The sequence below is a fragment of the Variovorax sp. 38R genome, from assembly GCF_014843395.1.
In the GTDB taxonomy this organism is placed as follows: domain Bacteria; phylum Pseudomonadota; class Gammaproteobacteria; order Burkholderiales; family Burkholderiaceae_C; genus Variovorax; species Variovorax paradoxus_H.
In genome coordinates this window covers 2,500,502-2,611,242 of record NZ_CP062121.1, presented here as the reverse complement: position 1 = coordinate 2,611,242, position 110,741 = coordinate 2,500,502, and the positions used below count along the sequence as shown (strand labels likewise).

Annotated in this window: 107 protein-coding genes and 2 riboswitches (2 of these 109 running past the window's edge); of the genes, 46 read left to right on the top strand and 61 right to left on the bottom strand. The window is 68.4% G+C overall.

Annotation, left to right across the window (positions count from 1 at the left end; genetic code table 11):
- The 4 genes in view from IG196_RS11835 to IG196_RS11820 are tightly spaced (at most 52 nt apart) and all read left to right on the top strand, a layout consistent with a single transcriptional unit that may run on beyond the window.
- Positions 1-782 carry the end of a penicillin acylase family protein gene (locus IG196_RS11835; RefSeq protein ID WP_192196306.1) on the top strand. The gene continues 1,615 nt to the left of window position 1, outside the view, so the window shows 782 of its 2,397 coding nt (coding positions 1,616-2,397); the start codon falls outside the window, past its left edge; its stop codon occupies positions 780-782.
- A gap of 19 nt (positions 783-801) precedes the next feature.
- Complete coding sequence (locus tag IG196_RS11830; protein ID WP_192196305.1) at positions 802-1,455, top strand: histidine phosphatase family protein; 654 nt, start codon at positions 802-804, stop codon at positions 1,453-1,455.
- A gap of 52 nt (positions 1,456-1,507) precedes the next feature.
- Positions 1,508-2,470, top strand: a complete 963-nt coding sequence (locus tag IG196_RS11825; protein WP_192196304.1) for a DnaJ C-terminal domain-containing protein — start codon at positions 1,508-1,510, stop codon at positions 2,468-2,470.
- A 2-nt stretch (positions 2,471-2,472) separates the two neighbouring features.
- Positions 2,473-2,796, top strand: coding sequence for a chaperone modulator CbpM (locus IG196_RS11820; RefSeq protein WP_192196303.1), 324 nt, complete (start codon positions 2,473-2,475; stop codon positions 2,794-2,796).
- Positions 2,797-2,837: 41 nt separating this feature from the next.
- Here IG196_RS11820 and IG196_RS11815 read toward each other — a convergent pair whose 3' ends face one another.
- On the bottom strand, positions 2,838-4,577 hold the full coding sequence (locus IG196_RS11815) for a dipeptidase (RefSeq protein WP_192196302.1): 1,740 nt from the start codon (positions 4,575-4,577) through the stop codon (positions 2,838-2,840).
- 48 nt (positions 4,578-4,625) lie between these two features.
- Here IG196_RS11815 and IG196_RS11810 point away from each other — a divergent pair, with 48 nt between their 5' ends.
- Positions 4,626-5,210 (top strand): DNA-3-methyladenine glycosylase I, encoded by a 585-nt coding sequence (locus tag IG196_RS11810; RefSeq protein WP_192196301.1) that lies wholly within the window; start codon positions 4,626-4,628, stop codon positions 5,208-5,210.
- Between the two features lie 106 nt (positions 5,211-5,316).
- Here IG196_RS11810 and IG196_RS11805 read toward each other — a convergent pair whose 3' ends face one another.
- The 3 genes from IG196_RS11805 to metE all read right to left on the bottom strand — a co-directional run bounded on the left by IG196_RS11805 (position 5,317) and on the right by metE (position 9,096).
- On the bottom strand, positions 5,317-5,661 hold the full coding sequence (locus IG196_RS11805; protein WP_056573774.1) for a hypothetical protein: 345 nt from the start codon (positions 5,659-5,661) through the stop codon (positions 5,317-5,319).
- A 199-nt stretch (positions 5,662-5,860) separates the two neighbouring features.
- Positions 5,861-6,616, bottom strand: a complete 756-nt coding sequence (locus tag IG196_RS11800; RefSeq protein WP_225617011.1) for a hypothetical protein — start codon at positions 6,614-6,616, stop codon at positions 5,861-5,863.
- 143 nt (positions 6,617-6,759) lie between these two features.
- Positions 6,760-9,096: a 5-methyltetrahydropteroyltriglutamate--homocysteine S-methyltransferase gene (gene metE, locus IG196_RS11795; RefSeq protein ID WP_192196299.1), complete on the bottom strand. Its 2,337-nt coding sequence runs from the start codon at positions 9,094-9,096 to the stop codon at positions 6,760-6,762.
- Positions 9,097-9,195: 99 nt separating this feature from the next.
- Here metE and IG196_RS11790 point away from each other — a divergent pair, with 99 nt between their 5' ends.
- Positions 9,196-10,122, top strand: a complete 927-nt coding sequence (locus IG196_RS11790) for a LysR family transcriptional regulator (RefSeq protein WP_192196298.1) — start codon at positions 9,196-9,198, stop codon at positions 10,120-10,122.
- Between the two features lie 86 nt (positions 10,123-10,208).
- Positions 10,209-11,474: an MFS transporter gene (locus IG196_RS11785; RefSeq protein WP_192196297.1), complete on the top strand. Its 1,266-nt coding sequence runs from the start codon at positions 10,209-10,211 to the stop codon at positions 11,472-11,474.
- Here IG196_RS11785 and mmsB read toward each other — a convergent pair.
- The 5 genes from mmsB to IG196_RS11760 are packed head-to-tail and all read right to left on the bottom strand — an operon-like array spanning position 11,459 to position 16,625.
- Positions 11,459-12,355 (bottom strand): 3-hydroxyisobutyrate dehydrogenase, encoded by an 897-nt coding sequence (mmsB, locus tag IG196_RS11780; protein ID WP_192196296.1) that lies wholly within the window; start codon positions 12,353-12,355, stop codon positions 11,459-11,461. The genes IG196_RS11785 and mmsB overlap by 16 nt on opposite strands.
- 45 nt (positions 12,356-12,400) lie before the next feature.
- A complete protein-coding gene (locus IG196_RS11775; protein WP_192196295.1) occupies positions 12,401-13,519 on the bottom strand; it encodes an enoyl-CoA hydratase/isomerase family protein in 1,119 nt (372 codons plus the stop codon).
- Between the two features lie 36 nt (positions 13,520-13,555).
- Positions 13,556-14,710: an acyl-CoA dehydrogenase family protein gene (locus IG196_RS11770; protein ID WP_099796512.1), complete on the bottom strand. Its 1,155-nt coding sequence runs from the start codon at positions 14,708-14,710 to the stop codon at positions 13,556-13,558.
- Positions 14,707-15,096, bottom strand: a complete 390-nt coding sequence (locus tag IG196_RS11765) for a lysozyme inhibitor LprI family protein (RefSeq protein ID WP_192196294.1) — start codon at positions 15,094-15,096, stop codon at positions 14,707-14,709. The genes IG196_RS11770 and IG196_RS11765 overlap by 4 nt, the downstream gene beginning before the upstream one ends.
- A 5-nt stretch (positions 15,097-15,101) precedes the next feature.
- Positions 15,102-16,625, bottom strand: coding sequence for a CoA-acylating methylmalonate-semialdehyde dehydrogenase (locus IG196_RS11760; RefSeq protein WP_101493652.1), 1,524 nt, complete (start codon positions 16,623-16,625; stop codon positions 15,102-15,104).
- Between the two features lie 161 nt (positions 16,626-16,786).
- On the opposite strand from IG196_RS11760, the gene IG196_RS11755 reads away from it, so the two are divergent.
- Positions 16,787-17,695, top strand: coding sequence for a LysR family transcriptional regulator (locus IG196_RS11755; RefSeq protein ID WP_192196293.1), 909 nt, complete (start codon positions 16,787-16,789; stop codon positions 17,693-17,695).
- Positions 17,696-17,754: 59 nt separating this feature from the next.
- On the opposite strand, the gene IG196_RS11750 is transcribed toward IG196_RS11755, so the two are convergent.
- The 4 genes from IG196_RS11750 to IG196_RS11735 form a co-directional block, all read right to left on the bottom strand.
- Positions 17,755-18,816, bottom strand: coding sequence for a DUF4241 domain-containing protein (locus IG196_RS11750; protein ID WP_192196292.1), 1,062 nt, complete (start codon positions 18,814-18,816; stop codon positions 17,755-17,757).
- Positions 18,817-18,828: 12 nt separating this feature from the next.
- Positions 18,829-20,226, bottom strand: coding sequence for a CoA transferase (locus IG196_RS11745; protein ID WP_192196291.1), 1,398 nt, complete (start codon positions 20,224-20,226; stop codon positions 18,829-18,831).
- A 99-nt stretch (positions 20,227-20,325) separates the two neighbouring features.
- Positions 20,326-20,964 carry a 3-oxoacid CoA-transferase subunit B gene (locus tag IG196_RS11740; RefSeq protein WP_056573812.1) on the bottom strand — a complete coding sequence of 213 codons (639 nt, stop codon included), beginning with the start codon at positions 20,962-20,964 and terminating at the stop codon, positions 20,326-20,328.
- Between the two features lies 1 nt (position 20,965).
- Entirely contained in the window at positions 20,966-21,769 is an 804-nt protein-coding gene (locus IG196_RS11735) for a CoA transferase subunit A (protein WP_101493657.1), read from the bottom strand.
- A gap of 93 nt (positions 21,770-21,862) precedes the next feature.
- Here IG196_RS11735 and IG196_RS11730 point away from each other — a divergent pair, with 93 nt between their 5' ends.
- The gene (locus IG196_RS11730) at positions 21,863-22,429 is read left to right on the top strand and encodes a LuxR C-terminal-related transcriptional regulator (protein WP_062476432.1); all 567 of its coding nucleotides are present in this window, start codon (positions 21,863-21,865) and stop codon (positions 22,427-22,429) included.
- A gap of 138 nt (positions 22,430-22,567) precedes the next feature.
- Here IG196_RS11730 and IG196_RS11725 read toward each other — a convergent pair whose 3' ends face one another.
- On the bottom strand, positions 22,568-23,044 hold the full coding sequence (locus IG196_RS11725) for a GNAT family N-acetyltransferase (protein WP_192196290.1): 477 nt from the start codon (positions 23,042-23,044) through the stop codon (positions 22,568-22,570).
- A 189-nt stretch (positions 23,045-23,233) separates the two neighbouring features.
- On the opposite strand from IG196_RS11725, the gene IG196_RS11720 reads away from it, so the two are divergent.
- Positions 23,234-23,380, top strand: coding sequence for a hypothetical protein (locus IG196_RS11720; RefSeq protein ID WP_172438277.1), 147 nt, complete (start codon positions 23,234-23,236; stop codon positions 23,378-23,380).
- 25 nt (positions 23,381-23,405) lie between these two features.
- On the opposite strand, the gene IG196_RS11715 is transcribed toward IG196_RS11720, so the two are convergent.
- The 13 genes from IG196_RS11715 to IG196_RS11655 all read right to left on the bottom strand — a co-directional run bounded on the left by IG196_RS11715 (position 23,406) and on the right by IG196_RS11655 (position 38,806).
- Positions 23,406-24,371, bottom strand: coding sequence for a Bug family tripartite tricarboxylate transporter substrate binding protein (locus IG196_RS11715; RefSeq protein WP_192196289.1), 966 nt, complete (start codon positions 24,369-24,371; stop codon positions 23,406-23,408).
- A gap of 47 nt (positions 24,372-24,418) precedes the next feature.
- Positions 24,419-24,799, bottom strand: a complete 381-nt coding sequence (locus tag IG196_RS11710; protein WP_192196288.1) for a VOC family protein — start codon at positions 24,797-24,799, stop codon at positions 24,419-24,421.
- On the bottom strand, positions 24,796-25,779 hold the full coding sequence (locus tag IG196_RS11705) for a hydroxymethylglutaryl-CoA lyase (protein ID WP_192196287.1): 984 nt from the start codon (positions 25,777-25,779) through the stop codon (positions 24,796-24,798). The genes IG196_RS11710 and IG196_RS11705 overlap by 4 nt, the downstream gene beginning before the upstream one ends.
- On the bottom strand, positions 25,776-26,948 hold the full coding sequence (locus tag IG196_RS11700) for a CaiB/BaiF CoA transferase family protein (RefSeq protein ID WP_192196286.1): 1,173 nt from the start codon (positions 26,946-26,948) through the stop codon (positions 25,776-25,778). Before IG196_RS11700 ends, IG196_RS11705 begins: the two co-directional genes overlap by 4 nt.
- A 115-nt stretch (positions 26,949-27,063) precedes the next feature.
- Positions 27,064-27,837 (bottom strand): hypothetical protein, encoded by a 774-nt coding sequence (locus IG196_RS11695; RefSeq protein ID WP_192196285.1) that lies wholly within the window; start codon positions 27,835-27,837, stop codon positions 27,064-27,066.
- On the bottom strand, positions 27,837-28,535 hold the full coding sequence (locus IG196_RS11690) for a phospholipase D-like domain-containing protein (protein ID WP_192196284.1): 699 nt from the start codon (positions 28,533-28,535) through the stop codon (positions 27,837-27,839). The genes IG196_RS11695 and IG196_RS11690 overlap by 1 nt, the downstream gene beginning before the upstream one ends.
- Complete coding sequence (locus IG196_RS11685; protein ID WP_192196283.1) at positions 28,535-33,811, bottom strand: DNA repair ATPase; 5,277 nt, start codon at positions 33,809-33,811, stop codon at positions 28,535-28,537. The genes IG196_RS11690 and IG196_RS11685 overlap by 1 nt, the downstream gene beginning before the upstream one ends.
- 12 nt (positions 33,812-33,823) lie before the next feature.
- Entirely contained in the window at positions 33,824-34,369 is a 546-nt protein-coding gene (locus IG196_RS11680; RefSeq protein WP_192196282.1) for a zf-TFIIB domain-containing protein, read from the bottom strand.
- A 14-nt stretch (positions 34,370-34,383) separates the two neighbouring features.
- Positions 34,384-36,552, bottom strand: a complete 2,169-nt coding sequence (locus tag IG196_RS11675) for a hypothetical protein (protein ID WP_192196281.1) — start codon at positions 36,550-36,552, stop codon at positions 34,384-34,386.
- Positions 36,553-36,605: 53 nt separating this feature from the next.
- Complete coding sequence (locus IG196_RS11670; RefSeq protein ID WP_192196280.1) at positions 36,606-37,250, bottom strand: OB-fold-containig protein; 645 nt, start codon at positions 37,248-37,250, stop codon at positions 36,606-36,608.
- A gap of 42 nt (positions 37,251-37,292) precedes the next feature.
- On the bottom strand, positions 37,293-37,652 hold the full coding sequence (locus IG196_RS11665; RefSeq protein ID WP_180288682.1) for a hypothetical protein: 360 nt from the start codon (positions 37,650-37,652) through the stop codon (positions 37,293-37,295).
- A gap of 2 nt (positions 37,653-37,654) precedes the next feature.
- On the bottom strand, positions 37,655-38,377 hold the full coding sequence (locus tag IG196_RS11660; protein WP_192196279.1) for a PspA/IM30 family protein: 723 nt from the start codon (positions 38,375-38,377) through the stop codon (positions 37,655-37,657).
- Between the two features lie 12 nt (positions 38,378-38,389).
- A complete protein-coding gene (locus tag IG196_RS11655) occupies positions 38,390-38,806 on the bottom strand; it encodes a YjfI family protein (protein WP_192196278.1) in 417 nt (138 codons plus the stop codon).
- Positions 38,807-38,947: 141 nt separating this feature from the next.
- Here IG196_RS11655 and IG196_RS11650 point away from each other — a divergent pair, with 141 nt between their 5' ends.
- Positions 38,948-39,865, top strand: a complete 918-nt coding sequence (locus IG196_RS11650) for a LysR family transcriptional regulator (protein WP_192196277.1) — start codon at positions 38,948-38,950, stop codon at positions 39,863-39,865.
- 7 nt (positions 39,866-39,872) lie between these two features.
- Here the strand turns inward: IG196_RS11650 and IG196_RS11645 are convergent, their stop codons facing one another.
- Together IG196_RS11645 and adh are read right to left on the bottom strand one after the other, a co-directional pair.
- Positions 39,873-40,256: a DUF779 domain-containing protein gene (locus IG196_RS11645; protein ID WP_192196276.1), complete on the bottom strand. Its 384-nt coding sequence runs from the start codon at positions 40,254-40,256 to the stop codon at positions 39,873-39,875.
- Positions 40,256-41,776: an aldehyde dehydrogenase gene (gene adh / locus IG196_RS11640; RefSeq protein ID WP_101493672.1), complete on the bottom strand. Its 1,521-nt coding sequence runs from the start codon at positions 41,774-41,776 to the stop codon at positions 40,256-40,258. The genes IG196_RS11645 and adh overlap by 1 nt, the downstream gene beginning before the upstream one ends.
- 238 nt (positions 41,777-42,014) lie before the next feature.
- On the opposite strand from adh, the gene IG196_RS11635 reads away from it, so the two are divergent.
- The gene (locus tag IG196_RS11635) at positions 42,015-43,901 is read left to right on the top strand and encodes a sigma-54-dependent Fis family transcriptional regulator (protein WP_192196275.1); all 1,887 of its coding nucleotides are present in this window, start codon (positions 42,015-42,017) and stop codon (positions 43,899-43,901) included.
- 56 nt (positions 43,902-43,957) lie between these two features.
- Positions 43,958-44,788 carry a class I SAM-dependent methyltransferase gene (locus tag IG196_RS11630; protein WP_180839086.1) on the top strand — a complete coding sequence of 277 codons (831 nt, stop codon included), beginning with the start codon at positions 43,958-43,960 and terminating at the stop codon, positions 44,786-44,788.
- Between the two features lie 15 nt (positions 44,789-44,803).
- Here the strand turns inward: IG196_RS11630 and IG196_RS11625 are convergent, their stop codons facing one another.
- Positions 44,804-45,604, bottom strand: coding sequence for a DUF1266 domain-containing protein (locus IG196_RS11625; RefSeq protein WP_192196274.1), 801 nt, complete (start codon positions 45,602-45,604; stop codon positions 44,804-44,806).
- Positions 45,605-45,644: 40 nt separating this feature from the next.
- The gene (locus tag IG196_RS11620; protein ID WP_192196273.1) at positions 45,645-46,646 is read right to left on the bottom strand and encodes a hypothetical protein; all 1,002 of its coding nucleotides are present in this window, start codon (positions 46,644-46,646) and stop codon (positions 45,645-45,647) included.
- A 318-nt stretch (positions 46,647-46,964) separates the two neighbouring features.
- Between IG196_RS11620 and IG196_RS11615 the strand changes: the two genes are divergently transcribed.
- From IG196_RS11615 to IG196_RS11605, 3 genes are all read left to right on the top strand, one after another.
- Positions 46,965-47,351 (top strand): DUF4259 domain-containing protein, encoded by a 387-nt coding sequence (locus IG196_RS11615; RefSeq protein WP_192196272.1) that lies wholly within the window; start codon positions 46,965-46,967, stop codon positions 47,349-47,351.
- 220 nt (positions 47,352-47,571) lie between these two features.
- The gene (locus IG196_RS11610; RefSeq protein ID WP_192196271.1) at positions 47,572-50,403 is read left to right on the top strand and encodes a hypothetical protein; all 2,832 of its coding nucleotides are present in this window, start codon (positions 47,572-47,574) and stop codon (positions 50,401-50,403) included.
- A 148-nt stretch (positions 50,404-50,551) separates the two neighbouring features.
- Positions 50,552-51,595, top strand: coding sequence for an RNA methyltransferase (locus IG196_RS11605; RefSeq protein ID WP_192196270.1), 1,044 nt, complete (start codon positions 50,552-50,554; stop codon positions 51,593-51,595).
- On the opposite strand, the gene IG196_RS11600 is transcribed toward IG196_RS11605, so the two are convergent.
- The gene (locus IG196_RS11600; protein WP_192196269.1) at positions 51,588-52,340 is read right to left on the bottom strand and encodes an alpha/beta fold hydrolase; all 753 of its coding nucleotides are present in this window, start codon (positions 52,338-52,340) and stop codon (positions 51,588-51,590) included. The genes IG196_RS11605 and IG196_RS11600 overlap by 8 nt on opposite strands.
- A 237-nt stretch (positions 52,341-52,577) precedes the next feature.
- Here IG196_RS11600 and IG196_RS11595 point away from each other — a divergent pair, with 237 nt between their 5' ends.
- Positions 52,578-54,176: a glucan biosynthesis protein gene (locus tag IG196_RS11595; protein ID WP_192196268.1), complete on the top strand. Its 1,599-nt coding sequence runs from the start codon at positions 52,578-52,580 to the stop codon at positions 54,174-54,176.
- A gap of 28 nt (positions 54,177-54,204) precedes the next feature.
- Here IG196_RS11595 and IG196_RS11590 read toward each other — a convergent pair whose 3' ends face one another.
- A complete protein-coding gene (locus IG196_RS11590) occupies positions 54,205-54,699 on the bottom strand; it encodes a pentapeptide repeat-containing protein (RefSeq protein WP_192196267.1) in 495 nt (164 codons plus the stop codon).
- A 285-nt stretch (positions 54,700-54,984) separates the two neighbouring features.
- Entirely contained in the window at positions 54,985-55,395 is a 411-nt protein-coding gene (locus IG196_RS11585) for an FKBP-type peptidyl-prolyl cis-trans isomerase (RefSeq protein WP_101493682.1), read from the bottom strand.
- Positions 55,396-55,530: 135 nt separating this feature from the next.
- Here IG196_RS11585 and eat point away from each other — a divergent pair, with 135 nt between their 5' ends.
- The 4 genes from eat (at position 55,531) to IG196_RS11565 (ending at position 59,895) form a co-directional block, all read left to right on the top strand.
- Complete coding sequence (gene eat / locus IG196_RS11580) at positions 55,531-56,937, top strand: ethanolamine permease (protein ID WP_192196266.1); 1,407 nt, start codon at positions 55,531-55,533, stop codon at positions 56,935-56,937.
- Between the two features lie 18 nt (positions 56,938-56,955).
- Positions 56,956-58,350 (top strand): ethanolamine ammonia-lyase subunit EutB, encoded by a 1,395-nt coding sequence (locus IG196_RS11575; RefSeq protein WP_192196265.1) that lies wholly within the window; start codon positions 56,956-56,958, stop codon positions 58,348-58,350.
- Positions 58,347-59,138, top strand: coding sequence for an ethanolamine ammonia-lyase subunit EutC (eutC, locus tag IG196_RS11570; protein ID WP_192196264.1), 792 nt, complete (start codon positions 58,347-58,349; stop codon positions 59,136-59,138). The genes IG196_RS11575 and eutC overlap by 4 nt, the downstream gene beginning before the upstream one ends.
- Before the next feature lie 175 nt (positions 59,139-59,313).
- The gene (locus IG196_RS11565) at positions 59,314-59,895 is read left to right on the top strand and encodes a peroxidase-related enzyme (protein WP_101493686.1); all 582 of its coding nucleotides are present in this window, start codon (positions 59,314-59,316) and stop codon (positions 59,893-59,895) included.
- 186 nt (positions 59,896-60,081) lie between these two features.
- Here IG196_RS11565 and IG196_RS11560 read toward each other — a convergent pair whose 3' ends face one another.
- From IG196_RS11560 to IG196_RS11550, 3 genes are read right to left on the bottom strand one after another with little or no spacing between them, the layout of a single operon-like run.
- Complete coding sequence (locus IG196_RS11560; RefSeq protein WP_192196263.1) at positions 60,082-61,845, bottom strand: phosphoethanolamine transferase; 1,764 nt, start codon at positions 61,843-61,845, stop codon at positions 60,082-60,084.
- 57 nt (positions 61,846-61,902) lie between these two features.
- The gene (locus IG196_RS11555) at positions 61,903-62,478 is read right to left on the bottom strand and encodes a phosphatase PAP2 family protein (RefSeq protein WP_192196262.1); all 576 of its coding nucleotides are present in this window, start codon (positions 62,476-62,478) and stop codon (positions 61,903-61,905) included.
- Positions 62,465-63,175 carry a phosphatase PAP2 family protein gene (locus tag IG196_RS11550; protein WP_192196261.1) on the bottom strand — a complete coding sequence of 237 codons (711 nt, stop codon included), beginning with the start codon at positions 63,173-63,175 and terminating at the stop codon, positions 62,465-62,467. Before IG196_RS11550 ends, IG196_RS11555 begins: the two co-directional genes overlap by 14 nt.
- Before the next feature lie 136 nt (positions 63,176-63,311).
- Between IG196_RS11550 and IG196_RS11545 the strand changes: the two genes are divergently transcribed.
- Both IG196_RS11545 and IG196_RS11540 read left to right on the top strand, forming a co-directional pair.
- A complete protein-coding gene (locus tag IG196_RS11545; protein ID WP_192196260.1) occupies positions 63,312-63,986 on the top strand; it encodes a response regulator transcription factor in 675 nt (224 codons plus the stop codon).
- Positions 63,983-65,341: a sensor histidine kinase gene (locus IG196_RS11540; protein WP_192196259.1), complete on the top strand. Its 1,359-nt coding sequence runs from the start codon at positions 63,983-63,985 to the stop codon at positions 65,339-65,341. Before IG196_RS11545 ends, IG196_RS11540 begins: the two co-directional genes overlap by 4 nt.
- Before the next feature lie 24 nt (positions 65,342-65,365).
- Here the strand turns inward: IG196_RS11540 and IG196_RS11535 are convergent, their stop codons facing one another.
- Genes IG196_RS11535 through IG196_RS11525 form a run of 3 tightly spaced genes read right to left on the bottom strand, consistent with a single transcriptional unit; the run spans position 65,366 to position 67,481 of the window.
- Positions 65,366-65,788: an acyl-CoA thioesterase gene (locus IG196_RS11535; RefSeq protein WP_070059373.1), complete on the bottom strand. Its 423-nt coding sequence runs from the start codon at positions 65,786-65,788 to the stop codon at positions 65,366-65,368.
- Positions 65,785-66,678, bottom strand: coding sequence for a DMT family transporter (locus tag IG196_RS11530; RefSeq protein WP_412556389.1), 894 nt, complete (start codon positions 66,676-66,678; stop codon positions 65,785-65,787). Before IG196_RS11530 ends, IG196_RS11535 begins: the two co-directional genes overlap by 4 nt.
- 20 nt (positions 66,679-66,698) lie before the next feature.
- The gene (locus tag IG196_RS11525; RefSeq protein ID WP_192196257.1) at positions 66,699-67,481 is read right to left on the bottom strand and encodes an SDR family oxidoreductase; all 783 of its coding nucleotides are present in this window, start codon (positions 67,479-67,481) and stop codon (positions 66,699-66,701) included.
- 140 nt (positions 67,482-67,621) lie between these two features.
- On the opposite strand from IG196_RS11525, the gene IG196_RS11520 reads away from it, so the two are divergent.
- On the top strand, positions 67,622-69,325 hold the full coding sequence (locus tag IG196_RS11520; RefSeq protein ID WP_192196256.1) for an electron transfer flavoprotein-ubiquinone oxidoreductase: 1,704 nt from the start codon (positions 67,622-67,624) through the stop codon (positions 69,323-69,325).
- Between the two features lie 55 nt (positions 69,326-69,380).
- On the opposite strand, the gene IG196_RS11515 is transcribed toward IG196_RS11520, so the two are convergent.
- Positions 69,381-70,442: a hypothetical protein gene (locus IG196_RS11515; RefSeq protein ID WP_192196255.1), complete on the bottom strand. Its 1,062-nt coding sequence runs from the start codon at positions 70,440-70,442 to the stop codon at positions 69,381-69,383.
- 74 nt (positions 70,443-70,516) lie between these two features.
- Between IG196_RS11515 and denD the strand changes: the two genes are divergently transcribed.
- The 4 genes from denD to IG196_RS11495 all read left to right on the top strand — a co-directional run bounded on the left by denD (position 70,517) and on the right by IG196_RS11495 (position 74,460).
- Positions 70,517-71,533 carry a D-erythronate dehydrogenase gene (denD, locus tag IG196_RS11510; protein ID WP_192196254.1) on the top strand — a complete coding sequence of 339 codons (1,017 nt, stop codon included), beginning with the start codon at positions 70,517-70,519 and terminating at the stop codon, positions 71,531-71,533.
- A gap of 71 nt (positions 71,534-71,604) precedes the next feature.
- Positions 71,605-72,576, top strand: coding sequence for a TRAP transporter substrate-binding protein (locus IG196_RS11505; RefSeq protein ID WP_192196253.1), 972 nt, complete (start codon positions 71,605-71,607; stop codon positions 72,574-72,576).
- A 115-nt stretch (positions 72,577-72,691) separates the two neighbouring features.
- Positions 72,692-73,186 (top strand): TRAP transporter small permease, encoded by a 495-nt coding sequence (locus tag IG196_RS11500; RefSeq protein WP_101493698.1) that lies wholly within the window; start codon positions 72,692-72,694, stop codon positions 73,184-73,186.
- Positions 73,183-74,460 (top strand): TRAP transporter large permease, encoded by a 1,278-nt coding sequence (locus IG196_RS11495; protein ID WP_101493699.1) that lies wholly within the window; start codon positions 73,183-73,185, stop codon positions 74,458-74,460. The genes IG196_RS11500 and IG196_RS11495 overlap by 4 nt, the downstream gene beginning before the upstream one ends.
- Positions 74,461-74,524: 64 nt before the next feature.
- Here the strand turns inward: IG196_RS11495 and IG196_RS11490 are convergent, their stop codons facing one another.
- Positions 74,525-75,310 carry an AraC family transcriptional regulator gene (locus IG196_RS11490; protein ID WP_192196252.1) on the bottom strand — a complete coding sequence of 262 codons (786 nt, stop codon included), beginning with the start codon at positions 75,308-75,310 and terminating at the stop codon, positions 74,525-74,527.
- Between the two features lie 108 nt (positions 75,311-75,418).
- Here IG196_RS11490 and IG196_RS11485 point away from each other — a divergent pair, with 108 nt between their 5' ends.
- The 7 genes from IG196_RS11485 to gcvP all read left to right on the top strand — a co-directional run bounded on the left by IG196_RS11485 (position 75,419) and on the right by gcvP (position 83,521).
- Positions 75,419-76,612, top strand: a complete 1,194-nt coding sequence (locus IG196_RS11485) for an MFS transporter (protein ID WP_192196251.1) — start codon at positions 75,419-75,421, stop codon at positions 76,610-76,612.
- A gap of 138 nt (positions 76,613-76,750) precedes the next feature.
- Positions 76,751-77,230 (top strand): hypothetical protein, encoded by a 480-nt coding sequence (locus tag IG196_RS11480; protein ID WP_192196250.1) that lies wholly within the window; start codon positions 76,751-76,753, stop codon positions 77,228-77,230.
- Positions 77,231-77,326: 96 nt separating this feature from the next.
- Positions 77,327-77,863 (top strand): hypothetical protein, encoded by a 537-nt coding sequence (locus IG196_RS11475; RefSeq protein WP_192196249.1) that lies wholly within the window; start codon positions 77,327-77,329, stop codon positions 77,861-77,863.
- 298 nt (positions 77,864-78,161) lie between these two features.
- Positions 78,162-78,635 (top strand): N-acetylmuramoyl-L-alanine amidase, encoded by a 474-nt coding sequence (locus tag IG196_RS11470; RefSeq protein WP_263864234.1) that lies wholly within the window; start codon positions 78,162-78,164, stop codon positions 78,633-78,635.
- Between the two features lie 49 nt (positions 78,636-78,684).
- A riboswitch (glycine riboswitch) is annotated at positions 78,685-78,771 on the top strand.
- 16 nt (positions 78,772-78,787) lie between these two features.
- Positions 78,788-78,892, top strand: a riboswitch (glycine riboswitch).
- A 47-nt stretch (positions 78,893-78,939) separates the two neighbouring features.
- The gene (gcvT, locus tag IG196_RS11465; protein ID WP_192196247.1) at positions 78,940-80,115 is read left to right on the top strand and encodes a glycine cleavage system aminomethyltransferase GcvT; all 1,176 of its coding nucleotides are present in this window, start codon (positions 78,940-78,942) and stop codon (positions 80,113-80,115) included.
- Positions 80,116-80,186: 71 nt separating this feature from the next.
- Positions 80,187-80,558: a glycine cleavage system protein GcvH gene (gene gcvH / locus IG196_RS11460; protein ID WP_099796453.1), complete on the top strand. Its 372-nt coding sequence runs from the start codon at positions 80,187-80,189 to the stop codon at positions 80,556-80,558.
- A gap of 53 nt (positions 80,559-80,611) precedes the next feature.
- Complete coding sequence (gcvP, locus tag IG196_RS11455) at positions 80,612-83,521, top strand: aminomethyl-transferring glycine dehydrogenase (RefSeq protein ID WP_192196246.1); 2,910 nt, start codon at positions 80,612-80,614, stop codon at positions 83,519-83,521.
- A 39-nt stretch (positions 83,522-83,560) separates the two neighbouring features.
- Here the strand turns inward: gcvP and IG196_RS11450 are convergent, their stop codons facing one another.
- The 3 genes from IG196_RS11450 to IG196_RS11440 all read right to left on the bottom strand — a co-directional run bounded on the left by IG196_RS11450 (position 83,561) and on the right by IG196_RS11440 (position 86,110).
- Positions 83,561-83,809, bottom strand: coding sequence for a hypothetical protein (locus IG196_RS11450; protein ID WP_192196245.1), 249 nt, complete (start codon positions 83,807-83,809; stop codon positions 83,561-83,563).
- A gap of 125 nt (positions 83,810-83,934) precedes the next feature.
- Entirely contained in the window at positions 83,935-84,849 is a 915-nt protein-coding gene (locus tag IG196_RS11445; protein ID WP_192196244.1) for a DUF3014 domain-containing protein, read from the bottom strand.
- A gap of 142 nt (positions 84,850-84,991) precedes the next feature.
- The gene (locus IG196_RS11440; protein WP_192196243.1) at positions 84,992-86,110 is read right to left on the bottom strand and encodes a DUF2855 family protein; all 1,119 of its coding nucleotides are present in this window, start codon (positions 86,108-86,110) and stop codon (positions 84,992-84,994) included.
- A gap of 50 nt (positions 86,111-86,160) precedes the next feature.
- Here IG196_RS11440 and IG196_RS11435 point away from each other — a divergent pair, with 50 nt between their 5' ends.
- Positions 86,161-86,778 (top strand): TetR/AcrR family transcriptional regulator, encoded by a 618-nt coding sequence (locus IG196_RS11435; protein WP_192196242.1) that lies wholly within the window; start codon positions 86,161-86,163, stop codon positions 86,776-86,778.
- Here the strand turns inward: IG196_RS11435 and IG196_RS11430 are convergent.
- Positions 86,753-87,430 (bottom strand): alpha/beta hydrolase, encoded by a 678-nt coding sequence (locus IG196_RS11430; RefSeq protein WP_192196241.1) that lies wholly within the window; start codon positions 87,428-87,430, stop codon positions 86,753-86,755. The genes IG196_RS11435 and IG196_RS11430 overlap by 26 nt on opposite strands.
- Positions 87,431-87,502: 72 nt before the next feature.
- Here IG196_RS11430 and IG196_RS11425 point away from each other — a divergent pair, with 72 nt between their 5' ends.
- Positions 87,503-87,994, top strand: coding sequence for a hypothetical protein (locus IG196_RS11425; RefSeq protein WP_192196240.1), 492 nt, complete (start codon positions 87,503-87,505; stop codon positions 87,992-87,994).
- 9 nt (positions 87,995-88,003) lie between these two features.
- Here the strand turns inward: IG196_RS11425 and IG196_RS11420 are convergent, their stop codons facing one another.
- From IG196_RS11420 to IG196_RS11405, 4 genes are all read right to left on the bottom strand, one after another.
- Positions 88,004-89,044, bottom strand: coding sequence for an NAD(P)H-dependent flavin oxidoreductase (locus tag IG196_RS11420; protein WP_192196239.1), 1,041 nt, complete (start codon positions 89,042-89,044; stop codon positions 88,004-88,006).
- A gap of 103 nt (positions 89,045-89,147) precedes the next feature.
- Positions 89,148-89,645, bottom strand: a complete 498-nt coding sequence (locus IG196_RS11415) for a hypothetical protein (protein ID WP_225617009.1) — start codon at positions 89,643-89,645, stop codon at positions 89,148-89,150.
- A gap of 6 nt (positions 89,646-89,651) precedes the next feature.
- Positions 89,652-90,953, bottom strand: coding sequence for a UDP-N-acetylglucosamine 1-carboxyvinyltransferase (locus IG196_RS11410; protein ID WP_192196238.1), 1,302 nt, complete (start codon positions 90,951-90,953; stop codon positions 89,652-89,654).
- Positions 90,954-91,107: 154 nt separating this feature from the next.
- Positions 91,108-92,019 carry a protein NO VEIN domain-containing protein gene (locus IG196_RS11405; protein ID WP_192196237.1) on the bottom strand — a complete coding sequence of 304 codons (912 nt, stop codon included), beginning with the start codon at positions 92,017-92,019 and terminating at the stop codon, positions 91,108-91,110.
- Between the two features lie 111 nt (positions 92,020-92,130).
- Between IG196_RS11405 and IG196_RS11400 the strand changes: the two genes are divergently transcribed.
- Complete coding sequence (locus IG196_RS11400; protein WP_192196236.1) at positions 92,131-92,850, top strand: hypothetical protein; 720 nt, start codon at positions 92,131-92,133, stop codon at positions 92,848-92,850.
- 3 nt (positions 92,851-92,853) lie between these two features.
- Here the strand turns inward: IG196_RS11400 and IG196_RS11395 are convergent, their stop codons facing one another.
- Positions 92,854-93,171, bottom strand: a complete 318-nt coding sequence (locus tag IG196_RS11395) for a hemagglutinin (RefSeq protein ID WP_192196235.1) — start codon at positions 93,169-93,171, stop codon at positions 92,854-92,856.
- A gap of 89 nt (positions 93,172-93,260) precedes the next feature.
- Between IG196_RS11395 and IG196_RS11390 the strand changes: the two genes are divergently transcribed.
- Positions 93,261-93,500, top strand: a complete 240-nt coding sequence (locus IG196_RS11390; protein ID WP_225617008.1) for a hypothetical protein — start codon at positions 93,261-93,263, stop codon at positions 93,498-93,500.
- 11 nt (positions 93,501-93,511) lie between these two features.
- Here the strand turns inward: IG196_RS11390 and IG196_RS11385 are convergent, their stop codons facing one another.
- Positions 93,512-93,784, bottom strand: coding sequence for a hypothetical protein (locus IG196_RS11385; RefSeq protein ID WP_192196234.1), 273 nt, complete (start codon positions 93,782-93,784; stop codon positions 93,512-93,514).
- Positions 93,785-93,892: 108 nt separating this feature from the next.
- Between IG196_RS11385 and IG196_RS11380 the strand changes: the two genes are divergently transcribed.
- The 3 genes from IG196_RS11380 (at position 93,893) to IG196_RS11370 (ending at position 98,026) form a co-directional block, all read left to right on the top strand.
- On the top strand, positions 93,893-95,989 hold the full coding sequence (locus tag IG196_RS11380) for a S8 family serine peptidase (RefSeq protein WP_192196233.1): 2,097 nt from the start codon (positions 93,893-93,895) through the stop codon (positions 95,987-95,989).
- Positions 95,990-96,078: 89 nt separating this feature from the next.
- Positions 96,079-96,330 (top strand): hypothetical protein, encoded by a 252-nt coding sequence (locus tag IG196_RS11375; RefSeq protein ID WP_099796436.1) that lies wholly within the window; start codon positions 96,079-96,081, stop codon positions 96,328-96,330.
- Positions 96,331-96,421: 91 nt separating this feature from the next.
- Positions 96,422-98,026, top strand: coding sequence for a phospholipase D-like domain-containing protein (locus tag IG196_RS11370; RefSeq protein WP_192196232.1), 1,605 nt, complete (start codon positions 96,422-96,424; stop codon positions 98,024-98,026).
- Here the strand turns inward: IG196_RS11370 and IG196_RS11365 are convergent.
- Complete coding sequence (locus IG196_RS11365; protein ID WP_192196231.1) at positions 98,017-99,003, bottom strand: LysR family transcriptional regulator; 987 nt, start codon at positions 99,001-99,003, stop codon at positions 98,017-98,019. The two genes, IG196_RS11370 and IG196_RS11365, sit on opposite strands and share 10 nt — an antisense overlap.
- Before the next feature lie 117 nt (positions 99,004-99,120).
- Here IG196_RS11365 and IG196_RS11360 point away from each other — a divergent pair, with 117 nt between their 5' ends.
- Positions 99,121-100,371, top strand: coding sequence for a M20 aminoacylase family protein (locus tag IG196_RS11360; protein WP_192196230.1), 1,251 nt, complete (start codon positions 99,121-99,123; stop codon positions 100,369-100,371).
- Positions 100,368-101,360, top strand: coding sequence for a Bug family tripartite tricarboxylate transporter substrate binding protein (locus tag IG196_RS11355; protein WP_192196229.1), 993 nt, complete (start codon positions 100,368-100,370; stop codon positions 101,358-101,360). The genes IG196_RS11360 and IG196_RS11355 overlap by 4 nt, the downstream gene beginning before the upstream one ends.
- A gap of 12 nt (positions 101,361-101,372) precedes the next feature.
- Here IG196_RS11355 and IG196_RS11350 read toward each other — a convergent pair whose 3' ends face one another.
- On the bottom strand, positions 101,373-101,573 hold the full coding sequence (locus tag IG196_RS11350) for a hypothetical protein (protein ID WP_192196228.1): 201 nt from the start codon (positions 101,571-101,573) through the stop codon (positions 101,373-101,375).
- 157 nt (positions 101,574-101,730) lie between these two features.
- Here IG196_RS11350 and IG196_RS11345 point away from each other — a divergent pair, with 157 nt between their 5' ends.
- Together IG196_RS11345 and IG196_RS11340 are read left to right on the top strand one after the other, a co-directional pair.
- On the top strand, positions 101,731-102,021 hold the full coding sequence (locus IG196_RS11345) for a hypothetical protein (RefSeq protein WP_225617007.1): 291 nt from the start codon (positions 101,731-101,733) through the stop codon (positions 102,019-102,021).
- A 104-nt stretch (positions 102,022-102,125) separates the two neighbouring features.
- On the top strand, positions 102,126-103,019 hold the full coding sequence (locus IG196_RS11340) for an amidohydrolase family protein (RefSeq protein WP_192196227.1): 894 nt from the start codon (positions 102,126-102,128) through the stop codon (positions 103,017-103,019).
- 24 nt (positions 103,020-103,043) lie between these two features.
- Here the strand turns inward: IG196_RS11340 and IG196_RS11335 are convergent, their stop codons facing one another.
- From IG196_RS11335 to IG196_RS11305, 7 genes are all read right to left on the bottom strand, one after another.
- Complete coding sequence (locus IG196_RS11335) at positions 103,044-103,802, bottom strand: tRNA-uridine aminocarboxypropyltransferase (RefSeq protein ID WP_192196226.1); 759 nt, start codon at positions 103,800-103,802, stop codon at positions 103,044-103,046.
- A gap of 73 nt (positions 103,803-103,875) precedes the next feature.
- Entirely contained in the window at positions 103,876-105,231 is a 1,356-nt protein-coding gene (locus tag IG196_RS11330; protein ID WP_192196225.1) for an NHL repeat-containing protein, read from the bottom strand.
- Between the two features lie 248 nt (positions 105,232-105,479).
- Positions 105,480-106,700: a DUF1501 domain-containing protein gene (locus IG196_RS11325; protein WP_192196224.1), complete on the bottom strand. Its 1,221-nt coding sequence runs from the start codon at positions 106,698-106,700 to the stop codon at positions 105,480-105,482.
- Between the two features lie 11 nt (positions 106,701-106,711).
- Positions 106,712-108,298 (bottom strand): DUF1800 domain-containing protein, encoded by a 1,587-nt coding sequence (locus IG196_RS11320; protein ID WP_192196223.1) that lies wholly within the window; start codon positions 108,296-108,298, stop codon positions 106,712-106,714.
- A 122-nt stretch (positions 108,299-108,420) separates the two neighbouring features.
- Positions 108,421-109,095, bottom strand: a complete 675-nt coding sequence (locus IG196_RS11315; RefSeq protein WP_099797494.1) for a DsbA family oxidoreductase — start codon at positions 109,093-109,095, stop codon at positions 108,421-108,423.
- Between the two features lie 52 nt (positions 109,096-109,147).
- Complete coding sequence (locus tag IG196_RS11310) at positions 109,148-110,569, bottom strand: MFS transporter (RefSeq protein ID WP_192196222.1); 1,422 nt, start codon at positions 110,567-110,569, stop codon at positions 109,148-109,150.
- A 50-nt stretch (positions 110,570-110,619) separates the two neighbouring features.
- Positions 110,620-110,741 carry the 3' end of a bifunctional sugar phosphate isomerase/epimerase/4-hydroxyphenylpyruvate dioxygenase family protein gene (locus IG196_RS11305; protein WP_192196221.1) on the bottom strand. 1,801 nt of this gene lie beyond the right edge of the window, so 122 of the gene's 1,923 nt are visible here — the last part of the coding sequence; its start codon lies off the right edge, out of view; the stop codon is at positions 110,620-110,622.

Below are 110,741 nucleotides of genomic sequence, written 5' to 3'. Positions count from 1 at the left end.
CGATCATGGAAATCCGCGGCCGTCTCGCGGGCAGCGACGGCCTGCCGGGCAACCGCATGGGCGCGGCCGAACTGCGCAGCGTGATCTTCCGCGACAGGAACCTCGCCGGCATGCTGGTGATGGACGACCTGCAAGCCGCCTGCACAGCCGCCGGTGCCGCGCTGAATGCCGACCAGGCCCTCGGCTGCCGCGTGCTCTCCGCCTGGGACCGCACCAGCAACGCCGACGCGAAGGGCGCGGTGCTGTTCCGCGAGTTCTGGCGCAAGGCCAAGGACCTGCCGAAGGTGTGGCGCGTGCCGTTCGACCCGGTACAGCCGGTGACCACGCCGACCGGCCTGGACATGGCCACGGCCGCCACGCGCGACGCGGTGTTCAAGGCGCTGGGCGACGCGGTCGGCATCGTCCGCACCGCGGGCTTCGCGGCCGACGTCGCGCTGGGCCTGCCGCAATCGCGCACCGTGCGCGGCCAGAAGATCGCGCTGCACGGCGGCGACGAATTCGAGGGCGTGCTCAACAAGCTCGAATCGCAGGGCCAGCCGCTGATCGATCCGAAGGGCTACGCCGTCAACTACGGCAGCAGCTACATGCAGGTCGTGACCTTCGACGCGCGCGGTCCGGTGGCGCAGGGCCTGCTCACCTACGGCCAGAGCAGCGACCTCGCCTCGCCGCGCGCCTACGACCAACTGCCGCTGTTCGCGGCCAAACAATGGCACCCGCTGCCGTTCCACCCGGCCGACGTGCAGGCGCAGCGCGAAGGCAAGCCGCTGCAGCTGGCGTACTGATGAACGAACCCGAGGCCCCATGCCCCCGACCACCGTCCCCTTCCCCGCCCATGCCGCCACAGGCATCGACCTGCTGAACCGCCTGGCCGCCGAGCAGCTGCTTGCGCCGGCCTGCGACCACTTCTACTTTTTGCGCCACGGCCAGACCGGCCGCAATGCGCTGCGCGTCTTCCAGGCGCCCGACGAGCCGCTGAGCGCGCTTGGCGAACAGCAGGCCGTGCAGGCGGCCGAGCTGCTGGCCGGCGAGCCGATCGGTGCGATCGTGTGCAGCGACGCGCGCCGCGCCTTCGACACCGCCCACACCGTGGCACGCGCCCTGCGCCTGGTGCCCTCCGCGCACGAGAACCTGCGCGAGCGCAACTTCGGCGCGCTCATCGGCACCTCGTCGGCGAACATCGACTGGGCCTGCGAGCCCGAAGGCGGCGAGACGCTGGCGCAGTTCGTCGACCGCAAGCGCGAAGCGCTGGCCACCGCGCTCGCTGCACAGCCCGCGCCGGTGCTGGTGGTGGCGCACGGCGGCACACTCTATGCGCTGGCCGCGCTGCTCGGTGTGGCGGTCGATGCGAGCATCTTCGGCAACGCCCAGCCGTTGCGTTTTTCACGTGCCGGCCCCACATGGGCCGTGACGCCGCTGCAACAGCGGCAAGCCGACGGCGGAGCCGCCTTGGCCTGAGTCAGGCCCCAGTTGCTCTGTACGCCGTCCCCGAAAGGAATCACCACCCACCATGGAATTCAAGGACTACTACAGCGCACTGGGCGTCGAACGCACCGCGTCCGACGACGAGGTGCGCAAGGCCTATCGCAAGCTCGCCCGCAAGTACCACCCCGACGTCAGCAAGGAGCCCGACGCCGAGCAGCGCATGCGCGACATCAACGAGGCCAAGGACGTGCTCGGCGACAAGGAGAAGCGCGCCGCCTACGATGCGCTGGCCGACCGTGTCGCGCGCGGTGGCCGGCCCGACGGCAGCTTCCAGCCGCCGCCCGACTGGGACACCGGCTACGAGTTTCACCGCGGCCCGCGCCAGGGCCCGGCCGACCACGCCGACTTCAGCGAGTTCTTCTCGTCGATGTTCGGCGACGCCGAGCGGCGCGGGGCCGCGCGGCATAACTACCGCGCACGCGGCGAAGACCACCATGCGGCCATCGAGATCACGCTCGAAGACGCGCTCAACGGCATCGAGCGCGAACTCACGCTGCGCGCCCAGACGCTCGACGCGCAGGGCCGCCCGCAGTGGGAGAACCGCACGCTCGCCGTGAAGATCCCGCCCGGTGTGCACCCCGGCCAGTTCATCCGCCTCGCGGGGCAAGGCATGCCCGGCCACGGCGGCGAGCCCGCCGGCGACCTGTACCTCGAAGTGCGCATCGCGCCGCACAAGCTGTACCGCGTGGAAGAGCGCGACCTGTACATGACGCTGCCCATCACCCCCGCCGAAGCCGCACTGGGCGCGCAGGTGGAGGTGCCGACGCCCACCGGCGGCGTGGTCGAGGTCACCGTGCCGCCCAACGCACGCGGCGGCATGAAGCTGCGGCTCAAGGGCCGCGGCTTCGCGGGCAAGACGCCCGGCGACCTGTACCTGCTGCTCGAGATCGCACTGCCGCCCGCCGACAGCGAGGCCGCACGCAACGCCTACGCGCAACTCGCGCAGGCGACCTCCTCGTTCAACCCCCGCCAGCACCTGGGAGTCTGAGCATGGCGAACTATTCTTCCGTCACCACCACCACGACGGCCATCGGCGTCTCGCACCCGCTGGCCGCGAACGAACTGGCGCACGCCTGCGGCGCCGACACCGCCTGGGTCGTGCAACTGGTCGAGGTGGGCATCGTGCAGGTCGGCACGACCGATGCACCGCCCGAGCGCTGGGAGTTTTCCAGCGCCGACCTGCAATGCGCACTCGAAGCGCGCCGGCTCGAACGCGACTTCGGCGTGGGCCTGGATGCCGCCGCGCTGATCCTCGATCTGCAGCATGAGGTGCGGCGGCTCAAGGCGGTGTTGAGCGCGCACGGCGTGGGCTGACGCGCTGCACCGCCATGCCGGCATCGCGCCGGCGCCGGCCACTACTGCATCTGCTGCAGGTTGCCGATGCGTACCAGCATCTCGGTGAACATCTGCATGTCGGCGTCGAGGTCGGGCACTTCCTTGTATTCCTTGGCGTTGTGCGCGGTGTACTTCTTGCCGGGCATCGCGGGGCCGAAGTTGATGGCGTTGGGCATCAGCTTGGCCGTGGTGCTGCCGGCGGTGGGCACGGGCTTGGCCTCGAGGCCGGTGGTGTCGCCGAAGATGTTGAGCAGGGTCGAGAGCCACGCCCCCTTCGGGTCGCGCGCCATCCAGTTGCCCTGGTCGTAGGCCAACTCGAGCTTCACCTGGCTGGCCGTGGCCCAGCCGTTCACCTTGGCCGCCACCTGCGCCTTCAGCGCGTCGGGCGTGCGGCCGCGCGGCATGCGCACATTGGCCGTCACCTCGAGCCGGCCGTCGGCGCCCATGCGCACCAGCGTGGGCGACATCGTGAGCGGGCCCATGAAGTCGTCCTGGTAGCCCAGCCCCATCTTCTCGCCGAGGTAGCCGGTGCCGTAGAGCGCGTCGATGTACTGCACGGCCCGCAGGTAGGGGTTGGCGGCCAGCGGCACGCCGGACTCTTTCAGGAACAGTGCCAGGCGCGGCACGGGGTTCACGCCCTCTTCGGGCCGCGAGCCGTGGGCCGAGGTGCCGGTGACCTTCAGCTCGACGGCTTCGGCGCCGCGCGCGATGTCGATCGCGAACTTGCCGCCCTGGCCTTCGTACTTTTGCACGAAGGCGGCCTTGGCGGCCTCGAGCTTTGCGGCCACGGCCGCGAGGTCGCCGCCCTTGAGCGTGGCGGTCGCGGTCTGCGGAATGGCGTTGGCCGACGCGGCACCGCTCATCGCGGTGATAGCCGTGGCGGCTGGGTCGGCCGCTTCCGCAGGAAAGAGCACCTTGAGCGCGCCCGAGCCCTTCTCGGCCACGACCGCGGGGTACTTGCTGTCGAGCACGATGTTGTAGGCCGGCAGCGGCGTCTTGTTGCGGTAGTACTGCATCGCGTCGCCGCCGGTTTCCTCGGTGGTCTCGATCATCAGGCGCACGCCGCGCTCCACCGGCAGGCCGCTGTCCTTCACGGCCTTCATGGCGTAGAGCACGGCGGCGATGGAGCCCTTGTCGTCGATGGTGCCGCGCCCGTAGAGGAAGTCGCCCACGCGCGTCATCGCGAAGGGATCGAGGCGCGTGCCGTCGTCGAGCACCCATTCGGACAGCACGGCCGGCACCACGTCGGCGTGCGTGAGGATGCCGAACTCTTCGCTGCCCCGGCCCTTGAGGCTCACTTCGAAGATGCGGCCGTCGACGTTGCGATAGCCGAGCCCGAAATCCTTCGCCATCTTCTCGACCAGCTGGCCGAACGCGACCATCGGCGGGCTCTCGTGCGGCGGCACCTGCACGTTGCGCACCGTGGGCAAGGCCACCATGGTGCCGATGCTGGCGATCACGGCCTGCTGGTTCTGCAGCCGGTTGTACAGGCCGAGCAGGCGCGCGATGTTGACGAGGTCATCGCCCGCCAGCGCCTTGCCGCCGGTGTAGGCCGCCACGCTGGGCTGCAGCGCGGGCTGGGCCTGCGCGGCCTGCGTCAGGAAGGCCTTGAAATCGGGCGCCGTGCGGCCGCCCTTCCAGGCCGCGGCGAGCTGGTCGAGCGCAGGCTTCTTGAGGGTCTCGGCACCGGCCGGAACAGCGATGGCGAGCGCCGCGAGGGCCAGCGAAAGCGCCGACAATGAAAAACGAAACTGCTGCATCAGGGTCACCCCCTCATTCCGAAAACATTCCCCGACGATAGCCGAGCCATGCCCCACGACGACAGCCATTCTTCGCCCCAGCGATGCGCCTGGGCCCGCACCGATCCGCTGCTGACCAGCTACCACGACGCCGAATGGGGCGTGCCCGAACGCGACAGCCGCGCGCTGTGGGAAAAGCTGATGCTCGACGGCTTCCAGGCCGGCCTGTCGTGGCTCACCATCCTGCGCAAGCGCGACGCCTTCCGCGCGGCCTTCGAGGGTTTCGTGCCCGAGACGGTGGCGCGCTTCACGCCGGCCGACGTCGAGCGCTTGATGCAAGACGCGGGCATCGTGCGCTCGCGCGCCAAGATCGAAGCGGCCATCGGCAATGCCAAGGCCTACCTTGCGATGCAGGCGGCGGGCGAAGATTTTTCCGATTTCGTCTGGGGCCTGGCGGGCGGCCAGCCGGTCGTCAACACCACGGGCACGGTGCCCACGCAAACGCCGCTGTCCGAAGCGATGTCGAAGGCGCTGAAGCAGCGCGGCTTCAAGTTCGTCGGCCCGGTGATCGTCTATGCCTGGATGCAGGCCACGGGCATCGTCGACGACCACGCGCCCGACTGCCACTGCCACCGCAGCAACCATCGCGCCTGAGCACCTGACGACCGTACAGACGTGAAAAAACCGGACGGTGCTGTCGCACGGTCCGGTTCTTTCGGGTGGTGGTCTTTCTAACCGAGGCGGCTTGCGCCACCGTCGATCACAGGCCGGCTTGACGCGTGAAGCTGCGTGCCTGCGAGGGGATCACGCTGCCAGCGAAGGATTCGCGGCGCAGGTTCTGGCCCGGGGCGTGGGCAGCTGCCACGGCTTCGTTGCGGACGGTGGCGCGGTCCACCGACGAGGCCAGCACGGGGGCCACGCTGGCCGACACGGCGTCGCTGTATTCGTTGCCGGCACGGGCGGCGGCCACGGCTTGCGGTGCCACGTCGGCACGGCTGTAGCCGGAGGTCACGGCGTGAACGCCTTCGTAGGTCTCTGCGTGGGCGGCGCCAGCGGCGGCGAGCAGGGAGAGAGCGGCGGCGGCGAGGATGTTCGAGGTCTTCATTTCAATTCCTTCTTGTGTTCAGGCTTGGGATGACCTGGAGTGTGCGCCAAATTCCTAGGGTAAACCCCAGTCATTCTGAATCGCAGTGTTCACGGAATTGAAACAATCACGGGGAACTTTCCGACATGCCGGGTCCGCGTGAAACTTTTTCGTACAAAACCCGGAGATTCTGCAAACTTTGGCGTTCTTTCGTCAAGCCTCAGGGCCGGCCCCAGGTGCGCACCAGCGTACGGATCGCGACCGCGCCGCTGCCCTTGACCTCGGCGCGGTAGCTGCCGAGCAGCGCCTCGCGCTCGGCGCCGGCCTGCGGTTCGTTGCGCCACGCGAGCAAGGCGGCCACGTCGGCGTCGGGCAGCGCCAGGAGCAGCGCCTGCGTGACCAGCTTTTCGAACTCGCGCGCCACGGTCATCAGGTTGCGCGGACGCGGCGAGGTCACGCCGCGCGACCACAGCGAATCGAGCGCCGTGTCGAGCGTGCGATCGGGCAGCGAGCTGAACTGCGCGGCATTGCCGCGTGCCAGCTGCTTGACCACCGCGCTCATGAGCAGCTGGCTCGAAAAATCGACCTCGCGCGCCTCGGCCACCGTCATGCGCGACAGCAGTTCGACGCGCGCCGGGTCGGCCGCCCGCGCGTGCTGCTGATGGAAGAAGGTCACCTTGCCGGGCTCGTCCATCGCGGCGTAGTCGGCGCGCAGCTTGGCGAAACGCGCCACGGCCTCCAGCACCGGAGGCGTCGGCGCAGCGGCGCCCTGCCCGGCCGCCGCCACGTCCTGACGGATCGCGGCCACCGAGGCGTTCACGTCGAAAGCGCGACCTGCTGCCACGTCGAGCGACTGCAACGCCTTGTCGGCGATGGCCAGGTCGGGCGGCTCCAGCAGTTCGCGCGCACCGCGCGACACGGCACCGGGGCCGTAGGCGGCCTGGTAGCGCGCCTGCACGCCCTCGAACTGGAGCAAGGTTTGCGCACGGTCCTGGGCCCACCCCGTCAAGGGGGCGAGAAGCAACGACAGCAACAAGAGGCAACGGGGCGACGACAGGCGGGGGAACAACAGCATGGCGCCATTATTGGCCCGCCGCATTCCCCGCCCTTCCCGCGTTCTCAGGCCCGCGCCAGCTCCTCGCGCAGCAGCTTCGCGGCCGCCACCATGTTCGACAGCGCCGCCTCGGTCTCGGGCCAGCCGCGGGTCTTGAGTCCGCAGTCGGGGTTGATCCAGAGGTTCTCGCCCGGCACCACCTGCGCGGCCTTGCGCATGAGGCGCACGATCTCGTCGATCGAGGGCACGCGCGGCGAATGGATGTCGTACACACCCGGGCCGATCTCGTTCGGGTAGCGAAAGCCACCCTCCCCGCCGAAGCCGCGCAGCAGCTCCATGTCCGAGCGGCTGGTCTCGATGGTGATCACGTCGGCGTCCATCGCGGCGATCTCCGGCAGGATGTCGTTGAACTCCGAGTAGCACATGTGGGTGTGGATCTGCGTCTGGTCGCGCACGCCCGAGGCGCTGATGCGAAAGGCGCGCGTGGCCGCCTTCAGGTACGCCGGCCAGCCCGCGCGGCGCAGCGGCAGGCCTTCACGGATCGCGGGCTCGTCGATCTGGATGATGCCGATGCCCGCGCCCTCGAGGTCGTTCACCTCGTCGCGGATCGCCCACGCGATCTGCTCGCAGGTGGTGGCGCGCGGCTGGTCGTCGCGCACGAAGGACCACTGCAGGATCGTGACCGGGCCGGTCAGCATGCCCTTCATCGGCAGCGTCGTGAGGCTCTGCGCGTAAGCAGTCCATTCGACCGTCATCGGCGCCGGGCGTGCCACGTCGCCGAAGATCACCGGCGGCTTCACGCAGCGCGAGCCGTACGACTGCACCCAGCCGTTGGCGGTGAAGGCGAAGCCGTCGAGCTGTTCGCCGAAGTACTCGACCATGTCGTTGCGCTCGGCCTCGCCATGCACCAGCACGTCGATGCCGAGTTCTTCCTGCTTGCGCACAGCGAGTGCGATCTCGGCGCGCATCTTCTCGCGGTAGCCGGCGGCATCGAGTTCGCCGCGCTTGAAGGCAGCGCGGGCCGCGCGGATGTCGGCGGTCTGCGGGAACGAGCCGATGGTGGTGGTCGGCAGTGCAGGCAATGCGAAGCGGGTGCGCTGCACCTGCTGGCGCTGCGGGAAAGCGGACACGCGGCGGTCGTCGCCGACCACGCTGCGCGCCAGGCGCAGCGCCACGTCGGCACGGTGCACGCGCGGGCTGGCGCGGCGCGCGGCCACAGCCGTACGCGCGGCCGTGAGTTCGGCGGCCACCGAGGCTTCGTCGCCATCGACGGCGGCGCGCAGCACGCGCAACTCATCGAGCTTCTCGATCGCAAAGGCGAGCCACGACGTCAGCTCGGCGTCGAGCTTCGTCTCGGCCGCGAGGCTGAACGGCACATGCAGCAGCGAGCACGACGGCGCGATCCACAGTTCGCCCTGGTGCTTCTCGGCCACGGGCTTCAGCTTCGCCAACGCCACATCGACGTCGGTGCGCCAGATGTTGCGGCCATCGACCACGCCGACCGACAGCACCTTGTGCGCCGGCAGCCAGTCGGCCACGCCGGTCAGCTCCTGCGGCGCGCGCACGGCATCGACGTGCAGGCCCGCCACCGGCAGCTGGCAGGCCAGGCGCAGGTTCTCGGACAGCGGCGAGAAGTACGTGGCCAGCATCAGCTTGGGCGCGCTGCGGGCCAGTTGCCAGTAGGCGCGCTCGAAGGCGTTGCGCCAGGCCTCGGGCAGGTCCAGGCCGAGGATGGGCTCGTCGATCTGCACCCATTCCACGCCCTGCTGCTTCAGGCGGTTCAGCACCTGCTCGTACACGGGCAGCAGCGCGTCGAGCAGCGAGAAGCGATCGAAGCCGGCTTCCTTTTCCTTGCCCAGGTACAGGAAGCTCAGCGGCCCGAGCAGCACGGCCTTGACCGCGTGGCCGGCCTGCTGCGCCTGCGCCACCTCGTCGAACAGGCGCGTCGATGCGAGCTTGAACTGCGTGTCGGCCTTGAACTCGGGCACGAGGTAGTGGTAGTTGGTGTCGAACCACTTGGTCATCTCGAGCGCGAAGGTGCCTTCGGCGCCGTGGCTGCAGCTGTCGTCGTGCACGTGGCCCGCTTCGTCTTCCACACCGCGCGCCATCTTGAAGTAGCGCGACAGCTCGGGCTCGTCGCCGCTGAAGCCGAAACGCGCCGGCTCGCAGCCCAGCAGCTGGATGTGGTTGGCCACGTGGTCGTAGAAAGCGAAGTCGCCCACGGTCACGAAGTCGAGCCCCGCGTCGCGCTGCGCCTGCCAGTGGCGCGCGCGCAAGGTTTCGCCGACGGCTTCGAGCGCGGCGTGGTCGGTCTCGCCGCGCCAGTGCTTCTCGAGGGCGAACTTGAGTTCCCGGTGGGCGCCCATGCGCGGAAAGCCGAGGATGTGGGTACGGGTGGTCATGCAGGTGGTCCGGTCGCTGATCTTGGAAACCGGTGATGGTCCGCGTTTGCCGCATATGATTCAAACGAAACCTTTTGCCCATTCGCTTGAATCATTTTCATGATGCAGTCCATCCTCGAAATCCGCCACCTGCGCACGCTGGCCGCGCTGCGCGACACCGGCAGCCTGGTGCGCGCGGCGCAGCTGCTCAACCTCACGCAGTCGGCGCTGTCGCACCAGATCAAGCTGCTCGAAGACCGCTACGGCGCCCAGCTGTTCGAGCGCAAGTCGGTGCCGCCGCAGTTCAGCACCACGGGGCTGCGGTTATTGCAGCTGGCCGACACCGCGCTACCACTCATCGAAGAGGCCGAGCGCGACGTGGCGCGGCTCGCGTTGGGCCGCAGCGGGCAACTGCGCATCGTGGTGGAGTGCCACACCTGCTTCGACTGGCTGATGCCCGCGATGGACGCCTTTCGCCAACGCTGGCCCGAGATCGAGCTGGACATCGTCTCGGGCTTCCACCCCGACCCGATCGCGCTCGTGATGCAGAACCGCGCCGAAGTGGCGATCGTGTCCGAGGAAGACCCCGATGAAACGGTCGACTACCACGCGCTGTTCCGCTTCGAGATCGTCGCGCTGCTGGCCAACGACCACACGCTGACGGCCAGGCCGCACCTCACAGCACGCCACTTCGCCGACCAGACGCTCATCACCTACCCCGTGCCCGACGAGATGCTCGACATCGTGCGGCAGGTGCTGGCGCCCGCCGGCGTCGAGCCCGCGCACCGGCGCACGACCGAGCTCACGGTGGCGATGCTGCAGCTGGTGGCGAGCGGGCGCGGCGTGGCAACGCTGCCGCTGTGGGCGGTGCAGAATTACCTCGACCGCGGCTACGTCACGGCGCGCCGCGTGGGCGCCAAGGGCCTGACGGGGCGGCTCTACATGGCCTGCACGCAGGCAACGTCCGCGCGGCCCTGGCTGGACGACTTCGTGCGCGTCACGCGCGAGACATGCTTCAAAAGCCTGCCGGGGATCGAATTGCTGTGAACCCGAGGGCGGGAGGATCACGTCCGAATCCGGCCAGTGCGTGGTGGTGTACGGCCTGAAGATCGACCACCACCACGGATCGCCCCATGACCTCTCCGAAGACGCTCGACGCCCCCGCCATTCCGCGCCCCCGCTTCTTCCACGGCTGGCTCGTGGTCGCCGGCGCCTTCGCCGTGATGTTCGTGGGCTTCGGCTGCGCCTACACCTTCAGCGCGTTCCTCGATGCGCTGCAGCGCGACTTCGGCGCCTCGCGCGGCGAGGTCTCTCTGGTGTTCTCCCTCGCGGGCTTTCTCTACTTCGGGCTCGGCGTGTTCAGCGGCCCGCTTGCCGACCGCTGGGGCGCGCGGCGGCTGGCGGTCGCGGGCATGGTGCTGGTCGGCCTCGGGCTGGCGCTCGCGAGCCAGGCGCGCAGCCTGACGCAGATCTTCTGGGCGTACGGGCTCGGTGTCGGCCTCGGCGTGGGCGCCTCGTACGTGCCGGTGCTGGGCGCGGTGCAGCGCTGGTTCGTGCGCCAGCGCGGCTTTGCTTCGGGGCTCGCCGTGAGCGGCATCGGCGTGGGCACGCTGGCGATGCCGCCGCTGGCCTCGTGGCTCATCGACACGCTGGGCTGGCGCGACGCCTACCTGGCACTCGGCGTGCTCGCGGCCGTGGTGGGCGTGGGCCTGGCGCTGCTGGTCGAGAACGATCCGCGCGCACGCGGCCTCGGCCCTGACGGCGATCCGCCGAAGGCGCAGGCCTCCACCGCGTTGCCGCCCGGCGCCTCGGTGCGCGAGGCCATCGGCTCGGGCCGTTTCGCCGGGCTGTACGCAGCCTGCCTCATCAGCTCCTTCGGCTTGTTCGTGCCCTTCGTGCACCTGGTGCCCTATGCGGTCGACCACGGTGTGGCCGCGTCGTCGGCGGTGCTGCTGCTCGGCGCGATCGGCGTCGGCAGCACGGCGGGCCGCTTCTTCCTCGGCGGGCTGGCCGACCGCATGGGCCGGCACTATGCGCTGCCGCTGATGTCGGCGGGCATGGCGCTGTCGCTGGTGGTGTGGGCCGTGTCGGGCGGGTTCTGGGGGTTGGCCCTGTTCGCCTTTGCCTACGGCGTGTTCTACGGCGGCTTCGTGGCGCTGCTGCCCGCGCTGGTGATGGACTGGTTCGGCGGTCGCCACATCGGCGCGATCATCGGCATCCTGTACACCAGCGTGGCGATCGGCACGCTGATCGGGCCGAGCGCCGCGGGCTTCGCCTTCGACCTCACGCGCAGCTACCTGCTGCCGATCCTCGTGGCGATTGGCGCCAACCTCGTTGCGGCCGGCCTGCTGCTCGCGATGGCGCGGCGCGGCCGGCGCGCCGCTCAGCCGGCCTTCTGAACCAGCTTCAGCACGCTCGAGAAATCGAGCGCGCCGTGGCCCGCGAGGCTGTGCGCCGCATACAGGCTGCGCGCCAGGCCGCCCAGCGGCGTGGAAGCACGCACTGCGCTCGCGTTTTCCTGGGCCAGCCCCAGGTCCTTGAGCATCAGGTCGGTGCCGAAACCGCCCGCGTAGTTCTTCGAGGCGGGCGACGTCTCCATCACGCCCGGCATCGGGTTGTACTTCTCGAGCGCCCAGTTGCCGCCCGAACTGCGGCGCATGATTTCCGACAGCACCTTCGGGTCGAGCCCGTTGGCCACGCCCAGCGCGAGCGCTTCCGAGGTGCCGATCATCAAAATGCCGAGCAGCATGTTGTTGCAGATCTTGGCGGTCTGGCCCGCACCGGCTGCGCCGGCGTGGAAGATGTTGGCGCCCATCTTCTCGAGCACCGGGCGCGCGCGCTCCAGGTCTGCCGTTTCGCCACCGACCATGAAGGTCAGCGTGCCGGCAATGGCGCCACCGGTGCCGCCCGACACGGGCGCATCGATCATCGCGACGCCCTTGGCTGCGGCGGCCTCGGCCACCTTGCGCGACGTGGCCGCTGCGATGGTGCTGCTGTCGATCACCAGCGTGCCGGCCTGGATGCTGTCAAGCAGACCGGGCTTGCCGGCGCCGCCAAGGAACAGGCCCTCGACGTGTGCGCTGGCGGGCAGCATGCTGATGACGACTTCGGCACCAGCCACTGTCTCGGCGGCCGACTTGGCGATTGGCAGGCCTTCGGCGCCGAACTTCTTGCAGGCGTCGGCCGAGAGGTCGAAGGCGCTGAGCGTGTGGCCGGCCTTGTGCAGGTTCAGGGCCATCGGGCCGCCCATGTTGCCCAGGCCGATGAATGCGATCTTCATGTGTCTTGTCTCCGTTGTTCTGTGCAGGGAATAGGTCGGGTCAGGTCAGACCAGCGACGCCAGCTCGGCCGGCATCTCGCCACGCGGGCGCAGGTGGTCGTCGACGAAAGCGGGCGTGATCTCTTCGAGCGTGGCGGGGTTCCAGCGCGGGTTGCGGTCCTTGTCGACCAACACGGCGCGGATGCCTTCGGCGAAATCCTTGTTCGCGCAGAAGCCCAGCGAAGCCCAGTACTCGAGGCGGAACACCTCGGCCAGCGACATGCGCGGCACGCGCTGCCAGAGCTCAAAGCTCAGCGCGATGGAACTCGGTGCGCCCTTGGCGAAAGTCTTCGATGCGGTCTGCAGCCACGCGTCGTCGCTCTGCACGTCGCGCAGGCGCTTCGCGATGTCGAGCAGGTCGTCACCGGCCATCAGCGCGTTGATGGTGTCGTAGTGCTCGCGCACCTTCGACGCGGGCATCTCGGTGCCCTCGCCCGCCTTGGCGAGGATGCGCGACAGCGTGGCGCGGTCGGCCCGCGCGTCACCGCCGGCCCACTGCGTGGACGCGATGGCCGCGAGCACGTCGGCCTTGCGCTCCTGCGGCACCAGCACGTCGGCCAGGCCGCAGAAGATGGTGTCGTGCGCGTTGATGTTGGCGGCCGTGAGCGCCAGGAACAGGCCCGTGCGACCCGGCGTGCGGCGCAGGAACCAGCTGCCGCCCACGTCGGGGTACAGGCCGATGTTGATCTCGGGCATGGCGATACGGCTTTGCAGCGTCATCACGCGGTGCGAGGCGCCCGCCAGCAGGCCCACGCCGCCACCCATCACGATGCCGTGGCCCCAGCACAGGAAGGGCTTGGGGAAGGTGTGGATCAGGTGGTCGAGCTCGTACTCTTCGCGGAAGAAGTCTTCGGCGTAGGTGTTGCGTTCGGGGCCGCAGTCGAGCAGCGTCTGGTAGAGCTGGCGCAGGTCGCCGCCGGCGCAGAAGGCTTTTTCGCCCGCCGCGTCGAGCAGCACGCCGACGATGCCGGCATCGGCCGCCCACTCGCGCAGCTTGGGCGTGAGCAGGCGCACCATGTCCACGGACAGCGCGTTGAGCGAAGCCGGCGCATTGAGCGTGGCCACGGCAAAACGCTGGCCGCCGGCGGTCTTGATTTCGTTGAAGAGAACTACGTTGTCGGTCATTGTTTTCAGGTCCTGGAAAGCGGGTTCACGGCGCGTTCAGCGGATATCGCTGTCGCCTTCCAGCAATTTTCGCGCAACGATGACGCGCATGATTTCGTTGGTGCCTTCAAGAATCTGGTGCACGCGCGTGTCGCGCACCAGACGCTCGAGCGGGAACTCGCTCAGGTAGCCGTAGCCGCCGTGCAGTTGCAGCGCGTCGTTGCAGACGTTGAAGCCCGCATCGGTCGCGAAGCGCTTGGCCATGGCGCAATAGGTGCTCGCGTCCACATGGCCCGCATCGAGCTTGCTGGCGGCCAGCCGCACCATCTGCCGCGCAGCGACCAACTCGGTCGCCATGTCGGCCAGCTTGAACTGCAGCGCCTGGAAGCTCGCGATCGGTTTGCCGAACTGCTGGCGCTCGTGCAGGTAGCGGCGCGCCGCGTCGAGCGCGCCCTGCGCCGCGCCCACCGAGCAGGTCGCGATGTTGATGCGTCCGCCGTCCAGGCCCTTCATGGCGATGCGAAAGCCCTCGCCTTCCTTGCCCAGCAGGTTCTGCGCGGGCACGCGCACGTTGTCGAAGTTGATGGTGCGCGTGGGCTGGCTGTTCCAGCCCATCTTGTGCTCCTTCTTGCCGTAGCTCACGCCCGGTGCGTCGGCCGGCACCGCGAAGGCCGAGATGCCGCTGGCACCCGCGCCGCCCGTGCGCGCCATGAGCACCAGCACGTCGGTCGAGCCGGCGCCGGAGATGAAGGCCTTGTTGCCATTGATGACGTACTCGGCACCTTGCAGCTCGGCGCGCGTCTTCAGCGAACCCGCGTCGGAGCCTGCGCCCGGTTCGGTCAGGCAGTACGACGCCAGCTTGCGCCCGCTCGTGAGGTCTTCGCCCCACTGCTGTGCCACCGCGTCGGTGGCCCAGGTGCCGAGCATCCACGTCGCCATGTTGTGGATCGTGATGAAGGCCGTGGTCGAGGGATCGACCGCGGCCATTTCCTCGAACACCAGCGCCGAGTCGAGCCGCGGCAGGCCGAGGCCGCCGATGCGCTCAGGCGCGTACAGGCCGCAGAAGCCCAGTTCGCCCGCCTTGGCGATGGCTTCCTTCGGAAAGATGGCTTCCGCGTCCCATTGCGCGGCGTGCGGCGCGAACTCGGCCTGTGCGAAATCGCGCGCGGTCTGCGCAAAGGCGTTCTGTTCTTCGGACAGTTCGAAATTCATTGGGAGCGACCCTTCCAGAGATCGAGCTTGGCGGTGCGTTTGCGGGTCGATTGTTCGAGGCAGCCGTAGAACTCCAGCGGCCAGATCGAGCCGCCTTCGCTGTCCTTCGCGGCGGTCTTGCACCCCGGGTCTCGGCCCTTGAGCCAGGCGCGCTGTTCGGTGCGCAAGGCCGTGCGCTGCTGCGGCGACAGCGATTTCATCACCTCGCCGTAGCGGATGTTGAGCGCTGCGTCGGCGGCGCGAAAGTCGCGCACCGCGCAGGCGTTCATCTGCTGCTGGTTGCCGTCGGGCTTGCAGTCCAGTGGACTCGCTTCGTCGGCCGCCTGCGCGCCGAAGGCGAGCAGCAGCACGGCCGATGCCGCGACAGCGCGGAGCGCGCACCTCACGCACTTCACTTGAGGCTGATCGTCGTATTGACGCCCTGGCTCACGGTGCTGTCGTCGAACCAGCGCGCCGTGACCGTCTTGGTCTGCGTGTAGAACATGATGACCTGCTTGCCGTACGGGCCCAGGTCGCCGAGCTTCGAGGCGCGCGAGCCGGTGAACGAGAACATCGGGACCGGCACCGGGATCGGCACGTTGATGCCGACCTGGCCCACGTCGATGTCTTCCTGGAAGCGGCGCGCCGCGGCGCCCGACTGCGTGAAGATCGCCGTGCCGTTGCCGTTCGGGTTGCTGTTGATCAGCTCGATGGCTTCGTCGATGGTTTCGGCATCGGCAATGCACAGCACCGGGCCGAACACTTCCTGGTCATAGATCGTCATGCCGGGCTTCACGCCGGTGAAGATCGTCGGGCCAACGAAGTTGCCTTTCTCGTAGCCGGGCACCGTGGGCTTGCGGCCGTCGAGCACCAGCTTGGCGCCGTCGGCTTCGCCGCGTTCGATCAGGCTGTTCACGCGGTCAAAGGCGGCGCACGACACCAGCGGGCCCACGTCCACGCCCTTTTCAGTGCCGGCGCCGATCTTCAGCGTCTTGGCCTTGGCAATCAGTTCGGGCACCCAGTTGCGCGCCTCGCCCACCAGCACCGCGACCGACACGGCCATGCAGCGCTGGCCTGCCGCGCCGAAGCTCGCGCCGGCCAATGCGTTGAGCGTCTGCTCCTTGTTGGCGTCGGGCATCACGATGGCGTGGTTCTTCGCGCCCATCATGCATTGCGCGCGCTTGCCGGCCAGCGTGGCGCGGTTGTAGACGTGCGTGCCGACCTTGGTCGAGCCGACGAAGCTGATCGCCTTGATGTCGGCGTGGTCGCAGATCCCGTTGACGATGGCTTCACCGCCATGAATCACGTTCAGCACGCCCGGCGGCACGCCGGCTTCGAGGGCCAGTTCGCACAGGCGCATCGTGACCATCGGGTCTTGCTCGGAGGGCTTGAGCACGAAGGTGTTGCCGGTGACGATGGCCATCGGAAACATCCACAGCGGGATCATGGCGGGGAAGTTGAACGGCGTGATGCCGGCGCACACGCCCAGCGGCTGCAGCAGCGTGTAGGTGTCGACGCCGTTGGCCACGTTGTTGGCCAGCTCGCCCAGTTGCAGGTTGCCGATGTTCGACGCGTGCTCGACCACTTCGAGGCCGCGGAACACGTCGCCTTCGGCGTCCGGCAGCGTCTTGCCCTGCTCGGCCGTGAGGATCGCGGCCAGCTCGCCCATGTTTTCGCGGATGAGCTGCTGCAGCTTCAGGAAGATGCGGGCGCGCGCGCCCAGCGGCGTCTTGCGCCAGGTCTTGAAGGCTTCCTTGGCGGAAGCCACGGCGGCGTCGAGTTCAGCCTGGGTGGCGAACGGCACGCGGGCCAGCACCTGCTGCGTGGCCGGGTTGACGACGTCGCGCCATTCGGTGGTCTTCGATTCGACGAACTTGCCGCCGATGAGCAGCTTGACGGTGGCGACTTGCGTCGAGGGGGTGGTGGTGGCGTCCATGGGGTTTTGTCTCCTGTGATCCTGTGAAATTCGGTACCGGATTGAGGCGGTGCAGCCCGCATCCTAGCTTTGCAGATTTGCCATGACAATAGACAAATATGCGTCATCGCTTTGCAAAAATGCAAAGCACCGCATCCCACCGCACACAAGGCCGGACGCACATGGACTGGGACAACCTGCGCTACTTTCTCGAACTCGCCCGCTCGGGCACGCTGATGAGCGCGGCGCGCCGGCTGGAGGTCGACCACACCACCGTCGCGCGACGCATCCAGGCGCTCGAAAAGGAGGTGGGCGCGCCCCTGTTCTCGCGCGAATCAGGCGGCCACCGGCTCACCGAAGCGGGCCGCCGGCTGCAGCCGCAGGTCGAGGCGATGGAGAGCGCCTTCCAGGCCGTGGAGAGCACCGCGCCGGCCTCGCAGGAAGGCCTGTCGGGCCTGGTGCGCATCGGCGCCACCGAGGGCTTCGGCACCGTCGTGCTGGCCCCGCAGCTCGCGCTGTTCGCGGTGCAACACCCCAAGCTCACCATCGACCTGCTCGCGATGCCGCGGCTGGTGCACCTGTCGCGGCGCGAGGCCGACATCGTCATCTCGCTCGAACGACCCGCGCGCGGGCCGGTGGTGGTCACCAAGCTCACCGACTACACGCTGAGGCTCTACGCCTCGAAGCACTACCTGGCCGCGCACAAGCCCATCAAGACCCGCGAAGACCTGCGCGGCCACACCTTCATCAGCTACGTGGACGACCTGCTGTTCAGCAAGGAGCTGCAGTACCTCGATGAACTGCATCGCCCCGACAGCTTTGCGCTGCGCAGCACCAGCGTGCTGGCGCAGCACCGGGCGGTGGCGGCGGGCGCGGGGATTGCGGTGTTGCCGGCGTTCATCGCGCAGGACGACCGCGCGCTCAAGCCCGTGCTGCCGGACGCGGCGAACTTCACGCGGACCTTCTGGATGTCGATGCCTGCGGAGACCAAGCACCTGGCGCGCATGCAGACGGTGTGGGAATTTCTGCGCGCGACGGCCGCGGCGCAACAGCAGGTGCTGTTGCCTGACAGCGCGGCGAACACCCCATGACCGGTTCGCGAGCGAAGAAGCAACCGTCAAGGAATCATTGACGGTTCAAGTTCGCGCGCTCAGGAAAAAAGGCGCTTCAGAAATCCAGGTTTGGCCGCCGGCACCGCAGCCGCTTCCAGCAGCTCGATCAGCCCGTCCACGCGCGGCTTCTTGAGCCGGCGCGCGTAGTCGATGTAGCTCTCTTCCGTGTCCATGCGATAGAACTGCGGCGGCATCGGCAGCGGGCCTTGCACTGCCGCCAGCACCACGCGCAACGCGTCGAGCTGGTTCATGCGGATGGCGCTCATGATCGCGGTCTCGCCGAGCGAAGGAATGATCTCGTTGGGCTGCGCGAGCCCGCCGTCGAGCAGGGGCTGGATCGCCGCCGCATCGCCTGCGACCGCTGCCGCGCCCAGCGCCTCGAGCGCTGCCAACTTCTCGGGCGAAAGGCTGGCCAGGTAGGCGTCGCTGCGCTTGTCGTCTTCGTCGCGCGCGTCGCCGCCCTGCATGACCATGAAGTCGGTCACGAGTGCCACGGGCTCGCCCGCCGCGTCGAGCGCCCAGAAGCTCGGGTAGCTGCCGTCGCCCCAGCCCGCGCTGAAGATCAGCACGTTGTTCGCGCTGCCCTCGCCCAACGGGTAGTGGTCGGCGATGTCGGCCGAAGCGAGGTCGGCGCCGAGCACATCGTCGTAGTAGCTCACGTACTCGGGGTTGGTGGCGGACTCGCGCGCCTCGCGCTCGGCCATGGCCTTGGCGCCGTCGGCGTCCATGAAGCAGCCGACGCCGGCATCGACCGGGTAGCCATAGAACTCGTCGCTGCCGAGCTCGTCCTGCGACTGCCCTTCGAGCAGCGCAGCCTCCCAGTGCAGGTCGCTCGGCTGCAGGCTGCCTCGCTCACGCAGCCACAGCACGGCCAGCGCATGGCGGCCTCCGCCTTGGAGCACCTCGACGGGGAACGCGCCGCGCCCGTTCACGCTGCGAGTGAAAGGCTCGCGCTCGGGTTGAACCAGCGGATCGCAGGCCACGATGCGGCCGCTCGTGAGGTGCAAGGCGCCGCAAGCCTGGCGCTGCAGATGACGGGCGCGCAGCGCCTCGTCATCAAAAAAAATGCTCTGGAGGTTGTCGATGTCTAGATAGGCCATGCGCCCAGTTTCTCATTCCCCGGCAGCGGCGGGCCACACGGGCGGATGGCTGCCCGGCGGCATCGAAGGCCGCGGCCAGGCGGCCGGCGTGCGCGACAGCTGCGCGCTGTGGCGCACCGCCGTCAGTTCGCCAAAGCCCGAGGCCGAGGTTTCGACATACGGCTCGACACCGGCCCGCGCAATCGACAGCCCGCCGTCCACGCGGCCCAGCCCACGCAGCCACTGCCCGGTCTGCGCCAGCGACACCTGCACATGCCAGCTGCCGCCCTCCTGCTGCTGTCGCCACAGCGCCGCAGCGGCACCGAGGGCGATCAGATAACCGCTGGCTTCGTCGAGGATCTGCATCGGCATCGGACGTGGCTTGCCGTCGCCCGCCGCCTCGCCTTCCGCATGGTTGAAACCCATGGCGGTCTGCACCAGCGAATCGAAGCCACGCCGATCGGCCCACGGCCCCTGCGTGCCATAGGCCGTGAGCGAGACGCAGACGATGCCCGGCCGCTCGCGCGCCAGCGCCTCGGGGCCGAAGCCCAGCGCCGCGATGCCGCCGGGGCGGTAGCCCTGCACGAAGACATGCGCGTCGGCGACGAGGCCGCGCAGCACGGCGCAGCCCTCGTCGGTGCACAGGTCCACGTGTGTCGAAAGCTTGCCGCGGCTGGTGTCGGCGATAGATTCAATGTTCGGCAGGTTGGGCGAATTGACCAGCATCACGTCGGCGCCATAGGCCGCCAGCGCACGCCCACCGACCGGCCCCGCGAGGATGCGCGTGAGGTCGAGCACGCGCAGGCCTTCGAGCGGGCGCTGGTCGCCGCGCAACGGTGGCAGCGCACGCGGCGGTGCATCGCCGATGCGCTCGATGGTGAAGAGCGGCTGCGCAGCGACTGCCTGCCCGTGCGGCGAGGCGTCCCACGCGTCGAAGCGGCGCAGCGCGGTGGCCACGAGGCCTTGCGCGGCGGCGGCCGATTCGAAATCGATCGCGCGCCAGCCGGCCATCGCGGCCTCGGCGTCGGCGCGCGTGGCGCTGGCCGGGTCCAGCTTCATGAGGCGCAGCGCGCCTTCGCGGTGATGCTTGAAGTTGGCGTGGATGCGCACCCACCCGTCGGCGCAGCGGTACACGCCCGAGAAGGTGTCCCACAGCTCGGGCACGCGGCCGTCGATGCTGAACCAGCCCGTGCAGTCGAGCGCGGCATGCAGCGTGTCGACCGCCACGTTTTGCCGCGCCACGCCGCGCCGGTGCCCCAGCTCGCAGGCCGCGAGCGCCGCGGCCGCGATGCTGGCCTGCGCCGCGAGGCCGACCGCGAAGGACGACGGCAGCACCGGGTCGGCGCCCGTGAGCCGCGCAAAGGCCAGCGCCTCGACGGGCAGCCCCGCCTGCTGCCAGAGACCGGCCAGGACTTCTTCACTCGTTGCCATGCGTCAACCCTTCAGGGGAAAGAGGAAATGAAAAAGGCAGGGTCCGCTTGCGCGGCCCTGCCCTTGTTGTCGTTGCGTTCGCGACCTTGTGCCGATGGCTTACTGGATCAGCTTCGCACCGGTCTTGGCCTGCAGCGCGTCGAAGCTCACGCCCGGCGCCAGCTCGATCACCTTGAGGCCTTCGGGCACGACATCCATCACGGCCAGGTCGGTGATGATGCGGTCGACCACGCCCACGCCGGTCAGCGGCAGCGAGCACTGCTCGAGGATCTTCAGGTCTTCGGTGCCGTCCTTCTTCTTGGCCACGTGTTCCATCAGCACGATCACGCGCTTCACGCCGGCCACGAGGTCCATGGCGCCGCCCATGCCCTTGACCATCTTGCCGGGGATCATCCAGTTGGCAAGGTCGCCCTTGGCGCTGACCTGCATCGCGCCGAGGATCGAGAGGTTGATCTTGCCGCCGCGGATCATCGCGAAGCTGTCATGGCTGCCGAAGATGGCCGAGCCGGGCAGCGTGGTCACGGTCTGCTTGCCGGCGTTGATGAGGTCGGCGTCGACGTTGTCTTCGGTCGGGAACGGACCGATGCCGAGCATGCCGTTTTCGCTCTGCAGCCACACTTCCTTGGTGCCGGTGTGGTTGGCCACCAGGGTCGGAATGCCGATGCCGAGGTTGACGTAGAAGCCGTCTTCGAGTTCTTGCGCGGCACGGGCCGCCATCTGGTCTTGGGTCCAGGGCATCTCAGGCTCCTTCTTTCTTGTTGACGGCCTTCACGGGCGATTCGCTGCCTGTTGCTGCGGCCTGGGCGATGGCGGTCTGGGCCTCGACCTTGGCGGCGGCGGCGTCAACCGACGCGCTCAGCGTGCGCTTCTCGATGCGCTTCTCGGGCGTGGCGTTGAGCACCAGGCGGTGCACGTAGATGCCCGGCAGGTGGATGTCGTCGGGGGCCAGCTCGCCCACTTCGACGATCTTCTCGACCTCGACGATGCAGACCTTGCCGGCCATGGCGGCGGCCGGATTGAAGTTGCGCGCCGTGAGGCGAAAGCGCAGGTTGCCGGCCTTGTCGGCCACGTCGGCCTTGACCAGCGCCACGTCGGGCACCAGCGAGTGCTCCATGACGTAGGTCTCGCCGTTGAACTCGCGCAGCTCCTTGCCTTCGGCCACTTGCGTGCCCACGCCGGTCTTGGTGAAGAAGGCCGGGATGCCCGCGCCGCCGGCGCGCAGCTTCTCGGCCAGCGTGCCCTGGGGCGTGAATTCGAGGGCCAGTTCACCGGCCAGGTACTGGCGCTCGAACTCCTTGTTCTCGCCCACGTACGACGCGATCATCTTCTTGATCTGGCGCGTCTCGAGCAGCTTGCCGAGGCCGAAACCATCGACGCCCGCGTTGTTCGAGATGACGGTGAGGTTCTGCACGCCGGAATCCTTCAGCGCGTCGATCAGCGCTTCAGGAATGCCGCACAGGCCGAAGCCGCCGACCGCGAGCGTCTGCCCGTCGGCCACGACCCCCTTGAGTGCCGCTTCTGCGGAGGGAAAAATCTTGTTCACTCGGGCTCCTTGATGGGTGGTGGAGAGTGGGTGGGAAAGGCGTCAACGATACTACCTACTCGTATACGTAGTATTTCGTAATGGTGACACCTGATGCCCGAGATCGATTACCGGTTGGCTTTTGAGCATGCGCCCGTCGGCATGGTGGTGTCGAGCAACCGCACCATCGTCGCCTGCAACCAGCGCGTGTGCGAGATCTTCGGCGCGGAGCCCTCTGCGCTGGTCGGGCATTCGTTCAGCATCCTGTACCCGAGCGTGGCCGAGTTCGAGCGCATCGGCAAGCGCATGGAGCCCTTTCTGAACGCCAGCGGCCACTACGCCGACAACCGCATGATGAAGCGGCTGGGCGGGCTGCACGGCGCGCTGGCTGGCGAGACCTTCTGGTGCCACGTCACGGGGCACGCGATGAACCGCGCGGCGCCGCACGAGGCCGGCATCTGGACCTTTGAAGACCTGGGCTCGCGCCGCGCCGTGAAGGCCGAGCTCACGCCGCGTGAGCGTGAAGTGGCGGCGCAGGTGATGCGCGGGCTGACTTCCAAGGAGATCGGCAAGGCGCTTGGGATCAGCCATCGAACGGTCGAATTGCATCGGGCGCGGTTGATGCGCAAGTACGCAGCGGCGACGACTGCGGAGTTGGTGCAGAAGCTGATCGCGGGGTGATTCTTTTCGGGGCGCGTGCACAGGCCACCGGGTACTTCCCTCCGCGAATGTCCCCCGGGCTTCGCCCTCCTCCTTGATTTCGCTGCGGGAAGCACCCAGTGTCCTGTGCCCACTCGGCGCTGTCGTTGTGCGGGGCGATCAGCCCGCGGCGCGCGGCAGGACCATCTCCATCCGAACCAGGTCGCGCAGCGGGATGCCGTTCTGCTTGGTCGCCTTGCCCCAGCGGCGCACGAAGTAGTCGACGTCGACACCGACGATGCGAAAGCCGAAGCGCTGATAGAAGGCCAGCTCGCGCAGGCTGCTGTTGCCTGTGCCGACTTCGAGTCGGTGCGCGCCGTGTTGCGTGGCGAGCAGCTTCGCCTTCTTCAGCATCGCGGTGCCGATGCCCTGGCCCTTGTGCGCTTCGGCCACGGCGATGTTCATGATCTCCCAGGTGTCGACGCGCGTGGCCATGAGCACCATCTGCCCGACGACTTCGCCGGCCTGTTCGGCCAACCATTGCTCACCGCGCAGCAGGTACTTTTCGACCTCGGGGCGCGGGCCGTCCGCGTCGAACAGGAGCGTCCAGGGCACCGCATCCGCCGGGGTGGCCTGGCGCATCTTCAAACCTGTCATGTGTGTGTTGCGTGCGTTCCTTTGCATGACCCTATTCTGAGTTCTGAGCAGAAGTTCCCCGCCAAAGCCACCGGATCATTGCGAAAACGGAAACGCCGTGTCGACAAAACCCGTGCTTCATCGCGCTTTGGGAGGCCTATCGTGGAACCCACGCGAACACATCGTTCGCCCCACACAGGAGCAGACACCATGTCCACACCCCTTCATTCGGAAAAGAACCTCCTTCAGCAGACGAAGCTGTCCGTGGCCCAGGCCCGCGCGCTGGCCGGGCACCAGGTGCCCGTGGCGCTCGGCCTCGCGGCGGTGATCCTGTCGGTGCTGGGCGTCAAGCCCTGAGGCTGATTGCCGCGTCGGGCCGGGCTCACTCCGGCTTGATGTCGGCGCCCTTGATCACCTTCGACCAGGCCGCGAGTTCCTGGTCGACGAACTTGCCGAGCGTGGCCGGGTCCATGTAGGTCGCGAAGGCGCCCTGGTCGTCCACCTTCTTGCGGAAGGCCTCGCTCTCGACGATCTTCTTGATCTCGGCGCTGAGCTTGTTCACCACCTCGGGCGGCGTCTTCGCCGGCGCGAACACCGCGAACCACGACTCGACCTCGTAGCCTGGCAACCCGGCTTCGGCCGAGGTTGGCACATTGGGCATCGACGCATGCCGCTTGCTACCCGTGTACGCCAGCGGCTTGATGCGCCCGCCCGCGAAGTGGCCGATGACCGAGGGCGGCGTGGTGATGAAGATGTCGACATTGCCCGCCACCAGGTCGTTGATGGCCGGACCCGAGCCCTTGTAGGGCACGTGCGTGGCCGGCTGCTTCGTCTGGCGCGACAGCAGCTCGCCCGCGATGTGCTGGATCGAGCCGTTGCCCGACGAGGCATAGAACAGGCCACCCTCTTTCTTCTTGCCGTACTCGATGAGTTCCTTCATCGACGTCACCGGCAGCTTGCCGCTCACCGCGACCACGTGCGGCGCGCGCATCACCATCGCCACCGGCACGAAGTCTTTCGTCGGGCTCCAGCGCAGGTTCGGGTAGAGCGACGGGTTGCCGACGTGGTAGCCCGAGTACTGCATCAGCAGCGTGTAGCCGTCGGGTGCAGCACGGGCCACGAACTCGGTGCCGATGTTGCCGCTGGCGCCGGGCTTGTTGTCGATGACGACTGGCTGGCCCAGCGCACGCTGCAGCGGGTCGGCGACCAGCCGCGCCATGATGTCGGTGGAGCCCGCGGGCGCGGTCGGCACCACGAAGGTCAGGGGTCTGGCAGGCCAGGTGTCGGCATGCGAGGCAGTGGCAGCCAGCGCGAGGCCGACCGCGAGCAGGCGGTGAACGGGTTTCATGGATTTGTCTCCGGTGGTTTTTGTGGACTGTCTTCGGGCTGCATGTCTCAGGGTGCCAGCTCCGAAATCTCGATGAGATTCAGGTCGGGGTCGCGCACGTAGACCGAGCGGATGCGCGACGTGGCGCCCGTGCGCATCACGGGGCCTTCGATGATCGGCACGCCCTGCGCGCCCAGCCGCGCGATGACGGCTTCGAGCGGCACGCTGGCGATGAAGCACAGGTCGAGTGAGCCGGGCGTGGGCACGTCGGCCTTCGGCTCGAACTCATGGCCCTCCACATGCAAGTTGATCTTCTGCTGGCCGAAGCGAAAGGCCTTGCGGCCAGCGCCGAAGACTTCCAGCGTCATGCCCATCGTCTCCACGTAGAAGCGCACGCAGGCCTCTTCGTTCGCGGTCGTGAGCACCAGGTGATCCAGGTGGTCGATCATGCGTTCTCCTTCTGGGCCGAGCGGGCCTGCGCGCGCTCGACGATCTCGTTGAAGTCGGCCGGCGGCGCATGCCGCGTGAGCCGGTGACCGGCGCGCGAGACCTGGCTGGGCAACTCGTGCTGCACGAGCGATTCGAGTTCAGCCGCAGCGCCGATCAGCCCATCGAGATCCATGCCGGTGTCGTAGCCCATGCATTGCAGCATGTGGACCACGTCCTCGGTCGCGACATTGCCAGTGGCTCCGGGCGCGTAGGGGCAACCGCCGATACCGCCGAGCGACATGTCGAGCCGCTCGATGCCCGCCTCGACCGCGGCGATGGTGTTCGCCAGGCCCATGCCCCTCGTGTTGTGGAAGTGCGCCGTCCATTGCAGCGCTGGGTGCTTCGCGCGCACGGCCTCGCACACGGCCTGCACCTGCATGGGATGCGCCATGCCGGTGGTGTCGCACAGCGTGATGCCCTGCACGTCCAACACAGCGAAGCGATCGATCCAGCCCAACACTGTCTCGAGCGGCACGTCGCCTTCCATCGGGCAACCGAACACGCAGGAGAGCGACACGTTCACCGGCACCCTCGCCTGCTTCGCCAGCGCGATCACGTCGGCCAGCTGCGCGAACGACTGCTCGCGCGTCATCCGCAGGTTGCTGAGGTTGTGCGTCTCGCTGACCGACATGACGATGTTGAACTCGTCGATGCGGCTTTCCAGCGCACGCTCGGCGCCGCGCACGTTCGGCACGAGCGCGGTGTAGACCACACCCGAGCGGCGGGCAATGCGCTGCATCACTTCTTCGCCGTCGCGCAGCGCGGGAATCGCCTTGGCCGAGGTGAACGAGGTCACCTCGATCTTGGCGTAGCCGAGCGTGCTCAGCCGGTCGATCAGCGCGACCTTGTCGTCGGTGGGAATGAAGCGGCTTTCCATCTGGAAGCCGTCGCGCGTGGCGACTTCGTTGATGTGCAGCCGCGTGCCGCTGCCGGTTTTCATACGGCCCCGCTTTCGGCGCCACGCACCGGCCAACCCGCGCTTTTCAGATCGGCCGTGTGTTCGCCCAGGCGCGGCGCCGCATGCGCGATGCGCCCCGGTGTCGCGCTGAGCTTGGGCACCACGCCCGGCACCTTGAGCAGCGCGCCATCGGAGCCACGCGCTTCGACGATCATTTCGCGCGCCAGGTACTGCGGATCGGTTGCGATGTCAGCCACCGTGTAGATGCGCCCGACCGGCACGCCGGCCGCATCGAGCACGGCCAGCACGTCGTCGCGGCTGCGTTGCAAGGTCCAGGCCTCGATGGCGGCGTCGATCTCTTCCACGCGCAGCACGCGGCCGTCGTTGTGCACGAGGCCCGGGTCGTTCTCCAGGTCTGCGCGGTCGATGGCGCGCATCAGCCGGCGGAAGATGCTGTCGCCGTTGCCCGCCACCAGCACGTAGTGGCCGTCGTTGCAGCGGTAGGCGTTGGTCGGCGCGATGCCCGGCAATGCGCTGCCGGCCCGCTCGCGCACGGCACCGAAGGCGTCGTACTCGGGCAGCAGGCTTTCCATCACGTTGAAGACCGATTCGTACAGCGCCACGTCGATGAACTGCCCCTCGCCGCCGTGGGCCGTGCGGTGGTGCAGCGCCGTGAGCACGCCGATCACGCCGTGCAGCGCGGCCAGCGTGTCGCCTAGCGAGACGCCCACGCGCACCGGCACCCGGCCCGACTCGCCGCTGAGGTACCGCAGCCCGCCCATCGATTCGCCGAGCACGCCGAAGCCCGGCTTGTCGCGGTAGGGGCCGGTCTGCCCGTAGCCCGAGATGCGCAGCATGATCAGGCGCGGGTTCAGCGCATGCAGCTGCTCCCAGCCCAGGCCCCAGCCTTCGAGCGTGCCGGGCTTGAAGTTCTCGATGAGCACATCGGCCTCGAGCGCCAGGGCGCGCACGGCCTCCTGTCCTTCGGCGCTGCGCAGGTCCAGGCACACCGAGCGCTTGTTGCGCGACTGCACCTCCCACCACACCGAGGTGCCGTCGCGCAGCAGCCGCCACTTGCGCAGCGGGTCGCCGACGCCGGCGGGCTCGACTTTGATCACGTCGGCGCCGAACTCGGCGAGCGTCTTGCCGGCGAACGGGCCGGCGATGAGCTGGCCGAGCTCCAGCACCTTCAGGCCTTCGAGTGCGTTCATGTCTGTCTCTGTCTCCAAGTGGGTTGCCCCTACTCTAGAAACAGATGGCGATGAACGGAATTGCTCTGATGGCAGCAGGCCTTCGCGAAACGCGAAGGCCATGCCATGCGCTCTGCTATTTCTTCTTCAGCGTGGACGCAGGCTTGGCAACAACCGGCGGCGCGGCCGGCGTCTTCACCCAGCCGCGCAGCATCACGCCCAGGCAGATGCCGGCCGCGAAGATCAGCCAGTACACCCACGACGGCAGGTTCTCCACGCCGCTGTGCAGGTTCATGCCGAAGGCCGCGCCGATGGCCATCAGCGGAAAGGTCAGCGCGGCGATGGTGTTGAGCTTGTGCTGCGCGCGGCTCATGTCGAGGGCCGAGTGCGCTTGCGCCTCGGCGGCACGCGCGAGCCGGTAGTCGAGCGACATGCGCGTGTCGGCCAGCAGCAGCTCGAAGCCGCGTGCAATTTCCACCGCCAGGTCGCGCTGGTCGATGAGCATCAGGTCGCCCTTCACGGCATCGCGCGCGGCCTGCAGGGTGTCCTGCATGTTCCGCGCGGCGCGGGTGAGCGGGATCAGCGGGCCGAGGACCTGGAACAGGTCTTCCGAGGTCTCGGCGGCCTGGTGGCGGATCTCGAAAGTGCTGAACGCGGCGCGGTAGCTTTCGAGCAGCTTGGCGAGCGCGCGCTCGCCGGGATTGTTGCCCTTGTGCAGCCACGCGCCGTCGGGCTTGCGCAGGAACACCACGGGCTTGCGCTCGGCGCCGGTGCCCGAGGGCGGCTCGTGCAGGATCACCATCAGGTGCTCCTGCTCATGGATGATGCGCTGCGCGCCGTAGGTGCTGCCGCCCAGCCGCTGCTGCATGGCGACGGGCAGTTCCCAGTCGTAGTCGATTCGTCTTGCCATCAGGGGGCCTGCAGTTCTTTCCACAAGGTGTCGAATTCGTCCGCGAAGCGGCGCACCAGCGGCGGGTCGTTGCTCAGCACCAGGTTCTCCTCGTTGAACTCGCAGGCGCTGCGCGTCCAGTTGTAGCTGCCGTTGAGCAGCCGCGCGCCGTCGAAGAGCGCGAACTTGTGGTGCATGTGGGCGTCGGTGCGGTCGACCGCCACCGCAATGCCGGCCGCACGCAGCTGGCCGACGTCGCTGCCGCGGTCGAACTCCTTGTCGTTGTCGGTGACGAAGCGCACCGCCACGCCGCGCCGGTGCGCCGCCAGCACCTCGGCGGTGATGCGGTCGTCCGAGAGCGTGAACACGCACAGGTCGACCGCACGCTTCGCCGTTCGCAGTTGCTCGTTGATCGCCTGCAGGCAGGCCGTGCCCGGGCTGAAGTAGGCCTGCGAACGCACCGTGACGCTGTCGGGCGAGCGGCCGGTGTCGATGGCGCGCACCACGCCTTCGAGCCACTTGAGCAGCGACAGCTGCTCGGGGTCGGCGGTGCGCGAGCGCACGAGATCGAAGGCCCGGTTGCGCAGCTGGCGCAGGCCGTCTTCGGGGGGCGAGGCTTCGCGCAGGGTGTGGACCAGCACGCGGCGCTCGTCGTCGCTCAGGCGCGCGTCGGCCATCGTGGCATCGAGCTGGGCCAGCAGTTCGGGCAATGCGGACATCAGTGATCCTTGTCGGCTTTGGGTGGGGCTGGCGGAGACGGCGGCGGGGGCGCGCGCTTGGGCGCCGCCCGCGTGGCCTGCACCTCGGCGGCGAGGCGCTCCATGTCCTGCTTGATCGAGCGGTCGAGTTCGAGCCGGCGCTCGGTGGCGGTCACCAGCGGCAGGATCAGTTCGCGGTAGGTCACGGCGATCTGCAGCATGGCGTCGGCCAGGCGCTGGCCTTCACTCGGGCCTTCAACCGGCAGCGCGGGCTCGGGCTTGAGCGCATCGACCGCGCGCGCCACGTCGAGCATGCTGCTCGCGATGCGCTGGCTGCCGTCGACGTCGGCGCCGCCAAGCTTGCGCTGGCGCACGAACTCGTCGCAGATGGCCGTCCAGCGCGCGCTTTCCTCGGGCGTGGGGCTGTCGAGCAGTTGCGCGAGGCGCAGCAGGTTTTCCTCGGCGCCGGTGGTCAGCGTCTGGGCCTCGCCGCGGTAGTGGTCGCGCAGCAGCGCGTCGAGTTCGTCGTCGCGCATCAGCGGCGTGATCTTGCCCGCGAGCTTGGTCATGTTGCGGTAGCTGCCCTGCAGCTTGAACGGCGGCGCGGTGCGGTAGCTCTCCTGCTGCGCAGCCGATGCGATGTACGCCAGGTTGACCTTCAGCAGCAGGTCGCGCGCACGGAACAGGCGCTGCAGCAGCGCCTTGATCTCTTCCAGCTCGACCGAGCTGTACGCGTGCGAGAGCGCGCTGCTCGGCACGTCGTGGCCCTGCGCCATCTTCACCAGCAGCTGCACGTCCTTCGGGTCGCGCGAGGCCAGCGGCATCAGCGTGGGGTTGGAGGTCAGGCTGTTCTCGATGTACGAGAGCGCGAACGCCGCTTCGCGGCCCGAGAGCACGTCGCCCAGGTTGTAGATGTCGGCGCGGTTGGCCAGCATGTCCGGGATCTTGAACACGTCGCCCGACTCGGTGTACGGGTTGCCCGCCATCACGATCGCGAACCGCTTGCCCCGCATGTCGTAGCTGCGCGGCTCGCCGTTCCACACGCCCTCTATGCGCCGCGTGCCGTCGGCCAGCGCGATGAACTTCTGCAAAAACTCGGGGCTGGTGTGCTGGATGTCGTCGAGGTACAGCATCACGTTGCTGCCCATCGCCAGGCCCAGGTTGAGCTTCTCCAGCTCCTGCCGCGCCGCGCTGTTGGGCGCATTGACCGGGTCGATGGCCGTGACGCCATGGCCCAGCGCCGGACAGTTGACGCGCACGAAGATCAGGCCGAGGCGGTCGGCCACGTACTCCATCAGCGTGGTCTTGCCGTAGCCGGGCGGCGAGATCAGCAGCAGCAGGCCCATGCGGTCGGTGCGGCTGCCCTCGCCCGCCGAGCCGATCTGCTTGGCAAGGTTGTCGCCGATGATCGGCAGATACAGCTCGTCGATCAGTTGGTTCCGCACGAAGGTCGACAGCGGCTTGGCCTGGAACTGGCCGAGCTTGAGCCGCGCCTTCTCGCGTTCGAGCAGTTCGTGGCGCAGGCTGTGCAGCGCCTCGTAGCCCGGCACCGCGTGCAGGGTGTGAAACAGGAAGCGGCGCCAGAAGTCGTTGAGGTTCAGCGTGAGCCGGCCCTCGACCACGCGCGGATGCTCGCCGCGCAGGCCTTCGACGGTGCGGTCGAGCGCCGCGTTGACGCGGGTGCGCTGCAACGGCATGGCCAGCACGCTGGCCGCGTCGTCGATCCAGTCGATCGATTGGGGCGCCTGGTGCGTCGCGTAGGCGCGCACCCAGTCGCGCGCCAGGCGCCAGCGTTCGGCCGGCGGTGCGGCATCGAGGTCGTGCTGCCAGGCATCGCGCCGGCCGCCGCGCTCCAGCTCGCGCAGCAGCGCGGCCGCCAGGTCTTCGCCCGCGCCGGACACGGCCCAGGTGTCGCCGCCATGTTCGCTGGCCAGTTCGCGCACGAGGTACGCAGCGGCCTGGTCGCACAGCGTGGTCACGCGGCCGTCGTGCGCGTCGCGTGTTTCGTCGTTTGCGGTGTCGGCCACAGGCAGCAGGTCGGACACCACGTCGCGGGCGAAGTGGTTCAGTGCGCGTGCGATGTCGGCTTCGAGCTGCTCCAGCGCATCGCGCCGGCCGAAGAGCGCCAGCATCTGCATCGCGGCGCGCGCGCGGCGCAGCATCGATTCGCGGTGGGCGATCAGGTGGCCGTGCTGCCAGTAGAGCAAGGCCAGCGCGCGTTCGGTCGGGCCCCAGGCGAGCAGGCCCGCCTGGTCCTGCATGCCGACGAGCGCGCCCAGCAGGCGCATCGCGTCGTCGTCGTGAATGCCCTTCTGGTAGCCCTCTTGGTACCGCGCCGCGGCAAAGCGGCGGACCATTTCGAGCAGCTGCGGGTGCAGCGGGTCTTCGGCCAGCAAGGTGAGAACCTCGGCCCAGCTGCGCTCGGTCTTGCCGTCGAGCAAGGCTTCCAGCAACCGGCCGGCCAGGTACTCGGCGCGCGACAACTCGGGCGTTTCGGACACCAGCGACTGGTTCCAGTAACGCTGCAGCGGCAGCAGCCGCGGCTCATCGACCGGGCTCTGGTAGTCGGTGCCCGTGACCTGGTAGGCCATGCCCTCGTCGCGGGCCACGAGTGTCAGGTCGACCGGCTGGCGGTGCACGGTGAAGGCGTGGCGACCCAGGCGCAGCGTGTCGCCGCCTTCGCTCACCAGCTCGCGCTTGTCGCGGATGGAGCGCAGCGCCTGGTCGCGCGCGGTCTTCAGGCGCGTGTCGAGTTCGTCGGCCTGCACCGCGGCGCCCAGCGTGCGCAGGTCGGCGATCAGCGTGTGCAGCTTGCCGATCATCGGATCGGCCGCGAAGTAGCTGTGGACCTGCGTCAGATCGCCGAACTGCGCGATGCGGCGCGGAATGCCGTCGAGGATGCGCCCTGCCGCATCGACCACGCCCTGCGCGCGGCGCTGGCGCGCTTCCACCAGGCTCTGGCGGCGCGCGGACAGTGCTTCATACACAGTCTCGCGCTTCTCGGCGATGTCGGCCAGGAAGTCTTCCTGCTCGGCGAAGCGGCCTTCGATCTCTTCGAGCTGGGCCAGCAGGCGCGTGAGCGCGTCGTCGCACTTCTCGGGCGCGTCGGCGAACTCCAGCGCGTTCTCGACCGCCTGGCTGAAGAGCTTGAACTGCGCGCCGAATTCGGCGCGCGCTTCGGTCGCGCCCAGCGACTTGCGCCGCATGCGCGCATCGGCGCGCATGCGGTTGATGTCGGCATAGATGAGCGAGATGCGGTCCAGGATCGACGTGCGGATCACCGCATCGCCGCCCGGCAGGCTGCCGAGCTGCTCGGTCAGCAGGTCGAGGCCAGCCGCTTGCTCGTCGAGCGTGGCCAGCATCTGGCCGAGCGCCGGCGACGTGGCCAGGTTGGGCAGTTCGAGCGCGAGCTTGTCGAGTGCCTGGCGCTGGCCGTTGAAGGCGGTGTCGGCCGCCAGGAACTGCATGGCGCGCTCGCCGATGCGCTGCTGCTCGGCCTCGAGCGCGGCGTCCATGGCGGCGATGCGCGGCAGGTCGGCGTAGCGCAGTTCCTTGAGCATCTGCAGCGCGCCGCGCCGCTCGCGCAGGCGGCCCAGCGCCTTCACGAAATCGTCGGGGGCGCGCCAGAGCGTGCTGGCAATGTCGACCATCAGCGCGTGCTGCTCGTCTTCCGCACGGGCCAGCGCGCGCGCGGTTTCGCGGCGGATGGTGTCGACCTTTTCGAACTCGGCCAACGTGCTGCGCGCCACCTCGGCGATGCTGCGCAGCTCGCCCATGAGGCCGGCGGCCTCGGGCGCGTCGAGCCAGAAGTAGGCGTCGCTCACGCGGGTGCATTGGCGAATGAGGTCGTCGTAGGCCGCGCGCGTGGGCGCCTGCTCGCGCACCGCGCGGGCGATGCCCATGAGGTCGGACACGCCGCGCACCAGCTCGGCATTGCCGATCTTGCCGAAGAAGCCGGTGGCGGGCGGCTGCGCGCTCACGTGCTCTTCGCTGGCGAAGGGCGTCTGCCACAGCTGCATCGGGTGCACGCGCGTGGGCTCGCCGTTGTCGCCGTTGAACACCAGGATGCGGCCGTCGGCAAAGCGCGCGTAGCCGTTGGCGATGATCGGCGTGGCGAGCTTCTTGTCGATCAGGTTGTAGTTGAAGAGCGCATAGCGCCCCGGCTTGCGGTCGTAGAACACATAGGCCACGTCTTCGCCGTTGGGCGAGCGCAGCATGCGCTTGAAGCGCAGGCTTTCGACCACCTCGGCCGGCAGGTCGAAACGCTTGTGCTCGCCCGACTGCAGGTAGTAGCCGCCGGGAAAGATGATGCCGTGGTCTTCAGGCAGCTGCACGCAGGAGCCGCCGATGGCGTCGATGCGCTCGACCTGCTGCGTGCGGATGTTGAACACCAGGTAGCGCGTGGTCTGCTCGCGGTAGGGCTTCACGCGCAGCAATATCAGCATGCCGAGCTTGGCCCAGGCAATCTCGGCGTCGGTGAGCGACTGGCTCTTGTCTTCCACCGGCTCGCTGTAGATGCCCAGGCCGGTCTCGGTGTTGTTCTCGATCTTGATCGTGAGGTCGCCGCCCAGCGTCTCGACGAACACGGTGTCGAGCACGTTCACGTGCGGGTGCTTGCCGCCCACGTGGTCTTCGCGCGTGGCCACGGTCCACTCGAAGTCGTGGCTGGCGGGCAGCGCAATGTCGCGCTCGCCGCGGTTGTCGACGTAGTGGATGCTGCCGTCGCGCTCGATGGCCCAGCGGAACACGCGCACGTCGCTCAGCTGCTGGCCGATCTGGAACGAAGCGAGCAGCTTGTCCTGCGTGACGCGCAGCTGCAGCAGCGTGGCCTGCTTGTAGTAGGCGTAGAGCTCGCGGAAGTCGGAGACGAAGCGCGTGTCTTCCAGGAAAGTGCCGGCCAGCGGCACGGGCTGCAGCTCGTCGTTCTCGGTGGCCGCCTCGCCCGGCGACGCGAGCCGGTACAGGCCGAACACGTCGCCCACGGCCGTTTCCTTGCGCAGGCCGATGAAGACGTTGTAGCCGAACAGCAGCAGGTCGCCGATGCGCACGATGTCGCGCGCCACGGCGTTGTTCTCGGTGCGCGCGCGGGTGCGCAGAATCAGCGCCTGGTCGGAGCGGCCGAACTCGGCGAGCCGCTGCTCGTTGAGCGCCTGCGTCTTCTTGAGCAGGCCTTCGCCCTGGGTCTCGAGCCGCTTCTTCAGCAGGTCGTAGCTGCCGCTGCCGGAAACCAGCGCTTCGGTGGCATCGATGGGAGCCTGGGCGCCGGGCGGCGCGCCGGTGTCGTCGGTGGGTTGCATGGATCGGCGCGGTCAGTCCGCGCGCAGCAGTGCGAGCAATTCGTCGCGGTGAGGCTGGGTGTCGAGCCAGGTGCGGATGCGGTCCAGCTCGTCGATGCAGTCGTCGCCGTAGCGGCGGCGCAGCGCGGCAAGGCGCGCCTCGCGCACCTCTTCGGTCTGCAGCCGGCGCTGCCAGCCGTCGGACAACAGTTCGTCGAGCCGGCCGGCCAGGCCGCGGCTCACGAGGGCGCGCCATTCGCCCTGGTCGAACCAGAGGTTCTGGCAGGCCACGCAGCGGTCGATGCGGAAGTCGGGCCCGGCGCTCACGCGCAGGCGCTGCATCAGCCGCTCGCATTCGGGGCAGTGGCGCACGGCGGCGAGGTCGAACACCTCGATCACCTCGTCGTCGACCTCGTGCGGCACGCGCTTCGGGTCGGCGGCTTTCCAGCCGCGCCAGTCGTCCATGTCCATCACCATGCCGTGGCAGTCGCCGCACTGCACGCCGAGCAAGGCTTCGGCGAGCGCGACGGGCTGCATCGCGGCATGGGCGGCGCAACTGCACTTCAGGTTCGGGTTCATCGCGCGCTCCCGTCTCAGTTGCGGAAGGTGGAGATCAGGTTCTGCAGCGCGGACTTCTGGCTTTCGGTGCCGTCGTTGGCGATCTTGCTCATCAGCGAGGCGACGCTGAGGTTCTGGATTTCGCCCGACGAGTTGCCCAGCGCGCCGACGATGTCGCGCAGGTCCTTCACCACGTCGCGCTCACCCGAGAGCTGCTCCTTGAAGGCGACCTGCACCGCCTGGCTCTTGGAGATGACACCGTCGATGCCCTTGCCCACCGACAGCGAGCGCACGAAGCTGTCGAAGTAGTCGCCCGAGCCGCCCACGATGTCGATCTTGGCGTTGGCCAGCGCGGTGCCCAGCACGTCGGCCTGTTCCTTGGCAATGGACGTTTGCGCGTCGATGCCCTTCATGGTTTCGATGTGCGACTTTTCCAGGCGCATGCGGAACTCTTCGTGGTCGCGGGTCTCGGGGCTCATGGACTTCATGGCCTCGAACTTTTCGTGCAGGCCCTTGGCTTCGGCGTTGAAGCGCGCTTCAATCACCTGGGCGTCGGCCTGGCCGGACTTCAGGGTGGCTTCGGCATCGGCCGTGCGCACACTCACCTCGGCGAGGCCGAGCTTTTCCTTGCCCGAAGCTTCGGCGTCGAACTTGGCGCGCATGCCGGCGGCTTCGGCCTGCGAGCGCGCTTCGATGACCTGCGCGTCGGCCTGACCGGCCTTGAGGATGGCGTCGGCATCGGCCTGGCGCACATGCACGTCGGCCAGGCCCAGCTTTTCCTTGCCCGAGGCTTCGGCCTCGAAGGTCGCCAGGCGCGCCTGCGCGGTGGCGATCTCGACCTTGGCAGCCGCCAGGCCCGGCGCGGCGGAGATGGCTTCCATGCCCTCGGCTTCGCGCTTCTTCGATTCGGCGTCGCGCTCGGCCACCTTCAGCTTGGCGTCGGCCAGCGTGAGTTCTTCGGCCGCCTTGTGGCGTGCGCGCTTTTCCTGCGTTTCAGCGGCCTTCACGTCGATCACCATCTTCTCGTCGGCCTGGCCCTCGGCCATGATCACGACCGACTTCTTGGTGCGCTCGGCCTCGGCGACCACGCGCAGTTCCTTGATGGCTTCTTCCTGCTCGGCGACCGTGCGCTCGACCACGATGCGCTCGCGGATCACGTCGGCAATGGCCTTCTTCTGCACTTCGACAGCCTTGTCCTTCTCGATGCGCTGCAGGGTCACTTCCTTCTCGCGATCGACGATCTCGAGGTCGCGGGCACGCGTGACCTTTTCTTCTTCGACGGCCACCGCGCGCTTGCGGTTGTTCTCGGCCACTTCTTTTTCGCGCTGCACGTTCTCTTGCTGCACGGCCACGGTCTGCTCCGAGAGCAGGCGTGCTGTTTCGGACTTGGTGCGCTCTTCGGACTGGATCTTGGAGGTTTCGGCCTCCTCGCGGGCGCGCACGCTGGCAATTTCGCGGTGCTGGCGCGAAGTCGCATCGGCCTGCTGGCGCTCGAGTTCGAGCAGCGCTTCCTGCGTCTCGACGTTCTTCTTCTTGATCTGCATTTCCTCGTTGCGGCGCAGCTCGTTCGTGCGCACATGCTCGACCGCCGTCAGCTCGGTGATCTTCTTGATGCCTTGTGCATCGAGGATGTTGTTGGCGTCGAGCTCCGACAGCGGCGTCTGCTCGAGGTAGTCGATGGCGGCGTCTTCGAGCACGTAGCCCGAGAGGTCGTTGCCGATCTGGCTGATGATCTGGTCGCGGAAGCCGTCGCGCGCCTGGTAGAGGTCGACGAAGTCCATCGACTTGCCCACCGTCTTGAGCGCCTCGGAGAACTTGGCCGAGAACAGCTCTTCGAGCGTTTCGTGGTTCGAAGCCCGCGCACAGCCGATGCCCTGCGCCACCTTCAGCACGTCGTCGGCGGTCTTGTTGACGCGCACGAAGAACTTCACCTTGATGTCCGCGCGGATGTTGTCGCGGCAGATCAGGCCTTCGTTGCCGGAGCGGTCGATCTCGATGGTCTTGACCGAGATGTCCATCAGCTCGGCCTTGTGGATGATCGGGTAGACCATGCGGCCGGTGAAGGTCACCTCGGGCTCGGCGCGCAGCGTGTTCACGATGAGTGCATGGCCCTGTTCGATCTTTCGATAGAACTTGGCGAACATCGCGAACAGGCCGAGGATGACCACGGCCAGTATGACCACGGCAAAGATGATGGGCTCCATTTTTTCTCCAGATTTGCTTTAAGAGCGAACGAACAGTAAGGGGGTGCGCGCGGTCAGACCATGTCTTCGTGCGCGGCGATGAGGTAGCGCGCGGCCACCTCGTCGTATTCGAGGATGAGCGCGTGCGAGCCGCGCTTGAGGGCGTTGGGCGTGGGCGCCCAGACGCGGATGTTGAGGCTGGCGCCGCGGCGCGCCACTTCGGCGCGGCCGTCTTTCTCGTTCACCACGCCGGTGACGACGCGGCAGACCTGGCCCACCAGCGCCGCATTGCTCACGGCCGTGTGGCTCACGAACAGGCCCTTGAGCGGGCGAATCGCCACCGCAGTCACCGGAATGGCGAGCGCCGCGCTGGCCACCAGCAGCACCGTGCCGGCCACCAGCTTGAGCACCATCGTCGGCACCAGCGGCAGCAGCCACTCGCCGCCCAGGCACGAGAGCGTCCAGGCCACAAGCACCAGCAGGCTCACGGCCACCGAGAACGGCACGCCGTTCAGGCCGAAGGCGACCACGTAGCTCGCGATCTGGCCCATGTCGCTGGTGTCGCCGTCGGCATGCGTCTGCAGGTCGACGTCGATCCCGCTGCTCTCGAAGTCGACCATGCCGACCACCGCGAGCACCCAATAGATCACCACGACGCCGAGCAGCACCGTGTAGATCGCGGTGGGGTACCCCGTCACCGCTCCCATGAAATCGCCCATTGATCCTCCCGCGTGCGGGTTGGTTGTTGTTCTCTTTTCTTCTTACCTGCCGCCCGGCTTCTTTGTGCCGGTGTTCTTCTTGTTCGCCTTGCCCGCAAAGGCAATCAGTTCGCGCGTGGCCTTCTCCTTGATGGCCAGGCGGTCGTCGGGTGCCAGACCATAACGCGCCGCCAGAAATTCGTAGTCGGCCGCGTTCAGCGACACCGTGAGGCGCGGCCGCTTCGGCTTCGAGGTGGTCGCCAGGCCCAGCACCTGCCGGATCTGGTCGGGCGTGGACACGTGTTGCTCGAACGCCGCGGTGCGCACGGCCTCGAGCACGGCCTCTTCCACGTCGAAGGCCACCTGGACCGCGCGGATCGCCTCGTCCGAGCCCTGCCAGCGAACCGGCTTGACCCGCACCATGGTCACTCCGCAGCCGGTTCGGACGGCCCAAACGGCTTGGCCTGGCGGGCGCGGATGCGCTCCATCACCTTGCCGGTGCGGTCGGCGTCGTTGCCGATGCCCGCCGCGGCCAGCTTCTTTTCGAGCGCGCTGTGGCCGAACTCGTCTTCGAGCTGCTGGCCCGCCGTCATGCGATCAGACAGCTCTTCGTGGCGCGAGCGGATGCGCTCCAGCGACTCGCGTGCGCTGGCCAGGCGCGAGCCGCCGCTGCCGATGTTCTCGGAGATCGACTGCGTGGCGCGGTAGACGCTCTCGGTGGTCTTGGCGATGCCGATCTCGCGCTCGTGCTCGCGGATGCGCGCCTCGGCCGACTTGATCAGGTCCTTGAGCCGCGACACCTGCAGCGCATACGAGGCATGGGCCTTGGCCTGCTCCTCGAGTTCCTGCTCGAGCGTGCCGACCTTGGACGCCACGTCGAGCGCCAGGCCTTCCTGGGTCTTGTTGAGCGCCTCGAGCGCCAGGCCTTCGTAGCGCGTGACCTCGCCCTTCAGGCGTTCGATCTCGCGGGCCGACTGCATCTCCTTGGCCATGACGCCGGTGAGGTCGCCCTTGGCCTTTTCGATGCTGTGCTTGGCGTCGATGATTTCCTGCTCGTAGATGCGCGTGGCATTGCTGTCGATCACGCTCTCGCCGATTTCGCGGGCGCTGCCGCGCAGCAAGGTGACCAGCTTCTTGATGACTGTCATGGTGATCTCCGCTTAGTTCAGGAATTCGGACAAGGCGTCGAGTGCATCGAGCGCGTTGTCGCTGAGCACGGCCACTTCGCGTGCGATGTCTTCCACGCTCGCGTTGCGCCCCAGTGCCCCGGTGAGCACGTAGCGCCCGCCCACGCGCCCGAAGGACGACAGCGGCACCGACGGATTCAGGTCGAGCAGCGATTCGAGCAGCTCGGTGCGCCGCTCGGGCTTCACGTCTTCCTCGGTCCAGAGGTAGCAGATGCAGATGATCTGCATGTCGGAACTGGTGACGAAGATCGGCAGCTCATCGCGCCCTTCGATGCTCACCTGGACCACGGGCGTGCTGCCCGGAATGGGCTGCAGCTGCACGGGCAGCCCGCCCATCGCCGCGCCGGCCAGCGCATCGAGGCCCTTGAGTTGATCGAGCAGTGATTGCATACCTCTCCTTTGGGTTGTCTACCGTTGGAAGCGCGCGATGCTTCGCTGGATTCACTATAGGTGCAGCGACATAACATGTCAAAAATTCTTTTAGCCCATGCGCATGACTTTCGGCACTGGCGCGCTCTCTAGAATCCGCCGATGCCCCGCACCATCAACCCCGCGCGTGTCGATTTCGTGACGCTGCGCCTCTTCTGTGCAGTGGCTCAGTCGGGCAGCATCACCAAGGGCGCGGAGGCGTGCCACCTCGCGCTCTCGGCGGCGAGCCGGCGCTTGTCCGACTTCGAAGCCGCCACCGGCTCGAAGCTGCTCGAACGCAGCGCGCAGGGCATCGCGCTCACGCCCGCCGGGCATGTGGCGATGCAGCATGCGATGCGGCTCTTCCAGGGCTTCGAACAGTTCAGCAACGAGCTGGGCGACTACGCCAGTGGCGTGCGCGGCCATGTGCGGCTGTGGGCCAACATGTCGGCGCTGACGGAGTTCCTGCCGACCACGCTGGCGGCCTTCCTCGGGCAGCATCCCGACATCCGCGTCGAGGTCGAGGAACAACTGAGCGGCGACATCGTGCGCGCGCTGGTCGACGGCCTCGCCGACGTGGGCGTGTTCGCCGAGAACACACCCGCCTACGGCCTCGACGTGGCGCCCTTCCAGACCGACGAGCTCGTGGTGCTGTGTGCCAAGCCGCACCCGCTGGCCCGGCTGCGTGCGAAGCAGGTCGATTTCAAGACCTGCCTGGCGCACGAGTTCGTGGGGTTGAACCGCAGCAGCTCGCTGCTCGAGCTGACCTCGCGCGCGGCCGAACAGGCCGGCATTCCGATGCGCCTGCGCGTGCAGGTGCGCAGCTTCGATGCGATGTGTCACATGATCGCGGCCAACCTCGGCATCGGCGTGGTGCCGCTGGCCGCCTGCAAGGCGCAGGTGGCCGCGCTCGACCTGAAGGTGGTGCACCTGAAGGACGCGTGGGCCACACGGCGCCTGCTGATGGCGACGAAGACCGGCGCGGCGCTCTCGCCGGCGGCGCAGCTGCTGGTGCGGCAGCTGCTCGCTTCGTCGAACTGAAACGCGATCAGCCCAGCTTCGCCGCCTCCGCCTCGAGCGCCACCCACTCCGCATCCGTGAACAGCCGCGAGCGCGTCAGGAAGCGCACGCCCAACGGCCCTTCCAGCGAGAACATACCGCCGCGCCCCGGCACCACGTCAATGATCAGCTGCGTGTGCTGCCAGTACTCGAACTGCGGTCCGCTGATGTAGAACGGCATGCCGCCGATGTGGCCCAGCAGCCGGTCGTAGTCGCCCACGATGAACTCGCCCTGCGCATAGCACATGGGCGCGCTGCCGTCGCAGCAGCCGCCCGACTGATGGAACATCAGCGGGCCGTGCCTGGCGGCGAGGTCGTCGATGAGCGCGAGCGCCGCGTCGGTCGCGGTGACGCGCAGGACCTCGCCGGTCATCAGAAGAAGCCCAGCTTGTTCTCGCTGTAGCTCACGAGCAGGTTCTTGGTCTGCTGGTAGTGGTCGAGCATCATCTTGTGGTTCTCGCGTCCGATGCCCGACTGTTTGTAGCCACCGAAAGCCGCATGCGCCGGGTACTGGTGGTAGCAGTTGGTCCACACGCGGCCGGCCTGGATGCCGCGGCCCATGCGGAAGGCGCGGTTCATGTCGCGGCTCCACACGCCGGCGCCCAGGCCGTAGAGCGTGTCGTTGGCGATGGACAGGGCTTCTTCCTCGTCCTTGAAGGTGGTGACCGACACGACCGGGCCGAAGATCTCTTCCTGGAAGATGCGCATCTTGTTGTGGCCGCGGAACACGGTCGGCTTCACGTAGTAGCCGTCGGCCAGGTCGCCTTCAAGCTGCTGGCGTTCGCCGCCGATGAGCACCTGCGCGCCCTCCTGCCGGCCGATGTCGAGGTACGACAGGATCTTTTCCAGCTGCTCGCTCGAGGCCTGCGCGCCGATCATCGTGGCCGCGTCGAGCGGGCTGCCTTGCTTGATGGCGGCCACGCGCTTCAATGCGCGCTCCATGAAGCGGTCGTAGATCGATTCCTGGATCAGCGCGCGGCTCGGGCAGGTGCAGACCTCGCCCTGGTTCAGCGCAAACATCGTGAAGCCTTCGAGCGCCTTGTCGAAGAAGGCGTCGTCGCGCTCCATCACGTCGGCAAAGAAGACGTTGGGCGACTTTCCGCCCAGCTCCAGCGTGACCGGAATGAGGTTCTGGCTCGCGTACTGCGAAATCAGCCGGCCGGTGGTGGTCTCGCCGGTGAAGGCGATCTTGCCGATGCGGTTGCTCGACGCCAGCGGCTTGCCCGCTTCCACGCCGAAGCCGTTGACCACGTTGAGCACGCCCGGCGGCAGCAGGTCGCCGATGACCTCCATCAGCACCAGGATCGACACCGGCGTCTGTTCGGCCGGCTTCAGCACCACGCAGTTGCCCGCCGCCAGCGCGGGCGCGAGCTTCCACACGGCCATGAGGATCGGAAAGTTCCACGGAATGATCTGTCCGACCACGCCGATGGGCTCATGAAAGTGGTACGCGAAGGTCTCGTGGTCGATCTCGCTGATGCCGCCCTCCTGCGAGCGGATGCACGAGGCGAAGTAGCGGAAGTGATCGATGGCCAGCGGCAGGTCGGCGGCCATGGTCTCGCGAATCGGCTTGCCGTTGTCCCAGGTCTCGGCGGCGGCCAGCATGGCCAGGTTTTCCTGCATGCGGTCGGCGATGCGGTTCAGGATGTTGGCGCGCTCGGTGGTCGAGGTGCGGCCCCAGGCGGCCTTGGCCTTGTGGGCGGCGTCGAGCGCGCGGTCGATGTCGGCGGCGCTGGAGCGCGGCACTTCGCAGAAGACCTTGCCGGTGACGGGCGTGATGTTGCCGAAATACTGGTTCTCCACCGGCGCGACCCATTCGCCGCCGATGTAGTTGCCGTAGCGCGCCTTGAAAGGCACTGCGGTACCGAATTTGCCCGGTTCGAGCATGTCCATGGGTTGTCTCCGTTGGGTAAGGTGTGAACAGGCGGCGCCACGACATGCGGCGCCCCGCACAGTCACCGCAAGCGGCATACCCGCGCGGATCGGGACAATCCCCAAGCCCCGCGCCAGAGGGACGCGGGCCGCGCAGAGGGTTTCCATTCGCAATCTGCGACATGTTTGCGCGAATACGGCGACTACGATGTCGCACAAGGCGAATCGCCGGCAACCCCTGTCATCGGAGTTCCGCAAGATGAGTGAAGCGTCAGTGCCATCCGTCAGCGTCGCGCAGGCCCGCGAGCTGTTCTTTGCGCAGGGCCGCGATCCGGCGCCGTGGATCGCGCCGCACATCTCGCGCTCGTGGCAGCGCAGCCGGCCGGTCGATCCGCAATGCATCGACCCCACGCCGATGGCGCCGTCGCTGCTCAACGAACGACGCGAGCAGGCGATGCGCCTGCTCAGCTGCGCACAGCCCGAGCTCGACGGGCTCGCCGAGCATGCGGTGGGCAACGGCTGCATCGTCGCGCTGTCGGACGCGACCGGCCTGATCCTCGAAGAGATCGGCAGCCCCGACTTCCTGCCCAAGGCCCAGCGCGTGGCGCTGCAGCCCGGCGTTGAATGGTCGGAGAGCCACCGCGGCACCAACGCCATCGGCACCGCGCTGGCCGAGCGTGTGGCGCTGATGGTGCTGGGCGGCGAGCACTACCTGGCGCAGAACGGCCGGCTGGGCTGCGCGGCGGCGCCCATCTTCAGCGGACGCGGCGAGCTGGCCGGCGCGCTCGACATCTCGGGCGAGACCGCGCGCGTGAACCATCACGCGCTCGGCCTCGTGCGCATGGCGGCGCAGCAGGTCGAGCACCGCATGCTGCTGGCCGAGGCCTCGGGCCATGTGCTGCGCTTCCATGCGCGGCCGGGGCTGATCGGCACCGCGCGCGAAGGGCTGATGGTGATCGAGGGCGGACGCATCGTGGCGGCCAACCGCGTCGCGCTCGACCTGTTCGGCCGCTCATGGGAGGGCTTGCTCGACCTCGATGCCGAAGAATTCCTGGGCGCCCAATGGCCGCGCATGGAACACAAGCGCAGCCTGCTCACGCTGCCGGGCGGACAGCAGATCGCGACCGTCATGGAGCGCACCGGCACAGCCAACAGCGGCACGGGCCGATCCGGCGCGCGGCATGCAATGGCCGCCGCCCCGATCGACAACGACGACGTGGTGCGCCCGCTGCTGGCGCGCGCCGTGCGCGTGCTCAACGAAGGCGTGCCGGTGCTGGTGAACGGCGAGACCGGCAGCGGCAAGGAGGTGTTCTCGCGCCGCCTGCACGCCGCCAGCCGCCGCAGCGCGGGCCCGTTCGTGGCGGTCGATTGCGCCTCGCTGCCCGAGACGCTGATCGAGGCCGAGCTGTTCGGCTACGAAGAAGGCGCCTTCACCGGCGCGCGGCGCAAGGGCATGCCGGGCCGCATCCGCGAGGCGCACGGTGGCGTGCTGTTTCTCGACGAGATCGCCGAGATCCCGCTCGCGCTGCAGACCCGCCTGCTGCGCGTGCTCGAAGGCCGCGTGGTCACGCCGCTGGGCGGCGGCCAGGGCGTGGCGGTCGATTTCGACCTGGTCTGCGCCACGCACGCCGGCCTGCCCGCGCTGGTCGAGGCCGGGCGCTTTCGCGCCGACCTGATGTACCGCGTGGCCGGTTTCACCGTCGCCCTGCCCGCGCTGTACGAACGTGCCGACCGGCGTGCGCTGATCGCGCGGCTGTTCCTCGAATCGGGCGGCGCCGCCAAGCACCTGTGCCTGGAGAACGATGCACTCGAGCGCCTGGCCGCCTACCGCTGGCCCGGCAACGTGCGCGAGCTGCGCAGCGTGCTGCGTGCGCTCGTCGCACTGGCCGACCCGGGCGATGCGGTGACAGCCGATGCGCTGCCCGCCCACCTGCGCGACGCTGCGCCCGTGGCCGACTTCAGCGAAGCCACCGCGTCGCAACCCAACGCCCCGCTGCAGACCATCACGCGCCATGCCATCGACGAAGCGCTGCGCGCCTGCGACCACGACGTGGCGCGCGCGGCCCGCCGGCTCGGCGTGCACCGCAGCACCGTGTACCGCCACCTCGCGCGCCAGCGCCCGCCTGCGGGCAACACCAAAGACTGACTTGCCCGCACGCGCGGGACCGGCCAGACTTTGCGCATGGCCCTGTTCCCGCCTCCATGACCACCGGCAAACCCGCGCGCAAGCTTTCGGCCGTGCCGTCCACCTTGCGGATTCCGCTCGCCGCGCGGGCTTCGGGCGATGCGCTCTTTCCGCAGATGGCCGTGCGCGACGCCTACGCCGCCGGCATCCTCGAGCAGATCCGCGACGACGACCACGCCCTGCCCGACGACCGCACGACCATCTTCGGCATCCTCGCGCGCACGCGACGCTTTCGCAGCCTGGCGCAAGACTTCCTCAAGGCGAACCCGGGCGCGCGCGTCGTGAACATGGGCTGCGGCCTGAGCCACTACTTCCAATGGCTGGACGACGGCAAGTCGCGCATGACCGACGCCGACCTGCCCGAGGTGCTCGACCTGCGCCGCGAGCTGCTGCCCGACACCCATCCGCGCCACGACGTGCGCGAACTCGACCTGACGGCGCCTGATTGGTGGGAGCAGCTCGGCCTGCCGCGCAAGCGCCACGCGCAGCCGGTCTTCCTGTTCACCGAGGGCGTGCTGATGTACCTCACGCCCGAGCAGGTGAACGCCGTGCTCGTCACCTTCGGCGAGCGTGCGCCTGCGGGTTCGGTGCTGGCCTTCGATGCGATGTGCTGGCTAGCCGTGGGCCGCGCGCGTCAGCACCCGTCGGTGCGCGCGACGGGTGCGGAGTTCCAGTGGGGCCTGCGCCGCTACGACGACCTCACGCGGCCGCATCCGCGCCTGCAGCTGGACGGCACCTACCGCGTGATGGAAGGCATCGGCTGGCCCTACACGCTGTTCGCGCCGATGGTGCTGTTCTTTCTCGGTGTACCGATCTATGCGGTGTACGCGCTGCGCGCGAAGGACTGACGCGTCTTTGCCGGCTCAGGCAAAGGGCACGCTGCGCCAAGGGCTGCGCGCGTCGCTCAGCAGCAGGCGGTTGGTGCGCAGCAGGTGCTCTTCGCGCGCATCGGCGTACTGCCAGATCAGGCCGCCCGCGATGTATGCCGCGCTCACCTGCGACCAGTCGGCATAGGCCGCACGCACCTGCGATTCGAGGCCGCCCGCGAAGCCCGTGAACTCCGCGCGATCGATGTAACCCAGCTGCACCGCCCAACGCGACAGGTTGGCCAGTCGCACCGCATCCCAGGCCACGAGGCTCGTCAGCTGGGCCGGCGCCACGCCGAAGTGCTTGCGCAAGGCGTTGACCCAGCCCTGGCTGCCCGTCATCAGCTGGCTCAGCTCGGCGCTTGAATGCCCGGTCTGCGCGGAGAGCGCACGCATGTCCAGGTGCTCGCGCGCCTTGATCTGGAAGAACGCGGGAAACCACGCGTCCATGACCAGGCGAAGCACGCCGGGCGTGGACTGCACCGCCGCATCGATCGCGCCGATGGCCTTCCACGACGGCAGGTACTTTGCGCGCTGCCCTTCTTCGGTCAGCCAGCGCGCGGTCTGCTCGAAGCTCGCGCGGTCGGTCACGTTCCACACCTGTGCGACGCCTTCGCGCAGGGTGTCGTTGTCCCTGCCGGTGAGCACCGCATTCACGACGTCGCCGTTGAAGGCCGACAGCGGCGTGCTCAGCGTGACCAGCCATTGCTCCTGCGCGGAAAGCCCCGATGCGGCGGCGTCGAACTTCAGCTTGTCGTTGTCGAGCATCGAGTGCGCGAGCGTGTCCTTGAACCCCATGGAATCTCCCCCCCAGAGTTGATGAAGTTGTTGAAGCCGCTCAGGCCCGCGATTGCAGTCGCACGACTTCCTGCTGCAGGAATGCGAGGAACGGCGCGCGCAGCGCTTCCTTCATGTGGGCGGGCAGCGCCATCGGTGGCGTCGAGCCGGTCAGCAGCTGGTCGCCCTTCTCTCCGATCTGCAGCGAGCGCGCCTCCACGCGCTCTAGCGCGATGCGCAGCGGCGACTCCATCAGGTCCTTGCCGTACAGCGCCTGCGCCGTGAGCGCCACGCCGTAGGGGCCGCCGAACAGCGGGAAGTCGGCCAGCGCGAACTGCAAAGTCTCGCCCGCGGAGATCTGGAACTTGTCGCTCACCTTGCCCAGCTTCTTGGCCAGCTTCGGGTTGGCGGGGTCGAGCAAGGTGTCGGCCGCGCCGTAGTCGGCCACCAGCTCGGCCAGCGTCCAGACGCGCTGCTGCGCCTGCCGCTGGCTGCCGTTTTCCGCGTGGTACGCGACCACCGCAGCGACCGCTGGCGCCAGCAGTTCGCCGCAGCGCTTGAGCAGCACCGGCTCGGGTTCGTCAGCCACGCCCGACCAGTCCTTCCAGGCCTTGTAGCGCGCGAGCAGCGTCGAGACGAACGAAGGCGCATCGTCCGCGCGCGCGGGCAAGGCATGGCCTTGGGCCGGCGGCGGCGCAGCCGACAGCACGGTGAAGTCGTCCTGCACGTACATCGCCTGGTCGGTCAGCAACAGCCCTTGCGACGTGCGCTTGCCGCTGAGCCGGTTCATCGCGTGGTAGCCGAGAAAGAACAGCGGAACCTCGTCGCCCAGCCAGGGCTTGGGCAGGTACATCTGCTCGACCGCCTGCGCGAACACCTGCGGCGCGTCTTCGTGGTCGGGGTGGTCGGCCTGGTCGGGCAGGAAGGCGAAGGCCGACAGGTCGGCATGCAGCGGGGCCTGCACCTGTTGCTGGACTCGCGCGCGCAAGGCGTCACCATGGCGCGAGCGTTCGGGCGGCAGCGCGCCCAGGTGATCGGTGAACGACGAAAAAACGAATGACATGCTGAATCTCTCCCTGAAACCGTGGACATGTGAATAGGTATGCGGCCCGACATCTGCTTCCGTTGGCACTGCACGGCAGATCGGTCGTGATCGCGGCATGTCCTGGAAGGACATCGCCGCAATGCCGGCCCAAAGGAGGGGTTTCCGGCGGCTCACGGACTGAAAGATCACGCCTCCCTGTCGAAGGCGCGGCCATGCTAATTGGAAGCGTCGTTTGCCATTCTGACGAATTCTGAGAGCGGCTGCGATCACGAAATTCGTGCCGCTAGCATCACCGCATCTGCAACCGTGGCCGCGCCACACACGGGAGTCAAACGAATGGGTACATGGTCCACCGCAGGCTTCGGCAACGACGAAGCGCTCGATTGGCTGGCTGAACTGCAAGAGGCCGACGACGCGCTCGCCTTCATCCAGGAAACGCTGGCGTCGGGTTCGACGGAAGGCACCGTCGCCGCAGCCGAAGTGCTGGCGCTGCTCGCCGGTCAAGGCAGTGCCGACGTGCACCCCGACGCCGTCGACTGGTGCGCCGGCAAGGCCGCGCCGCCCACGGCGTTGCGCCATGCCGCCGCCGACGCCCTGCAAGCCATCCTCGACGACCCCGATGCCGACGGGCACGACACCTGGGCCGAGCTGGGCGAGGACGACGAGGACTACCTCGCATGGCTGGCGAACCTGAAAAGCCTGCAGGCACGGCTGCGCAACTGAGCACCGCCGAACGTCGCCGACGTTCCGGTAAAAAATTGCGCTGTGTTACGTAACGAGTGGCGACAGCTGGCCGTTTTGCACCGCGGGGCTGACAGGGTCTCTCGCGCAAAAATCGTTTCGAATCAACGAGATACGGCGTTTTCTGGCAGGTGCTGAAAGCTGAAAGCAAAGGCGGCACGCATGTTGCCCTGTGTAGTCATTTATTTGACGAGGAGGCCGCATGACCACCACCGTATCGCCGATCGCTTCGATCCCCGCAGCCGCCGAAAGCGGTGCTCCCGTGGTGCTTGCGCAGGCCAGCGTCATGCCCCTGGGCCCCGTCGGCGCCAGCGCCCCCATGGCCGCGCCCGCCGGGCCGTCCAGCCTGGGCACGCTGTCCAATGCCACGCCCGGCACCGTCGTCATGCGCGACGGAGTGCGCCTGCCGGTGGACGGCAACCAGAACCTCATTGCGGGCGATCGCGTGATCGTGCCCGACGGCGGCCAGGCCAACGTGCTCTTCCCCGGCTCGGCCACCAACAAGGCGCCGCTGGCCGGCGTGTTCGCGAGCGGCACCGACGCCACCATCACCTCGACCAAGCTGTCCAGCGGCCTCGAACAGGTGAACGTCGACGTGGCCGCGGGCAACCTCGATGTGACCTCGCCCGACAGCGACGCGGAAGCCGCAGCCCTCGCGGTCAGCAAGAAGACCGCGGCCGGCAGCGGCATCGGGCTGGGCGAATTCGCACTCGGCGCGCTGGGCGCCGTCGGCCTCGCCGCTGCGCTCGGCGGTGGTGGCGGCGGTGACGGCGGTGGGTTTCCGCTGTTCGTGTCGGGCGGCGGTGACAGCGATGCCGATGCCGATTCGGACGCCGATGCGGATGCCGATTCAGATTCGGATGCAGACGCCGATGCTGATGCCGATTCGGACGCCGACGCAGACTCGGACGCCGACGCAGACTCGGACGCCGATTCGGATGCAGATGCCGACGCGGATGCCGACGCCGATGGCGACCACCTGCTCGATCCGGGCGACGGTCTCGCCGGGGGCCTGCTGGGCGCCCTCGACAACGCGCTCGGCCTGGGCGGCGGTGCGGCCAACGTGCGCGGCGGCTCCGGTTCGTCGGGCACGCTGGCCTCGCTGATGCCCGTCGCCGACGGCCTCACCGACCTCGTCGACGACCTGCTCTCGCCGGTCACCGGAGAAGAATTCACGCCCAGCGATCCGAACGAATTCGAGCCCGTGGACAACGTGGTCGAAGACATCGCCATTCACGTGGGCGGCGTGGTGGCCCCTGTGGTCGACGGCCTGCTCGGTGAAGGCCTGACCGACGCCCTCGTCGGTTCGCTGATCGGCCAGGTCGACTACCTGACCGACGCGCTGGGCAATGCGCTCGAGAACGTGCTGGGCAGCGAAGGCCTGCTGGCCGGCGTCACCGTTCCGCTGGGTCTGGACGGTCTGGTGGATGACCTGCTCGGCACCGACGGCGTCGTCGGCCAGGTGCTCGAAGGCTTGTTGGGTGATGGCAGCCTGCTGGGCAGCGTGCTCGGCGAAGACGGATTGATCGGGCAGCTGCTGGGGGATGACGGGCTGCTGGGTGGCGTGCTGGGTGACAACGGATTGCTGGGTGGCGTCCTTGGCGGCGAAGGCGGCTTGCTTGGCGGCGTGCTGGGTGACGATGGCCTGTTGGGTGGCGTCCTCGGAGGCGACGGTGGTCTGCTTGGTGGCGTGCTGGGTGACAACGGATTGCTGGGTGGCGTCCTCGGTGGTGAAGGCGGTCTGCTCGGCGGCGTGCTGGGCGACGACGGCCTGCTGGGTGGCGTCCTCGGTGGTGAAGGCGGTCTGCTCGGCGGCGTGCTGGGCGATGGCGGCTTGGTCAACGGCCTTCTCGGCGACGAAGGCATCCTGGGCGGCGTGCTCGGCGGCGACGGCGCACTGTCCGGCCTGCTCGGCAGCGAAGGCCTCACCGGCGGACTGCTCGGCTGCGACGGGCTCGTGGACAACCTGCTCGGCCCCAACGGCGCGGTCGGCGCCCTGCTGAGCGCAACGCCGGTGGCCGGCCTGCTTGGCGGCGAAGACGGCCTGCTCGGTGGCTTGCTGGGCGATGACGGGCTACTGGGTGGCGTCCTCGCTGGCGATGGGCTGCTGGGCGGCGTCCTGGGCGACGACGGCATCCTCGGTGCCGAAGGCCCGGTCGGCGGTCTGTTGAATGGCGTCCTGGGCGGCGACGGTGGTGGCCTGCTGGGTGGCGTGCTCGGCGGTGACGGTGGTTTGCTGGGCGGCTTGCTGGGTGACGACGGACTGCTGGGCGGTGTGCTCGGTGGCGACGGTGGTCTGCTTGGTGGCGTCCTGGGTGACGACGGCCTCCTGGGCGGCGTTCTCGGCGGCGACGGCGGTCTGCTCGGCGGCTTGCTGGGCGATGAAGGCCTGCTCGGCGGTGGCGACGGTGGCTTGCTCGGCGGCGTTCTCGGTGATGACGGCCTGCTGGGTGGCGTCATCGGCGGCGAAGGCGGCTTGCTCGGCGGTGTGCTCGGTGAAGACGGCCTTCTGGGTGGCGTCCTCGGCGGCGACGGAGGCTTGCTCGGCGGCGTATTGGGCGACGACGGCCTCCTGGGCGGCGTCCTCGGCGGCGATGAAGGCGGCCTCCTTGGCGGCGTCCTTGGTGAAGACGGCCTGCTGGGCGGTGTCCTCGGTGGCGGCGAAGGCGGCCTGCTCGGCGGCATCGTCGGCGAAGACGGTCTCGTGGGCAGCCTGCTTGGCGGGCTGCTGGGAGGCTCGGGCCCGGCCGCGGACATCCTGGCGCCGGTGTCGTCGGTGCTCGGCCATGCGGCCGATGCCGCCGAGCCCGTCGCGGCCGAAGCCACGCAGGCCGCATCGGGCGCCACGGCGCCCGCGACCGACATCCTGGCTGGCGCAGGCTCGGTGGTCACTCCGGTGATCGCCGAGGTGGTGAACACCGTCGAACATGCGGTGTGCGAGGTCGTGGCCCCGATCACCAGCCTGCTCGACCACGGCGCCGGTGGCTCCACGCTGGCACCCGTGACGAACATCCTGCACGGCCTGCTGGGCTGATCCAGGACGGGGGCTGGCGACGGCGCCTCCCCCTTTGTTCCTTTTCCCGCGCACGAAGGCGCAGCGCACCGGCCCCGGCGCGCTGCGCCTTCGCACGCCTGCCGTGCACAATCGGCGATCCCCGAGCCCCTTTGCCCCCACGCCGCGCATGCGAATCCACGAACTGAAACGACGACTCCGCGAGGCCGGGGCCGGCCCGAGCCACGAGCAGCGCATCCTGCGGCTGTGGTCGCATGCGTTGCCGCGCAACAGCGGCCGGCGCCTGCCGGCCACCTTCTTCCCGTCGTCGCTGATGGAGGCCCTGCCGGCCATCGAAGCCGAGCTCGCGGGCCTGGCGCGCATCCATGCGATTCATCCCGGTGCTGACGGCTCCGAACGGCTGCTCGTTGCGCTGGCCGATGGTCAGACCGTCGAAAGCGTGCTGCTGCCGCGCGACGGGCTGTGCGTCTCGTCGCAGGTCGGCTGCGCCGTCGGGTGCCAGTTCTGCATGACGGGCCGCGACGGCCTGCTGCGGCAGGTCGAAAGCGCCGAAATCATTGCGCAGGTCGCGCTCGCGCGCCTGCGCCGGCCCGTGCGCAAGGTGGTGTTCATGGGCATGGGCGAGCCGGCCCACAACCTGGACAACGTGATCGAGGCGATCGAGCTGCTCGGCACGGTCGGCAACATCGGCCACAAGAACCTGGTGTTCTCCACCGTCGGCGATGCGCGCGTGTTCGAGCGGCTGCTGCAGGCGCGCGTGCGGCCCGCGCTGGCGCTCTCGTTGCACACGACCGATGCGGCGCTGCGCCGCAAGCTTCTTCCTCGCGCGCCGAACCTGACGCCCGAAGCACTCATCGACGCGGGCGAGCACTATGCCCGCGCCACCGGCTACCCCATCCAGTACCAGTGGACACTGCTCGAAGGCGTGAACGACGGGCCCGAAGAAGTCGAGGGCATCGTGCGGCTGCTCTCCGGCAAGTACGGCGTGTTGAACATGATCCCGTTCAATGCCGTGGACGGCGTGGACTTCGGCCGCCCGTCGCGCGAGCGCTGCGAGCAGATGGCCCGCACGCTGCACGAGCGCGGCATCCTCACGAAGCTGCGCTACTCGGCCGGCCAGGACGTCGACGGCGGCTGTGGCCAACTGCGAGCGCGCGCCGCCGAGGTGCGGGTGACGGTGCCGATCCGCCGGGCCGACGACCGGCTCAGTTGAGCGAAACCACCCAATCCCACACCGCGTCGGGCGCCTCGACCATCACGTTGTGGCCGTGTGCGCCCAGGTCGCGGGCTTCGGGGTCGAGGGAGCGGGTCTGCTCGAGGGTGACCAGCGCATCGTGGCGGCCCTGGCCGAGGTGAACCGGGCAACGCGCCAACGCGACCAGTTCGGACAGCGGCGGCTTGCCCACGGCATTGGCACCCGGGTCCATCGCGAGGCGCCATCCCTCGGCATCGTGCGCAACGCCGCGCGCCACGACGGGCGCCGTCGCACCGACGATCGCTGCCAGGCCAGAGACCTTGAGGTAGCGGTCCCGCGCTTCGGCTTCTGTCGCGAAACGCTTGGCGAGCTGCGTCGCCAGCGTCTCCATGCGGCGGACCTCGTCATCGCTCCACGCGACCTTGATGCCGGCTGCGAACACCGCGTGCGGCGCGACGCCGAACCATCCGGTCGCCAGCGCAAGGCCGATCACACCGCCCAGCGAATGTCCGAGCACCACGAGCCGGCCTTCGGGCTGAAGATGCGGCAGCACCGCACGCGCCACGGTCGCGGCATGCTGGCCGATGGCATACGAAGCCTGCCGGTCCGATGCGCCGTGCCCTGGCAGGTCGAGCGCCAGCCAACGACCATTCCATCGGACACCGGCCTGCGCGCACAGCGGCGCCCACACCGCGCCTGTCGCGCCCATGCCGTGCAGCAGCACCAGCAGGTCCGGGCCTTCGCCGCCTTGTTCCGTGTACATGTCCGTGGTCTCCAGGCACTTTCGATGGCGCGAGAATACCCGGCGACGCCCCGAAAAGGGCCTGATCGGCACCCACTGCCGCAAGACAACGCGGGGCCTTGTCCGGCCCCGTTTGCGCGGAATGGCTGACGCGCCTTACCCTGCAATTCGGGGCATGCTTGACGTTTTTCCCCGTCGCCCCTCTGGCTCTTTCTTTTCCCTTCCCCTTTAAAGGCTTTCGCCGCCCCTCAAGAACCCATGCTTGATCGCCGATCCTTCCTCGCCGCCGGCAGTGCCGCCGCCGCACTCGCCGCCCTGGGACTGCCCGAAGAGGCGCTGGCCGCCAACGGCCTGCAACTGAGCCAGCCGGCGCCCTTCTCCTTCGATTCGCTCGTCGCGCAGGCCAAGCGCCTCGCCGCCCGCCCCTACAACGCCGCCGCGCCGCTGGCGCCGCAGGTGCTGGAGCGCATCGACTACGACGCGCACGGCAAGATCCGCTTCGACCCCGCCAACGCCCTCTTCCGCGATGGGCCCGGCGCGTTTCCGGTCACCTTCTTTCACCTCGGCCGCTTCTTCCAGACACCGGTGCGCATGCACGTGCTGGAGTCGGCCGGCGGCGACAGCTTTGCGCGCGAAGTGCTCTACAGCCCGTCGTACTTCTCGATGCCTCCCGACAGCCCCGCACGCGCGCTGCCCGAAGGCGCCGGCTTCGCGGGCTTTCGCCTGCAGGAAAGCCGCCTGGGCGACCAGGGCAAGCTCGACTGGCAGAAGAACGACTGGGTCGCCTTTCTCGGCGCCTCGTACTTCCGCGCCATCGGCGAGCTCTACCAGTACGGCCTGTCGGCGCGCGGCATTGCGATCGACGTCGCGGTGCCCGACAAGCCCGAGGAGTTTCCGAACTTCACGCGCTTCTATTTCGAAACGCCCGCCGCGGGCAACACCACCTCGATGACCGTCTACGCGCTGCTCGAAGGGCCGAGCGTCACGGGCGTGTTCAAGTTCATCATGCAGCGCGGCAAGGCCGTGATCATGGACATCGACGCGCGCGTGTTCCTGCGCCGCGACGTGTCGCGCCTGGGCCTGGTGCCGCTCACGTCGATGTACTGGTATTCGGAAACCATCAAGCCCACCGCCATCGACTGGCGCCCCGAGGTGCATGACTCCGACGGCCTCGCGATCTGGAACGGCGCGGGCGAGCGCATCTGGCGACCGCTCAACAACCCCACGCAAACACGCGCCTCGGCGTTCGCCGACACCAGGCCGCGCGGCTTCGGCCTGCTGCAGCGCGACCGCAACTTCGACCACTACCAGGACGGCGTCAACTACGAGAAGCGCCCCAGCCTGTGGATCGAACCGCTGGGCGACTGGGGCGAAGGCTCGGTGCAGCTCATCGAGATCCCGACTGACGACGAGATCCACGACAACACCGTCGCCTTCTGGGTGCCCAAGGCCGACGCCAAGGCCGGATCGAGCTACAGCCTGCAGTACCGGCTGCACTGGACCGACCAGGAGCCCTTTCCGTCACCGCTCGCGCGCTGCGTCGCCACCCGCATCGGCCGCGGCGGCCAGCCCGGCCAACCGCGCCCGCAGGGCGTGCGCAAGTTCATGGTGGAGTTCATCGGGCAACCGCTCACCACGGTGCCCTTCGGCGTAAAGCCCGAACTCGTGCTCACCGCGCCGCGCGGCAAGTTCTCTTACGTCTTCGCCGAAGCCGTGCCCAACGGGGTGCCGGGCCACTGGCGCGCACAGTTCGACTTCACGCCCGAAGGCACGGAGCCGGTCGACATGCGGCTGTACCTGAAGAACGGGGACCAGACGTTGACGGAGACCTGGCTATACCAGTACCAGCCGGGGTGAGCGGAAGCGGCTGCATCTCGCAGCCTCCTCAGTTGATTCGCGCGTTGGTCAGTTGCATGTCTTCGAACTGACTGCCCGTGAAGTCGACCTGCTCGCCCTGCAGGCCGGTCGCACTCACCTGCGTGCCTCGGCAGTCGAGCAACTTCAAACGCGACCACTGGCTCGCATCGAAATTCAGCGCGGTCCAGTTGCACTGAGTGAAGGTGCAATCGCTGAGCGTGCTGGCCTTGAGCTGCGACGCGCTGAAAGTGCAGTCGATGAAAGTGCATCCACTGATCGCGATCCGCTGCATGTCGCACTGGCTGAAGGAACAGCCGCTGAACTGGCATGCGGTCCAGACGGCGTCTTGAAACGTGGTCGATGTGAAGCTGCTGCCACTGAAGGCGCTGGACGAGAAGGTGATCAGGTTGAGGTCGAGGCCGGCGTAAGCATTGCCGTCGCTCTGGCCGGAAAGACCCGCCGGCGCACCGCCCGCGCCCTTTCGCCACTTGTCGTGGTCCTCGATGATTTGTTTAGCGCTCATGGTGCGCCTCGACAAATCCCACTGCACATGAGAGCGCCGGGCGCCCCGGAAACACCAGAGTGGCGGTGCTATTGATTTGAAGCGTGCGCGTTGGCGCAGCACTGATTGCAGACATGTATTCCTCCCAGAAGCCGCTCCTGTAGATCAGGAGTCAGGCGGCGGATTGTGGGAGGCGCATGCGCACAAAAACGCGAGGAAAGAATCGGGCAACCATTGCGAGGCGGGCGGCGTGATGGACTGCACGCACTGCCCATTGCCCAGGCCGGCTCCAACCGGCCGCGACCACTACTTCTTCGTGACCGACACCAACTCGACTTCGAAATTCAACGTCGCATTCGGCGGAATCACACCACCCGCGCCGCGCGCACCATACGCAATCGACGGCGGGCAGGTCAGCTTGGCCTTGCCGCCCGGCTTCATCTTCTGCACGCCTTCGGTCCAGCACGGGATCACGCCGTTGAGCGGGAACTCGGTGGGTTCACCGCGCTTGTACGAGCTGTCGAACTCCTTGCCGGTGTCGGGGAAGGTGCCGCGGTAGTGCACCTTGACCACGTCGGTGGCGGCAGGCGATGCGCCGGCGCCTTCCTTGAGCGACTGGTAGATCAGGCCGCTGGGCGTGGTCACCGCGGCGGATTGCGCAAAGGCTGCGGGGATGGCAAAGACGGACACGAGCGCGGCACAGACAAATGACTTCACGAAACACCTCGGTGGTTGAAAAGCTGCCGATTATGGACAGCCCCGGTGAAGCCGCCTGTACGCCGATGTATCCGATGGAACGGCCCTTGCTTTGGGACAGACGCACTGTCACCATCCACCCAGAGAGGAAGCCCCATGCGCTCCAACGACGCTTCGCCGGCCCCCGTCGCCGGCACCGGCCATCTCAAGAAAGTCCTCGGTCCCGTCCAGTTGTGGGGCATTGCCGTCGGCCTCGTCATCTCGGGTGAGTACTTTGGTTGGAGCTACGGCTGGAACACGGCCGGCACGCTCGGCTTTCTGGTTGCCACGGTGCTGGTGGCGACGATGTACACGACCTTCATCTTCAGCTTCACCGAACTCTCGACCGCCATTCCGCACGCGGGCGGCCCCTTCGCCTATGCGCGACGCGCCTTCGGGCCGCGGGGCGGTTTCGTGGCGGGCTTCGCGACGCTGATCGAATTCGTCTTCGCGCCGCCGGCCATCGCGCTGGCCATCGGCGCCTACCTCAACGTGCAGTTTCCGGGCATCAACCCGAAGTGGTTCGCGGTGGGCGCGTACGTGATCTTCATCGGGCTCAACTGGATCGGCATCGGCATTGCGGCGGCGTTCGAGCTGTTCGTCACGGTGCTCGCGATCTTCGAGTTGCTGGTGTTCATGGGCGTGGTCGCACCGGGCTGGTCGATGGCGAACTTCGTCGCCAACGGATGGGCCGGCGGCAACGTACTGAACGGCGCGGCGGTGTCGGGCATCTTCGCGTCGATTCCGTTCGCGATCTGGTTCTTCCTGGCCATCGAGGGTGCGGCCATGGCAGCCGAAGAGGCGCGCGACCCGCACCGCACGATTCCGCTGGCCTACACCACTGGCATCGTCACGCTGGTGCTGCTGGCCTTCGGCGTGATGATCTTCGCGGGCGGCGTGGGCGACTGGCGCCAGCTCGCGAACATCAACGACCCACTGCCACAGGCCATGAAAGCGGTGGTGGGCGGCGACAGCGGCTGGCTGCACATGCTGGTGTGGATCGGGCTGTTCGGGCTGATCGCGTCGTTCCACGGCATCCTGATGGGCTACTCGCGCCAGATCTTCGCGCTCGCGCGCGCCGGCTACCTGCCGCGCTACTTCGCCGGCCTGAGCCCGCGTTTCGACACCCCGCACCGCGCGCTGCTGGCCGGCGGCGTGGTGGGCATCGTCGCCATCTTCAGCGACACGTGGGTGCAGTTCGGCGGCCAGACGCTCACGGCCAACATCGTCACCATGGCCGTGCTCGGCGCGATCGTGATGTACCTGATCTCGATGGCCGCGCTGTTCAAGCTGCGGCGCAGCGAACCGAACCTGCTGCGCACCTACCGCGCGCCCTTCTACCCCGTGTTTCCGGCCGTCGCGCTCGGCCTCGGCCTGGTGTGCCTGGGCGCGATGGTCTGGTTCAACACCATGCTGACGGTGCTCTTCCTCCTGCTGATGGCGGCGGCCTATGGCTACTTCCTGCTCACCTCGGCGCAGCGCGACGCCGCCGCGCCGGACGAGATGCTGTCGTCCACGCCCTGAAAAAAATCCCACGACACGATGCGCTACCGCACCACCATTGCCGGCCAGGTGTTTGCCTTCGACGATCTGCGACAGGTGCTCGCCTGCGCCAGCCCCGCGCGCTCGGGTGACTACCTCGCGGGCCTCGGCGCGGCCACCGCGCAGCAGCGCATGGCCGCGCGCCATGTGCTGGCCGACACACCGCTCAAGCAGTTCCTCACCGAGGCGCTGATTCCCTACGAGCAGGACAACATCACGCGGCTCATCATCGACACGCACGACGCACAGGCCTTCGCGCCGGTCGCGCACCTCACGGTCGGCGACTTCCGCAACTGGCTGTTGTCCGAACATGCCACCACAGAGGCACTCGCCGCGCTGGCCCCGGGCCTCACGCCCGAGATGGTCGCGGCCGTGTCCAAGCTCATGCGCAACCAGGACCTGGTCGCGGTCGCGAAGAAGTGCCATGTGGTCACGCGCTTTCGCGACACCATCGGCCTGCCCGGGCACCTGGCCGTGCGCCTGCAACCCAACCACCCGACCGACGACCTGCGCGGCGTGGCCGCCTCCACGCTCGACGGCCTGCTCTACGGTGCGGGCGACGCAGTGATCGGCATCAACCCCGTGTCCGACAGCCTGCCGGTGCTCGGGCGCCTGCTGCACATGCTCGACGAGGTGATCCAGCGCTTCGAGATTCCCACGCAGAGCTGCGTGCTCACGCATGTGACCAACACGCTGAAGCTCGCCGAAGCCGGCGCGCCGGTGGACCTGGTGTTCCAGTCGATCGCCGGCACCGAGCAGGCCAACCTGTCGTTCGGCGTGACACCAGCGTTGCTCGACGAAGCCCACGCCGCCGCGCAATCGCTCGCGCGCGGCACCATCGGCAACAACCTCATGTACTTCGAGACCGGCCAGGGCAGCGCGCTCTCGGCCAACGCCAACTTCGGTGTCGACCAGCAGACCTGCGAGGTGCGCGCCTATGCGCTCGCGCGGCGCTACCAGCCCTTGCTCATCAACACGGTCGTCGGCTTCATCGGCCCCGAGTACCTGTACGACGGCAAGCAGATCATCCGCGCCGGGCTCGAGGACCATTTCAGCGGCAAGGTGATGGGCCTGCCGATCGGCTGCGACATCTGCTACACCAACCACGCCGAAGCCGACCAGGACGACATGGACACGCTGCTCGTGCTGCTGGGCACCGCGGGCATCAACTTCATCATGGGCATCCCGGGCGCCGACGACGTGATGCTCAACTACCAGAGCACCTCGTTCCACGACGCGCTCTTCCTGCGCGAGACGCTCGGCCTCAAACGCGCACCCGAGTTCGAGGCCTGGCTGCAGCGCATGCAAATCACCGACACCACCGGGCGGCTCGCACCGCCCTCGGCCAATCGACTGCTGAGCGACATGGGCGGGCTGTCCGCGCTGGCACCATGAGCGATTCGCCCGTCACCCCCAACCCCTGGGCGCAATGGCGCGCCGCCACGCCCGCGCGGCTCGCATTGGGCCGCGCCGGTGCCGGCATGCCCACCGACGAAACGCTGCGCTTCGGCTGGGCCCATGCGATGGCGCGCGATGCGATCCATGCGGCACTCGATGTCGACGCGCTCGATGCCGCACTTCGCGCCGACCAGTGGGACGTGAACCGCGTACACAGCCGCGCGCCCGACCGTACCACCTACCTGCGCCGCCCTGACCTCGGCCGCCAACTCGACGCCGAAGACGCCGCGCGCCTGCGCGACGATCGGCCCGCGGGCGGCTGCGACGTCTGCCTCGTGATCGGCGACGGCCTCTCCTCGCTCGCTGTCGCACGCCACACCGTGCCGCTGCTCGCCGCGCTGCGCCCGCAGCTGCCGCCCGGCACGCGCCTGTCGCCCGTGTTCATCGCCACGCAGGCGCGCGTGGCACTGGCCGACGAACTGGGCGAAGCGGTCGGAGCAGGGCTCTCGGTCATGCTGATCGGCGAACGCCCGGGCCTGAGCTCCCCCGACAGCCTCGGCATCTACCTGACCCACGCGCCACGGCGGGGCCGGCACGACGCCGAACGCAACTGCATCTCGAACGTGCGGCCCGAGGGGCTGTCGTATGAGACCGCCGCATTCAAGTTGGCATGGCTGATGCGCGAGTCCCGAAGGCGGGGATTGACGGGTGTCGAGTTGAAGGACGAGAGCGATCTCTCGCTATTGGACGCCCGAGACCAGCCGTCAGCTGGTCTGCCGAAATAGTCAATAAACTGACTCTTAAGCCGCTTAAGACTCAGTTTATTGACTCGGCTCTTCGGTCTGCATCGCGGCCAAGAGCGCCAACACAACTGCCCGGCCCCAACCGCGACGCAGGCAATGCGCTCACGCTGTCGACCGCTTGCCTATGATCTTGTCATTCCACCCAGGAGACAAAGACATGACCGCCCCCCGCTACCCCCTCGCCGAACTGAAAGACCTGCCCGACGACATCCGCACCGCGATCCTCGCCGTGCAGGAAAAGGCCGGCTTCGTGCCCAACGTGTTCCTCGGCCTCGCACGCCGCCCCGCCGAATGGCGCGCCTTCTTCGCGTACCACGACGCGCTGATGCTGAAGGAAGAAGGCTCACTCACCAAGGGCGACCGCGAGATGATCGTCACGGTCACCAGCGCGGCCAACCAATGCCTGTACTGCGTGGTGGCGCACGGCGCGCTGCTGCGCATCTACGAGAAGAAACCGCTGGTGGCCGACCAGGTGGCCGTGAACTACCGCAAGGCCGACATCACGCAGCGCCAGCGCGCGATGCTCGACTTTGCGATGAAGGTCTGCGAGCGCTCGCACGAGATCGACGACCGCGACTTCGGGCCGCTGCACGCGCACGGCTTCGACGACGAGGACATCTGGGACATCGCAGCCATCACGGCCTTCTTCGGCCTCAGCAACCGGCTGGCCAGTTTCAGCGGCATGCAGCCGAACCCGGAGTTCTTCCTGATGGGCCGACTGCCGCGCGAGAAGAAGTAAGAAGCTGAAGCTGCGGCGACGGGCTCAGAAGGTGTGAATGAATCCGGCGTGGCCGAGCAGCCCGCCCAGGCGCGCCCCCTCAAGGCGCAAAGCGCAGCCATAGCTCGGGCTATGGCGAGCATTTGCAACGCCGAGGGGGCGTGTCTGGGCGGGATGAGCGGGCATGGCGGGTTCGTTCACACCTTCTCAGGCCTTGCCGCGGCACGAGGCCAGCGCGTCGAGCGCGGGTTTGTAGGTGGGCGTGGTCACGTCCATGAGCCCCAGCACCGTGTGATACAGGTTGTCGTGCGTGAGCGGTGCGTCCAGGCCCGTTTCCATGCACGAGCGCGAGAGCTTTCGGCGCTCGCTCATGCCGTCGCCGAACCACGTGACCAGGGGCACGTGCTTCTGCGCATCGGGCGCAAAGCTGTACGGCACGCCGTGCAGGAACAGCCCGTACTCGCCCAGTGACTCGCCGTGGTCGCTCATGTAGAGCAGCGCCGGGTCGTACTGCTTCGACTGCGTCTGAAGCCAGTCGATGGTGTGGCCGAGAAAACGGTCGGTCTGGGCGATCGAGTTGTCGTAGACGTTCATCAGCTCGGCATGCGCGCACTCGGCCAGCGCGTTGGTCTTGCACTCGGGCGCGAAGCGCTTCACATCGGTGGCCGAGCGCTTGTAGTAGGCCGGGCCGTGGCTGCCCATCTGGTGCATCACGAGCACGACGCCCTTGGCGCGGCGCTCGGCGGGCAGCGCGGCGATGCGTTCGTCCAGGCCCTTGAGCATCACGTCGTCGAGGCACTCTTCGCCGTCGCACAGCGCCTTCTTGGTGGTGGCGTCGAGGCCGTCGAAGGCCGAGGCATTCGGAATGCGCGCGCACACGCCCTTGCAGCCGGCCTGGTTGTCGAGCCAGAACACCGCCAGGCCTGAGGCCTGCAGCACGTCCATGAGGTTCTCGTACTCGTCCTTGCGCGACTCGTAGCCGCTCTTGCCCAGCGGCGAGAACATGCAGGGCACCGATGCCAGCGTGTTGGTGCCGCACGAGCGCACCTCGCGGTAGCTCAGCACGTTGCGCTTGGCGAGCTCGGGCGTGGTGTCGCGGGCGTAGCCGTTCAGGCCGAAGTGATCGGCGCGCGCGGTCTCGCCCACCACCACGACGAACAGCGGTGGTCGCTTCTGCGCCGCGTAGCTCGCGCCGAGCGTGGTACCGGCGGTGATGGGAATCAGCTTGCTGCTGCGCTTGAACATCGGCTTGAGCACCACGGCGCCCGCCGAGTACAGGCTGGCGATCGGGTTCATCATGTAGCGCAGGTGCACGTTGTTGCGCATCAGCGGCGCGAGCTGCCGGTTCATCGCCACGCCGGTGCCCACGGCCACGACGGCGGCCAGCACCAGCAGCAGCGCATTGCGCCAGACATGCGACAGCAGCCCCATCGGCACGATGCGCACGCGCCAGAGGGCCCAGGCCGCGGGCAGCACCACCACGAGCACATTGAAGGCCATGCGCCCGCTCAGGAGGTCGCGCGCTTCGTTGGGGTCGGTCTGGAACGCGTTCGCGATCATGCTCGGGTCCATCACCACGCGGTACTGGAGCATGTAGTGCTGCGCCACCGCGGCGATCACGACCACGGCCAGCCACAGCGGCTTCATCCAGCGCGACCAGGCGGTGAGCGACAGCATCGCGACGGTGCCGCAGAAGGTGAGCATGCCCAGCGCGGCGATGGTCGGCATGTAGGTGCTGGGCGCCCCGCCCAGGCGGGCCAGGTCGTTCAGCAGCGGCCAGTTGGCGGTGAGGCCGAGGTACAGGCTCAGCCAGACGATCACCTGCCGGGTCGAGCGCGGCTGCGAGATCCAGCCGTCGATGCGTTGCCACAGGGTGCCGGCGGCGCCCGCATCCGACAGCGGCACGGGGCCGGAATCAGAGCGGTGGGGCGCACGCGCGAGCAGCGCAGAGTCGAGACGCGAAACAGACATGCAGCCAATGTAGGCAGCGTGCCTGAAGAGAGCCTGAACACCTCATTCAGAGCGCATTCAGACTCGGCCGATGCGCGCGCGGCGCAGCAACCGCAGGCGCGGGCTGCGCGACACCACGCGGCCAGCGGGGCGGCTGATGCCGCGCTCCACCACGATCGAGACCAGCGCCGCCAGGATCGCGGCGGCCGTCACGTCGGTCGGGAAATGCAGGCCCAGGTACAGCCGGCTCCAGGCCACCACCACCGCCGCCACGAGCGCCAGCCGCATGGGCGTGCGCCACGGCAGGCACCACAGCGAGAAGGCGGCGGCGAAGGTGCCGGCCGCGTGCAGGCTCGGGAAGCCCGGCCGCGCGCCCTGCGGCACCCACTGGATGCCCAGCCCGTAGAACGCGGGCCGTGGGAACGGCAGCACAGAACGGAACACGTTCACCACCAGCCACACCACGACCACGCTGACGAGCGCGGTGAAGAAGGCATGGCGCCAGCGGCGATCGAAAGCCGCGGCGGCGGCGATCGACAGTGCCAGCAGCGTCGGCAGCACATCGGACGCGAACACCGCGAAGCGGATGCTCCACGCCGGCGCATGGGCCGAGGCGTTGATCCAGTTGAACAGGGCGAAATCAAGGGCTTGCATGCAGGCGTGTGGTGCGTTCGATGGGAAGACGTTTCCGGCGGTGCGTCACCGCCAGTTCGATGACAAAGCCGACCGTCCAGCAGACCCACGCGGTCCACAGCGTGTGGCTCATGTAGTGCGCGCCGCGCAGCTGCTGCGCCGCACCGAGCACGAGGCCGGCGACTCCCGCCACGCACAGCCACACGACGGCCCCACGCGGCGCCACGTGCCGCAGCACGAAGTACCCGCCGAGGAAGGCGAAGGCGGCCGAGGCATGGCCGGCCGGGAAGCAGCCGCCCGGTCCGCCGTCGCGCACGCCCCAGGCCCAGTGCGACACGTACTGCGCCACGCCGCCGAATTCCTTCACATCCCAGGGGCAGCTGGTGTCGCTCGCGTGCTTGAGCAGGCTCACGGCCAGCACCGAGGCCAGCACGCTCAGCGCGAGCTGCACCCGCGCGGCGGTGGGCAGCCGCCGCAGCACGCCCACGGGCCATCGGATGGCGGCGAACAGGCCGATCAGCAGCAGCCAGCTCAGGTTCTTGGCGCCCTCGTGCATCACATGGACCAGGAAGGGGTTGTCGCGCCACGGAAAGCCCATCGGCGTGCCGGCCAGGCGGGCCAGCGGCAGGTCGCCGCCAAGCGCATCCCAGGTCATCAACAGGGCCAGAGCAAGCAAGGTCAGGACTCCGGGACGGAGGTTCGGGGAACGACGAGTCATGAAGAAAACAGGCCTTGGAACAGAGGAGCGCGAGCCTACGCACGCGGGATGAACCCCGTCTGAAGCAACCTGAACGATTCCTGACGCGATGGCCAGGGAGGCGACGCTAGACTTCGTGTTTTTGTAAGGCCACCGCGTGCGAATCTTGCTGGTCGAAGATGACAGTTCGTTGGCAGACGCGGTCTGCAGCTACCTCGTCGCCAAGGCGTTCGTGGTCGATGTGGCCCCCAGCCTGGCCGAAGCGCGCGGCGCGCTGCTCTCGGTGCAGTACGCGGCGGTGCTGCTCGACCTGCACCTGGGCGATGGCGACGGCCTCTCTTTGCTGCCGCAGGTGCGCGCGCTGCGCGAGCCGCCCATCGTCATCGTGCTCACGGCCCGCGACCAGGTCACCGACCGCATCCGCGGCCTCGATGCGGGCGCCGACGACTACCTCATCAAGCCCTACGACCCGGCCGAGCTGCTCGCGCGGCTGCGCGCCGTGGAACGCCGGCGCAGCGCCAACACCTCGCCGATGCTCCAGTTGGGCACGCTGGAGATCGACCTGGCCCACGACCGCGTGCGCAAGGACGGCGTGCCCGTCGTGCTCACGCAGAAGGAATGGGCGCTGCTGCGCGTGATGGCCACGCGGCCCGAGCGCATCCATACGCGCGACAACCTCGCCGATGCGCTCTACGGCTTCGGCGACGAGGCCGACAGCAACACGCTCGAGGTGTTCATCAGCCGGCTGCGGCGCAAGCTCGGGCGCAGCCACATCCAGACGCTGCGCGGCCTGGGCTACCGGCTGTCGTTCTCGGCGGACGACGAGGAATGAGCGGCGCCTTGCTTCGCGATCGTCGCGATTCGCTGGCCGGGCGCCTCACGCGCACGCTGATCCTGTGGGTCGGCGGCGTGTGGCTGCTGTGCGTGTTCGCCGTGGTCTGGTACGTGGACCGCGAGATCAACCACAACTTCGACAACGAGCTGGTGGAGGTGTCGCACCGCATGTTCGACATGGCGGTGCAGGAGCTCGAGAAGCTGAAGCGGCATCACGAGAACGGCACGCAGGACGCACCGCTGATCGCGCCCAAGCAGCTGTTCTCCGAAGACGCCGTGATGTACCAGGTGGTCGACGTGCACGAGCATGTGCTGCTGCGCTCGGCCGAGGCGCCCAACGACGCCTTCGACGTGCCACTGGCCGCAGGTTTCGCCAACAACCAGACCTGGCGCATCTACACCGTGCGGCACCCGACGCTGGGCCTGTACTTCCAGGTGGCCGACCCGCTCGACGAGCGCCGCCGCGCGCTGAACCGCACGCTGTTCGGCCTGATCATCCCGCTCGGCGCGGTGCTGCCGCTGCTGGCGCTGGTGCTGCGCCGGGTGGCGCGCACCGAGCTGCGCGTGCTGCAGCAGCTGGCCGGCGAGATCGAAAAGCGCAGCGGCGCCGACCTGCGTCCGATCACCCTGCCCGGCCTGCCGCAGGAACTGCGCGCGGTGGGCGACCATGTCAACCGGCTGCTGGAGCGGCTGTCGCAGTCGCTCGACGTGGAGCGCGCATTGGCCGCCAACGCCGCGCACGAGCTGCGCACGCCGCTGGCCGCCGCGCGCCTGCGGCTGCAGACCGCGCTCGACCACGACCTGAAGCGCACCGACGTCGAAGGCGCGCTGCAGGCGCTGCAGATGCTCAGCCACCGCGCCGAAAAGCTGCTGCAGCTGTCGCGTGCCGAATCGGGCGCCTCGCTCACGCGGGCGCGGGTCGACCTGGTGCAGCTGGCGGGCACGGTGGCGCAGGAGTTCTGGCAAGACCCGCAGATCAACGAGCGCCTGAAGCTCAAGGTGCCCGACAGCGCGGCGCCCGTGGCCTTCGGCGACGTCGACGCGCTGGCGATCGCGCTGCGCAACCTCGTTGAGAACGCCCTGCGCTACAGCGGCGACGGCCGCGTGACGATCGAGGTCGCGGCGCCCTGCGTGCTCGTGGTGCGCGATGCCGGCCCGGGTGTCAGCGCCGACCAGCTGCAATCACTGCACCAGCGGCATGTGCGCCACGGCTCGGACCGCGCCGGCTACGGCCTGGGCATGTCGATCGTGGGCACCATCGTCGAGAAGCACAACGCGACGCTGGAGCTGGCCTCGCCGCCGCCCGGTATGGCGCGCGGCTTCGAGGCGCGCATCGTGCTGCGGCCGGCCTGAGCCTTTTGCACCGACGTGTCAGCGTCAGTCGCTCACGATCTCGCGCAGCCAGTCGGGCAGCGCCAGCGCCTTCTGCTTCGGAAAGTCGACCCAGATGGTGGTGGCGCCGCCGGCCGCGCAGAGCACGTCGGGCGCGTCTTCGCGGACCATGGTGGCCCAGCTTTCGAAGGTGGTGCGCCCCGGGTCGCTCACGTACATCTTGATCCGCACGTTGCCCGGGTACTCGATCTGCCGGTAGAAATTGCAGAAGGCATTGACGATGACCATGCCTTCGCCGCCCGGCGTGGGCTCGACGCCGAGCGAGCGGATCCAGTCGATGCGCGCGGTCTCGAGGTAGCGAAAGTAGGTGCCGTTGTTCAGGTGGCCCATGGCGTCCATGTCGCCCCAGCGGATGGGGATCGACATTTCATACACGAGCTTCTTCTTTTCGGGGATTTCGATTCTCATCGGTGGGCCTTGATGGATGCGAGGATGCCCAGGACGAACAGCACCGCCGCCACCCACTCGGTGGCCTGCGGCCAGCGGCCGTCCCAGAGGAAAGAATAGAACAAGGCGAACAGCGTCTCGCTCACGATCAGTTGGCCGCACAGGCTGGCCGAGAGGCGCTGGCTGGCGACGTTCCAGAGGATGGTTGCGAGCCACGACGAACCGAAGCCGCTCGCCAGCGCAATCCAGATGAAGAGCATGCCGTCGGGCTGCGATTGCAGCGTGGCGACATCGCTGCCCGCCACCGCCCACAGCAGCAAGGCGCCGAGGCCGGTCGCAATGCCAAGCCAGTTGGCCCAGTCGGCCGCATGCACCTCGCGGTGCCGTTGCAGCCAGGCGGCATTGAGCAGGCCGTAGATTGTCCAGCTCACCATCGAACACAGCGCCAGCGCGATGCCCCAGCCGAAGCGCGCGCCGCCGCCACCACCGCCCGCGCCGTGCTGCGCCGACCACGCGCCCCAGATCATCAGCGCGATGCCCGCGCCCGTGAGCAGCAGGCCGGGCAGCAAGGCCCGCATGTGCAGGCCCGCGGGCCGGCCCAGCAGCATCATCCAGACGGGAATCGTGCCGATGATGAGGCTGGGCACCTCGGTGCCCGCCGCCGCGATGCCGAAGGCCAGCAGCAGGTAGTAGCCGCTGAAGCCCAGCACGCTGAGGCCGAGCGCCGCGAGCGCCTGCCGGCCCGTGGGCCAGCGCACCGCCGCGGGCCGCGCGAACACTGCCAGCGCCGACACCGCACCGAACACCGCAAAACGCGCCGCCGTGATGTCGACCATGCCGAAGTGGCCGACCATGCGCGGCGCCACGAACACCAGGCCCCAGAGCGCGCCCGCGCCCAGTCCGGCGGCAATGCCGATCCAGGCTCGGGGGGTCAGACTGCGAACCCGTCGTCGGCCGCGATGACGGCGCCGTTCACGAAATGGCTCTCGCCGCTGGCCAGCAGCACGATCAGGCCATCGAGGTCTTCGGGCTTGCCCACACGCTTGCGCGGCAGCATGCTGACCAGCTTGGCGCCGCCTTCGGTGCTCCAGTGTTCCTCATTGAGCTCGGTCGTGATGTAGCCCGGGCACAGCGCGTTCACGTTGATGCCGAAGCGGCCCCACTCGAGCGCCATGGCCTTGGTCATCTGCACCACCGCGGCCTTGCTCATGCAGTAGGTGCCGATCTGCGGCATGACCTTCAGTGCCGCTGACGACGCGATGTTGATGATGCGTCCGCCGATGTAGGTGCCCGGCGCCTTGCCCTGGGCGCGCGCCAGCATGCGCTTGCCGACCTCTTGCGCGACAAAGAAGGAGCCCTTCACGTTGGTGTCGAAGATGTAGTCGTAGTCGTCGGGCGTGACGTCCTGCAGGCGCTGCGTGGTGCTCACGCCCGAGTTGTTGACCAGGACGTCGATGGGGCCCACTTCGGTTTCGGCGCGGGCCACGGCGGCCTTGATGCTGCCGAAGTCGGTCACGTCGAGCTCGACCACGTGGGCGTCGCCGCCCTCGCCTTCGATGCGTGCGCGCAGTTCCTTGAGCTTGTCGACGCGGCGGCTGGCCAGCACCACGGCGGCACCGGCACGGGCCAGTGTTTTCGCGAACTGGGCGCCCAATCCGCTGGAGGCGCCGGTGACGAAGGCCACGCGGCCGGAGAGATCGATGCTGTAAGCCATGGGCAGAATCCTGTGGAGTCGCGCAGGTGACGCAGGGTGCCTCGCCTGCGGGCGACAAGGCCACCGCCGGACGCCGCATAAAATGCCGGGCGAACCGCGACGCCCCCGCGCCTCTAAAAATCATTATCGACCCAACCCACATGACGCACGACGAAATCCTCGCCCAGTTCGGCCCTCGCGAAGCCATGGAATACGACGTGGTCGTGGTCGGCGGCGGCCCCGCCGGCCTCTCGACCGCGATCCGCCTCAAGCAGCTCGCCGCCCAGCAGGAGAAGGAAATCTCCGTCGTGGTGCTCGAGAAGGGTTCCGAGCCCGGCGCGCACATCCTGTCGGGCGCCATCATGGACCCGCGCGCGCTCAACGAGCTGCTGCCCGACTGGGAGGAACTCGGCGCGCCGCTGAACCAGCCCGTGACCGACGACGCCATGGTGTTCCTGAGCGAAAAGTCGGGCCTGCGCACGCCCAACGCGTTTCTGCCGGCCTGCTTCCAGAACCACGGCAACTACATCATCAGCCTGGGCGCCTTCACCAAGTGGCTGGCGCAGCAGGCCGAGAACCTCGGCGTGGAAATCTTCCCGGGCTTCCCGGCCGCCGAAGTGCTCTACAACGAGAATGGCTCGGTGCGCGGCGTCGCCACCGGCAACATGGGCGTCGGCAAGGACGGCGAACCCACCGAGAACTTCCAGCTCGGCATGGAGCTGCTGGGCAAGTACACGGTGTTCGCCGAAGGCGCGCGCGGCCACCTGGGCCGCCAGCTGATCGCGAAGTTCAAGCTCGACGAAGGCCGCGACCCGCAGACCTACGGCCTGGGCGTCAAGGAAGTCTGGGAAATCGATCCCAAGCGCCACCAGCCCGGCTTCGTGCTGCACACGGCCGGCTGGCCGATGGACAACAACACCTACGGCGGCGCGTTCCTCTATCACATGGAGGACAACAAGGTCACGATGGGCTTCATCACGGGCCTGGACTACAGCAACCCGTACCTGAGCCCGTTCGAGGAAATGCAGCGCTGGAAGCTGCACCCCAACATCCGCTGGTACCTCGAGGGTGACGAAGCCAAGGGCATCAAGCCCGCCAAGCGCATCGGCTACGGCGCGCGCGCCATCACGGCCGGCGGTCTGCAGTCGCTGCCCAAGACGGTGTTCCCGGGCGGCGCGCTGGTCGGCTGCGAGGCCGGCTACCTGAACGTGAGCCGCATCAAGGGCAGCCACGCCGCCATCAAGACCGGCATGCTGTGCGCCGAGGCCGCATTCGACGCGGTCATGGCCGGCCGCCAGCACGACGAACTCACGGCCTACCCGGCCGCGTTCGAGAAGAGCTGGCTCTACACCGAGCTGAACAAGGCGCGCAACTTCAAGGCCTGGTTCAAGAAGGGCCTGGGCATCGCCACCCTCATGAACGGCGTCGAGCAGTGGCTGCTCAAGGGCCACATCCCATGGACCCTGCGCCGCACCAAGCCCGATCACCAGTACCTGAAGCCGGCCGCCGAGTGCAAGCCCATCGTCTATCCGAAGCCGGACGGCAAGCTCACCTTCGACCGCCTGTCGAGCGTGTTCATCAGCAACACGAACCATGAAGAGCAGCAGCCCGCTCACCTGACGCTGAAAGACGCGTCGGTGCCGGTCAACGTCAACCTCGCCAAGTTCGCCGGCCCCGAAAGCCGCTACTGCCCGGCCGGCGTGTACGAGTTCGTGCCCGACGAAGCCAACGCCGGCAAGGAGCGTCTGCAGATCAACGCGCAGAACTGCGTGCACTGCAAGACCTGCGACATCAAGGACCCGACGCAGAACATCGTCTGGGTGACGCCTGAAGGCGGCGGCGGTCCGAACTACGTGGGCATGTAAGCCCCACGGCGTCGATGCACGAAAGCCCTCTTCGGAGGGCTTTTTTCATGGCACCTCAGGCGAGGTACGCGGCGACCTCGTCGGGCGTGAGGAAGTGCACCAGCGACACCTGCGGGTTCTGCTCGGCGTGCAACACGTGGGTGAACCCGTTCCAGCCGCGCGCGGGCTTGTCGTCCGTCTCCAGCGCGACGAGCACCAGCCGCCCCTGCCTGCGCGCGTTCTCGCGCAGCGTGCCTTCCCCCCAGGACCACGCCATCGGGTCCACCAGCTCGCCCTTGGCGAAGGCCGTCGCCTGCAGCCAGAGGAAGGCGGCGGCATCGCTGTCCCCGTCGCGGCGCGTGCGCGGTGGCTGCCGGATGCCCAGCGTCTGGGCGTGCGTTTCCATCAGGTCCTGCAGCAGCGAGAAGGCGTGGAAGTTGTTGTTGATGCCCTGGGCGCGAACGACCATGCCCGCGCGCGATGTCGGCAGCAACACCACCAGCTCGTCCTCGTACGACAGCTGGGCCGCGGCGCGCAGGAAGTGCAAGGCCTCGAAGGGCAGCGAGTCGTTGGCGTACATCGCCTCGACGTGCGCGAGCAGGCCGTCGTCTGCCACCAACGACTGGTGGTTGCGCACATCGCGCACCACCATCGTCATGAGCGGCAGCACCAGCAGGTCGACCGCGCGCTGGAGTGCATCGACCTCGAAACGCGCCTGCGGCGACAGCGACGCGAGCGCCGCTTCGGCGGCCTGCCAGGCGGCGAGTGCTTCCTCGTCCTGCGGTTCGTCCTCGTCCTCGTCGGGTTCGTGCGGCTGCGCCGCGCAGTACGGCGCCAGCGACGCCAGCAGGCGCCCCGCGAGTTGGCGCACGGCGTCGAACATGAGCTGCGGATCGGCGCCGTTCTCGACCAGCGCGCCGCAGAACACCGCCAGCAACGCGGCCCGGTGCGGATGCAGGTCGCCGAACTGCGCGACGGCGGCCCGCAGCACCTCGTCCTTCGCCGAGCCCTCCACCACCTCGAAGTAGAGCCCACGGACCTCCGGCCGCTTGAAGAAGGACGCCTGGGTGTCGAGGTCGGCGTCCTGCAGAACAGGCAGTCGCAGGGTGGCGAGGAGATCGGGGGGCAGCATGGGCATGCGCAAATTGTGCGATACCCGCCGACGCTATCCTCGCGAGGCAAGGACACAAGGACACAAGGAGACAGGACCTCATGCACATCGTCATCACCGGCGGCGCCGGCTTCCTCGGCGCGCGCCTGGCGCGCACCCTGCTGGCCCTGGGCCAGCTGTCGCTCGCCGGCGCTCCCGCCCGCGACATCGCTCGCATCACGCTGGTCGACCGCGCCCCGCCGCCGCCCGACCTCGCGGCCAACGCCCGCATCGCGGCCGCCACCGGCGACCTCAACGCGCAACTGGCCGACGACGGCGCCACCTTCTGGCGCGAGGCCGACGCGGTGTTCCACCTCGCGGCCGCCGTCAGCGGCGAATGCGAGGCCGACTTCGACCTCGGCATGCGCAGCAACTTCGCCGCCACGCACGGCCTGCTCGAGAAGCTGCGCGCGCTCGGCACCCGCCCGGTGCTGGTGTTCTCGAGCTCGCTCGCCGTGTTCGGCGATTCGCCCGAGCAACCGCTGCCCGCGCTCATCGACGACCACACGCTGCCCACGCCGCAGACCAGCTACGGCATCCAGAAATTCATCGGCGAGCAGCTGGTGGCCGACTACACGCGCAAGGGTTTCGTGCAGGGGCGCAGCGTGCGCCTCATGACGGTGAGCGTGCGCCCCGGCCAACCGAACGGCGCGGCCTCGGGTTTCTTCAGCGGCATGATCCGCGAGCCGCTCGCCGGCCTGCGCGCGGCCTGCCCCGTGCCCGACGAGACGCCCGTGGCCATCGCCTCGCCGGCTCGGACCATCGAAGGCATCGTGCGCGCCGCCGAGGCCAGCGATGCCGACTGGGGCCCGCGCACCGCGCTCAACCTGCCGTCGCTGGCCACCACCGTGGGCGAGATGGCCGCCGCACTCGAACGCGTGGCCGGCCGCGCCGCCACCGACCTGCTCGACCGCACGCCCGACGCCACCATCGGCCGCATCGTGAAGACCTGGCCGGGCCGCTTCGACACCCCGCGCGCCCGGGCCCTGGGCCTGGCGGCCGACGCGTGCTTCGACGACGTGATTCGCGCCTACGTCCGTGAAAGTCCCGACGCGGTGAAACTGGTTATTCGTGCATAGTCATTTCTTTGCGTGAAACCGGTCTCAGGCTGTTTTGCGCGCCCCCTTTTTTCACCCGAGGAGACAGACAAATGAAGTTGACCCGACTGGCCGCCGGCCTGGTTCTGGGCATGGGCATGGCCTGCGCCGCTTTTGCGCAGACGACCATGAAGATCAGCATTTCCACCGCGCAGAACTCGCACCAGGGCGTGGCCATCGACACCTTCGCCAAGGAAGTCGAAAAGCGCACGGGCGGCCGCTACAAGGTCCAGACCTTCTACAACGGTGCGCTCGGCGGCGAACGCGAGTCGATCGAAGCGGTGCAGCTGGGCACGCAGGAACTGGCCTTCTCCTCGACCGGCCCGATCCCCAACTTCGTGCCCGAGACCAAGATCCTCGACGTGCCCTTCCTGTTCCGCGACAAGGCCCATGCACGCGCCGTGCTCGACGGCCCCATCGGCCAGGAAATGCTGACCAAGTTCGACGCCAAGGGCTTCAAGGCGCTGGCGTGGGCCGAAAACGGCTTCCGCCACATGACCAACAGCAAGCGCGACGTGAAGGCCCCCGAAGACCTCAAGGGCCTGAAGATGCGCACGATGGAAAACCCGGTGCACATCGCCGCCTACAAGGGCTTCGGCATCGTGACCACGCCGATGGCCTTCCCCGAAGTGTTCACGGCGCTGCAGCAAGGCACGGTCGACGGCCAGGAGAACCCGCTGCCGGTGATCATCTCGGCCAAGTTCGACCAGGTGCAAAAGCACCTCTCGCTGACCGGCCACGTCTACTCGCCCTGCATCTTCGTGATGAACAAGGGCACCTTCGACAAGCTGAGCGCGGCCGACAAGCAGGCCTTCATCGACGCCGCCAAGGAAGGCACCAAGGCCAACCGTGCGCGCGTGGACGAAGACGACTCGAAGGGCGTGGCCGACCTGCGTGCCAAGGGCATGACGGTGATCGACAACGTCGACAAGGCCAAGTTCGTGGCGGCGCTGGCACCGGTGAATGCCCAGTTCGAAAAGGACTTCGGCAAGGCCAACCTCGACAAGATCCGCAACTTCAAGTGATGACCCGGCGGCTGTCCTCCTGACAGCGTCGATGCCCGCCCAGCTTTGTCTGGCGGGCTTTTTTCGTTGAGAACCCGAAGAAACCGAAGAAACCGAACCATGCGAGCTGTTGTGTATGAAAGATAAATTCCTCGCCATCGAGCGCTGGACCACCGGCGTGTCGATGGTCGCCGCCTGCCTGATGCTGGTGATTGCCTCGGCGCTGGGCGTGTTCCAGATCGTCACCCGCTTCGTGCTGGAACAACCCGCCGAATGGAGCGAAATCCTGATCCGCGTGAGCCTGATCTGGATGGTGTTCCTGGGCATTCCGATGGCCTTCCGCCAGGGCGCAATGGTCAGCGTCGACGTGCTCTACCGCTGGAGTTCGCCGCGCGTGCGCCGCGTGCTCGACGCCGTGGTGTCGCTGGCCGCGCTGGCGCTGATGCTGGTCATTCTCTGGTGGGGCTGGGACTATGCGATGCGCGGGCGCGTGCAGTCGATGGCCGGCCTCGAAAGCCTGTCGATGGTCTGGGCCTACCTGGCCATGCCCGTCGGTTCCGTGTTCTGTCTGTTCGGCATTGCCGGCAATTTTCTCGATCCCAAGCGGCTCGAACTGGAGACCGCGCAATGAGCGTCGTGATGGTTGCAACGATGGTGCTGTGTTTTGCACTGTCGGTTTCGGTGGCCGTGTCCATCGGTCTGGCGTCGATCCTGGGCATCCAGGTCACCAACGCCAACATGCTGATCTCCGTGAAGGAGATGTTCAATTCGATCAACAAGTTTCCGCTGGCGGCCATTCCGTTCTTCATCCTGGCCGGCAACCTGATGGAAACCGGCGGCATCTCGCGCCGGCTGGTCGAGTTCGCCAAGAGCATCGTGGGCGGTGTGCAGGGCGGCCTGCCGATGACCTGCGTGCTGACCTGCATGATCTTCGCGGCGGTGTCGGGCTCGTCGGTGGCCACCACCTTCGCGATCGGCGCCATCCTGATCCCCGCGCTCATCAAGCACGGCTACCCCACGTCGTACGCGGCGGCGCTGCAGGCCACGAGCGCCGAGCTGGGCGTGATCATTCCGCCGTCGATCCCGATGATTTTGTACGGCGTGAGCGCCGAAGTCTCGATCGGCGAGCTGTTCATCGCGGGCTTCGGCCCCGGCATCCTGATCAGCCTGGCGCTCATGCTGTTCGTGTGGGTCTACTGCAAGTGGAAGGGCTGGGGCAAGACCGACGGTGAAGGCCGCATGCCTTTCGGCCGCGCGCTGTGGCAGGCCGGCTGGGCGCTGCTGATGCCGGTGATCATTCTGGGCGGCATCTACGGCGGCATCTTCACGCCGACCGAAGCCTCGGCGGTGGCGGTGTTCTACGCGCTCGTCGTGGGCATGGTGATCTACCGCGAGATCAAGATCACCGACCTGTTCGCGATCCTGCGCAAGTCGGTGCTGTCGTCGGCGGTGATCATGTTCATCATCGCCAACGCCGGCCTGTTTGCGTTCCTGATCACGCGCGCCGGCGTGCCCGACGCCATCGGCCACTGGCTGCAGGAAGTGCTGAAGTCGCCCGCGATGTTCCTGCTGGGCGTGAACGCGGCGCTGTTCGTGATCGGCATGTTCATCGAGACCAGCGCGGCCATCATCGTTCTGGCGCCGATCCTTGCGCCGGTGGCGGTGCACTTCGGCATCGACCCGGTGCACTTCGGCCTGATCATGGTGGTGAACCTGGCGCTGGGCATGATCACTCCGCCCTTCGGCGTGAACCTGTTCGCGGCCTGTACGGTGGCGCGCATCTCGCTCGACCGGATCGTGAGACACCTGATCCCGTTCGTGCTGGTGATCCTGGCCTGCCTGATGGTCATCACCTACGTGCCCTGGGTCTCGCTGTCGCTGCGCGACCTGGTCTACAGCCGGTAGCCGCGCGGCGCCACGCCCACCCGCACACGGCGGGCGGCCTTCACGGGCCGCCCGCCGTGTCGTTTCAGCGCTTCGGTTCCTGCTGCAGGTACTGGCTCGGCGGCATGCCGAGCGTGCGGCGGAACATCGCGGTGAAAGCGCTCGGGCTCTCGTAGCCGTGCGCCAGCGCCACCTCCAGGATCGACGCGCCCGCGGCCAGCCGCGGCAGGCTCAGCAGCAGCCGCGCCTTTCGGCACCACGCGCCGAAGGTCATGCCGGTCTCGCGTTCGAACAGCCGCGCCAGCGTGCGCGCGTTCATGTGCAGCTGCGCGGCCCAGCCGTCGAGCGTGGCGGGCTGCGCGGGGTCGCGGATCAGCGCCTCGCACAGCGCGGCCAGGCGCGCGTGGCGCGGCATCGGCACATGCAACGACAGCGCGGGCGCGGCCTCGATCTCGTCGAGGATCAGCTCCATGACGCGCTCGTCGCGCCCACCCGGCGCGTAGTCCAGTGGCAGCGACACGGCCGCCACGATCAGTTCGCGCAGCAGCGCCCCCACATGGATCACGCGGCAGTCGGTGCCCGGGTCGGCGCGCGTGCCAGGCTCGACGAAGACGGTGCGCATCTGCACCTCGCCCGCCATGCGGATCTGGTGCGTCATGCCCGGCGGCACCCAGACGCCGCGCCCCGGCGGCACCACCCAGCTGCCGGCCGCGGCGCTGACCATCATCACGCCCGAAATCGCATGGATGAGCTGGCCGCGGCGGTGCGCATGCGGCGGAATGAAGGCATCGCCCGCCGGATCGGTGGCGAGCACGGCCACGGCGCGCGGGGTCGATTCGCCTTCTTCGGGGCGCAAGTTCAGTTTGTCCATTTCACGACGATGTTTGCACATTCGTAGCGAGAACATCTTTCCGTGTCTTCCTACGATGGCTTTTCCTCCCTTTTTCTCAAACCGGACATCGAAGAAAGAAGCCATCGCATGAACACGCGCCGACTCGGGCTGCTCACCGGCACCCATGCCGTCAACGACCTCTACCAGGGCCTCGTGCCCGCGCTGCTGCCCTTCATGGTGCTGGAGCGCGGCTACAGCTACACGGCCGTGAGCGGCCTGATGCTGGCGGCCACCGGGCTGTCGAGCGTGGTGCAGCCGCTGTTCGGCCTGTACGCCGACCGCCACCCGCGCGCCTGGCTCGTGCCCGTGGGCTTCCTGGTGGCGGCGCTGGGCGTGGTGCTGGCGGGCCTGAGCCAGAGCTACCTGCTGACCTGGATCGCGGTCGCGCTGTGCGGGCTGGGCATCGCGGCCTACCACCCGCCCGCCACCGTGGCCGCGCGCGCGGCCGGCGGCGCTTCGCAGAAAGCGATGAGCGTGTTCTCGGTGGGCGGCACCATCGGCGCCTCGTTCGCGCCCGTGCTGGCGGCCACGGTGGTGGGCGGCGGCAGCCTGTCGCGCAGCTACCTGCTGGGCATTCCTGCGGTGGCGATGGGCGTGGTGTGGGTCGCGGTGAACGCGCGGCGCGGTGCCGTCGCCAGCCACGCGGCCGCCGCGGCGGCGCGCGCCGCACAGGCCCGCGCCCAGGTGCTGAAACCGCACAACGACTGGCGCGCCTTCAGCCTGCTGGTCGCGACCATCGTGGGCTGGTCGATCCCTTACGTCACGGTGCTGTCGATGCTGTCGCTGCGCATCACGCGCGACCTGCACGGCACCACCTTCCAGGGCGCCGCGGCGCTCACCGCCTTCACCGCCGCAGGGGCCGTCGGCACGCTGGCCGGCGGCTGGCTCGGCGACCGCATCGGGCGCATGGGCACGATCCGCTGCGGCTATTTGCTCGCGTTGCCGGCGATGGCGGGTCTCGTGCTCGCCTCGACGCCCGCCGCGGCGCTGGCCTGCACCGCGTGGCTCGGCATGAGCATGTTCCTGCCCTTCGCCGCGCAGGTGACGCTCGCGCAGGACTACCTGCCGCGCAACCCGGCCACGGCCAGCGGCATCACGCTCGGCCTCGCGCTCTCGGTCGGCGGGCTGGTGTCGCCGCTGTTCGGCCTGCTGTCGGACGCGCGCGGGCTCGGCGTGACGCTCACGGTGGTGCTGTGCGTGCTGTGCGTCGCGACCGTGCTGGCCTTGCGGCTTCGCAACCGCACGGTGCAGGTGATGGCGGGCGAGGCTGCTGCGGCCTGAGTTCTGCCCCGCGCCCCGAGCCGCAGACCCACCGGAATCCGGAGGCGATTCGACGCCGCACGCGCCCTCTTTCACTGCCAGAATCAATGCAAGCTTCGACGTCGAGCCTGACAGACCCGAAGAAGGAACAAGGACGCCATGCATCGAATCGCCGCCCAAGGTTGCAGCCTCGCCGCCGCCGGCCTGCTGGCCACGGCCGGTTTCGCGGCCACGCCGGCCGCTGCGCCTGTGCCGTCGTCTGCGGCAGCACCCGTCATTTCGGCCAACCCCGTCGCCACCCTCGCCGAAGTGGAAACCGCCGTGCGCGCCTGGGCTGCGGCCTGGTCCGCCCGCGACGTGGAGCGCTACCTTGCCGCCTACGCGCCCGACTTCACCCCCGCGCGCAGCCAGACACGCGAACGCTGGGAGGCCGACCGGCGCACCCGCATCACGGGCAAGTCGCGCATCAGCGTGGGCATCGAGGGGCTGGTGATCAGCATCCAGGGCACGTCGGCCAGTGCGGAGTTCCGGCAGGTCTACCGTGCCGATGCGCTGACCGAAACCGACCGCAAGACGCTCGAGTTGCAGCGCGTGGGCACGCGCTGGCTGATCCGCAAGGAAAGCAGCGCGGGCAACTGACGCGCGTCAGCATGCCCTCTGTAGGCAAATGGTTCACGAAGGTGTCACCACTTGCAACGATGCTGCAGCCTTCGACCTCCGAAAGCTGTGGCCGCCATGTTTCCCACCAAGACCGAGAAGGCACGCGACGAACTCCAGGCCGGGCAGCGCACGCTCAGCCAACGTGAGCGCGCCCTGCTGCTCATGGCCGACGGCCGGCGCTCGCTGACCGACTTCAGTCCGCTGTTCCCCAGCCGCGTCGAGGCCGAGCAGGCGATCCAGGGGCTGATGCAGCGGGGCTACCTGCAGGATGCGCGACCGGTCGTCGCTCAACCTGCGCCGGCCCCCACGCCCGTCCCGGCGGCCGAGCCGATCCAGGTCGCCACGTCGGCCGACAGCTTCGACGGCAAGCGCTCGCTGGCCACCACGCGCATGTTCCTGTTCGACATCTGCGAGCGCATGTTCGTGCGCCGCGACCCGCGCTTCGCCAACCAGATGCGCGACGCCCTGCGTGAGGCGCGCGACCGCGAGGCCATGCTCACCATCGCCGCGCTCATGCTCTCCGAGATCGAGAAAGCCGCCGGCCCCGAGCGCGCCGACTCGCTGCGCGAGCGCATCGACAAGCTGCTGCCGCTGGCCGAAACCGTGCACTGAACCTGGCGGCCACGGGTCGCCATCCCTCAACCAGGGGACGCGGGCCCCCGGGGCTGCTTGCTAGAACCCAACTCCCAAAACAAGGAGGTTCAGCATGCCAAATCCGCAGAGCTATCACTTCACGCTTCCCAAGTCGAGACGACCGGGCGAAGTCTCCCTCAACGAGCCCTGGTACCCCGGCGTCCAGCCCTACTGGCCGACGTGCACCACGAAGCGGTCGGTCGATCCGATCATGGGCATCACCACGGTGGTCATCCATGCCACGGCCGGCGGATCGTCTTCCGGCGCCATCTCGGTCATGAAAAAACCGACGGATGCGGCTTCGTTCCACTGGCTGGTTCCCGATGAGGACGAACCCCAGCACGGTGAACTCGTCTGGGCCTGCGTGCCGGAGGCGCTCGCGGCATGGCACGTGCGCAATGCGGCCTCGCACCCCGATGTGAACGACGGCGCCAAGCGCGTCAACCACTGGTCGCTGGGCATCGAGGTCGTGAACAAGCAGAAACTCGACCCCTTCTCCGACTGGCAAGTCGAAATCACGGCGCGCATCGTTCGCCACTGCTGGGCCAAGTACCCCAACCTCGCCCACGTGGTCTCGCACGCCAAGCTGGACCCGGATCGCCGCACCGATCCGGGCACCTTGTTCGATTGGGAACGGTTCAAGCACCTGGTGCTGAATGGCGAGGCCGATGCCATTCCCGTGGCGGTCGCTTCCGCCAAGCCGCTCTCCCAACTGAGAGCGTCCCAGGCGCTGGGGTGCTGCCACACCTGAGGCCCCCACGAGCACTTCGACACCAGCCCCGGCCCCGCGATCCACTACACTCGCCGGGTCAGGAGAGAGCCCCGCGCGACGGGGCCGCCGAAGGCGCAGGGGTTCCCCGAACGCTCAGGCAAAAGGACTGACAAGACGCCGGCAACCACCGGCGTTTCCTTGCTGGAGAGAGGCCGTGGCATTGCATGCGGCCCACCGAAGGAGCAAACCCCGATCGTGGGGCGAATCTCTCAGGTAAAGCGGACAGCAGGGGTGGCCCATGGCGTTGCAGCCATGGATTTCGACTGCCCCTTTGGAGTGCCCCGTGGCTGCTTCTTCCGCTTCCTCCGACGCCCAACTTCTCAAGACACCGCTGTACGACCTCCACGTCGAGCTGGGCGCCCGCATGGTGCCCTTTGCGGGCTATTCGATGCCGGTCCAGTACCCCGCCGGCCTGATGGCCGAGCACAAGCACACGCGCGATGCGGCCGGCCTGTTCGACATCTCGCACATGGGCCAGCTGCGTCTCGTCGGCCCCGACGCCGCCGCCGCCTTCGAAACCCTGATGCCCGTCGACGTGGTCGACCTGCCCGCCGGCAAGCAGCGCTACGGCCTGCTGCTGAACGACGAAGGCGGCATCCTCGACGACCTGATGTTCTTCAATGAAGGCCACGGCTCGATCTTCGTGATCGTGAACGGCGCCTGCAAGGTGGCCGACATCGCCCACATCCAGGACAAGATCGGCGCGCGCTGCGAAGTGCAGCCCCTGCCCGACCACGCCCTGCTGGCGCTGCAGGGCCCGCAGGCCGCGGCCACGCTGGCACGGCTGTCGCCCGGCATCGAACGTTTCGTGTTCATGACCGGCGGCGCGGTGCAGATCGGCGGCATTGCCGCTTTCGTCACCCGCAGCGGCTACACCGGCGAAGACGGCTTCGAGATCTCGGTGGCCGGCAAGGACGCCGACGCCCTCGCCCGCCTGCTGCTCGCGCAGCCCGAAGTGAAACCCGTCGGCCTGGGCGCGCGCAACTCGCTGCGGCTCGAAGCCGGCCTGTGCCTGTACGGCAACGACATCGACACCACCACCACCCCGGTCGAAGCCTCGCTCAACTGGGCGATCCAGAAGGTGCGCCGCGCGGGCGGCGCGCGCGAAGGCGGCTTCCCGGGCGCAGCCAAGGTGCTGGCCCAGCTGGCGGCCGTCGCCTCGGGCGCGGCCGGCCACACCGACCACGAGACGCTCACGCGCAAGCGCGTCGGCCTGGTGGCGCTGGAACGCATTCCGGTGCGCGACGGCACGCTGCTGCAGTCGCTCGAAGGCCATGACATCGGCACCGTCACCAGCGGCCTACTCGGTCCCACGGCCGACCGCTGCGTGGCCATGGGCTACGTGGCCGCCGCCTTTGCCGAACCCGGCACGCGCGTGCAGGCCATCGTGCGCGGCAAGCCGGTGCCGATGGAGGTGTCGACGATGCCTTTCGTGCCGACGCGCTACTACCGCGGCTGACCACCACTGAACACCGCAGACCCGGCTAGGCTCTGCACCCCGATTCCATTTTTTCCACGAGGAGTTTTTTCATGAGCATCAAATACACCAAGGACCACGAATGGGTGGCGGCCGAAGGCGGCGCCGCCACCGTGGGCATCACCGTGCATGCGCAGGACGCGCTGGGCGACGTGGTGTTCGTCGACCTGCCCGAAGTCGGCAAGACCTTCGCACAGGGCGAAGTCGCCGGTGTGGTCGAGTCGGTCAAGGCCGCCGCCGATGTGTTCATGCCCGTGTCGGGCGAGATCACCGAAGTGAACGAAGCGCTGCGCGCCGACCCGTCGCTGGCCAACAGCGACCCGCTGGCCTCCGGCTGGTTCTTCAAGGTCAAGCTGAGCGAGCCCGCACAGCTCGACGCCCTGCTCGACGCAGCGTCCTACGACAAGTTCGCCGCCGAGTCCTGATCCGCTGAGTCTTCAGCCACCTTCGTTCCTTCTTCCCCCGAGCCCTCACCGCCATGCCGATTCCCGCCCTTCCCTCTTTGCAAGCCCTGGAGAACGCCGAAGAATTCCTCGCCCGCCACATCGGCATCGATGCAGCGGACGAGGCGCGCATGCTGCCGGTGATCGGCTCGGAAACGCGCGCGGAGCTCATCGACGGCATCGTGCCGGCGGCCATCCGCCGTGCCCGGCCGATGCGCCTGCCCGCGCCGGTGACCGAAGCCGACGCGCTGGCCGAGCTGAAGACGCTGGCGTCGAAGAACAAGGTGTTCAAGAGCTTCATCGGCCAGGGCTACTACGGCACGCACACACCGGGCGTGATCCTGCGCAACATCCTGGAGAACCCCGCCTGGTACACGGCCTACACGCCCTACCAGGCCGAGATCTCGCAGGGTCGCATGGAAGCCCTGCTCAACTTCCAGACGATGGTGTGCGACCTCACGGGCATGGCCATCGCCAACGCGTCGATGCTCGACGAGGCCACGGCCGCCGCCGAGGCCATGACGCTCGCCAAGCGCAGCGTGAAAAGCAAGAGCAACGTGTTCCTGGTGTCGGGTGACTGCCACCCGCAGACCATCGAGGTCATCAAGACCCGCGCCGCGCCGCTGGGCATCGAGGTGAAGGTGAGCACCGTGTCGGAAACGCTGCCGCACCTGATGGTGAGCGGTGAGTTCTTCGGCGTGCTCGCGCAGTACCCCGCCACCACCGGCCACGTGCACGACCTGCGCCCGCTCGCGGGCCACGCGCACCAGTGCGACGCCGCCTTCATCGTCGCGGCCGACCTGCTGGCGCTGACGCTCTTGGTCGCCCCCGGCGAGTTCGATGCCGACATCGTCTGCGGCACCACGCAGCGCTTCGGCATGCCGCTGTGCAACGGCGGCCCGCACGCCGCCTACCTGGCCTGCCGCGATTCGTTCAAGCGCTCGCTGCCCGGCCGCCTCGTCGGCGTGAGCGTCGACACGCACGGCCAGCCCGCCTACCGCCTCGCGCTGCAGACGCGCGAGCAGCACATCCGCCGCGAAAAAGCCACGTCGAACATCTGCACCGCGCAGGTGCTGCCGGCCGTGGTCGCCAGCATGTACGCCGTGTACCACGGCCCCGACGGCCTCACGCGCATCGCGCAGCGCGTGGCCGTGCTCACCGCCATCCTCGCCAAGGGCCTGTCGCAGATGGGCCGCGAGCCGGTGAACAGCACCGCCTTCGACTCGCTGACGATCCGCACCGGCGACGACACGGCCGCAATCATCGAGCGCGCCCAGGCCGGCGGCGTCAACCTGCGCCAGCGCCTGCAGCAGCACCTGGGCATCTCGCTGGACGAAACCACCACGCGCGCCGACATCGAAACCCTGTGGGCGCTGTTCGTGCCCGCCGGCACCGCGATGCCGCGCTTCGACGAGCTGGCCGAGAGCACCACGCCGCTGATTCCCGACGACCTGCGTCGCACCAGCGCCTTCCTCACGCACCCGGTGTTCAACACCCACAAGAGCGAAACCGCGATGCTGCGCTACATCCGCAGCCTCTCGGACAAGGACCTCGCGCTCGACCGCAGCATGATCCCGCTGGGCAGCTGCACCATGAAGCTCAACGCGACCAGCGAGATGATCCCCATCACCTGGCCCGAGTTCGCGAACATCCACCCCTTTGCACCCGCCGAGCAGCTGCAGGGCTACGCCCAGCTCGACGCACAGCTGCGCGCCTGGCTCTGCGAAGCCACCGGCTACGCGGGCATCAGCCTGCAGCCCAACGCCGGCTCGCAGGGCGAGTACGCGGGCCTGCTGGCCATCAAGTCCTTCCATGAAGCCAAGGGCCAGGGCCACCGCAACATCTGCCTGATTCCCTCATCGGCGCACGGCACCAACCCGGCCAGCGCCCAGATGGTGGGCCTGCAGGTGGTGGTGACGGCCTGCGACGCGCAGGGCAACGTCGACATGGACGACCTGAAGCGCGCCTGCGAAAAGCACAGCGCCCACCTGGCCGCCGTGATGATCACCTACCCGAGCACGCACGGCGTGTTCGAGACCCGCGTGAAGGAACTGTGCGAACTCGTGCATGAGCACGGCGGCCGCGTGTACGTCGACGGCGCCAACATGAACGCACTGGTCGGCGTGGCTGCACCGGGCGAGTTCGGCGGCGACGTGAGCCACCTGAACCTGCACAAGACCTTCTGCATTCCGCACGGCGGCGGGGGCCCGGGCGTCGGCCCGGTCTGCGTGGTCGAAGACCTCGTGCCCTACCTGCCGGGCCACGCCACGGCCGGCGTGCCCTCGAACGGCGTGGGCGCCGTGTCGGCCGCGCCGCTGGGCAATGCGGCCGTGCTGCCGATCAGCTGGATGTACTGCCGCATGATGGGCGCCAAGGGCCTGCAGGCCGCCACCGAAATCGCGATCCTCAGCGCCAACTACATCAGCGCGCGCCTGAAGGACCACTACCCCACGCTGTACGCGAGCCCCAACGGCCACGTCGCGCACGAGTGCATCCTCGACCTGCGCCCGCTCAAGGACACCAGCGGCGTCACCGCCGAAGACGTGGCCAAGCGCCTCATCGACTACGGCTTCCACGCGCCCACGCTGAGCTTCCCCGTGCCGGGCACGCTGATGGTCGAGCCGACCGAAAGCGAACCGCTGGCCGAGCTCGATCGTTTTGTCGACGCGATGATCGCCATCCGCGGCGAAATCCGCCGCGTGGAAGAAGGCGTCTGGTCGAAGGACGACAACCCGCTCAAGCACGCGCCGCACACCGCTGCGAGCCTGCTCGGCAGCGAGTGGAGCCACCCCTACTCGCGCGAACTCGGCGCGTTCCCGCTGGCCGAACTCAAGCAGGCCAAGTACTGGCCGCCGATCGGCCGCGTGGACAACGTCTACGGCGACCGCAATCTGTTCTGCAGCTGCGTGCCGGTGGGCGACTACCAGGAAGCCGAAGAGGCCTGACGGGAACGCGGCGGCGCCCAGCCGCCGCTCAGCCGCCGCTCAGCCTTCGCGGCGGTACATTGCCCATTGCACGGTGAGCAGGTCCGCCGCGATCTTCGCGGCGTTCACACCCGCGTAGGTTTCGGACGGATCGAACGCGAAGGCCGCCTGGTAGCGCTTGATGTGCGCATAGTCCCGGTCGAAAGTCATCGGGCCCATGAGCTCGGTGGGGTCGGTGCCGGCGGGAAGCGCCAGGAATTTGTCGGGGTCGGTGGTGCTCTGGTAGAGATCGACGCTCATCAGGTTCATGGCTTGCTCTCGAAGTCTGGAGCGCAATCATCTCGGCCCTTGGCGCTGCGTGCAATCGGCCAGCGCCTACACGGCGTGCAGGCGCGCAGCACGTGGGGCAGCGCCCCGTCGTGCCTCAGGGGTGCTCAGGGCTGCTTTTTCTTCGCCACGTCGCCCGTGGCGATCCGCTCGCGAAAACCGCGCAGGCTGGCCTTCATCTTGCGCTCGTTCTCGGGCCCCATGCGCACCAGGATCTTCTGGCCGGCCGAGAGCGATTCGAGCTTCGGATCGGCGTACTCGTAGCGCACCCAGGGCCGCTGCGAGGGAATGTCGCCCTTCACCTCGACCAGCTTCACCTGCACCGGCCCGGTGGGCTCGGGCGCTTGCAGCAGGTGGTCGATCACGGCGATGAGGCGGTCGTTGAAGTAGCGGCCCGGATAGCCCAGCTCTTCGTACGCCTGCTGGAACAGCGGGTACAGCCGCGCATACACCGCCGCCGCCTTGGCCGGATCGACCGACCCCGCCAGCATCACGATGCCGTTGTAGCGCGCCGCGTTGTTCGCCGCGATGGTCTGCACGCCGCCCTGCTGCGGCCCTTCGGTGATGAAGCGCTGCGGCGCGGGCCGCACCGGCCACTTGCTCGCGGGCGCCTGCTCGCGCGACAGGTTGTCGACCGTGGCGACGAAGCGCCGCGCCACGCCGTCGGACTGCAGGTAGGCCGCCACGGCCTTGCCGCCCAGCAGCTCGGTGAGCGCCTTCATCACGCGCGCATCGGAACTGGCCAGCGCGGGCAGCGCGGCATCGGGTGGGGCGAGTGCTTCCACCGGGTTCTGCGGGCCGATGGGCTCCGCGGCCTTGGGCGGCTCGGGGGGCGCGTCGTTCGGAGCAACGGCAGCCACGGGCGCGTTCGGCAGTGGCGCCAGTTGCTGCTGCTGGTACCAGCGCCAGCCGAAATAAGCCGCCACCAGCACGACGAGAACGAGGCCGATGATGGTGCCCATCGGCATTTCTTTGCGGCGTCGGAATTCGGGGGTGTCGCGGGGGGAGTCGGCGTCGGACATGGGCGGTTTCCTTTTGCGGGATGGCAGTGGGGAGACGAAAGGCAATGGTGCATCAGGATGGCCCGCCAGGGCCGCACGATCGCCACGTTCTCGTAACCCCCTGTGACGCCCCACCCGCGCCGAAGTTCAGTCGCTCAGCGCGTCACTCGCCGCCGATGCACACCACATGCGCCTCGCGTGGATCGACGCGGCCCGCATGCAGGTCGGCGATCACCGCCTGCGCATGCGCAAAGCCACGGCCCTGCGCCAGCGTCATCCAGCGGTTGCCCGGCCGGCTCAGCTCGGCGATGAAGCGGCCCTGCGCTTCATTGAAACGGCGGTTCACCTCCTGCGGGCCCCAGTCGGCATTCCGCTTGCGGATCTGCACGGGCGCGAAGTACAGCAGCGGCGTGGGCCCAGGCAGCGCGCTGGTGTCGCCGAGAAATTCGGTCTTCTGCGCCGAGCCCGCATAGCAGTCGTACACCAGCGATTCGCCGAAGTGGTGGTGCACGGTGGCGCGCAGGTCGTCGTGGCCCGCGAAGTCGACGTACAGCGTGGGCACGTCGGCCGCCAGCGTGGCGATCTCGCCGTAGGCCACCGTGCGGTCGTAGCAGCCCAGCGCTTCGACGAAGGCGCGGTTGCCCTGCGACGTGGCCGCGATCAGCTGCACGCCCTCGCGGCGGCCGAGGCAGAAGGCCGTGCCGAACGCGGTCTTGCTCGATGCGCTCGACACCACCACCTGCGTCGCGCCGAAGAAGGCGTTGTCTTCCAGGAAGTCGGCCAGCATGAACGAGGTGATGAACAGCGGGCGCACCAGCATCTGGTAGTCCTCCAGCGCAGCGACGTAGCCGGCATCGTGGCTGCAGCGCATGTACTGGTTGTAGGCCGACACCAGCTCGCTGCGGTGCGCCGCGCCGTCGTAGAAGCCGCGCGGCGTCACGCGCACAGGCTGCATGCGCAGGTGGCTCGCAATCGGAAAGTAGCCGTAGAAGCGCTCGCCCACGGCCACGCCTTCGACGTTCGATGCCACCACGTCGGCGAAGCCCCAGGCCGGCATGTGGCCCCAGTCGGCGTCGCCGGTGGGAAAGAACTGCCAGTACTTCATCACCGCATCTCCGAAGGCCGCGTAGGTGATGTTGTTGGTGGTGAGCGAGAAGCGCTCGACCTTCATCAGCACCTCGCCCGCGGCAAGGCTTCCGGCGTCCTGCGAGGTGACGATGCGGGTGGTCCCGAGCGCGTTCTTGCGCGTTTCGAGGCGGGTTAAAGTGAATGCGTTGTTCATTCGCAAACTGTAGGACGGCCCGCTTCGCCGCGGGTTCGGAAACCCGGTCCATGCCCGCCGCACCCCGCTCCAAGCCCCTGAAACGCCCCACGCAGGCGCGCAGCAAGTTCACCGTGCAGGCGATCTACGACGCCTTTGTTCGGATTTGGCGCGCGCAGGGCTGGGAGGGCGTGACCACGCGCGCCGTGGCGCTCGAAACCGGCATCGCGGTCGGCACCTTCTACGACTACTTTCCCGACAAGGAAGCCCTGCTCTCGGGCTATGTGCGCCACTGCGTCGAAGCGCTGCTCGCGCGGCTCGACGCGGACGTGATCATGCCTTCAGACATCGACTGGCGCGAGCGCACACAGCGCCTCGTGCGCCTCACCTGCGACACGCGCATCGATGGGCTGCCCGCGTTCGACCACGAGATGCTGATGCTCGAACACCGCGTGGCCGAGCCCAAGCACCACCGGCGCGTGTACGACGAGCTGCTCGCGCGCTGGACGCAGGCCTTCGCCGCCTGCCGCGACCTGCAGCCGCCGCCCTCGCCCGCCACCGTGCAGGCGCTATTGACCGCCGCCTGGGGTGGTCGCCGCTACCGGCTGCTGGTGCAGCCCGACACCATCGACGACGCGTGGGTCGACGAGATGGAAGCGATCGTCATGGCGCGGTTGGCTGCGCGCTGAGCGCCTGAAGCCACGCCAGCGTGCCCTGCAACTCGGCCGGGCGGATCTCGTGCGCACCCGGAAAGTCCGAGCCCGACAGCGCCAGCGGCAGCCCGCGCACCCGCTCGCGCGTGGCCTGCGCGGCGCTCGGCGGAATCACGTTGTCAGCGCTGCCATGGCTCACCCACAGCGCCTTGCCCGCGAAGGCCTCGGGCGGTGCGATGTGCGGCACCACCTCGGGCAACAACCGGCTGTGCCACACCAGCGCGGCACGCAGCTTCTCGGGCTGCGTGAGCAGCAGCGACAGCGACATGATCCCGCCCTGGCTGAAGCCGCCGACCACCACGCGCTCGGGCGGAATGCCCAGCTGCTGCGAGGCCGACGCGACCATCTCGCCGATGAGGAAGCGGCTCTCGCGCTCCTGCTCTTCATCGATGCGGCGCCCGCCATCGGACAGCATCTCGAACTCGAACCACGCGTACGAGCCGGGCGACAGCACATACGGCGCGCGCAGGCTCAGCACATGGAACTGCGGCGGCATCATGCGCGCCAGGCCGAACAGGTCTTGCTCGTTGCTTCCCACGCCGTGCATCAGCACGAGCAGCCAGGGGTCGCCCGCGCCGGGCTGCGCGGGGTGATGCAGGAAGTGAAGCGGCAGATGAAGTGCGGTCATGGTGCGGGCGGCTGGATAGACTGGAGCGAAACGAAACGAAAGCATCTCTTGTTCATGCGACACCTCCGAGCCTTGAGCTTACTTCTTGCCACGATCCTGCCGGGCGTAGCGGCCATTGGCGCGCCAGCCACCGAGTTCAGGAAAGGCCCGGTGTGCCCCTTCGACGCGCGCGCGGTGCAGCTGCGACCGAACCTCTGCGTGGGCTTCGATGCCGGCGCCTATGCGTCGCAACACAGCTACACGGAAGCTGGCAATCTGACCTGCGATGCCACCAAGGCCGCAACCGCCGACACCCGGTGCCCCACGCTGCGCGTGCTGACCCGTGCGAACGGCAAGACCCACACGCGCGTTTTTCCGGCGCCGCGCACCGCCTCGCTCGCCGACCCCAGCGACGCCTGCGTGATCAAGACGATCGCCGTGAATCGCAGCGGCACCCGCTTCGCACTCCAGGGCCAGGGCCGCGACTGCTTCGGCGGCACTGCGCGCTTCTCGGTCGAGGACGTGTTCGAACTGACGCACGGCGCACCGGTGCTCGTGAAGAAGAACGGCGCCTACTTCCGCTGACCGCAGGGGTCAGCGAAAGCCCTTGGCCAGCGCCCGCGTGACCTCGGCCGAGGACACCTCGCGGCAGCCGGTGGCGTTCTGCCCCGACCACAGCGGAGAAAAATCGCCACTGCCCTGCGCCTCGGCCTTGGCGCGCAGCGGCGCGATGCCCGACGTGGCGAGCGGAAATTCCGGTGCCGGGCCGATGGGCCCCAGCTCGCGCATCACGCGGTTGACGATGCCGCGCGCCGGCCGGCCGGTGAACAGGTTGGTGAGCGCCGTGTGGCGCGCAGCCTCGCTCTTCAGCGCCGCGCGGTGCAGTGCGCTGGTCATGGCCTCGGGCGTCAGCAGATAGGCCGTGCCGATCTGCACGCCGGCCGCGCCCAGCGCCATGGCCGCGGCCACGCCGTCGGCATCCGCAATGCCGCCGGCCGCGATCACCGGCACCTTCAGTGCGCGCACCAGCTGCGGCAGCAGCGCGAAGGTGCCGAGCTGCTTCGTGAGGTCGTGCGACAGGAAATGGCCGCGGTGCCCGCCGGCCTCGAGCCCCTGCGCGATGACCGCATCAACGCCCTGCGCTTCGAGCCACAGCGCCTCTTCCACGGTGGTGGCCGACACCAGCACCTTGGCGCCCCAGCCGCGCACCTGCGCCAGCAGCGCCTCGGGCGGCAGCCCGAAATGGAAGCTCACCACCGGCGGCTTGAACTCGGCCAGCAGGTCGGCCACCTCGGCGCTGAACGGGTTGCGTCCCGGTCCGGCCGGAATGGTGGCGGGGTCGATGCCGAACTCCGCGTAGTACGGCGCGAGCGCGCCGCGCCAGGTGGCCTCGCGCTCGTCGCTCGGCACCGGCGGCGTGTGGCAGAAGAAGTTGACGTTGTAGGGCTTGTCGGTGCCGGCGCGGATTGCCGCGAGTTCGCTGCGCATCGCGTCAGGGCTGAGCATGGCGCCCGGCAGCGACCCCAGGCCGCCTTCGTTGCACACCGCGATCGCCATCGCACTGCCTTGCGCGCCGGCCATCGGTGCCTGGATCAATGGAAGTTCGGTGCCGAGGATCTGTTGCAACGTCGTCATTCGGGGTGCGCTCCTGTGTCCGTGTGTCGAATGACGGCATTCTCCGGCGAAGCCGGTGGGCGCTGTGGCTGCGGGGTCATCGCGGGCGCAGCGGCCCGCCGGCTCAGCGCGCCTTGCCGAAATCCTTCAGCTTGAAATCGGTGTCGTCCTCATAGCCGTACAGGCGGCACACCGCGCGGAAGTCTTCCACCGGGAAGCCGGTCCAGGCGTAGTTGCGGGCGCGGCGGCCCGTCTTGCGGTTCTGTACGTCGAACGAGAGCGAGGCCTTCGGCTCGGGCAGGTTGATCGTCTTGTGCAGGCTGGGCACGAACTTGAATTCTTGCGTCTCGAAGCGCCTGGAGGCACCGAGCGCCGTGCGCACGACGATGGCCTCGGGCGTGAACTCGTAGCTCGACACGAACAGGTAGTCGCGCCGCACCGCGACGATGACCACGAGCGCCAGCAGCAGCGTCACCGCATAGAACAGCGGCGTGTTGATCGTGCGATCGACCAGGAAGCGGTAGGCGTAGTTGAACACCAGCGAGGTCAGGCCGACCATCAGCACCAGCTGCCCGAGCTGCATCAGCAGCCACTTGGCCTTGTTCGAGACGGTAACGATCACGGCCGCTTACTCCTCGCTGGTCCACTCCACCTGCACGCCCAGGCTGCGCAGGTTTTCCACGAAGCGCGGGTGCGCGCGCCGGATCGGTGTCGCGTTGCGGATCTCGGACTTGCCTTCGATGCTCGCGGCCACCATGAAGAGCGCGATCGCCACGCGGATGATGTAGGGGCTCTCGACCACCGCCGGCGTGAGCGCGTGGCCGCCGAAGGTGATGAGGCGGTGCGGGTCGGACGAGAACACGTGCGCGCCGAATTTCGACAGCTCGCCGGTCCAGCCCAATGCGCCGTCGTACACCTTGTTCCAGAACATCGCGTTGCCCTGCGCGCGCACGCCCAGCGCAATGAAGATCGGCAGCAGGTCGACCGGGAAGTACGGCCACGGCGCGGCCTCCACCTTGGTGAGCACGTTGCTGGTGAACGGCGTCTGCACCGTCAGCGGGCCGCTGCGGATGGCGCGCGACCAACCGTCGGCATGCTCGATCTGCACGCCGAACTTGGCGAAGGTGCGGTCGATCAGCGGAAAGTTGCCGGGCGCGGTGTTGCGCACCACGACGTCACCGCCCGTGATCGCGCCCAGCGCCAGGAAGGTGGTGATCTCGTGGAAGTCTTCATCGAAGCGGAACTCGCCGCCGCCCAGCGTGCCGCCGCCATGCACCGTGAGCCGCGAGGTGCCCATGCCCTCGATGCGCACGCCGATCATGGCCATGAAGCGGCAGAACTCCTGCACGTGCGGCTCCGAGGCCGCGTTGGTGAGCGTCGAGGTGCCGCCCGCGGCAGCCGCGCACAGCACGAAGTTCTCGGTGGTCGTCACCGAGGCGTAGTCGAGCCAGTGGTCGGTGGGCGTGAGCCGGCCGGGCGCATACACCAGCAGCGAGCCCTCGGTGCGCTCCACCTCGCCGCCGAAGCGCTGGAACACCTCGACGTGCGGATCGATCTCGCGCACGCCCAGCGTGCAGCCCTTGACGTTGTCTTCCAGCCGCGCCACGCCGAAGCGCGCCAGCAGCGGCGGCACCAGCATGATCGACGAGCGCATTTCCTCGGGCAGCCGGTGGCGGGCCGCGTCGAAGGCGGTTTCGCGGTGGTGCAGCTCGAGCGTGCCGCTCTCGTGGTCCATGCGGACCTCGCTGCCCAGCGTGCGGAAGATGTCGAGGATCTTGCGCACGTCGGTGATGTCGGGCACCCCAAGCAGCCGCAGCGGTTCGCCGGTGAGCAAGGTGGCGCAGAGCACCGGCAGCACCGCGTTCTTGTTGGCGGAGGGAATGATGCGGCCGCGAAGGGGCGTACCGCCGTGCACGATGAGGTTGGACATGAAGGGGGGCGAACAGAGGGCAAAGGCACGAACTGTTCGCGCCGGACGGCGGAACTTTACCGTTGGAAACGACGGGTTTCCGGGGGCTCAGTTGTAAGAATTTGGAAACGCGCGCGGCGCACAGGTGCGGCCGCGGCGTGGCCTGGGAGGCCGGTCAGGCCTTGCGCTGGAAACCCGGCGCCTGGTCCACTTCGGTCGGCTTGTAGATCTTGTGCGCCGCCGTCCCGGTGCCCGCGTCGGCCACCACCAGCAGGCGCCACAGCGGCTCACGCACCGCGCACAGGCTTTCGTCGGGCGTGAGCGCAAAGGTCGGCAGTGCCGGGGCGGTGCCCTTCACGACCACCTTGAGCAGCATCGCGCCCTTGGCGTTCGACACCTCGATGTCGTAGCCCAGCGCCTTGCTGGTCACGTCTTCCGCGTTGTAGCCATAGCCCTTGAAGTGGCCCATGACATAGGCCATGGCGGCGGCCTGGAGCGCGTCGGGCGTGGTGGGGCCGGCCGGGGCTGCGTCCTCGTCGGGTGCCACGCCGCCACGGGCCTTCGCGGCCGTGATGTCGGCCTCGGTCGGCACCCAGCCGCGCGCACCGCGCACGAGCACGGCGAGCTGTTGTTCGGGTTCCCAGCTTGCGACGTGCCAGTCGGCGTCGTCGCGCACGCGGGTCGACACCTTGGCGCTCTTGTTGCTCTCGAGTTCGGCGATGGCGACGCGGTTGGTCTGCAGCACGGCACGGAAACCCTGGCCGGCGTCGAAGGTGCGCTTGAGCAGGGCCAGGCGGTCCTTGGCGCGCTGCGCCTGCTGGGCGCTGCGCACGCCGCCGCCGGGGCGGCGCTGGGCGTCGAGCGATTCCAGGTAGAACCAGCGGCCACCGGCCGCCACGCTCACGTACTCGCCCCAGATGGTGGCGATGACGTTGTCGCCCGTGGCAAGCCAGGCGTGCTCGAACGGCTTGTCGCGTGCGTCGAACACCCCCATCTTGGCGACGATTTCGACCGGCGTGAGGCGCGGTCCGGAGAGCCGCATCTCATCGATGGCGGCGAGCACGGAGGGGTCGACTTCCTTGTCCATTCAGCGGAATTCTGGCGAGTTGTGAGGGGGTGGGAGTATGCCGCATCGGGCCCCGACCCCGGGGGCGGCGGGCCCCGTCGCGTGTACCCTGCGTGCCTTGAAAGCCCCCGCATGCACGACTTGCTGACCTCCTATTTCTGGCACGGCGACACGCTGCGCAGCCGCAGCGTGGGCGGCGCCGTGCACGCGGCCCTGCTCGACGTGCCCGAGCCCCCGGCCCGCCTCGTGGCCGACTGGCAGCGGGAGATCGCCACGAACGTGCCGCTCGAACCCGGCGATGTCGAACCCATGCCCCTGGCCCGCGCGCGCACGCGCTGGCCCGACTACACGCTGTGCGTGCAGTCGATGTCCGACTGGCTGGGCACGCTCGGCCTGCCCGCCTCCCTGCTGCCCGCCAGCGACGTCGCCCTGATGGCCTGCCGCGGCGCCCGCTACCACCACGACGGTGCGCAGTACGGCGGTGCGGCCTTCTGCAACCTGTTCCTCAGCGAAGACAAGGGCCTGGACGTGCATTTCCCCGTCACGGGCCAGCGCATTGCGCTCACCCGGGGCACTGCGCTGCTGTTCGACACCGGCCAGCCCCACGCCGTCGTGCCGCGCGGCAGCAACCACGGCTTCGGCGCGGCCGATTTCCCGGACAACCAGGACCTCACGCAGTTGTTCCTGACCTGGGAGCTGTCGATCGAAGACGCGCAAGTGGCGAGTCTGCTCGGCATCAACTTCGATGTCGATCCGGTCACCGCGTCGCGGCTCGAGGAAGAACAAGTTTGGGTGAACGGCGAACCGGCCGAGGTCTGCGCGAGTTCCGGCCGCTGGCGCAGCGCCCCGTAGCAGTCAATCGCCTTGGCGGTAGTGATTCCCCGGCCGCGCTGCCGAATCGATGATGTCCTGCCACGACTTGCCCGCGCTTCGCAGTTGCTCGATCGACGGGCCCAGCGTGTTGCCATAACGGCTGTGCGATCTCGCTTCGAGGGCCTGCAGTTCGGATGATGGCGTCAGCGTGCGGTAGTGCAGCTTGAGGTCGTCCCGCTTCGCGAAGATCCAGCGCGCCACGTGCTCTTCACTTACGCCATCGGCCAGCATCCGCTCGGCAGCGGGCCCGAGCGCGGCCACGGCCGCTTCGTAGGTCTTGCGTACGTTGGGGTCTGCCATGGACTCTGGGATGGATGTGACGGGCGATTCGGCCCATTGTGCATACGACGAGGGCGCTACAGTGGCTGTCCCCTCATCCCTTTTCGTGCATGCCCGGAGCCCAGACGATGCGCTACCTCTTCAATGTGTTCGGCCACACCCTGCGCGTCGAAATGACCGATGCCCGCTGGCGCAGCCACTGGGTCGGTGCCGATGGAAAACTGGGCCCCGCCCAGCTCGCGATTCCACCCGACGTGGCGCCGACCGACCTCGCGCAGTACCTCTACGACATCTATCACGAGAACGCGACGCCGACGAATGGCGATGTCTTCGAGATCGGGGCGAAGTGAACCCGGCGTTGCTATCGCTGCGTCGTCACCTTCGATGACGTACGAAACGCCAGCCAGGCCCCGCCTCCAAACGCCAGCACGAACACCAGCAGTGGCCATACCTCTCTCGCCCTGAAGCCCTCGCTCACGAGGTTGGCCAGCAAGGTCCACGGCACCACCGGAAACGCGAACAGCACCACCACCGCTGGCACATGCGCGTGCGACGGAAAAAGAACCAACGCAAGGCCCGTCGCCAGGAAGCTCGCCACCAGGTACGCGAGCAGGAGCTTGAAGACCACTTTCATGCGGCGATTCTGACCGCCCTTCTCGCACGGCCGGGGTGACAGATGACACGGCAATCTGCTACACCTCGCGGTACTCGTCCACACCCCGTGCGCAAGGAGATTCGACCGATGGCCCCAGCCAAGAAGCGCGTCGCCGCGAAGAAGCGATCGCCCGCTGATACGAAAGTCCCCAAGATGCCGCACGGGGTGCTGACGCCGGCGCTGTCGTCGGGCAACGTGCGCCTCCATGTGACGGGGCAGATCAAGCTGCTCAACAGCTGGGTCGACCTTCCGCCCGAGATGGCCGCGGCCATGGTGGCGCAATCGGCGCAGGCCGACGCCCCCGCCGCAGGCCATCTGCCGGGCGAAGCCTCCCCCGCTCTCACCGCCGCGCTTGCCGGCACCGCCGACGCGCTGTGCACGCGGCTCTCGCCGGTGTCGACCTTCGGGCTCGCGCAACTCCAGCGCCTGCCGATGGACGTGGAAACCTCGATGGACCCGCGGCTGCAGCTGGCGGTGATGAACCGCCGCGCGGGCAAGCAGAGCATGCCGATCTCGTCCGCCGACGGCGACTCGGTGCCGGTCGTGGCGCGCGTGACCAGCCATGCCGAGTGGGCGGACATTCCCGACGTCGATGCGGGCTCCGACATCGGTACGGCGGACGACGGCACGGCGCTCGTCACGGGCCGCATTCCGCTCGGCAAGGCAGAAGCCATTCGACAGCATCCGGCCGTGCTCAGCATGAAGGCTTCGCAGCCGGTGCTGCCGGCGCTGAACAACACCCTCGCCTCGATGGGCATGCAGGCCGACAACCCCGCGCTTGCCGGCACGGGCGGCGGCAGCGGCGTGGTGATCGGCGTGGTCGATTCGGGCGGCGACTTCGCGCACCAGAACTTCGTCAAGGCCAACGGCAAGACGCGCCTGCTGGCACTGTGGCAACAAGGCGCACCGGCCAAGGCCAACAGCCCCTACGGCTATGGCCGGCTCTTCGAGGCGGCGGACATCGACAAGGCGCTGAAGAAGGCCGACCCGTACAAGGCGCTCGGCTACGACCCGGGCGCGGGCAGCCCGGGCAGCCCCGGTTCGCACGGCACGCACGTCATGGACATTGCCGGCGGCAACGGCCGGGGCTCGCTGCAACCCGGCGTGGCGCCCAAGGCCGACCTGATCTTCGTCGAGATGTCGGCCCGCGACATCGCCTGGACCGGGCACAACGCCGTGTTCAGCTCCTTCGGCGATTCGGTGCAGATGCTCGAAGCGGTGAAGTTCATCTTCGACCGGGCCGGCGACAAGCCCTGCGTCGTCAACCTGAGCCTGGGCACGAACGGCGGACCGCACGACGGCACCTCGCTGGTCGAGCAGGGCTTCGACGCGCTGGTCTCGCAAAAGCCCAACCGCGCGATCGTCCTGGCGGCCGGTAATTCGCAGGAAGACAACACGCACACGGCGGGCACCGTGCCCGGCAACGGACACCTCGATGTGTCGTGGACCCTGGTCAACGGCAGGGGCGGCGAGTTCGAGCTCTGGTACGGAGGCAGCCATCGCCTGCGTGCCGAACTGCTGGGACCCGACAACGAGGTGCTGGCGAGCGTGGCGCCGGGAGAAAACTTTCCGCTCGGCGCGGGCAACGGCGAGATCGCCGCGTTTCTCAGCAGCCGCATCACCGACCCGAACAACAAGGACAACGTGATCGGCATCTGGCTCGCGCCCAACTGGCCCGACGGCGAGTTCAAGGTGCGGCTGCACGCCCTGGCCGCCGACGACGTGCCGTTCCATGCGTGGCTCGAGCGCCTGGACATCGGCCAGTCGTACTTCGGCAACCCCGTGAAGTCGCACCTGCTGGGTTCGCTGTCGACAGGCAAGCTGTCGATCGTGGTCGGCGCGTACGACGCCCGCAAGACGGGCGAGCCCGCCGCCAGCTTCTCGAGCGCGGGCCCGACGCGCGACGGCCGGCCCAAGCCCGAGGTCAGCGCACCCGGCGTGCAGGTGAAGGCCGCGCAGTCGCGCACGAAGGACGGCATGGTGAAGAAGTCGGGCACCAGCATGGCGGCGCCGGCGGTGACCGGGCTGGTCGCGCTGATGCTGGCCAAGGCCCACAAAGCGGGAACGAAGCTGACCATCACCGACATCCGCGCCAGGCTCAAGGCGGGCGTCAAGCCCGGCACGGGGCCAGCCGGCTGGGACCCGCAACGCGGCGATGGCCGCGCCGGCAGCGGCGCCATCTGACGATTCACCCATGGCCCCCACTCCCGGTGCGGTTGTGCCGAACCTGAACGGGGGGTGTAATCTGTGTTCCGGCCCCCATCTTCCCTCTCATGACCATCGATCTGCGTTCGCTCAAGAAGCTCGACTTTTCGGCCGCCCCCGCGCCGGTGTCGGGCGAGCGCGTCGTCGTGCTGGTCAAGCTGTGCGAAGGCGCCGAGCGCCCGGACTACATCGCCGCGCGCGCCGACATCGCGCCGGGCCTGTTCTCGGCGGAGATTCCGCTCGACAAGCTCCAGCAGCTCGAAGCCGACCCGGCCGTCGAATCGGTCGAGCTGTCGCGCCGGCTGCCCAACATCTCCTGACACGCGGCCCCGTGGGGTCGCTCCTTTCGCGCATGCCATGTCGGCAGGCGCCCGCACACGCGTGCACGACAACCCCTCCCAAGGAACATCCATGAGAGTGCTCGACGATGCCGCGCGCGCGGCGGTCCGATCGGTGATCGCGGCCCATCAGGCGCAACTGGCCGCCCTGCCCGGCTACGTGGCGGCGGAGCCGGGCTTTCCGCTGGTCGATGGCCGCTTCCTGCGCGAGCCCGCCGTGATCGTGCTGGTCGACCGCAAGCGCCCCTTGTCGGAAGTGCCACCAGCCGAGCGCGCGCCCCGGCAGCTCGGCCCCTACCGCGTCTGCGTGATGCAGGCCAACCCGGAGCGGCAACTGGCCGCCAGTGCGGACTTCGAGGACACGGTGAACGCGCTCGCCGAAGCCGCCGTGAACCTCGTCTACAAGCCGCCTGCAGGCCAACCCATCGACAAGCCGTACAACGTCAAGCAGCCCTTCCTGTGCCACGTCGGCCCCGACGCCGGGTGGCCGGTGCTGCGGCCCTTTCTCGAAGGCACCACGCGCTCGCTGTCGGTGGCGATGTACGACTTCAACGCCGACCACATCGCGCAGGTCTTCATCAACCTCGTGCGTGACGGCGGCATTGAGGCGTCGCTGAGCTGGGACGACGGCATGACGAAAGAAGAACAGGTCATCCGCAAGAAGCTGCGCAAGCTGCAGCAGGAGGCCGACCTGACGGCCTGGCTCGTGCAGTGCGGCAAGGGCCGCCGCTTCGCCAGCGCGTACCACGAGAAAGTGGCGGTGCGCGACGGCAAGGCCTTCTGGCTCTCCAGCGGCAACTGGAGCCGTCGCAGCCAGCCCGACATCGACCCCGTGGGCACGCCCGCGCAGGCCAAGGGCATGTTCAGCAAGGGCAACCGCGAGTGGCATGTGATCTGCAACGACGCTGTGCTCTCGAAGGTCTTCGAGAAATACATCCAGCACGACCTCGCGGCCTCCGCGAAGGAGGACGCCGACGGCGCGGCCGACGCGGCGCTGAACGTAGCGCAAAAACTCACGCTGCCCGATGTGTTCGTCCCACTCGACCACCTGCTGGAACAGGCCGTGGCCTTCGCGGGCCCCGTCGTGCCGGTCGAACCCGCGCGGCTGCCGTCGGTGAAGACCACGGTCAAGGTCCAGCCCGTGCTCACGCCGGACAACTACCTGCCGCACATCAACGCACTCATCGACAGCGCGCAGACCTCGCTGTACCTGCAGTTCGCCTACATGACCTGGAGCGATGCGGACAAGGACGCCGACTTCCGAGCGCTGCTGCGCAAGATCGCTCAGCGCAGCACCGAGCCGGACCTCGACTTGCGCATCATCCTGGGCAGCACCAGCGCGGCCGAGAACATCCGCAAGCTGGTCGAGGCGGGCTGCAGCCAGGAGGTGTTCCGCGTCCAGGGCAGCATCCACAACAAGGGAATCATCGTGGACGGCCAGACCGTGCTGGTGAGCAGCACCAACTGGTCGGGCGACGGCGTGCTACGCAACCGCGACGCCGGCCTGATCATCCACAACGAGGACGTGGCGCAGTACTACCAGCAGGTCTTTCTCGACGACTGGGACTCGCGCGCCAGAAGCCGCGTCGACGACGACCCGCCGGTGACGCTGGCCTCAGCCGATGCGCCTACGCCGCCGGGCATGGTGCGGATGTCGTGGGGGGACTATCACGGTTGAGGTGGCGAGGCGCCCGGCATGGCCTCGATGAAGTCCACCGAGTGCAGCACCCGCCGCAGCTCCGGATCGTCCGAGGCCTGCCACGCCGGCAGCTGCGCCAGGAAGTGCGCAATGAAACGCGCCGCCGCGTGCGACGGCGCCTCCTGCGCGCGGCGCACGATGCCCACGACGTTGCTGTGGAAGCGCTCGCGCAGCTGCAATGTCACCAGCGCATGGCGCAGGCTGTCGGTTTCCACCAGCGGCCAGGGGCAGAAGGTGAGCATGTCGGTCTTGCGCACGAGCCCCAGCATCATCGAGGGCGAGTGGGCCAGCTGGATGCGCTGCACGGGCGCGGCCAGGCCGTGCTGGCGGAACAGGTTGTCGAGGAAGCTCGCCCCCTCGCCCGGCGTGAAGTTGAGCACCCAGTCATCCTGCAGCAGCTCGGCCATCGACTGCGCGCCGGCCCGCGGATGGCCGCGGCGCGCCACCACCGTCATGTCGTAGCGGAACAGCGGCTGTGCCTGCAGCCCCTGCATGGCCTCGTCGGGGCCGATGCGGCCGATCAGCAGGTCGAGGCTGCCTTCGCGCAGCCTCGCGTAGCTGAGCGCCGACAGGCCGTCGAACATCTCGAGCTGCACGTGCGGCAGCTCTTCGCGGAACAGCGACACCACGCGCGGCAGCAGGGTCTGCGTGACCCAGGGCGTGATGGCCACGGTCAGGCGCTGCTGCGCGCCGGTGTCGCGGTGGCGTGAGAGCGTGTCTTCGGCCTGGCGCAGTTGCGCCAGCACGCGCTGCGCATGTTCGAGCAACTCCTGACCGGCCGGCGTGAACGCGATGCCGCCGCCGTGGCGCGTGAACAGCGCCACCTGCGCATGCGCCTCCAGCTCGCGCAGGCCCTGCGTGACCGTGGCCTGGGTGACGCCCAGCGCCCGCGCGGCGGCGCGGATGCTGCCCTCGGAGGCGACGGCGGCGAGATAGCGGAGCTGGTGCAGCTTCATGGCGGTCGATTATCCGCAGCGACAGGCACAGCCCGCCTCCGCATGGCGGCGCCTGTCTGCCCCCACAGGCAGGGAATTCCTAGACTCGCCGCAAGACAGCAACAAGACAGGTTCCCCATGACGACCTACACCGTCGACAACGCCACCGCCCTCGACAACGTGCTGCCCGCCGTGCGCGAGGTCGCGCCCGAGATGGTCGGCCTGCGCCACCAGATCCACGCCCACCCCGAGCTGGCCTACGAAGAGCACGTGACCAGCGAGCTGGTGGCCACGCGCCTGGCCGAATGGGGCTACGAGGTGCACCGCGGCCTGGCCGGCACCGGCGTGGTCGGCACGCTGACGTGCGGCAATGGCACGCGGCGCCTGGGCCTGCGCGCCGACATGGACGCGCTGCCGATTCAAGAGGCCACCGGCCTGCCTTACGCCAGCCAGGTGCCCGGCAAGATGCACGCCTGCGGCCACGACGGCCACACGAGCATCCTGCTGGCCGCCGCGCGCGTCATCGCGCAGGAGCGCAGCTTCGACGGCACGCTGCACCTGATCTTCCAGCCGGCCGAGGAAGGCCTGGGCGGCGGGCGCCGCATGGTCGAAGAAGGCCTGTTCGACCGTTTTCCCTGCGACGCCATCTTCGCGCTGCACAACATGCCGGGCTTTCCGGCGGGCAAGTTCGGCTTCAAGGAAGGCTCGTTCATGGCCTCGTCCGATTCGGTCACGATCACGGTGAACGGCCGTGGCGGGCACGGCTCAGCGCCGCACCTGTCGGCCGACCCGGTGGTGGCCGCGGCGCACATCGTCGTGGCGCTGCAGACCATCGTGTCGCGCAACGTCGATCCGCGCGAGATGGCGGTGGTCTCGGTGGGCGCGATCCACGGCGGCGACGCGCCCAACGTGATTGCCGACAGCGTGCAGATGCGCCTCACGGTGCGCGCCTACCGCCCGGAAATCCGCGCCATGCTGCGCGAGCGCATCACCGAGCTGGCGCAGGCGCAGGCCGCCACGCTCGGCGTGAAGGCCGAGGTGGACTACCACTGGCGCTACCCCGCGCTGGTCAACGACGAAGAATCCACCCGCTTCGCGCGACAGGTCGCGCTCGACTGGCTCGGCGACGACGGCCTGCTGCCGGCGCTGGCGCCGCTCACGGGCAGCGAAGACTTCTCCTTCATGCTCGAGCGCTGCCCGGGCAGCTACCTGATCGTGGGCAACGGCGAAGGCGAGCACCACCGCACCGGCGGCTGCATGGTTCACAACCCCGGCTACGACTTCAACGACGCGATCCTGCCGATCGCGGCCAGCTACTGGGTGCAGCTGGTGCGGCGCTTCCTGAGCGGGCCTTCTCTTTCCCACTTCCCCATACTGGAACCGCGATGACCCGTCTTCCTTCTTCCGTTTCGCGCCGCGTGGCTTTGAGTGCGCTCGGCGCCGCCGCCCTCTGCGCCGCTGCACCCGCGTTCGCGCAGGGTACCTACCCGGCCAAGCCGATCAAGCTGCTGGTCGGCTACGCGCCGGGCGGTTCGGTCGATATGGCCGCGCGCGTGGCGGCGGACATTCTGTCGGCCAAGCTCGGCGCGACGGTGGTGGTCGAGAACGTGACAGGCGCCGCAGGCGTGGTCGCGGCGCAGCGCGCGGTGAGCAGCCCGGCCGACGGCTACACGCTGCTGGCCGGCTCCAGCAACGAGATGGCGGCCACGGTGATGGTGAACCCGGCGCAGCGCTACGACCCGGTGAAAGACCTGACCCCCGTCAGCCTTCTCGCCGTCGCGCCCGTGCTGCTGGTGGCGGGGCCGAAGGTGGGCGTGAAGAACCTCGACGAGTTCATCGCGCTGGCCAAGCGCAACCCCGGCAAGTACAGCTACGGCAGCTCGGGCGTGGGCTCGACGCTGCACTTCGTGGGCGAGCAGATCAAGCAGCGCGCGGGCCTGTTCCTCACGCACATTCCTTACCGCGGCACCGCGCCGCTCACGAGCGACCTGGTCGGTGGCACACTCGACTTCGCGATCGTGTCGCCCACCGCTGCTGCGCCGTTTCTCCAGGGCGGGCGGATCGTGCCGCTAGGTGTTTCGTCGGCCAAGCGCTTTCCCGGCCTGCCGCAGGTGCCGGCGCTCGGCGAGCATCCGCAGCTGAAAGGCTATGAGCTGAGCGGCTGGTTCGCGCTCGCGGGCCCGAAGGACCTGCCCGCACCCATCGTGCAAAGCCTGCGCGCAGCCCTGCAGGCCGGCCTGGCCGACCCGGCGATCCGTCGCCGGCTGGAAGAAGGCGGCGCCATTCCCGCCACGGGCAAGGAAGACCTCGGGCAGATCATGCGCGAGGACACGGCGAAGTACGCGACGCTGGTGAAGTTCGCGAACATGCGCGACTGACCTCCGGCTGTTTCAGCGCGGGGGGTCGCCGCCCTGCCGCTCTTCCACCCACCACTTCGATTCCACGGCATTCATCGCACGCGCGTTGGCGATCATCTCGTCGATCTGCGCGCGCGTGGCCGGCGAATCCACCATCCATGCCGTCTGCACGGCATGCGCGGGACCGTCGGCGGCGAGCCGGTATTCCAGACAAAAACGAACCTCATTGCTCATCGGTGATCGAACCCTCTTTCTCTGCCACCGATTCTGTCTGACTCAAGTGAAACAGAACGCTTCTTCGATGCGTTGCAGCCACAGGAAGCGATGGCGTTTTGAGGCCATTCGTTCACAATGATTGCACCGTTGTTGCAGCGGAAAGGAGTGTGAAATCATGTTCGACTTCTTGTTTCGGCCCACCCACACGGCCTATTTGAAACGTGCCTCGGCACTGCTCGAAGAGGCCCAGATGGCGCGCATCGAACACCAGGCTGCCGCAGAGCATCACAGCGCCCTCGCCCGCATGTACGCGGAACGTGCCCGGCGGCTCGAGAACGAGCTGTACCGGCAACCGCGCGCCGCGGAGCACGGAACCGAGGCGGTCGCGGTTGCGGTGGAAGACCGCCCGCAGCTGTATTCGCTGGATGGCAGCCGCAAGACGACCACGCATCCGGCCGGCAGCTGAAGCCGGCCCGCGCGATCGCTTCGACGTTGCGCCCGGCGACAAGGGCGCGGCTGCGTCGGCGCGGTGATGTAATCCGGCTCCCCGGTCATCACCGCGAGAACCCCATGCGCCTCATTGCTGCCCCGCTGCTCGCCGCCTGCGCGGCCCTGGTCTTCTCCCATGCCCACGGGCAGACCGCCGCGCCTTACGACGGCCCGTTGTTCGACACCCACCTGCACTACAACCAGGAAGCCTGGGACGGCACCGCCGGCCCCTTCCCGCCCACCGAGGCGCTGGCGCGCATGCAGCGCAACCAGGTGAAGGCGATCATCGCGAACTCGCGCCCCAATGCCGGCACGCAGACCCTGGCCGCCGCGCGCGAGACGCGCGCCGCCGGTGTCACCGTGGTGCCCTTCGTGCGCCTGTACCGCAACCGCGACGACTACAGCAACTGGTTCCGCGACGAGACCATCTACGAGATGGTGCAGACCGAGCTGGCGCGCGGCACCGCCAGCGGCCCCTACCGCGGGCTCGGCGAATTCCACCTGTACGAGAGTGCCAACGCCAACGGCCCGGTGGCGAAGAAACTGATCGCACTGGCCGAAGAGAAAAAGCTCGCCGTGCTCGCGCACGTGGACGACGTGGCCGTCGACCTGCTGATGGCGAACGCGCCGTCGAGGGGCCGATCACTGCGCCTCATCTGGGCCCACACCGGCATCGGCGGCACGCCGGTCGAGCGCGTGCAGGCGATGCTGGAGCGCTACCCGCTGCTGATGGGCGAACTCTCGTACCGCCCGGGCCTGACCTGCGAAGGCGGGCGCCTGTGCCCCGAATGGCGCGCGCTGATCCTCAAGTACCCGGAGCGCTTCATGGTCGGTTCCGACACCTGGGTCAACCAGCGCTGGAGCGCCTACGACGAGATCATGCGCGGCTACCGCACCTGGCTTGGCGACCTGCCGCCGGCCGTGGCGCAGCGCATCGCGTGGGGCAATGCGGCGGCGCTGTTCGACATGCGCTGAGTAGGCGGACCTGCACAGGATTTTTCAGGCAGCCTGATCGCGCAGCGCGGCCACCTCGCGCAGCCGCTGGTGCGCGGCACCGTCCCACACCACAGGCTGCTGGTTCTTCGCGCACAGGTAGTGGTGCGTGAACACGCCGAGGTACGCGTCCAACGTCTGCTGCGCGGCATGCTCGCCAGCGAGGTCCATGCACATCGCAGCCACCTCGCTGGTACAGAAGTGGTCGTCGCGGCCCGAGTTGCGCAGCTTGTACTGCGTGATCTGCTCCGGCTGCAGGCTCAGCACCGGTAGCCGGTCGAGGTAAGGGCTGCGGCGAAACATCTTGCGTGCCTCGCCCCAGGTGGCGTCGAACAGGATGAAGAGCGGACGTTTCGCGGCACCGCCATCGGCCGGGTCAGGCAGCAAAGGCACGACGCTCAGCACCACGCGCTCGGGCGCCGCGTACTGCCCCGGAAACACCACATAAGGCTGCCATTGCGGGTCGTTCAACAGCGCCAGCAGCGCGGGATCGGTCTCGGTGCGGGCCCAGCCGAAGGCGAAGGTGTCGGGCACCACGTCGGCCACCAGCCACCCCGTGTTGGTGGGCTTGAGCGGTTCGATGTCGGCCATGAGCAGGCACACCCCCGCGCGCGTGACCACCGGAGGGCGCACGGCGCACATGCAATGGCTGGGCACGAGGCGGCAGCCCGCACAGCGCTCGCGCTTGAAACCGCCACGGGCAAGAAAGGGCTTGGCACTGCGCGCCAGGCGCGCGGCGCGAAGGAGGGAGACGGCATGAGGCATGCGGCGATTCTCGGCGGCGTGGCCGCCGCATGGCGGCCCCTGCCTTCACCGACGCTGCCGCGATGCCCCGAGATCAGGGGGCGCGAACCGGTGTGACCTTGCGGATCAGGTTGCCGAAGGTGTCGGCCACGTACAGATTGCCGGCGGCATCCACCGTCACCCCATAAGGCTGCTTGAACGTGGCAGCCGCGCCGATACCATTCTGCGAACCCAGCACGCCGGGCTGGCCGGCAAGCGTGGAGACCACACCCGCCGGCGTGATCTTGCGCAGCAGGCTGTTGCGGGTGTCGGCCACGTAGACGTTGCCCTCGCTGTCCACCGTCAGGCCGCTTGGCTGATAGAACGTTGCCGTGTCGCCGGGCCCGTCAGCCGACCCGGTCTGGCCCGTGCCAGCCAGCGTCGAGACCACGCCACCGGGTGTGATCTTGCGGATCCGGTTGTTGCCGCTGTCGGCCACGTAAATGTTGCCGGCCACGTCAGTCGCGATGCCATAGGCCTGCCGGAAAGATGCCGCAGCCCCGGTGCCATTGACAAACCCTGCAGTGCCCGATCCGGCCAGCGTGATGACGTCGCGGGCAGGCGTGATCCTGCGAACCACGGCACCTGCGAGTTCAACCACATAGACGTTGCCGGCAGCGTCCACGGCCGTCGACGCGGGGTAGGCGAAGGTGGCGGAGGTGCCGTTGCCATCGAGTGAACTGAATGTGCCGCTGCCCGCGAACGTGCTCACATCGGCCGCTGGCGTGATCTTGCGGATGCGGTTGCCGGTGAACTCCGCAGCGTAGGCATTGCCCGTGGCGTCCAGTGCAAGACCAGCCAGCCCCTGGAACGATGCGGCGAGGCCGTTGCCATCCACCGAGGTGCCTGCGGCGTTGCCCGCAAATGTCGTGACATCGCCAGCGGGCGAGATCTTGCGCACAAGGTTCGTTGCCGTATCCGACACGAGCAGGTGGCCGCTCTTGTCGACGACCACGCTGTAAGGAAGATAGAACGATGCGGCGGTCCCGTTGCCATTGACCGATCCGGTCGTGCCGGACCCTGCCAACGTGGACACCTGTGCCACCGCCGCCGAGCAGGCGACCGCCACGTCGCCGACGTCGGCCGCAGCCTTGCCGCTGCCCTTGCTGACGGTGCAGAACTGCCACAGAGGCTGGGTGCGCACGCTGACCTCGTAGGCCGAACCTTCGGTGAGCGCCGTGGCAAAGCTGAACTTGCCGTCGGCCGTGAGCTTCAGGTCGTCGCCTGCATTGTTCTGGAGCACGAGGCTGCCGGCGAGGCCGGTGACGGTGCCACCGACCGTGTGGGTCACGACGACGGGAGGCGGCGGCTCGGGCTGCGGCTGTGCTGGCGCGACGATCGGCAGGAAACCCGCGCCACCGCCGCCTCCTCCACCGCCGCAGGCCGCCAGCAGCACGATCACACCGGCCATGGCGCCGCAGCGCCCGTAAGAACTCGCTCGCTTGGAAAGCATCACTGCCCCTTGGGGAAACCCGCTCTCCGGCTGGAGTGCCATCTGTTTCTGAATGTCTATTTTTGTAAGTGGCGTACGCCAAGACCATCCCCGAAAACAAGTAAATACGGCGACGCTTGTCCGTGCGGCCACGCGCCGGAGGGGCCGACGAAACGTCTGAAAAGAGGTCGTGAAAGAGACGGTGCGGCTCGCCCCCTTCGGGGCCGTCAGACCAGCCGCAAGTCCTTCGCCGCCGCCCCGCCGAACACCTTCGCCACCTGCGCCGGCGACAGCCCGTACATGCGCTGGAACAGCCCGCTCAGCACCGCCCGGTACTCGTTGAGCACCGGGTAGTCGCGGTTCTGGAACAGCGTGGCCTGCGTCAGCGGCTGCTGTTCGCCCACGACGCGCCCGCCCGCCAGCGCGGCCAGGCCGCCGCCGAGCACCCAGTACACGGTGCCGTGCCCGTGGTCGGTGCCGCGGTTGCCGTTCTCGCGGAAGGTGCGGCCGAACTCGCTGACGACGACCACCACGGTCTGGCGCCAGGCGGGCTCGCCCATCTCCTGCGCGAAGCCCGCCACGCCGCGGCCTAGTTCTTCAAACCGGTTGGCCAGGTAGCCCTTGGCCGCGCCCTGCCCCACATGGGTGTCCCAGCCTCCGACGTCGACAAAGCCGATGTCGAAGCGATCGCGCATCAGGAGCGCCATGCGACGCGCGACCTGTTCGAAGCCCTTGGGGCTCATGGCGTTGCGGCTGGCGGCGTCCATCTCGGCCTGCATGGCGCGCACCACCTCGTCGCGCAGCTGGAAGCCCTCGGCCACGGGCTGGGCGAGCGCGGTGTTGCGGTACATCGACGCGATGATCTGGCTTTGCCGCGCATCGACGCCCGGCCGCGCGACGCCCGCAAGCGCCATGTTGGCGGCCTTGGCGTCGTCGCCGCGCAGCACGATGGGCAACTGGTCGGTGAAGGCGATGGGCGACACGTCGGTCAGCGGCCCGGCGCCGAGCACGCCGGCCAGCCGGTTGAGAAAGCCCGAGCGGTAGTCGCGCCGCGCGGTGTCGGGCGCCACGCCGAGCTCGATCGCGTCCTGCGTTTCGAAGTGGCTGCGCGTGAGGTCGTCGGTGCCGGCAAAGGCGATGAAGGCCGCCTGCTTCTGCTGGAACAGCGGCAGCACGCTCTGCGCGAGCGCGGGGTGCAGGCCCCAGTCGGCGTCCAGTGGCAGCGCGCCGTCGGGTGTGCCGGGGCGGGGGATGGCGATGTTGGGACGCGAGGCGTAGTAGAAGTCGGCGTTGCCTGTGGGCACCAGCAGGCTGGTGCAGTCGTAGGCGCCGCGCAGGAACACGACGAGCAGCTTGGTGCCTTGGGCACTGGGCGCGGCGGCCACGCGTGCGGCGGCGCCGGCGAAGGGCGTGGCGGCGATGAGTTGCAGCAGGTGTCGGCGTTGCATGAGGGAGCCTTTCAACGGCGCATCAGCTCGGGCGATGCGAGCAGGAAGGTGTTCCACTCCGGCGGGTTCTTCGCCTGCGCGAGCGCCTGCTGCGTGTCGGCGCTCAGGCCGGGCTGCAGCGCGCGCACGGCGCGCGACTCGGCCAGCGGCGGAAACGGCGGCTTCTCGAGCGGGGCCTTGTCATCGGTGCGGAACAGCACGGCGCCGCTCATGCCAATGGCGCGCGCAACTTCGAAGCGGATGTTCATCTGCCCCGCGCTGGCCCACGCGGCCTCGTTGAGCGGGTAGCCATCGGGCGTCTCGTGGGCGTACAGGGTCTCGCCCATTCGGTTGATCCAGCCGATCATCGGCGTGGTGTTGAGCACCACGCGCTCGTCGTAGGCCAGCCGCACGCCCGCCACCACGTAGTGCACGGGGTCGCGGAACTTGCGGCCCAGCGAGGCCGCGAACTCGCGCGATTCGAACAGTGTCTGCAACGTGGCGGCGATGTCGCCGTCGCTGCGCGTGAAGGTGGCAGCCATGCGTTCGACCAGCGCGGGCGGCGGCTCGTCGGCCACGAAGTACACGGCGAGCTTGCGCGAGATGAAGCGCGCGGTGGCCGGCGCGCGCGCCAGGCGGTCGAGCGCTTCGTCGGTCTCGGCCAGGCCGCGTGACTGGATGGGCTGGCCCAGCAGGGTCTTCGGACCGTAGTCGTGCCGGTTCGGATGGAACTCGAAGAGGCCCTGGCGCACGTAGTCGGCGCGCACGGCCGCGCGCACCGCGGGCGGTGGCACGTCGGGCGGCTGCACGCTGACGCCCACGCCGGTCAGCACGCGCGCCAGTTCCTGCACGTCGGCCTGCGTGTAGCCGCCGCCGACGCCGAGCGTGTGCAGCTCCATGAGTTCGCGCGCGTAGTTCTCGTTGATCCGGTTGGCGGCGTTCTGCGCGTTGTCGAGGTAGCGCAGCATGGCCGGGTGCCGCACGGTGGCGCCCAGCAGGTCGCGGAACTTGCCGAGCGCATGCGGGCGGATGGCACTTTCTTCGTAGTCGCCGACCATCGCGCGGATCAGGTCCTTGCGGATGCTGACGTTGAAGTGGTTCATCCAGAACCAGGTCATCTGCTCCTGCAGCTGGTTCGGCGAATACAGCGCGCGCAGCACGAAGCGCTGCTGCGCTTCGCGGGCAAGCGTGTTGAGTTCCTGCTGGTAGGCCGTGACTGCGGCCTTCTTCGCTTCTTCATCGGGCAGCGCGGTCGCGGCCTTGCGCCGGGCGTCGAGCGCGAAAACCAACTGGTCGAGCGGCGTGCGCGAGATGGCCATGGCGTCGATCTGCGCCTGCGCCGCCGCGGGCAGCGCACGGGGCGCGGGCCGCAGCTGACGGCCCATCCAGCGCGGCAGGCCGTCGCGCGCCAGTTCGGCCTGGCTGCTGGCGTTGGCGCCCCAGCTCACGCGATCGAGCCAGCGCAGCTGCGCGGCGGGCGTGTCGGCGGCGTGGCCCAGCGCGGTGAGCGGCGGGCCTTCGGGGCGTAGCAGGCCGGTGGAACAGGCGGTGAGCGACAGCACGGCGGCCAGCGCCACGGCGATCGCGCGCGAGCAGTGCGGCTTCGGGAACAACGGCATGCGGCTCATCATGAACCGATCAACCGCCGCGCGATGTAGGCGGTTGACCGACCTCGGTCCGTGCTCAGGTAAAGCTAAGGGTCAGCTTCGTTTCAGGACGAAACGGCAGGGCCGCAGCCCCGTCAGGCTGTCGCGACGCTGCTCGGCTCCGCGCCCGCGATCTGCCGCAGCGCGCGCTCGAACACCTCGACCGGCTGGCCGCCGGAGATCAGGTGCTGGTCGTTGATGATGATCGCGGGCACCGAGTGGATGCCCGCGTCGGTGTACATGCGCTCGCGCTCGCGGGTTTCCTGCGCGAACTCATCGCCGGCCAGAATCTCGCGGGCCCGCGCCGCGTCGAGCCCCGCCTCGGTCGCCGCGCGCACCAGCACCTCGGGGTCCGAGGGGTTCTGGCTGTCCGTGAAGTAGGCCTTCAGCAGCAGCTTCTTCAGCGTCACCTGCTTGGCCGGGTCTTCCAGCTCGGCCCAGTGCAGCAGCCGGTGCGCGTTGAAGGTGTTGTACACGCGGGGCCGGCCGCCGGGGCTGAACTCGAAGCCGACGGCCGCGCCGCGCTGGCGGATCGCCTCGCGGGCCTGCGCCTGCTGCTCCTGCGACGAGCCGTACTTCTGGTTCAGGTGCTCGAAGGTGTCCTGGCCTTCGGGCGGCATCTGCGGGTTCAGCTCGAAGGGCTGGAAGTGCAGCTCGGCCGACACCTCCGGCGCCACCCGTTTCAGGGCGGCTTCGAGTGCGCCAAGGCCCACGGCGCACCAGGGGCAGGAGACATCGGAAACGAAATCGATCTTGAGATGGGCAGTCATGGCGCCATTCTTCATGGCGCCACAACCCCTTTGTGCGCGCGGGGTCTTCGGCTCAGGCCACGGCCTTGCGGCGTTCGCGGTCCGTGCGGGCGCTGGCCATCGTCTCTTCGCGCAGGCGGTCGTACTCGGCCTTGTCGACCGGCACGGCGTTCGGATCGCCCAGGTCGCGCATGTGGACGCGGTAGGTTTCGCGGGCGCTCATCGCGGCCAGCGCGGCCAGCACGGTCACGGCGAAGGTGATGGCGCCGACCGTGAACCACACGTTGGTCGAGCCCGGAGGCGCCACGGCGGCGAACAGCGCGGGCAGCAGCGCGGTGAAGGTGGTGCCGATGTTCTGCGAGATGGCCATGGCCGACACGCGGTTGCGGGTGCGGAACAGCTCCGGGTAGAAGCTCGGGAAGGTCGCGTTGTAGCCTTGGTACACGATGCCCCACATCAGCAGCGACATGCAGATGGCCAGCGGCACGTTCTTGATGCTGATGGCGTACAGGTACACGAACGAGAGCAGGCCCGAGGCCAATGCGCCCACGATGATCGGCGGCTTGCGGCCGATGCGGTCCGACAGGTTGCCCACGAACGGGATCACCAGCACGGCCAGGATGTTGCCCAGCACCGGAATCCACAGGTACACGTCTTTCTGGAAGCCGATGCCGTAGGCGGACTGCACCGCGTAGGCCGCGCCGAACACGGTGGCGACCACGGGAATCACGTTCATCAGCGCCATGCAGACCACGCGCAGCATGTCGGCCCAGCTGTCGGTGAAGGCCTGGACGATGGGCGACTTCGCCACTTCGCCCTTCTTGTCGACTTCGGCAAAGGCCGGCGTTTCGTCGACCTCGCGGCGGATGATGTAGCCGGCCACGATCACGAGGAAGCTCAGCAGGAACGGGATGCGCCAGCCCCACGAGTTGAAGGCTTCTTCAGGCATGTAGTGCGCGAGCGGCAGGAACACGGCGGCCGCCAGAATCTGGCCGGCCTGCACGCCCTGCAAGGTAAAGCTCGCGAAGAAGCCGCGGCGCCCGAACGGCGCGTGCTCCAAAATCATCGAGCTCGCGCCCGAGATCTCGCCGGCCACCGCAAAGCCCTGCACCAGGCGCAGCAGCACCAGCAGCGCGGGGGCCAGCAGGCCGACCTGGTCGTAGGTCGGCAAGAGGCCCACGGCCACGGTCGAAAAACCCATGAGGAACATGCACAGCACCAGCACCTGCTTGCGCCCGTGCGTGTCGCCCCAGTGGCCGAGCACGAAGGCGCCGATGGGGCGCGCCACATAGCCCACGCCGTAAGTCGCCAGCGACGCAATGATGGCCGTGGTCGGGTCGCCCTTGGGAAAGAAGATCTGCGGAAAGATCAGCGCTGCGGCGGTCGCGTAGATGAAGAAGTCGTAGTACTCCAGCGCCGAGCCGATCCAGCCGCTGGCGGCGGCTTTCTTCGACTGGTGCCTGCCTTGCGGCTCTTTGGCTGAGGGATTGGCCATGGGTTGTCTCCAGGGGTGTGACTAAGGTGACGGATGCGGGGGGGGAAAAATCAGTCTTGTTGTTGCTGCGGCTGCTGCGGCTGCTGTGGCTGCTGTGCTTGCGACGCCATGCGCGCGGGTGCGTTGAGCGCGCCGTAGGCGTCGTAGCCGCCCATGCGCTGCGCGACCTCGA

Excerpts from the sequence above, each read along its gene's own strand:
- IG196_RS11830 (WP_192196305.1), top strand. The coding sequence starts at position 802 with ATGCCCCCGACCACCGTCCCCTTCCCCGCCCATGCCGCCACAGGCATC.
- IG196_RS11825 (WP_192196304.1), top strand. The coding sequence starts at position 1,508 with ATGGAATTCAAGGACTACTACAGCGCACTGGGCGTCGAACGCACCGCG.
- IG196_RS11820 (WP_192196303.1), top strand. The coding sequence starts at position 2,473 with ATGGCGAACTATTCTTCCGTCACCACCACCACGACGGCCATCGGCGTC.
- IG196_RS11815 (WP_192196302.1), bottom strand. The coding sequence starts at position 4,577 with ATGCAGCAGTTTCGTTTTTCATTGTCGGCGCTTTCGCTGGCCCTCGCG.
- IG196_RS11810 (WP_192196301.1), top strand. The coding sequence starts at position 4,626 with ATGCCCCACGACGACAGCCATTCTTCGCCCCAGCGATGCGCCTGGGCC.
- IG196_RS11805 (WP_056573774.1), bottom strand. The coding sequence starts at position 5,661 with ATGAAGACCTCGAACATCCTCGCCGCCGCCGCTCTCTCCCTGCTCGCC.
- metE (WP_192196299.1), bottom strand. The coding sequence starts at position 9,096 with ATGACCACCCGTACCCACATCCTCGGCTTTCCGCGCATGGGCGCCCAC.
- IG196_RS11790 (WP_192196298.1), top strand. The coding sequence starts at position 9,196 with ATGATGCAGTCCATCCTCGAAATCCGCCACCTGCGCACGCTGGCCGCG.
- IG196_RS11785 (WP_192196297.1), top strand. The coding sequence starts at position 10,209 with ATGACCTCTCCGAAGACGCTCGACGCCCCCGCCATTCCGCGCCCCCGC.
- mmsB (WP_192196296.1), bottom strand. The coding sequence starts at position 12,355 with ATGAAGATCGCATTCATCGGCCTGGGCAACATGGGCGGCCCGATGGCC.
- IG196_RS11775 (WP_192196295.1), bottom strand. The coding sequence starts at position 13,519 with ATGACCGACAACGTAGTTCTCTTCAACGAAATCAAGACCGCCGGCGGC.
- IG196_RS11770 (WP_099796512.1), bottom strand. The coding sequence starts at position 14,710 with ATGAATTTCGAACTGTCCGAAGAACAGAACGCCTTTGCGCAGACCGCG.
- IG196_RS11760 (WP_101493652.1), bottom strand. The coding sequence starts at position 16,625 with ATGGACGCCACCACCACCCCCTCGACGCAAGTCGCCACCGTCAAGCTG.
- IG196_RS11755 (WP_192196293.1), top strand. The coding sequence starts at position 16,787 with ATGGACTGGGACAACCTGCGCTACTTTCTCGAACTCGCCCGCTCGGGC.
- IG196_RS11750 (WP_192196292.1), bottom strand. The coding sequence starts at position 18,816 with ATGGCCTATCTAGACATCGACAACCTCCAGAGCATTTTTTTTGATGAC.
- IG196_RS11745 (WP_192196291.1), bottom strand. The coding sequence starts at position 20,226 with ATGGCAACGAGTGAAGAAGTCCTGGCCGGTCTCTGGCAGCAGGCGGGG.
- IG196_RS11740 (WP_056573812.1), bottom strand. The coding sequence starts at position 20,964 with ATGCCCTGGACCCAAGACCAGATGGCGGCCCGTGCCGCGCAAGAACTC.
- IG196_RS11730 (WP_062476432.1), top strand. The coding sequence starts at position 21,863 with ATGCCCGAGATCGATTACCGGTTGGCTTTTGAGCATGCGCCCGTCGGC.
- IG196_RS11725 (WP_192196290.1), bottom strand. The coding sequence starts at position 23,044 with ATGACAGGTTTGAAGATGCGCCAGGCCACCCCGGCGGATGCGGTGCCC.
- IG196_RS11720 (WP_172438277.1), top strand. The coding sequence starts at position 23,234 with ATGTCCACACCCCTTCATTCGGAAAAGAACCTCCTTCAGCAGACGAAG.
- IG196_RS11715 (WP_192196289.1), bottom strand. The coding sequence starts at position 24,371 with ATGAAACCCGTTCACCGCCTGCTCGCGGTCGGCCTCGCGCTGGCTGCC.
- IG196_RS11710 (WP_192196288.1), bottom strand. The coding sequence starts at position 24,799 with ATGATCGACCACCTGGATCACCTGGTGCTCACGACCGCGAACGAAGAG.
- IG196_RS11705 (WP_192196287.1), bottom strand. The coding sequence starts at position 25,779 with ATGAAAACCGGCAGCGGCACGCGGCTGCACATCAACGAAGTCGCCACG.
- IG196_RS11700 (WP_192196286.1), bottom strand. The coding sequence starts at position 26,948 with ATGAACGCACTCGAAGGCCTGAAGGTGCTGGAGCTCGGCCAGCTCATC.
- IG196_RS11695 (WP_192196285.1), bottom strand. The coding sequence starts at position 27,837 with ATGGCAAGACGAATCGACTACGACTGGGAACTGCCCGTCGCCATGCAG.
- IG196_RS11690 (WP_192196284.1), bottom strand. The coding sequence starts at position 28,535 with ATGTCCGCATTGCCCGAACTGCTGGCCCAGCTCGATGCCACGATGGCC.
- IG196_RS11685 (WP_192196283.1), bottom strand. The coding sequence starts at position 33,811 with ATGCAACCCACCGACGACACCGGCGCGCCGCCCGGCGCCCAGGCTCCC.
- IG196_RS11680 (WP_192196282.1), bottom strand. The coding sequence starts at position 34,369 with ATGAACCCGAACCTGAAGTGCAGTTGCGCCGCCCATGCCGCGATGCAG.
- IG196_RS11675 (WP_192196281.1), bottom strand. The coding sequence starts at position 36,552 with ATGGAGCCCATCATCTTTGCCGTGGTCATACTGGCCGTGGTCATCCTC.
- IG196_RS11670 (WP_192196280.1), bottom strand. The coding sequence starts at position 37,250 with ATGGGCGATTTCATGGGAGCGGTGACGGGGTACCCCACCGCGATCTAC.
- IG196_RS11665 (WP_180288682.1), bottom strand. The coding sequence starts at position 37,652 with ATGGTGCGGGTCAAGCCGGTTCGCTGGCAGGGCTCGGACGAGGCGATC.
- IG196_RS11660 (WP_192196279.1), bottom strand. The coding sequence starts at position 38,377 with ATGACAGTCATCAAGAAGCTGGTCACCTTGCTGCGCGGCAGCGCCCGC.
- IG196_RS11655 (WP_192196278.1), bottom strand. The coding sequence starts at position 38,806 with ATGCAATCACTGCTCGATCAACTCAAGGGCCTCGATGCGCTGGCCGGC.
- IG196_RS11650 (WP_192196277.1), top strand. The coding sequence starts at position 38,948 with ATGCCCCGCACCATCAACCCCGCGCGTGTCGATTTCGTGACGCTGCGC.
- IG196_RS11645 (WP_192196276.1), bottom strand. The coding sequence starts at position 40,256 with ATGACCGGCGAGGTCCTGCGCGTCACCGCGACCGACGCGGCGCTCGCG.
- adh (WP_101493672.1), bottom strand. The coding sequence starts at position 41,776 with ATGGACATGCTCGAACCGGGCAAATTCGGTACCGCAGTGCCTTTCAAG.
- IG196_RS11635 (WP_192196275.1), top strand. The coding sequence starts at position 42,015 with ATGAGTGAAGCGTCAGTGCCATCCGTCAGCGTCGCGCAGGCCCGCGAG.
- IG196_RS11630 (WP_180839086.1), top strand. The coding sequence starts at position 43,958 with ATGACCACCGGCAAACCCGCGCGCAAGCTTTCGGCCGTGCCGTCCACC.
- IG196_RS11625 (WP_192196274.1), bottom strand. The coding sequence starts at position 45,604 with ATGGGGTTCAAGGACACGCTCGCGCACTCGATGCTCGACAACGACAAG.
- IG196_RS11620 (WP_192196273.1), bottom strand. The coding sequence starts at position 46,646 with ATGTCATTCGTTTTTTCGTCGTTCACCGATCACCTGGGCGCGCTGCCG.
- IG196_RS11615 (WP_192196272.1), top strand. The coding sequence starts at position 46,965 with ATGGGTACATGGTCCACCGCAGGCTTCGGCAACGACGAAGCGCTCGAT.
- IG196_RS11610 (WP_192196271.1), top strand. The coding sequence starts at position 47,572 with ATGACCACCACCGTATCGCCGATCGCTTCGATCCCCGCAGCCGCCGAA.
- IG196_RS11605 (WP_192196270.1), top strand. The coding sequence starts at position 50,552 with ATGCGAATCCACGAACTGAAACGACGACTCCGCGAGGCCGGGGCCGGC.
- IG196_RS11600 (WP_192196269.1), bottom strand. The coding sequence starts at position 52,340 with ATGTACACGGAACAAGGCGGCGAAGGCCCGGACCTGCTGGTGCTGCTG.
- IG196_RS11595 (WP_192196268.1), top strand. The coding sequence starts at position 52,578 with ATGCTTGATCGCCGATCCTTCCTCGCCGCCGGCAGTGCCGCCGCCGCA.
- IG196_RS11590 (WP_192196267.1), bottom strand. The coding sequence starts at position 54,699 with ATGAGCGCTAAACAAATCATCGAGGACCACGACAAGTGGCGAAAGGGC.
- eat (WP_192196266.1), top strand. The coding sequence starts at position 55,531 with ATGCGCTCCAACGACGCTTCGCCGGCCCCCGTCGCCGGCACCGGCCAT.
- IG196_RS11575 (WP_192196265.1), top strand. The coding sequence starts at position 56,956 with ATGCGCTACCGCACCACCATTGCCGGCCAGGTGTTTGCCTTCGACGAT.
- eutC (WP_192196264.1), top strand. The coding sequence starts at position 58,347 with ATGAGCGATTCGCCCGTCACCCCCAACCCCTGGGCGCAATGGCGCGCC.
- IG196_RS11565 (WP_101493686.1), top strand. The coding sequence starts at position 59,314 with ATGACCGCCCCCCGCTACCCCCTCGCCGAACTGAAAGACCTGCCCGAC.
- IG196_RS11560 (WP_192196263.1), bottom strand. The coding sequence starts at position 61,845 with ATGTCTGTTTCGCGTCTCGACTCTGCGCTGCTCGCGCGTGCGCCCCAC.
- IG196_RS11555 (WP_192196262.1), bottom strand. The coding sequence starts at position 62,478 with ATGCAAGCCCTTGATTTCGCCCTGTTCAACTGGATCAACGCCTCGGCC.
- IG196_RS11550 (WP_192196261.1), bottom strand. The coding sequence starts at position 63,175 with ATGACTCGTCGTTCCCCGAACCTCCGTCCCGGAGTCCTGACCTTGCTT.
- IG196_RS11540 (WP_192196259.1), top strand. The coding sequence starts at position 63,983 with ATGAGCGGCGCCTTGCTTCGCGATCGTCGCGATTCGCTGGCCGGGCGC.
- IG196_RS11535 (WP_070059373.1), bottom strand. The coding sequence starts at position 65,788 with ATGAGAATCGAAATCCCCGAAAAGAAGAAGCTCGTGTATGAAATGTCG.
- IG196_RS11525 (WP_192196257.1), bottom strand. The coding sequence starts at position 67,481 with ATGGCTTACAGCATCGATCTCTCCGGCCGCGTGGCCTTCGTCACCGGC.
- IG196_RS11520 (WP_192196256.1), top strand. The coding sequence starts at position 67,622 with ATGACGCACGACGAAATCCTCGCCCAGTTCGGCCCTCGCGAAGCCATG.
- IG196_RS11515 (WP_192196255.1), bottom strand. The coding sequence starts at position 70,442 with ATGCCCATGCTGCCCCCCGATCTCCTCGCCACCCTGCGACTGCCTGTT.
- denD (WP_192196254.1), top strand. The coding sequence starts at position 70,517 with ATGCACATCGTCATCACCGGCGGCGCCGGCTTCCTCGGCGCGCGCCTG.
- IG196_RS11505 (WP_192196253.1), top strand. The coding sequence starts at position 71,605 with ATGAAGTTGACCCGACTGGCCGCCGGCCTGGTTCTGGGCATGGGCATG.
- IG196_RS11500 (WP_101493698.1), top strand. The coding sequence starts at position 72,692 with ATGAAAGATAAATTCCTCGCCATCGAGCGCTGGACCACCGGCGTGTCG.
- IG196_RS11495 (WP_101493699.1), top strand. The coding sequence starts at position 73,183 with ATGAGCGTCGTGATGGTTGCAACGATGGTGCTGTGTTTTGCACTGTCG.
- IG196_RS11490 (WP_192196252.1), bottom strand. The coding sequence starts at position 75,310 with ATGGACAAACTGAACTTGCGCCCCGAAGAAGGCGAATCGACCCCGCGC.
- IG196_RS11485 (WP_192196251.1), top strand. The coding sequence starts at position 75,419 with ATGAACACGCGCCGACTCGGGCTGCTCACCGGCACCCATGCCGTCAAC.
- IG196_RS11480 (WP_192196250.1), top strand. The coding sequence starts at position 76,751 with ATGCATCGAATCGCCGCCCAAGGTTGCAGCCTCGCCGCCGCCGGCCTG.
- IG196_RS11475 (WP_192196249.1), top strand. The coding sequence starts at position 77,327 with ATGTTTCCCACCAAGACCGAGAAGGCACGCGACGAACTCCAGGCCGGG.
- IG196_RS11470 (WP_263864234.1), top strand. The coding sequence starts at position 78,162 with ATGAAAAAACCGACGGATGCGGCTTCGTTCCACTGGCTGGTTCCCGAT.
- gcvH (WP_099796453.1), top strand. The coding sequence starts at position 80,187 with ATGAGCATCAAATACACCAAGGACCACGAATGGGTGGCGGCCGAAGGC.
- gcvP (WP_192196246.1), top strand. The coding sequence starts at position 80,612 with ATGCCGATTCCCGCCCTTCCCTCTTTGCAAGCCCTGGAGAACGCCGAA.
- IG196_RS11450 (WP_192196245.1), bottom strand. The coding sequence starts at position 83,809 with ATGAACCTGATGAGCGTCGATCTCTACCAGAGCACCACCGACCCCGAC.
- IG196_RS11445 (WP_192196244.1), bottom strand. The coding sequence starts at position 84,849 with ATGTCCGACGCCGACTCCCCCCGCGACACCCCCGAATTCCGACGCCGC.
- IG196_RS11440 (WP_192196243.1), bottom strand. The coding sequence starts at position 86,110 with ATGAACAACGCATTCACTTTAACCCGCCTCGAAACGCGCAAGAACGCG.
- IG196_RS11435 (WP_192196242.1), top strand. The coding sequence starts at position 86,161 with ATGCCCGCCGCACCCCGCTCCAAGCCCCTGAAACGCCCCACGCAGGCG.
- IG196_RS11430 (WP_192196241.1), bottom strand. The coding sequence starts at position 87,430 with ATGACCGCACTTCATCTGCCGCTTCACTTCCTGCATCACCCCGCGCAG.
- IG196_RS11420 (WP_192196239.1), bottom strand. The coding sequence starts at position 89,044 with ATGACGACGTTGCAACAGATCCTCGGCACCGAACTTCCATTGATCCAG.
- IG196_RS11410 (WP_192196238.1), bottom strand. The coding sequence starts at position 90,953 with ATGTCCAACCTCATCGTGCACGGCGGTACGCCCCTTCGCGGCCGCATC.
- IG196_RS11405 (WP_192196237.1), bottom strand. The coding sequence starts at position 92,019 with ATGGACAAGGAAGTCGACCCCTCCGTGCTCGCCGCCATCGATGAGATG.
- IG196_RS11400 (WP_192196236.1), top strand. The coding sequence starts at position 92,131 with ATGCACGACTTGCTGACCTCCTATTTCTGGCACGGCGACACGCTGCGC.
- IG196_RS11395 (WP_192196235.1), bottom strand. The coding sequence starts at position 93,171 with ATGGCAGACCCCAACGTACGCAAGACCTACGAAGCGGCCGTGGCCGCG.
- IG196_RS11390 (WP_225617008.1), top strand. The coding sequence starts at position 93,261 with ATGCCCGGAGCCCAGACGATGCGCTACCTCTTCAATGTGTTCGGCCAC.
- IG196_RS11385 (WP_192196234.1), bottom strand. The coding sequence starts at position 93,784 with ATGAAAGTGGTCTTCAAGCTCCTGCTCGCGTACCTGGTGGCGAGCTTC.
- IG196_RS11380 (WP_192196233.1), top strand. The coding sequence starts at position 93,893 with ATGGCCCCAGCCAAGAAGCGCGTCGCCGCGAAGAAGCGATCGCCCGCT.
- IG196_RS11375 (WP_099796436.1), top strand. The coding sequence starts at position 96,079 with ATGACCATCGATCTGCGTTCGCTCAAGAAGCTCGACTTTTCGGCCGCC.
- IG196_RS11370 (WP_192196232.1), top strand. The coding sequence starts at position 96,422 with ATGAGAGTGCTCGACGATGCCGCGCGCGCGGCGGTCCGATCGGTGATC.
- IG196_RS11365 (WP_192196231.1), bottom strand. The coding sequence starts at position 99,003 with ATGAAGCTGCACCAGCTCCGCTATCTCGCCGCCGTCGCCTCCGAGGGC.
- IG196_RS11360 (WP_192196230.1), top strand. The coding sequence starts at position 99,121 with ATGACGACCTACACCGTCGACAACGCCACCGCCCTCGACAACGTGCTG.
- IG196_RS11355 (WP_192196229.1), top strand. The coding sequence starts at position 100,368 with ATGACCCGTCTTCCTTCTTCCGTTTCGCGCCGCGTGGCTTTGAGTGCG.
- IG196_RS11350 (WP_192196228.1), bottom strand. The coding sequence starts at position 101,573 with ATGAGCAATGAGGTTCGTTTTTGTCTGGAATACCGGCTCGCCGCCGAC.
- IG196_RS11345 (WP_225617007.1), top strand. The coding sequence starts at position 101,731 with ATGTTCGACTTCTTGTTTCGGCCCACCCACACGGCCTATTTGAAACGT.
- IG196_RS11340 (WP_192196227.1), top strand. The coding sequence starts at position 102,126 with ATGCGCCTCATTGCTGCCCCGCTGCTCGCCGCCTGCGCGGCCCTGGTC.
- IG196_RS11335 (WP_192196226.1), bottom strand. The coding sequence starts at position 103,802 with ATGCCTCATGCCGTCTCCCTCCTTCGCGCCGCGCGCCTGGCGCGCAGT.
- IG196_RS11330 (WP_192196225.1), bottom strand. The coding sequence starts at position 105,231 with ATGGCCGGTGTGATCGTGCTGCTGGCGGCCTGCGGCGGTGGAGGAGGC.
- IG196_RS11325 (WP_192196224.1), bottom strand. The coding sequence starts at position 106,700 with ATGCAACGCCGACACCTGCTGCAACTCATCGCCGCCACGCCCTTCGCC.
- IG196_RS11320 (WP_192196223.1), bottom strand. The coding sequence starts at position 108,298 with ATGCCGTTGTTCCCGAAGCCGCACTGCTCGCGCGCGATCGCCGTGGCG.
- IG196_RS11315 (WP_099797494.1), bottom strand. The coding sequence starts at position 109,095 with ATGACTGCCCATCTCAAGATCGATTTCGTTTCCGATGTCTCCTGCCCC.
- IG196_RS11310 (WP_192196222.1), bottom strand. The coding sequence starts at position 110,569 with ATGGCCAATCCCTCAGCCAAAGAGCCGCAAGGCAGGCACCAGTCGAAG.